Raw genomic sequence first — 115,343 nt, 5'->3', positions numbered from 1 at the left:
GATCGAGGAGCCCGACGCCGGGTGCGCCGACGCCGCGCCCCCGGGAGCCCCCGCCGCGCCGGAGGCCCTCGCCTATGTCGCCTTCACCTCTGGATCAACCGGCCGCCCGCACGGCTGCGCGGTCGAGCATCGGGGGCTGCTCAACCTCCTCCGCTGGTACGGCGAGACGACCGGCCTGTCGCCGGCCGACCGCGTCGCCCAGCTGATCTCCCCGGGGTTCGACGCGGCGATCATGGAGATCCTCGCCGCTCTGTACCACGGAGCCACGATCCACGTCGGCGACCCGCTGCAGACGCCGGCGGCGGTGTCGCGCTGGATGGACGAGCGGCGGATCACGGTGGCGGGCATCCCCGCGCCGATGGCGGAGCTGGTCCTGGCCGAACCATCCGTTCCGGCGGAGACGAGCCTGCGGGTCCTGGTCACCGGCGGAGATCGGCTGCGCGTCCGCCCGTCCCGCGGGGTGCCGTTCCGTGTGCTCAACATGTACGGCCCCACGGAGTGCGCGGTGACCGCCACCTGCGAGGAGGTGGCCGCCACCGGAGACGCGCTGCCCGGCATCGGCACCCCGATCACCGGCACCACGGCGTACATCCTGAATCAGGCGGGCCACCCGGTGCGGGGGACAGAGGCGGGGGAGCTGTGCCTGGGCGGCGCGGGCGTCGGGCGCGGCTACCACGGCCGCCCCGCGCTCACCGCCTCCCGGTTCGTGCCGGACCCGTTCGCCGCGCGGCCAGGCGCCCGCATGTACCGCACCGGCGACCTGGCCCGCCCGCGCGGGGACGGGACGATCGAGTTCCTGGGGCGCGCCGACGACCAGGTCCAGATCCGCGGCCATCGCGTGGAACCGGCCGAGCTCGAACGGGTGCTGCTCGCCCACCCGCAGGTCTCCCAGGCGGCGGTGATCACCGAGGACGGGCCGGGCGGGCCCCGGCTGGTCGCCCACGTAGCGGGCGACAGGACGCCGACCGAGCCGGAGCTGCTCGCGTGGGCGGCGCGTGATCTCCCGGACCACCTGCTGCCCACGCGCGTGGCCGGCCACGAACGGCTGCCCACGACGGCGAACGGCAAGCTCGACCGCACCACGCTGAAGCGCACCACACTGAGGGGAACGGAGACACCGATGAGCACGGTCAGGACCGGGGCCACCAACGGGAAGGCCCGGGCCGGCGAGTCCGGCGAGGCCGAGCGCCTCCTCGGGAAGATCATGGCCGAGCTGCTCGGCCGCGAGCACATGCCGTCCGACGTGGGGTTCTTCACGCTCGGCGGCGACTCCGTGCTGAGCGTGGCCGTCGCCGCCCGCGCCGCCAGGGCGGGACTGGAGATCACTCCGCAGGACGTACTACTGCATCAGACTCCCAGGGCGCTCGCCACGGCGGCGATGGGAAACGCCGTGCCCGAATCCTACCCCGACGAGAAGATCCCCCTGACACCGCTCATCCACGGGATGCTGGACAGCACCGGCGGCGACGTGGCCGACTTCGTGTCGGCGGAGGTGCTGGAGATCGCGCCCGGCGTGCGGGCCGGGGCACTCCGTACGGCGCTGGAGCACCTCGTCGAGCTGCACGAGCCGCTGCGTTACCGCCTGCGCCGCAACAGTCTGGGCTGGTGGATGGAGTGCGCGGCGTCCGAGACCGCTCACCTCTTCGACACCAGGGTCCTGCCGCCGTCGGAGGGCGCGGAACCGGCCGTGCTGGAGGCCGACAAGGACGAGCTGATCGCCGGTCTCGACGTCGGCCGGGGTCCGCTGGTCAGGGCGCGCTTCTACGACCGCGGGCCGAGCCGGGCGGGCATCCTCGTGCTGGCGATCCACCATTTCGCCTTCGACCACGTCTCGGCCGTCCCCCTCCTGGAGGACTTGAACGCGGCCCTGGCCGACATCGCGGCGACCGGGCGCCCGCAGCCCGCCCAGCGACCGCCCGCCTGGCGCGACTGGGCCAAGCACCTGGTGGCCATGGCGCAGTCCGACGAACTCGCGGGCGAACTGGCGTACTGGACGGCCGTGCTGGCGGCCGGAGAGTCCCACGTGGCGCCCACCCAGGGGCTTGCCGCCGCGCAAGGCGAACGCCCGGAGCCAGGCGTGGTCACCCGCGTCATCAGCCAGGTCGCGCCGGTGCTCAGGGTGAGCGGGCCGGCCGGTCGGGCGGCGGCGCTGTGCGCGGTGGCCTGCGCGTGGGCCCGCTGGCGCGACGGCGAAGACGCCTACCTCATGACGGTCGGCCACGGTACGCCGAACGTGTTCCGGCCGGTGGACCGCTCACGCTCGCTCGGCTGGTTCACCAACGGCTATCCGCTGCTCCTTCCGGTGGGCGGGGGCACGGACGTACGCGGCGCGATGGGAGCCGTCACGGACACCCTCGACTCGGTGCCCAACGACGGCGTCGGATACGGGATCCTGCGGCACCTGAGCCCGCGCTCGCCCGCCGTGGCCGGACTCCGCGCCCTGCCCGAGCCGCAGGTGCTGGTCGAACACACCGCGAGCGGCGGCGACACCATCGACCTGGGTGGCGGTCCGGCGTCGATCCGCGCCACCCCTCTCATGGTCCGGCACCGCTCGCTCCTGGAACACGTGCCGATCGCCGTCTCCAGCGCCGTCAGGGGAGATTCGCTGTACGTCCACGTCGCCCACCACGGCGGCCTCGCCGGCGAGGACATGGAGTCGCTGGCCGGGCATCTGTCCGACACCTTCACCGAGCTGGGCAGGGGGCGCTGAGATGCCCGCGTCGATCGCCGTTCGCTCCGCCGCCTGGTACATGCCGGACAGCGTCATGGCCGTCAGCCGGCTGCCCGAGCTGGACAGCATGCCGGAGCCGGAGCGGGAGACCTGCCTGCGCCTCGGCATCGAGCAGATCCGTGCCGAGGGCGGGCTGAGCGAGCTCGACCTCATGGCGCGGGCCGCCCGCCGCGCACTGACCGATGCCGACCTGGAGCCGGGCGACCTCGGGGCGCTGGTCGTCGTCGAGTCCAGGGCTCCGGAGACGCTCATGTCCTCCGAGGCGACCAGGCTGCAGGCCGTGCTGGGCGCGCGGAACGCGGTGACGTTCTCGGTCGGCGGGCTGGGCTGCGTCTCGATCACTCCGGCGCTGCTCGCCGCCAGGGGGCTGCTGGCCGCCGACGAGGAGCTGGAGTACGTCCTGGTGGCCCACGGCAGCAAACCGATCACTCCGGGCCGCTACCGGCACCCGGTCACCGTCAGCGGCGACAGCGGCCAGGCCCTCGTGCTCTCCCGGCACGGCCGGGTCCGGGTGGTGGACATCCTCCAGGAGTCCAACGGCGACTATTGGGACCTGTTCCGGGTGGACTACCGCGAGCAGCCGCCCGGCCAGTGGCGCGAGGAGTGCGCCGACACCCACGCCTACTCCTTCAGCCTGGCCTTGGAGACGCGTAGCCGCCTGCGGGAGCTGAACCGGCGGCTGCTGGAGCGCAACGCCATCAAGCCAACCGACATATCCGGCTATTTCAGCCAGAACCTTTCCCTGGGGTCCTTCCGGTTCAGCGAGGAGTCGCTGGGCATCTCGATCGACCCCGCCTGCTTCGACAACCTGCGGCGCTACGGCCACCTCGGGCCCAACGACACCCTGCTCAACCTCTACACCGCGATCGAGCGGGGCGACCTGGCCGGCGGGCAGCGCGCCATCCTGCTCAACGTCAGCCCCGTCGCGGCGTGGAGCGCGCTGCTGGTGGAGAGCGACGGCGGCGACGGAGACGTCCATCACCTTTAGGCGGCGCGATGAGCACCTTGAGGAGGCGCAATGAGGCAAGCTGACGATGTCATCGGCGAGTTGGTGGCCTTCGTCTCCGCGGCTGTCGGGCGGCGGCTGGCGGAGGAGGACGACTACTTCGAGCTGGGACTGGCGGACTCGCTGTTCGCGCTCGAACTGGTCACCTTCATCGAGCACCGGTTCGGGTTCACGATCGAGGTGGAGGACCTCGATCTGGACAACTTCCGCACCGTGTCCCGGCTGTCGGGGTTCGTCGCCCGGAAGTGCGGGGCGCGATGACGCCCGACGCCACGGGCTTCGCCGACGCCGTCCGCGGGGAGGCCGCCGGCTGGGACCGGCGCGGGGAGCTGCCCGCCGAGGTCAGGCGGGCGGCGGGGGCGGCCGGGCTGCTGGGCGTCGATGTGCCTGCCCGGTATGGCGGGGCGGGCGGCACGCCGTACGAGCTGGGTGAGGTCTGCGCCACGCTCGGCGGGGTGTGCGGTGCGCTGCGCGGGCTGGTCACCGTGCAGGGCATGGTGGCGGCGGCGCTGCTGCGCTGGGGGAGCGCCGCGCAGCGCGGGCGGTGGCTGCCGGCGCTCGCGCGCGGTGAGTCGGTGGGGGCGTTCGCCGCGACCGAGCCGGGTGCCGGGACCGATCTGGCCGGGGTGGAGACGCGGGTCGACGGTGATGGCGAGGGGCCGGTGACCGTCAGCGGTGTCAAGCGCTGGGTCACCTTCGGGCAGGTGGCGAACGTGTTCCTGGTGCTGGGGACCGCCGCGGGCCGCCTGACGTGCGTCTTCGTCGAGTCGGACCGGCCGGGTGTCGCCGTCGAGCCCGTCACCGGACAGCTCGGCATGCGTGCCGCGCAGATCGCGCATGTGCGGTTCGACGCCGTACGGGTGCCGCGCGGCAACGTGGTGGCCTCGCCCGGGTTCGGGCTCTCCCACGTGGCGGGCACCGCCCTCGACCACGGCCGCTTCACGGTCGGCTGGGGATGCGTCGGCATGGCGGAGGCGTGCCTCGGCCTGGCCGCCCGGCATGCCGCCGACCGTACCCAGCGTGGCGTGCCGCTGGCCGAGCACCAGCTGGTCCGCTCGTCCCTGGCCCGCGCCGCGGTGGACACGGGTGCCGCCAGGGAGCTGTGTGCCCGCGCCGCCCGGCTGCGGCAGGACCGCGACCCCGTCGCGCTCACCGCGACCATGATCGCCAAGTACGCCGCCGCCCGGACCGCGGCCTCGGTGAGCCACAGCGCGGTGCAGATTCTCGGATCGGCGGGCTGCGAGCAGGACAACCCGGTCTCGCGGTTCTTCAGGGACGCCAAGGTCATGGAGATCATCGAAGGTTCCACGGAGGTCACCGAGATGCACATAGCCGCCCATGTCCTGCGCGACGTCGGGGCGCGGCCATGACGCCCACAGTGAAGTGCCTGGTCTGGGACCTCGACGACACCTTGTGGGACGGCGTCGTCCTGGAGCGCGACCGCCCCGTGCCGTTCCCCGCCGCGGTCAGCACACTGAACGCGCTGGACGAGCGGGGCATCCTGCACGCGGTGGCCGGCCGCGGCGAGCGCGGTGCGGCGCTCGCCCACCTCGCGGAGCACGGGCTGGACGACCTGTTCACGGTGATAGAGGTGAGCTGGGGCAGCAAGGCGGAGGCCATCCGCCGGGTCGCCCGGACCCTGAACATCGCTCTGGAGAGCATCGCCTTCATCGACAACGACGCGGCCGAGCGGGCGGCGATCGCCCACGAACTGCCCATGGTCCGCTGCCACCGGGCCGAGGACGCGGGCCGTCTGCCCGCTCTCGCCGGATTCACCCCCGACGTCGTCACCGAGGAGTCCCGCGACAGACGCCGGCTGTACCGGCTGGACCAGCGCAGGCAGGCCGCGGCGGCCGACCACCGGGGACCGCCCGCCGACTTCCTGGCCTGGCTCGACCTCACCATGACGCTACGGCCCTGCACCGAGACCGACCTGGAGCGGGCGCACGAGCTGACCGTACGCACGCACCAGCTCAACACCACGGGCAGGACGTTCGGCGTGGACGAGTTGCGCGACCTGTGCACCTCTCCCGAGCACGAGGTCCTCGTGGCGAGCCTGCGCGACCGGTTCGGCTCGTACGGCACGATCGGCCTGGCCGTCACCCGGATCAGCCAGGACGCCGCCGTCATCGAGCTGCTGCTGACGTCGTGCCGGGTGATGTCCAGGGGCGCGGGGCGGGCGCTGATCGACCAGCTCGTGGCCCGCGCCCTGGCCGCCGACCGTCGGCCCCTCGCGGAGTTCGTGCCGACGCCGGTCAATCGGATCATGCTGGTCACCCTGCGGTTCGCCGGCTTCCAGGTGATCGACCAGAGCGAGGGGCTGATCACCCTCGCCATCGATTCCGCCAAGCCCGTCCTGCCCATCGGCCACGTTCGGGGTATCAGCGCAGACAGGAGGGCTTGATGGCACACGTGGGCATCATCGGCGCGGGGACCATGGGCTGCGGCATCGCCCAATGTCTGGCCGCCAGTGGCCGCCAGGTGGTGGTCGTGGACCCGGAGGCGTCGGCGCTGGCCTCCGGACCCGACCGGCTGCGCCAGGGCGTACGCGCGGCCAGACTCCTGGGCCGCGGCGCGGGAGCCGTGCCTGAGGAGATCCTCTCCAGGGTGCGCTGGCGCGAGCGGATCGACGACCTGGACGGCGCCGGATTCGTGATCGAGTGCGCGCCGGAGCGCTCCGCCGTCAAGGGGCAGGTGTTCAGGGCCCTGGACGCGCACTGCCCGCCGGAGACCGTTCTCGCCTCCTGCACCTCGGCGATTCCGATCGGCTGGCTGGCCGCCCACACCGGACGGCCGGAACGCGTGCTCGGCCTGCACTTCATGAACCCGGCACCGCTCACCGCCGCCGTCGAGGTGGTGCGCGCGGCCGGCACCGGCGACGACGCCCTGCGGCTCGCCCGCGAACTGCTGGACGACATCGGCAAACGTGGCATCGTGGTCGGGGACGGGCCGGGGTTCGTCTCCAACCGGTTGCTGATGATGCTGGTCAACGAGGCCGCCGCGATGCTGGGAGCGGGAACGGCCGACGCGGCGACCGTGGACCGGATCTTCCAGGACTGCTTCGGCCACCCGATGGGCCCGCTCCGCACGGCCGACCTCATCGGGCTCGACATCGTCCGCGACACGCTGCTCGTCCTGGTCGAACACACGGGGGACGGCCGCTTCACCCCGTGCGAGCCGCTGACCCGCCTGGTGGAGGAAGGCCGCCTGGGCCGCAAGAGCGGCAGCGGCTTCCACGAATACCGGACGGCGGTGCGTCAGCGCTGATGCTGCTCCGGCAGGTGGCTCTCAGCATGGGCCCACACCAGCACGTTGGTCACGCCTTCCCGCTCGAAGAAGGCGAGCACCTCCTGATCCGAGTAGCGCAGGCTGAAGTGGGTGAGTACGAAGAGATTGTCCGGATGCGCCAGGACGAACGGCTTGAGCTCGCTCCACACCGTGTGGCCGACGCGCCGCGCCCGGTCGAGCTCGGCATCGTCCAGATACGTGCACTCGGTGATGATCACCGGATGGTCGAAGAGCCAGGGGGTGCGCCCGAGCGCGCTCGCGTGCGTGTCGCCGAGATAGGCGAACAACGGCCGCTGGACCTGCCGGTCGACCGCGATGCCCTGCTTGCGCTTGCCCGCGATGAGCCGGCCGAACTCGGCGGCGCCGAGCGTCGCCTTGAGCTCCTCGATCTCGGGCAGGAGGGCCCGCCGGTTCTCCGCGACGCCGTAACCGACGCTGGGCACCTTGTGCTTGGACGCGAGGACCCGGACCGTGTGAGAGCCGTGCTTGCCGAAGGAGAACTCCGCACCCGGCCGCACGCCGTGCACCCGGGCCCCTGCCGCGAGAGCCGGGTCGAAGGCGGCCACCTGGTTCAGCTCGGTCGTGGCGCGCAGATAGTCGCGTACGTACGGTAACGCCTGATCAGGCAGGTAGATGTCGACCCCGGTCGATCGTGTCGCCAGGAAGTCGAGGTCCTTGGAGTGGTCCAGATGCGTGTGCGTCAGCAGCACCGTGTCGACCTGACGGCCCTCGGCCAGCCCCGCGTCGAGGGCGAGCTTCAGCTCGGGGACGTGGAAGAACGTCTTGTCGTTGGCCCGCGAATAGCCGGTGAGGGTGAGCTGGGTCCCAGGCAGCCGCCACGTCTTCCACTGCCGGAACGGATGCCCGCGCTCCAGGCGCTCGGGATGCGTGATCATGGCGGGCAGAATATCGGCCGGTAGAAGGCGAGTTCGGCGGCATGACCACCGAACAAGCGGCGAAATGTCGGTCATTTCCACTACGGTCGATTGGCATGATCATCAGTGGCAGCCAGATCGTGCTGGCCGGACGCTTCACCCGGCTCTCGAAGGACGAGGCCAAGCGCGGCCTGGAGGCGTTGGGCGCGAAGGTGACCGCGTCGGTCTCGGCGAAGACGGACCTGGTCTTCGCCGGGGAGCGGTCGGGGGCCAAGGCGGGTCCGGCGGCGGTACGCGGCGTTCCGATCTACGACGAGGACGCGCTGGCGGCCGTGCTCGCCGGCCGGGAGCCCGGCACCGCGCCACCGTCCCCGCCGTTCATCGGCATCCCGGACGGGCGGATGGGCCCCGTCGAGGCGCTCGACACCCTCAAGAACGCCGACTGGTCCGCGTACTCCCCGGAGCGCGACACCGTGCCGCTGCGGGACGCCCTCCAGGCTCTGGAGCACGCCCACGGCGTCACCGGCGCGCATCGCCTCGCGACCGCCCGGCTCCGCGAAGCGGGCGCGCCGCTCCGCCACTCCGACGTGCACCACGGCCCGCTGACCGGCCACGCGCTCAGCCCGGACGGCCGCCACCTCGCGGTCGGCAGCGGGACCGGGGCCGACTACGACCGGGGCGGTGTCCTGCAGCTCTTCGAGGTCGCCACCGGCCGGTGCGTGCACGCGATCGACGGCATCATGGGCGGCATCGGCTTCCCGGACTACGCGCGCAGCCTGCAGTGGTCGGCGGACGGCAGGCGCATCGCGCTGGAGTACAACACCAACGCGACCGGCGTGTGGGACCCGTTCGGCACCGCCCGCGAGCCGATCGCCGACGCGTTCTTCCTCGCCTCCGGCCGGCCGTCGGGCATGGCGTTCGCCCCCGAGGGCAGGCGCGCGTTCGTCTACGGAGGAGAGTCGGACTTCCTGCTCAACGTGATCGTGGCGGCGCACGAGGGCTCGGTCACCGGGCCGCCGGACGCCCATTCGAAGGGGACAGCGCCGATCGAGTTCAGCGGACCAGCTGAGTCCGCGGAAACCGGGAGCGACGAGCCCGAGTTCATCCTCGGCCGGGCGTTCTGGTCGCGCGACGGCTCCCGGATCTACGGAGAGGTGGCGGACGAGTACGCGGCGATATCGCTCGACGTGCGGAAACGGCAGGTCACCTGGATTCTGGGCCTGGAGGAGGACCCGGATGCGCCTCCGCCCGAGTGGAGCCTGGACGAACGACTCCTGGCCCACCAGCGCGACGGAAAGCTCGTCATCGCCGACGCGCTGACGGGGGAGACGACGGCGGAGCTTCCCGGCTATCCGGGCGCCGACGTCCTGTGCTGGGGGCCGGGCGGTCGGCTGGCGGTGGTGGATCCGGCGGGCGGGACCGTCGGCATCATCGACGCGGCGCCCGGAACCGCGGGGATCATCGACACGACAGCCGGAACCACGGGGATCATCGACGCGACGGCCGCCGAGCACCGGTACGACCTGAACGTATCGGCGGCCCCCTCCAACCCGCGCGGCTGGGACGCCCGGCCGTGGGCCTGGTCGCCGGACGGCGAGCGGGCCGCCTGCGTCACCGCCGAGGGACGGATCGAGATCTGGTCGCTGGGTGAACACCCCGAACGGCTGCGCGTCCTGGACCTCGGCCAGGGGGACGGCTTCGGCCTCGAGTGGCCCGCCGATGACATGCTGATCGCGATCGGCTCGCACGCGGTGCGCTTCCTGCGCCCCGAGTCCGGTGAGATCGTGGCCGACCATCCCTTCCACCACGCCCCGGCCGCCCGTCGCCCGCTCTTGTTCACCGGCCGTGACCTCGGCGACCGGCTCCGGCTCAACCCGACGTTCGCGCTGGACGAGGACACCTGGGCGGTGGCGTTCGAGGACGGCACGGTCATCGCGCCGCCCGGCCGGGAGGACGATCTCGACGGCCGGCTCTGCTGGTCCGTCGCCCGCCGCTTCGCTTGGCCGTTCCGCTGGGGCGAGCAGAAGATCTTCCCCGACCCCGCCCACGCCGGAGTGGGGGCGGCCTCGCCGGAGACCGAGCGGCTGCTGGCGCCGTTCCGGGGACGTGGCAGCACGGCGGAGCCGACGGGGACGTGGCCGCCACCCGACACCGCCACCGTCTCCGATCTGATCACGGTGGTCCGGGGCACGCTCGTCGACCTGGCGCGGCCGGAGTCGTTCGTCTACGGCGAGTGGACCGTCGACACGCTCCAGCAGCTAGCGATGATCCACGTCCGGCGGGGCGAGGCCGCCGAAGCCCGCGATCTGGCCCTCGCGATCCCGGAGCATCGGCGACGTCCCGGACACCTCGCGCGGATCGCGCTCGCGCTCGGCGCGGCCGGTTTCGCGGCCGAAGCCGCCGCCGTCTTCCCCTACGCCGACGACGGACTCGCGGACGTGCACGACGCGGCGAACCTGTCGGTGGACGCGGCGGTGGAAATGGCGCCGGACCTGGCGGTGGATACGGCGGCGGACATGGCGGCGGACATGGCGGCGGTCGCCGGGGCCTGCGCGGTCCTGGGGCGGCATGAACGCGCCGAGCGGTGGTTCGCCTCCGTACGCGAGGCCGCCGACGCCGACCGTTCGAACTGGGACGTCCGCCTGCCGCTGGTCTGGGCGCTCACCGAGTGCGGCCGGGAGCCGGAGGCCCGCGTCGTGCTGGACGAGGGCGTGGGCACGCCGAGAGACCGGCACCACGGCGTGCCCTGGCTGGTCCGCCTCCTCAGGCGGGGCGAGACGGAGCTGGTGCGCGAGCTGATCGGGGAGCGCAGCGAGCCGAACGACCCGGAGAAGCGGCACGCCTTTGGCGTGCGCTGGTTCGACGACTGGGCGGCGGCCCGCGCGCTCACCGTCTACGGTCAGCCGGATCTGCTCCGGCTGTGGGGCGACGTCAACCGGTCCTGGGTGCGGGACGCCCTGCCCGTGGCCGAACGGATCGCGGCCGAGGGCAGGCCCACCGGCCCGACCGCCCACCAGCTGGCCGATCTCGCCGCCCAGCACGCCGGGCTCGCCAAACTCCCCAAGGCCACCAAGCGCCGCGAGTCCGCCCAGGTGGCCCGGAACGCGGCGGACTGCGGCCACGTCAGCGCCGTGCTCGACCTGCTGCCCGGGACGGAGGAAACCGGCGATTACGGGCTGGGTAGCAACGACCGCACCTGGGTCGCGCTCAGCGCCCTGCGGATCATCGCCATCGGCGTGGACGTCGACGTGTGGTGACGGCGGACCGCTTTCGAAGGCCGCCTCGCGATGTTTCCAGGCCCTTTGCAAGGATAGAGCTGCGACATCGCCCCATGGCTGCCTTGATGGGCGGGGATGAGTCCGCACCCCTTATGCTCCCGTTCTGGCCTGTCGTCGGTGGGGGAGGGGTTGGGGGGCGTCGAAGCCCTTCCAGGAGATGACCGGCGGTGGGGTGTCGAAGTGAATGTGGAAGTTCGTGAGGAGTCGGCGATGACCATGAACGCAACCGGCGGCGAGGCAACCTTCGCCGACCTGGGGCTCCGATCTGAGCTCCTGGATGTGCTGTCCGCTCTGGGGTACGAGGAGCCCACTCCGATCCAGGCGGAGGCGATCCCCCCGTTGGTGGAGGGGCGTGATCTGCTCGGGCAGGCGGCGACGGGCACGGGGAAGACCGCGGCGTTCGCGTTGCCCGTGCTTCAGCGCATGTCCCACCCCGGTGACAATGACGGGCCGGTGACGCTGGTGCTCGTGCCCACGCGGGAGCTGGCCGTTCAGGTCTCGGAGGCGTTCCATCGCTATGGCCGCACGCTCGGGACCCGCGTTCTGCCGGTCTACGGCGGTGCGCCCATCGTCCGGCAGTTGCAGGCGCTCAAGCGCGGGGTGGACATCGTGGTCGCCACACCGGGGCGGGCCCTCGACCTCATCGGCCGGGGAGCGCTCGACCTGGGGGGTCTGCGTACCGTCGTGCTGGACGAGGCGGACGAGATGCTCGACATGGGGTTCGCCGACGACATCGAGGCGATTCTCGCGGAGACGCCGGAGGACCGCCAGACCGTGCTGTTCTCGGCGACGCTTCCGCCGCGCATCGATGGGATCGCCCGGCGTCACCTGCAGGACCCGGTCCGGCTGGAAATGGGGCATGCGGCCACGGAGGGGCGTCAGACGACGCCGTTGGTGGAGCAGAGCGCGTACCTGGTCGCCAGGGCGCACAAACCGGCGGCGCTGGGGCGCCTGCTCGACATCGAGGCGCCGACGGCCGCGATCATTTTCTGCCGTACCCGTGACGAGGTCGACCAGCTCACCGAGACCATGAACGGGCGCGGACACCGGGCCGAGGCGCTGCACGGCGGGATGGAGCAGGAGCAACGCGATCGCGTCATGTCACGGCTGCGGGCCGGGACCGCCGACCTGCTCATCGCGACCGACGTGGCCGCGCGCGGCCTCGACGTCGAACAGCTCACGCACGTCGTCAACTACAACGTCCCGTCCGCGCCCGAGGCGTACGTCCACCGCATCGGCAGGGTGGGCCGCGCCGGCCGCGAGGGGGTGGCGCTGACCCTGGTGGAGCCACGCGAGCACCGCATGCTCAAGGCGATCGAGCGGGTGACCAAACAGCGGATCACGGTGGAGCGGCTGCCGACCGTCGCCGACCTGCAGGCGCGCCGGATGGAGCTGACCCGTTCCGCGCTGGAGGAAGCCCTGCTCCAGGACGACCTGGAGCCGTTCCACGTCGTGGTCGAGTCGCTCACCGACGAGTTCGACCTCATGGAGGTGGCGCTCGCCGCCGTCAAGCTGGCGCACCAGGCCAGCGGGGCCGCGCTGGACGAGCAGGAGATTCCCGAGGTGTCCCCGCGGACCGTGGAGAAGCGGCGCGACCATCGGGAGGGCGGCTCGGAGGGCGCGCGCTACGGCCGCGCTCCGTCGGGGGGAATGGTCCGGCTGTTCTTCAGCGTGGGGCGCAGCGCGGGCATCCGGCCGCAGGACCTGGTGGGCGCGATAGCCGGCGAGTCGAGCCTGAGCGGTCGCGACATCGGCGCCATCGAGATCGCCGACCGGTTCTCGCTGGTGGAGGTGCCGCAGGAGGCGGCCAACGAGGTGATCGCGGCCCTCCGTCAGGCCACGATCAAGGGGCGGAGACCGACCGTCCGCCGCGAGCGTGACACGCGCAGCAGGCCGACACGACGATGAGGACCTAGCCGCACGGCGGCGCCCGCGCTTCGGACGGCCGTCCGCCCGCCCGCGCTCGGAAGGACGGCCGGGCGGCGGGTGCTCACCACTGGAGCTGGAGCGCGAGCCCTGACTATGACCCGGCTTCCCGCTGATCCGGTCAGGGAAGCCCCCACGCGGGCGCGCTGCCGTTGGCCGGGACGTCTCGTGGCTTGGATGGGCGTCGACCCCGCCTGGTGATGATCGCCGTCGCCCCTCTGCGCAGCCGGAGCTCGATCGTGTCCGTCCCCCGGTAGGGGAGGCGGTCGCCGCGTTCGTCGCGTACCTCGAACGGGCCCGTGATGCCGTGCTGGAGCCGCAGCGGCTCGCCCGCCTCGCTGTGGACCCTGACCCAGTCCGTACGCCCCCCGGCGCGCGAGGCGTCCACCAGGAACGCGCCCTGCGTGCGCAGCCGTTCGATCGAGACGTCGGCCCAGGTGGCGGAGACCGCCGGGAACACCTTGACCACCCCGCCATGGCTCTGGACCAGCATGTCGAGCACCGACTGGGCGGCGGCCAGCGGGCTCTCGATGGCCAGGTTGCTGCCCTCCCGGTACATGGTGTTGGGGGTGATGGCGCAGTTGTCCACGATGTTGCCGTCGACGAAGAAACGCAGGTAGGACAGCGCCTCCTCCGGATTGCCGAACAGCGTCTCCATCGAGGAGGCCGCCGCGAAGCTGTAGCCGTGCCACCGCTCGCGCATGCTCGTCCAGTGGTCGAAGCTGAGCCTGTCGAGCGACTCCTGCAGCGGATACATCCAGAGCAGGTGCGAATAGTGCCGGTGCGAATCCGCCAGCGGCACGTCCGCCCCGATCATCACCCCTTGCTCGTTGCGGTGGTACGGCACCAGCCGCGCCAGGATCTCCTGCCACCGGGCCTTGCGCGGGTCGTCGAGGCGCAGCCGGTCGGCGCTGTCGAGGAGCGTGCGGCAGCCCCAGCGGATGAGCGAGAGGTCGTAGGTGGCGTCGGAGGCGTTCGCGTACTCGGGCGAGCGCGTCTCGGGCAGGTGCAGCTTGCCGTCCGAGCCTTCGACGAGGAAGCGGTCGTAGTAGGTGATCGCGCCGGTCAGGATCGGGTGCAGCACCTCGCGCAGCACGCGGTCGTCCATGGTGTGGCGGTAGGCGAGCCAGACGTTGTGCATGCCCCAGGTGAGGTTGCCGGTGTGGTCGTTCGGGCTGACGCCCGGCACGCCGACGTAGCGCGGCCCCGGTCTGAGCATGCGGTCGCCCGGGTGGCACAGCGCGTACGACTTCCCATCGCGATAACCCGGATTCACGTTGAGCTCCAGGTTTTCGTGATATTTCCGGAACGTCGTGGTCACCGCGTCCAGCTCCGGGTGGTTCGAGCCGTTGATCATGGGATAGGAGACCTGGACGTTGAGGTTCCACCAGATGTTGGTCCAGCTGTTGCCCACCTCGGGGAACCACGGCCCCCACTCGGTCACCACCGGCGCGTCGTCCCTGGTGGCCGAGGCTATCTTGTAGAGCTGGATCCAGTAGAACCGCTGCAGCAGCTTGTCCGGGACCGACACCAGGCTGCGCCGGTAGAACCGCTGCCACCAGAGCCGGTGCACCTTGACCTGCGCCTCAGGGTTCCCGTCGAGCACCCGGCGTACGGTCCGCACCGCCTCCTCCGCCCCGGTCGAGTCCGGGTAGCCGTAGGCGATGGTGGCCGCGAGCACCCGTTCGGTGCCGTTCCTGACCTCGCGCCAGGCCGTGGTGTAGCCGCCTCCGGCGTGCAGGGGCTGTTCGACGTGCCCGTCGGCGACCACCGGTTCGGGATTGCCGGTGTATTCGGGCGGGAGCCGGATCGTCCTGGTCGTGTGGGCGGGCAGCGGCGTGAATCCCCACGCCACCCCCTCCTCTCCGGCGCTGGGCTCCGTGGACACCAGCAGCACACTGCGATGGTTGAGCACGAGCGCGCTGAACCGGACGCCGCCCAGGGTGGTCGTCACGGTTCCGGTCAGCTCGGCCCGCTCCAGGTCCAGCCGCCAGTCGACCGCCGTGATGGTGCCGGCGAAGGTCAGCGTCAGGTAGCCGATGGGCAGCCGTGAGTACCCGATCGCCGCCTCCCACTGCCCTCGCTGGTCCTGTACGAGGGAGTGGTTCAGCATGAAGCGCAGGACGTTGCCCTCGCCGCCCTTGTTGTAGAGGTGCACGCCGAGAAACCCGTTGCCCAGGAACGGCCCGTTCTGCCAGCCGTTGGGCAGCCGCTTCCAGATCATGGCGGCGTCACGCAGGACGTCGCCGTACGCGTCGCTCGGCTCCGGCGCGGCCTGCGCCCACGCGGTGGGGGAGGTCGCGACCACAGCGGCGCCGCCTAAAGCAAGACCTCCGAGGAATGTGCGCCGTGTGGTGGGATTTTCCGGCATCGTGCCTCCTGGCGGGGGGCTCGCGGAGAGATTCATCTGATGAATGAGAAGATCTAATCTGATGACCGCCGCTGTCAACCCCCTTGACCGCGGTCGCGCCGACATCGGGCGAATTTAATTCTTGAAGAAGTTAATTACGGCTACAATCGGTTGCAACCCCCAGCCTTCGGGAGGCACCTGTTGAACTTGCTACTCACCGGCACGTTGCTGGCCGGACTACTGACAGCTCCCGCGACCCCCACTCCCACCGCCACCTGGACCGTCAAGGCCCCTGCGGGCGGCCCCGTCGCCACCGTCCACCTCGACTCGCAGGGCAGCCCCTCCGTGGCCGTGTCGCGGGGCGGAGCGAGTGTGCTGGCGCCGAGCCCGCTCGGCGTCACCACCGAACAGGCCGACCTCACCACCGGCCTGAGCCTGACCGGCCGCTCCAGCCGCGCGGTCGTCGAGAAGTACACCACCACGGCGGGCAAGCGCCTCGATCGCCTGTCCGTGATGAACGAGACCCGCTTCCGCTTCGCCCGCGGCGACGCCAAACTCGACCTGGTCGTCAGGGCCGCCCGCGACGGCGTCGCCTACCGCTACGAGCTGCCCGGCGCGGGCGCCGTCCTGGGGGAGGCCTCGGCGTTCACGGTTCCGGCCGGGTCCACCGCCTGGCTGGCCGGGCATCGCCGCGACTACGAGAACCCGTTCATCCAGTACGCCGACGTCCCCCCGGCCGAATACCAGATGCCCGCCCTGTTCGGGGTGGGCCAGAATTACCTCCTGCTGGCCGAGTCGGCGCTGAACGGCTCCTACACCGGTCCCCACCTGGTGAGCGACCAGGGCACCTACAAGATCGCCCTTTGGGACGCGCGGGTGCCCTACGACCACGGCCTGACCACGCCCTGGCGGGTCATGGTCACGGGCGACCTCGCGACCGTCACCGAGTCCACCCTCGTCGACGACCTCGCGCCCGGCTCCCAGCTCACCGACACCTCGTGGATCAAGCCGGGCAAGGTGCTGTGGAGCTGGCTGGCCGGTGGCCGGCCCGTGCAGCAGAGCCTGGAGAGCCAGAAGGAGTTCGTCGACTACGCCGCGCAGCACCGCTGGCCGTACGTGCTGGTCGACGCCGGCTGGTACGACGATCCGGTCACCGGCGAGCGGGCCTGGACGGATCGGACGGCCGAATTCACCTGGATACCCCAGCTCGTCGAGTACGGCAGGGCCCGCGGAGTCGGCATCATGGTGTGGCTGCGCTTCTCCGACTTCGACACCCACGACAAGCGCGTCCAGCGCTTCGGCCTGCTGCACCAGTGGGGTGTGAAGGGCGTCAAGCTGGACTTCATCGACTCCGAGGCGCAGGAGCGGCTGCAGTGGTACGACGGGACGCTGCGCGACCTGGCCGACAACCAGCTCATGGTCAACTTCCACGGCTCCACCGTGCCCAAGGGGATCAACCGGACTTGGCCCCAGGTGATGACCATGGAAGGGGTGCACGGTGCGGAGAAGTCGTCGAACCTGACCACCAGCCACCTGGCGGCCCTGCCGTACACCAGGAATGAGATCGGCTCGATGGACTACACGCCGATGGCCTTCCAGCGGCCCAGCCGGCCCACCTCCGACGCGCACGAGCTGGCGCTGTCGGTGGTGTTCGAGTCGGGCCTGACGAACCTGGCCGGGTCGCTTGAGGCCTACCGGGCGCGGCCCGAGGCCGAGCGCTTCCTCGACCAGGTGCCCACCGTGTGGGACGAGACGCGGCTGCTGTCCGGAAAGCCCGCCGACCACACGGTGATGGCCAGACGCAGCGGCGACCGCTGGTTCATCGGCGCCGGAGTCTCCGGGGCGGCCCGCACGCTCCAGGTGCCGACGGGCTTCCTGCGGGGGCGCTGGCTCGTCGAGGTGACCAGGGACGGCGCCGCCGGTCTCGTGCGCGAGCCGCACGTGGTGCAGGGCGGCGCACTGGCGGTTGACGTCCCGGCGGAAGGCGGTTTCGCGGCCATCGCCTGCCGCTGGCGGCCCGGCCTGACGACCTGCGCGCGTTGAGAACGCCGGCCTGATGACCTGCGCCCGCTGAGAAACGCCGGTGTGGCGGACCGCTTGGACGCGGTCCGCCACACCTGAGCCCTTACCTCAGCCCTTGAGGCCCGTGGTCGAGATGCCCTCGGTGATGCGACGCTGGAAGATCAGGAAGAAGCCCAGGATCGGCACGAGCGACAACACCGCCATCGCGAGCATCGGACCCCAGGAGGACCCGCCGCTGGAATCGAGGAACGCCCGGAGCGCGAGCGGCACCGTATAGGTCGACACATCGCTCAAATAGACGAGCTGGCTGAAGAAGTCATCCCACGTCCAGATGAAGGTGAAGATGGCGGTCGTGATCAGCGCCGGCCGCGACAGCGGCAGGATGATCCGCCAGTACACCAGGACGGGCCCGCACCCGTCGATGCGGGCCGCCTCGTCCAGCTCACGCGGCAGCGACCTGATGAACTGCACCATCAGGAAGATGAAGAACCCGTCCACGGCCAGGAACTTCGGCACGATCAGCGGCAGGAACGTGTCCACCCACCCGAGGTACTTGAACAGCGTGTACTGCGGCACGATCAGCACGTGGATCGGCAGCATGATCGACATCATCATGATCGCGAACCAGAGCTTCCTGAACCGGAAACTCAGCCGGGCGAAGGCATAGGCCGCCATCGAGCACGACATCACGTTCCCGACCACGGCCGCCGCGGCGATGAGGAACGAGTTGGCGAAGAACCCGCTGAAGGGCACGCCCAAGGCGGTCCACCCCGTGGCGTAGTTGTCCGCGACCACGGTCTGCGGCACCAGCCCGGGACTGCTGAAGATCTCGTCGTTGGGCTTGAACGAGGAGCTGATCAGCCAGAACAGCGGGTAGAGCATGACGAGCGCGCCCACCACGACCAGCAGGTGGACGGCCCAGCGACGGCTAGTCGGCATAGTGCACCCAGTACCTCGCGGAACGGAAGGCCAGTCCGGTGAAGGCCGCCGTCACCAGGAGCAGCACCCAGGCCAGCGCGGAGGCGTAGCCCATCCGGAAGTTCCCGAAGCCCTCCTGGTAGATGAACAGTGTGTAGAACAGCGTGGAGTCGGCTGGTCCGCCGGTGCCGCCGCTGATGATGAAGGCGGGGGTGAACGCCTTGAAGGAGTTCACCGTCTGCAGGACCAGGTTGAAGAAGATGATCGGGCTGAGCATGGGCAGCGTGATGCGGAAGAACGCGCGTACCCGCCCGGCGCCGTCCACCGCCGCGGCGTCGTAGAGCTCGGCGGGGATCTGCTTCAACCCGGCCAGGAAGATCAGCATGGGTGAGCCGAACTGCCAGACGTGCAGCACGATCAGCGTGTAGATCGCGTACTGGGGAGTGGAGATCCAGCTCGGCCCCACGATCCCGAAATAGCGCAGGCCATCGTTGATCAGGCCGTCCGCCCCGAAGATCTGCCGCCACAGGATCGCGACCGCGACACTGCCGCCCAGCAGCGACGGCAGGTAGTAGGCGGCGCGGTACACCCCGGTGGCCCGCATGGGCCGGTTCAGCAGCACCGCGACCAGCAGCGCGAACGCGCCGGTCAGCGGCACGGAGAAGACGACGTAGATCAGCGTGACCCGCACGGCGTTGACGAAGTGCGGATCGTCGGTGAGCATCCTGGCGTAGTTGTCCAGCCCCACGAAGGACGGAGGGGTGAGCAGGTCGAAGTCGGTGAACGACAGCGCCAGCGAGGCCAGGATGGGCCCGCCGGTCAGCAGCAGCAGACCGGCGAACCACGGCAGCAGGAACAGGTAGGCCGAACGTCCCTCTACTTGAGCACTCGTCCGGCTTCTTCGAAGAATCGGGACACCCCCTGATCGATCGTCAGCTTGCCGAAGCCGATCTGCTGGTTGATGTTCATCAGCACCTTGTTGTGCAGCTCACCGGCGCCGAGCGGCTGCGGCGGAGGAAGCGGACCGACCTTGTCCTTGATCGAGTCGATGTAGCCGTAGACCAGTTGCTCGGACGGCGAGGCCTTGGGCCGCAGCGCGGTGCGGATCGCGGTCGCGGGCGGGATGCCGCGCTCGGAGCCGAGCGGGGTGGCCACGTCCACGTCCGTGACCAGCGCGTTGACCAGCGCCACCGCGTCGTCCTTGGCCTTGCTCGCGGCGCTGACGGTCAAGAGCATGGAGGGCTTGTAGTACTGGCCGGGCTTGTCGCCCGTCGGGAAGGCGTGGATGCCGATCTCGTCCTTGGTGAGCGACATGTAGGCGCTGAGCTGGTTCGACCAGGCGAAGTCCATGACCGCCTTGCGGGTGGCGACCAAGCTGTTCTGCACGTCGCCCAGCGCGGTGGCCTGGACCTCCGGAGGCGTGGCCGCGCCGGCCTTGCGCAGACCGTCCCAGAAGGTGAACCACTCCTTCAGGTCGTTCTCGTCGTAGGCTAGCTTGCCGTCGGGGGTGAAGAACATCTTGCCTCGCTCCAGCAGCCAGTTCTCCAGCGCGCCGCCGTCCTGGGCGCCGTCCTCGGTGCCGAAGACGCCCTTGCCCGCCAGCTTCTTGGCCAGCTCGCCGTACTCGGGCCAGGTGAAGGTGTCGGGGATCTCCACCCCGCGTTCGGCCGCCAGGCTCTTGTTGACGATGAGGGCCATGGAGTTGATGCCGAAGTTCACGGCGTACTGCTTGCCGTTGATCTTTCCCGCGTTCACCACGTCGGGCTCGAAGCCGGCCAGGTCCAGGCCCTTGCCGACGTACGGGCCCAGGTCCAGCAGGCTGCCGCGCCTGGCGTATTCGCCGAGGTAGGAGTAGTCCATCTGGATCACGTCGGGGGCGTTGCCACCCGCGGTCTGCGTGGCCAGCTTCTCCCAGTACCCGTCCCAGCCGGAGAACTGGGTCTTGATCTGGACACCGGGTTTCTTCTTCTTGAAGGCGTCGAGGGCCTTCTGCGTCGCGGTATGGCGTGCCGTGCTGCCCCACCAGGCGAACTGGAGGCTGGCACCCGAGCTTCCCCCTCCGGCACAGCCGGCCAGCGCGAGAGTCGCGGCGGCGGCGCCGACTTGGAGGAATCCTCGTCTGCTGAGAGTACTCATGCGGGGGTGTCCGTCCATGAACCGGGCAAAATACTTAACTCAGGACGTTAATTGGGGCGTAACATTACGTCAACGCCCCTCGGCAAACGGTTGCAGCTTCGAGACCCTCGGATCTTTCGCCCTCTTGACCCCGATCGGGGGCAGAAATACCGTCATGGGTGCCTGACACATCCGATCTATCCACGATGAGGGGCACCCATGGCTGGAGGCGTTCTGTCCAGGCGCGCACTGCTCGGCTCCGCGCTGGCCGCCCCCGCGCTCGGCGCCCTGGGCGGTCCCTCTCTGCTCCGCGACGAGATCGACTGGAAGCGCTTCCTGGCCGACGCCGACCTGGTGTGGCAGCGGATGCCGCAGACCTGGTACGAGGGGCCGTTCCTGGGCAACGGTTTCCTCGGCTCCGGCATCTACGCGCAGCAGGACGCCAACGCCGTGCGCTTCAACGTGCAGCACAGCGAGGTTCAGGACCACCGTCCCGAGTACGGCGCGCTGTTCGGCCTGGCCCGCCTGCCCATCGGCCACCTCACCCTGGAGCCCGTCGGCGCGATCACCGGCGTCGACTGGCGGCTCGACCTGTGGAACGCCGAGCTGACCGGCACCATCACCACCGCCTCGGGCAGCCTGACGATCAGCGCGCTGATCCACAACGACCGCTCCGTGCTGGCCGTCGACGTCGTCCCCAGCGACGGCGAGCGGGACTTCCGCTGGACCTTCCACCCCGAGGAGGCCATCAGCCCCCGCGCCAATCCGATCTTCAACAAGCCGCCCCCGCCCGGCTACACCACCAACCCCGCTCCGGCCGTGACCCGCCACGCCGACCTGGAGCTGATCACCCAGCCGCTGGTGGCCGGCGGTGGGCACGCGACGGCCTGGCAGGAGGTACGGCGCGGCCGACGCCGTACGCTCTACGCCGCGGTCGCCTGGTCGTTCCCGGGCGACACGGCCGCCGACGAGGCGGTCAGATCGGTGCGCTCGGCCGCGCGGTCACCCATCGAGGCGCTGGCCGTCGACCACCGGCACTGGTGGCACCGCTACTACCGCAAGAGCTTCCTGTCGGTGCCGGACCAGCGGACGCAGAGCTTCTACTGGATCCAGCTCTACAAGGTGGCCGCCGCCGCGCGCCGGGACGCGCCGCCCATGGCGACCTCCGGGCCGTGGCTGGAACCGACGCCGTGGCCGGCGACCTGGTGGAACCTCAACGTGCAGCTCGAATACTGGCTGATCCACGGGTCGAACCACCTGGAGCTGGACGCGGTCACAAGGAGCCTGTCGCAGTACCGTCAGCACCTCATCGACCAGGTGACCTTCCCCGAGGACTCCGCGGGCATCCCGCGCACCACGGACATGGCCCTCGACAACGGCGCCGGAATCGGCAACAGCGGCTTCCCGGTAGGCATCCCCGGCCAGGCCACTCCCGTCCCCGAGGTCGGCAACCTGACCTGGGCGCTGCACAACGTCTGGCTGTCCTACCGGCACACGATGGATGTCCGGATCGTCCGGGACGTGCTGTTCCCGCTGCTGCGCCGGGCGATCAACTACTACCTGCGCTTCCTGGCCCCCGGCGCCGATGGCAAACTGCACCTGCCCGCCACGTTCTCTCCCGAGTACGGGGTCAACGCGCCGGACACGAACTACGACCTGGCGCTGATCCGCTGGGGCTGCCGGACGCTGGTCGAGTCCGCGCGCCTGCTGGGCGTGCGCGACCCGCTGCTGCCGAAGTGGCAGGACGTGCTGGCGAACCTGGCCGCCTATCCGGTCGACGAGAACGGTTTCATGATCGGAGCGGGCGCGCCGTTCGCCAAGTCGCATCGGCACTACTCCCACCTCCTGATGATCTACCCGCTGTACCTGCTCACCTGGGAGCAGCAGAACCAGCGCGAGCTGATCGAGAAGTCGCTCAAGCACTGGATCAGCTTCGAGGGCGCCCTGCAGGGCTACAGCTTCACCGGCGCGGCCTCGATCTCCGCGCAGCTGCTGCGCGGCGACGACGCCCGCTTCTACCTCGACGAGCTGCTGCGCCGTTTCGTCCAGCCCAACACGATGTACAAGGAGAGCGGCCCCGTCATCGAGACGCCGTTGTCCGCCGCCCAGTCCATGCACGACATGATCTGCCAGAGCTGGGACGGCGTGATCAGGGTCCTGCCCGCCGTACCGGGCGCCTGGCCCGACGTGACGGTGCACGACTTCCTGACGCAGGGCGCGTTCCTGCTCTCGGCCGCCCGGCGCGGCGGTCGTACCGATTTCGTCCGGCTGGTCTCGCTGGCGGGGGCGCCGTGCCGCGTCCGCACCGGCATCGACGGCCCGTTCACCGTACGCTCCAGCGGCAGGAAGGTGCCCTGGCGGACGCTGCCCGGCGGCGATCTCGAGTTCGATCTACGCCGCGGCGAAGAAGTGCTGATCCAGGCCCGGGGCGACGCGGTGATCCGGCCGGTGACGGCACCGGGTCAGCCCCGCTGGGGACTGCCTGCCTGACCTGACTGAGGGGTAGATCAACAAGGCCGCGCGTGCCGAGTTGACAGCATCTGGCGACCAGGTCATCCTGATCCGCGGCGTGCCCAAAAAGTACAAAAACCCCCTCAATTGGCAGGCGTGACAATGACGTCGGATGCGTTACCCCTGGCATCTGTTCTGCACCTATATCAAGATCGGCTGTACGCGGCCCCAGAAAGGGTCGCCGTTTCGGCTGGTCAAGATCAACTCACCTACCGGGAGCTGGATCGCCTCGCGAACGGCATCGCCGCTGAGCTGCGTCATCTCCCGATGACCGGGCAGCGCTGGGTGGCCGTGCTCGCGGGCCGCTCGATCCGGCTGGTCGCGGGCCAGCTCGGTGCCATGAAGGCGGGCCTCGCCTTCGGCCCGATCGACCCGGCCACGCCCGTGGAGCGGATCCACGCCATGCTGGCGGGGGCCGCGGCCGTCGTCACGGCGCCGGAGTGGAGAGCTCTGGTCCCCGACGGCATTCCGGTGATCGACACGCCCGCCGAGGCGGACGCGTCACCTCTGCCGCAGGTCGAGCCCGGCGAGCCCGCGTATGTCATCCACACCTCCGGCTCCACGGGGGCTCCCAAGGGCGTGCTCGTTCCGCACCGCGCGCTGACCAACCTGATTGGCTGGTCGCACGAGACCTTCGGGCTGGGCGGCCGTGCCCCGCTGCTCACCAGCCCCAACTTCGACCCGTCGGTGTGGGAGATCTGGACGTACCTGACCGCGGGCACCACGATGGTCATCCCCAGCGAGCGGACCAGGCTCTCCCTGCCCGCGTTACGCGACTGGATCGTGGAGCAGGAGCTGACCACCTGCTACGCGCCCACTCCCATCGCTGAGGGCCTGCTCGGCCTGTCCTGGCCGGCGCGGACCACGCTCGCGACGCTCAGCACCGGCGGCGACCGGCTCACCACCTACCCGAGACCCGAGCTGCCCTTCCGGCTGATCAACCTCTACGGCCCGGCGGAGTGCGCCGTCAACGCGATCGCCGGCGAGGTGCCGGTTTACGACGGCCAGAGCCGCCCGCCCGCGCTCGGCACGCCACTGCCCGGCGTCACCGTCCACCTCCTGGACGAGGCGATGCGGCCGGTCGAGGAGGGCGAGATCTACCTCGGCGGCGTGTGCGTCGGCCTGGGCTACCTCGACCGGCCCGACCTGACGGCGGAGCGCTTCGTCCGCGACCAGGACGGGCGGCTGCTCTACCGCACAGGTGACCTGGCCAGGCGGCGGTCCGACGGGCTCATCGAGTTCCTGGGGCGGCTCGACGACCAGGTCAAGATCCGCGGCAACCGGGTGGAGCTCGGCGAGATCGAGACCGTGCTCGGCCGTCACCCGCGGGTCCGGGCCGCCACCACCGCGCTGCGCGGCCACGAACTGGTCGCCTACATCGTGGGCACGGCGACCGAGCAGGAGGCGCACGCCCACCTTCGCAGGTTCCTGCCCGACTACATGATCCCCACCGCCTGGGTCTTCCTGGACGAGTTACCGCTGACCGGCAACGGCAAGGTGGATCGTGCCGCCCTGCCCGACCCGGTCCGCGAGCCCCGCTCGATCACGCCGCCGGGCACCGCAACCGAGCTGCTGCTCGCCGAGATCTGGCGGGACGTCCTCGATGCCGGGCCGATCGGCGCCGACGACGACTTCCTGGCACTGGGCGGCCAGTCGCTGCTGGCGATGCGCATCGCCGCCCGCGCCTGCGAAGGGCTGGGCAAGCCGGTCGAGCCCCGGATGCTGTTCGAACACCCCACGCTCGCCGCGCTCGCCCGTGCGATCGACGGCCTGCCGGACACGACGACCCCGGCCGAGGCCGACGGCCTGCCGGCGGCGACCCCGGTCGAGGGCGAGCTCACGCCCGCGCGGCGCCGGCTCTGGTTCATCGACCAGATGGCGCCCGGCGCGCAGTACAACGTGCCCATCCTGTACGCCCTGGACGGTCCCCTCGACGCCGGGCGGCTGGAGAACGCGATCAACGAGATCGTCCGCAGGCACCCGCCTCTGCGGACCCGCTACGAAGAGCACGACGGCGAGCCGGTGCCCGTGGTCGAGCCGGCGCGGCCCATACAGCTGAAGGTCGTGGACGCCACCCCGCGTGGCGCGGTCGCGCTGGCCAAGCACGCCGCCCGCGACCCCTTCGACCTGCGGAACGGCCCTGTGCTGCGGGCGCTGCTGCTCCGGCTCGCCGACGACCGGCACCGGCTGCTGGTGACCGTCCACCACATCGCCTTCGACGGCTGGTCGGCCGGGGTCTTCCTGGACGAGCTGGCACGGCTGTACGCGGGGGAGAGCCTGCCCTCGCCGGCCGGGCCGTACCAGCGCACACTGGCTCTCGACCATCTGCCTCACTGGAAGAAGGCCCTGGAGTCGCCGCCCGAACGGCTGGGGCTGCCCGCCGACCGCCCCGGATCGACGGGGCCGCTCCGGCGCGGCGCCCGGGTCCGGGCCACGCTGCCGGACGGGCTGCTCGCCGAGGTGGAGACGCTGGGCAGGCACGCTCAGGCGAGCCCGTTCATGGTGCTGTTCGCCGCCTTCCAGGCGCTGCTGCACCGCTACAGCGGCCAGGACGACATCGTGACGGGCGTGCCGTTCTCCGGCCGGGAGGCGCCGGGCGCCGACTCCATGATCGGCTTTTTCGTGGAGACGCTGCCGGTCAGGACCGGCCTGGCGGGCGATCCCTCCTTCGAGCGCCTGCTCTCGCAGGTGCGGGCGACGGTTCTGGCCACGCCTACGGACGTGCCGCTCGAGGAGATCGTGCGGGAGCTCTGTCCCGACGGCCGGTCGCCCTTCGACGTGATGTTCGCGATGCAGGAGCCGCTGGACGCCAGGCGGGCCGATGGCGTGACCTTCCGGATGCTCGAGGAGGTGGAGAACGGCGGCGCCAAGGCCGACCTGGTGCTCTACGCCGAAGGGCAGGAGATGAGCCTGGAGTTCGCGACCGACCTGTTCGAGCCCGCCACCGCGGAGCGCCTGCTGAGCCATTATGTGCGCGTCCTGGAACAGGTGACGGCCGACCCGGCCGCGCCGATCTCCACGCTGCTCGCCCGGCGGCACGAGCCCGCCGGTCACGGTCCCGACCAGTGCCTTCACCAGCTCTTCGAACAGCAGGCGGACAGAACGCCCGACGCGGTCGCCGTCGAGTGCGACGGCGCCGCCCTCACCTACGCCGAGCTCGACCGGCGGGCCAACCGGCTGGCTCACCTGCTGCGCGAGCTGGGGGTGGGCCCGGAGGTGCCGGTCGCCCTGCACGTGCGGCGCTCACTCGACCTGCCCGTGGCGCTGCTGGGGATCCTCAAGTCGGGCGGCGCCTACGTGCCGCTCGACCCCTCCTACCCCCAGGGACGCCTCACCCAGGTGCTCGGCCGGGTCGACACCCCGGTCCTGGTCACGCACCGGCCGCTGGCCGGCGGCCTGCCGCACGAGCGGCCCGTGTACGTCGACACCGACCTCGACGGCCGGCCGGAACACCGGCCGGACAGCGGCGTCACGGCCGACAACCTGGCCTACATCCTGTTCACCTCGGGCTCGACCGGCCGGCCCAAGGGCGTGGCGATGCCGCACCGCCCGGTCGCCAACCTCATCGCCTGGCACAGCGACGCCTACCGGAGCCTGCAGTTCACCGCGCTCGGCTTCGACGTCTCGGTGCAGGAGATCTTCAGCACCTGGGCGTACGGCGGGACGCTGGTCATGGTCGACGACGAGGTACGGCGCGACCCGGCCGCCCTGCTCGACCACATCGCCAGGAACCGGGTGGAGCGGATCTTCCTCCCCTTCGTGGCGCTGCAGTCGCTGGCCGGTGCCGGGCTCGAACCGCCCGCCACGCTGCGCGAGGTGATCACCGCGGGCGAGCAGCTCCAGGTCACCCCGCAGCTCGAACGGTTCATCAAACCGTGGATGACACTCCACAACCAGTACGGGCCGACCGAGGGCGCGATCATCGACCTCGCCCACACCCTCACCGGCCCGCCGGCGGACTGGCCGCGACTGCCACCCATCGGCAAGCCGGTCACCGGCGTCCAGACGCCGATACTCAACCGCCTGGGCCACGAGGCGCCCGACGGCGTCCCCGGCGAGCTGCATCTCGGCGGTGCCTGCCTGGCGAGGGGCTATTACGGCCAGCCCGAGCTGACGAGCGAGCGGTTCATCATCTGGCGGGACGGGCGCAGGCTCTACCGGACCGGGGATCTGGCCCGCCGCAACGAGGCGGGGGAGATCGAGTTCCTGGGCCGGGCGGACGACCAGGTCAAGATCCGCGGTTACCGGGTCGAGCCCGGCGAGATCGCCGCGGTGCTGTCCGGGCATCCCGCCGTGCGTGAGGCGTTCGTCATGGCCAGGGATGGCGAGCTGGTGGCCTACGTCGCCGCCGACGGCACAACTGACCACGCGACCGGCAGTGCGACCGGCAGTGCGACCGGCCGCGCGACCGGCGGTGCCACCGACTGGACCCCGGTTCTGCGCGCCTACCTGGCCGAGCGGCTGCCCGAGTACATGGTGCCGCGGACGTTCGTCGCGCTGGAGTCCTTGCCGGTGAACCCTTCGGGCAAGGTGGACCGGCACGCCCTGCCGGCCCCCGACCAGGTCGCGCGGACCATCACGGCCCCGGCCACCCCGGTGGAGCAGGCCATCGCCGCCGTCTGGCAGGAGGTGCTGGGCAGCCCGGTCGGGCGGCACGACGACCTCTTCGAGCTGGGTGGCAACTCGCTCAACGCGACCCAGATCGCCTCCCGGCTACGCGAGGCGCTGGAGGTGCCGGTGTCCCTGCGGACGCTCTTCGCCCACCCGACGGTCGCCGAGCTGGGCGAGCGGCTCACGTCACCGGACGTGGAGGCGGCCGCCGAGCTCTATCTCATGGTCGCGACATATTCCGACGAAGAGGCCGAGGCTCTGCTGCGGTCGATGGAAGGCGGCCAATGAGCCTGTCAGCCCAGCAACGCCAGCTCCTGGAGGCGTTACGCAAGAAGAAACAGCAGGCCGGGCGATCCAGGCCCGACCGGCTGCCGATGTCGTTCGCCCAGCTTCGCTCCTGGTATCTGGACAAGATCGCACCAGGCGCCGCGCACTACCTGATACCGCTCGCCTTCCGCATCGAGGGCCCGCTCGACCGCGAAGCGCTGCACCGTGCGCTGAACGCCCTGGTGGCCAGGCATGAGAGCCTGCGCACCACGTTCGCCATGGACGAGGACGGCCCGTACCAGATCGTGGCCGACACACTGACGCTCGACCTGGCGGACGCCGAGGACGGCGCGCCGATGGACCTGACCACCGGCCCGCTCATCCGCGCCCACCTGCTGCGCGAAGGCGCGGAGCGGCACGTCCTGCATCTCACGCTCCACCACATCGTCGCCGACGCCTGGTCGCTGGACGTGCTGCGCCGGGAACTGAGCGCGCTCTACCACGGCCAGGAGCTGCCGGCGCTGTCCCAGCAGTACCCCGACTACGCGATCTGGCAGCGGGAGAACGACTACGGCTCGGATCTGGGCTACTGGCGCGAGAGGCTGGCGGGGGCGCCGGCGTTCACCGAGCTGCCGACGGACCTGCCCCGGCCGGCCGTCCAGACGTACGCGGGCGCCGAGCTGCCCTTCACCCTCGGCCTCCAGCGGGAGGAGTTCCAGGCGTACTGCCGGAGCCTGGGCGCCACGCCGTACATGGTGCTGTTCGCGGCCTACCTGATGGTGCTCTCCCGGCGCTCCGGCCGGTCGGACCTGGTGGTGGGCACGCCGATCGCCAACCGGGACCGGATCGAGTTCGAGGGCCTGATCGGGTTCTTCACCAACACCCTGGCCATCCGCGCCGACCTGTCGGGCGAGCCGTCGTTGTCCGAGGTGGTCGAGCGGGTCAAGGAGGCGGTGCTCGACGCCCACGACCACCAGGGGATGCCCTTCGAACGGCTGGTGGAGGAGCTCAACCCGGAACGTCGCCTGGACCGTAGCCCGGTGTTCCAGACGATGTTCGCCATGCTGCCCTCGGCCACGGCGACGCTGGAGCTGGCCGGCCTGACGGTCACCCCCGTGGAGATCCCCGAGCGCACGGCCAAGTTCGACCTGACCGTGGGTGTCCGCGAGAGCCTGGACGGCCTCGTCGAGTACAACACGGACCTGTTTCACGTGGAGACGATCCGCGGCCTGGTGGCCGAGCTCCAACAGGTGCTGGCCGCGGCGGTCGGCGGGGACGAGGCGGCCGGGGAGCTGCCGCGCCACGAGATCTCCCAGATCGTCACCCGGGCCTGGCGCGAGGCCCTGGGCACCGGCGCCTTCGGCCCCGGCGACAACTTCTTCGAGGTCGGCGGCCACTCGCTGCTGGTCGTGCAGGTGCACGAGCGACTGCGCAAGCGGTTCAGCCTGACGGTCACCGACCTGTTCAGGTACCCGACGATCGCTTCGCTGACGGCCTTCCTCAGCTCCGACGGCCTCAGGTCTGACGCCCTCAGGTCCGACGGTCCGGCGCCGAAGGCGGTCTCGGCCACCGCGCCCGCCGCCGGTGGCGCGCTCGCCATCGTCGGCATGGCCTGCCGCTTCCCCGGCGCCACGGGGCCCGAGGAGTTCTGGGCGGCGATCCGCGACGGCGTGGAAGCCGTCCAGGACTTCACCGACGAGGAGCTGCTCGCCGACGGCGAGGACCCCGACCAGCTGGCCGACCCCGCCTACGTCAGGTCGGGGACGGTGCTGGACGGCATCGACCTGTTCGACGCCACGCTGTTCGAGTTCACCCCGCGCGAGGCCGAGGTCCTCGACCCGCAGCAGCGCCTGTTCCTGGAGACCGCCTGGGAGGCGCTGGAGGACGCGGGCTGCGACCCCGCCCGCCATCCGGGGCAGATCGGCGTCTTCGCCGGCTCGGCGATGAGCAGCTACCTCATCGAGAACCTGCTGGCCGCGCCCGACGTGCTCAAGGCGGTGGGCGAGTACCAGGTCATGCTCGGCAACGACAAGGACTCCCTGCCGACCCGGACCTCCTACAAGCTCGACCTGCGCGGGCCGAGCGTCAGCGTCAACACCGCCTGCTCCACCTCGCTGGTCGCGCTCCACGTGGCCAGGCAGAGCCTGCTCGCCGGCGACTGCGACCTCGCGCTGGCCGGGGCGGTGCGGGTCAACGCCTGGACCCGCCGCGGCTACCTCTACCAGAGCGGCGGCATCGGCTCGCCGGACGGTCATTGCCGTCCCTTCGACGCCGAGGCCCGGGGCACGATCGGCGCCAGCGGCGTCGGCGTCGTCGTGCTCAAGCGGCTGGAGGACGCCATCGCCGCGGGCGACACGATCCACGCCGTCGTACGCGGCTCCGCGGTCAACAACGACGGCACCAGGAAGGTCGGCTACACCGCGCCCGCCGTGGACGGCCAGGCCGAGGTCATCACCGCGGCCCTGGCCTCGGCCGGCGTCGACCCCGGCACGATCGGCTACATCGAGGCGCACGGCACGGGCACCGCGCTCGGCGATCCCATCGAGGTCGCGGCGCTCTCCCAGGTCTTCACCGGGGACCGGCGGATCGCGCTGGGCTCGGTCAAGTCCAACATCGGCCACGCCGACGCCGCCGCCGGGATGTCCGGGCTGATCAAGACCGTGCTGGCGCTCAAGCACCGCGCACTGCCGCCCACGGTCAACTTCACGACCCCCAACCCGCGCATCGACTTCAGCCCGTTCTACGTGCCCACGGCCGTCGCGGAATGGCCCCAGGGCGCGGAACCGAGAAGGGCGGGCGTCAGCGCCTTCGGGATGGGCGGCACCAACGCCCACGTCATCCTGGAGGAAGCCCCCGAACCACCCGCCGCCCCTCTCGCACCCGCCCAGCCCGCTGTCCCTCTGGCGCCCGGCCAGGTCCTCGGCTCTCCGGTGACCGGCCAGTCCGCCGCCCCACCGGCGACCGGCCCGCACCTGCTCATCCTGTCGGCCGCCAGTGAGCCAGCACTGGCGGACATGGCCGTCCGGCTCCGCGCTCATCTGCGGGCGCGTCCGGGCACGGACCTGGGCGACGTCGCCGCGACCCTCCGGCACGGCCGCCGCCAGTTGCGGCACCGCGGCATCCTGGTCGCCGAGGACAGCCGGTCGGCGCCGGACGCCGAGCTCATCACGGGCGACGAGTCACGTCCCCGCGAGGTCGCCTTCGTCTTCCCCGGCCAGGGCGCGCAACGCCGGGGGATGGGCGCGGGCCTGTACCGGTCGGAGGGCGTCTTCCGCGACGCCGTCGACGCATGCTCCACCATCCTCATGCCGTACCTCGACCTCGACCTGCGCCAAGCCCTGTACGGCGAGGACGGCGACCTCGACCAGACCTGGCTCACCCAGCCCGCGCTCTTCGTCACGGAGTACGCGCTCGCCCGCACGCTGATCGAGCGCGGGGTCCGCCCGGCGATGATGGCCGGGCACAGCATCGGCGAGTACGTCGCCGCCTGCCTGGCCGGAGTCCTCACCCTGGAGGACGCCCTGCGCCTGGTCGCCGCGCGCGGTCGCCTGGTGCAGAGCCTGCCCCCGGGTTCGATGCTGGCCGTGCAGCTCCCCGAGTCCGAGGTACGCGACCTGCTCGGCGAGGACGTCTCCCTGGCGGCGGTCAACACCCCCGAGCTGTGCGTCCTGTCCGGCCCGGAGCAGGCCATCGCCGAGGTGGAGCAGCGGCTGGTACGCCAGGGCGTGGCCTGCCGCACGCTGCGCACCTCCCACGCCTTCCACTCCGCCATGCTGGATCCGGTGCTCGACGCCTTCGCCGCCGAGGTCGCCTCGGTGCGGCTGGGCACCCCTGACCTGCCGTACCTCTCCAACGTCACGGGCGGCTGGGTGTCCGGCGCCGAGACCAAGGACCCCGACTACTGGGTACGCCATCTGCGGGAAACCGTACGGTTCGCCGACTGCGCCCACGCCTTGGTGACGGCCGACGCCGCGGTGGTGGAGGTGGGGCCGGGCCGGACGCTGACCACGCTGGTGCGCCGTCAGGGCGGCCAGGCGACGGTCGCCCCGCTCGCCGAGCCGGAGAGCGGACAGGCCGCCCTGCTGGAAGGCATCGGGCGGCTGTGGGCGGGCGGCGCCGTCGTCGACTGGACGGCGGTCGGCCCACCGGGCAGGCGGGTGTCCCTGCCCACGTATCCGTTCGAGCGGCGCCGCTACTGGATCGAGCCGCGCGCCCGGCGCTTCGAGCTCGCGCCGGGGGCTGTTCAGGCGGTCCACACGGCCGACACAGCTCAGGCGGTTCAGGCGACCGACGAGGTTCAGACGCTTGACGTGGTCGCCGCCGCCTGGCGGGATGTGCTCGGCATCACGCCCACCGGTCCGCGGGACGACTTCTTCGGCCTGGGCGGCGACTCGCTCGTGGCCACCCAGCTCGCCTCCCGCCTGGGCCTGCCGATCGAGGCGGTCTTCGACCACCCCACGCTGGCCGGACAGCAGGCGCTCGTCGCCTCGGCGGACCCTCACGAGGCGCTCCCACCCATCGCTTCGGCAGCTGCCCGCGAGGCGATCCCGCCCATCGCCTCGGCGGTCTCCGCGTCCATTGCCTCGGCGGTCTCCCCGGCCGTCACTTCGGCGGTCGCCCGTGAGGAGATCCCGGTCGTCGAGGAGCACGGTCCGGCTCCCGTCTCGTTCATCCAGCGGCGCATGTGGTTCATCGACCAGGTGCACGGCTCGGCCGCCTACGCCGTGGCCACGGCGTTGGACCTGCGGGGCGAACTGGACGTGGAGCGGCTGCACGGCGCCCTGCGCGAGCTGGTGCGCCGGCACGAGTCGCTGCGGACCGTCTTCCACGCCCCGGACGGCGAGCCGGTGCAGGTGGTGCTGCCCGCAGCAGAGACGCCGCTGCCGGTCGAGGACTGCGACGACGCCGAACGGGCGCTGAGCGAGGCCGCGGCCCAGCCGTTCGACCTGGCGCACGGCCCGCTGTTCCGAGCCAGGCTGCTGCGGCTCGCCCCGGACCACCACGTCCTGTCGCTCGCTTTCCACCACATCGTCGTGGACGGCTGGTCGATCACCTTGCTGCGGAGCGAGCTGGCCGCCCTGTACAACGGCGAGACGCTCCCCGAGCAGCGGGTCAGGTACCGCGACTACGCGCACTGGCAGCGGGAGCAGGCCGCCGATCTCGGTTTCTGGACGGAACGGCTGCGCGGCATCCCGCACAGCCTGGACCTGCCCACGGACCGGCCGCGCCCGCCGACGCAGACCTTCGAGGGCGCCGTCGCCACCCACGTGCTCCCCACGGAGCTGGCCTCCGGGGTGCGGAAGCTGAGCCAGGAGCGCGGCGCCACGCTCTACATGACCCTGCTGGCCGCGCTCCACACGCTGCTGTACCGCTACAGCGGTCAGGAGGACATCTGCGTCGGCTCGCCGGTGGCCGGGCGCACCCGCCCCGAGCTCGAAGGCATCGCGGGCTGTTTCATCAACACCCTGGTCATGCGGGCCACGATGGACGGCGCCCTGCCGTACACGGAGCTCCTGGCGCAGGTACGCGCGTACGCGCTCGGCGCGTACGCCCATCAGGACGTACCGTTCGAACGCCTGGTGGAGGAGCTCAACCCGCCTAGGGACCTGTCGCGCAATCCGCTCTTCCAGGTGCTGTTCAACCTGCTCAACCTGCCCAAGAGCGACCTGAACCTGACCGGCCTGGCCGTGACGGAACGGGCCGTGGAGACCGGCACCGCCCAGGTCGACCTGGTGCTCTACGTCGACGAGCAGGGCGACGAGCTGCTGTGCAGGCTGGAGTACAACACCGCGCTCTACGACGCCGGCACCGCCCGGCGGCTGCTCCGGCACTACGAGAGCCTGCTCTCCGCCATCGTCGCGGCACCCGAGACCCCGCTGTCCGACCTGGGCTTCCTCACCGGGGAGGAGCTGGCCGAGCAGCTGGAGAGCCAGGACGTCGAGGTGCCCGGCCTGTGCATCCACGAGCTCGTGGAAGCCCAGGTCGAACGGACGCCCGACGCCGTGGCCGTCACATTCGAGGACGTCTCGCTGACGTACCGGGAGCTGGACGAGCGGGCCGGCCGGGTCGCCCGGCGCCTGCGGGCGGCGGGAGTGGGGCCCGAGACGCTGGTGGGCGTCGCGATGGAGCGGTCGGCCACGATGCTGGTCACCCTGCTCGGCGTGCTGAAGGCGGGCGGCGCGTACGTGCCGCTCGACCCGATGTACCCGCAGGAGCGCCAGGACCACATCCTGGACGACTCCGGCCTCCGCGTCCTGGTCACCGAGCGCGAGCTGGCCGGGCGCTACACCGGCTACCAGGGCGAACTCATCCTCGCCGACGACGAGGCCGTACCGGTCGTACCAGAGGCGAGCGAGAGCCCCGAGCGGCCGTCCGCGCCGGAGAACCTCTGCTACGTCCTGTACACCTCCGGCTCCACCGGGCGGCCCAAGGGCGTGCGCGTCCAGCACTCCTCGGTGGTCAACTTCCTCACCTCGATGAGCCGCGAGCCCGGCCTGACCGGCCAGGACACGCTCCTGGCCGTCACCACGACCGCCTTCGACATCTCGGTGCTGGAGCTGTTCCTGCCGCTCACGGTCGGCGGCCACGTGCTGATCGCCAGCCGCGAGGCGGCCTACGATCCCGAACGGCTGGCCGCCCTGCTGGACGGCGCGACGGTCATGCAGGCCACTCCGGCGACCTGGCGGCTGCTGCTGTCGTCGGGATGGCCGGGCAAGCCGGGGCTGAAGGCGCTCTGCGGCGGCGAGGCGCTCCCCGCCGACCTGGCCACCGACCTGCGCGGCCGGGTGGCCGAACTGTGGAACCTGTACGGGCCGACCGAGACCACGATCTGGTCCACCCTCACCCGGGTCACCGACGGCCCGATCACGATCGGCCACCCGATCGCCAACACCCGGATCCACCTGCTCGATGCCACGATGCAGCTGGTTCCCACCGGCGTGGTCGGCGAGCTGTACATCGGCGGGGCCGGTCTGGCCCGCGACTACCTCGGCCGCCCCGAGCTGACGGCCGAGCGCTTCATCACCTGGCGGGACGGGCGCCGGCTGTACCGGACCGGTGACCTGGCCCGCCGCCGGGCCGACGGCTCGATCGAGTTCCTCGGCCGGGCCGACAAGCAGGTCAAGGTCCGCGGCTACCGGATCGAGCTGGGCGAGATCGAGTCGCTCCTGCTGGCGCATCCGGCGGTCCGCGAGGCGGCCGTGGTGGTGCGCGGCGCGGAGGAGGCCAAGAGCATCGCCGCCTACCTGGTCGCCGAATCCGGGCCCGACTGGCGCGAATACCTCAGACCCAAGCTGCCCGACTACATGATCCCCTCGGCGTTCGTGCCGATGGACGCGCTGCCGCTCACCCCCAACGGCAAGGTGGACCGCAAGGCGCTGCCCGAGCCGGTCGGCCAGGTACGCGCGGAGGGCACGGCACCGCGGACCCCGGCCGAGGTCAAGCTGGCCGAGCTCTGGTCGGCGATCCTGGGCGTGCGGGGGATCGGGATCGACGACGACTTCTTCGCACTGGGCGGCGACTCCTTTAAGGCCGTGCGTGCCGTTCGGGATTCGGGGATCCAGGCGACCGTGATGGACCTCTTCAAGAACCCGACGATCCGAGCATTCACCGCGCTCGACGGTTCATCCCGAAATTTCGGTCTCTTGCATGAGCTGACGCCGCCGCGCTCCGCGGCCTCGCTGACCGTGGTCTGCGTGCCGTTCGCGGGCGGCGGCGCGATCACGTACCAGCCGCTGGCCGCGGCCCTGCCCGAGCAGGTCACCATGCTCGCGCTGGAGCCGCCGGGCCACGAGACCGGCAACCCCGGCGAGCCCGTGCTGCCCTTCCACGAGCTCGTCGAAGGCTGCGTCAAGGAGATCAAGGAGAAGGTCGACGGGCCCCTCGCGCTCTACGGCCACTGCATGGGCGGCGCGCTCACCGTCCAGCTGGCGCGCAGGCTGGAGGAGGAAGGCGTCAGCCTGGAGAAGGTGGTCATCGGCGGGCACTTCCCGGCGCCCCGGCTGCCGGGCAAGGCCTTCGCCTGGATCCGCAAGACCTTCCCGATGGAGCGGTGGACCTCCAAGCGGCAGGCGCTGGAGTTCCTGCGGGCCATGGGCTTCTTCACCGAAGCGCTGGACCCTCGTGAGCGCGACTTCCTCATGGGCGTCTTCCTCCATGACACCCAGGAGGGCGAGGACTACTACACCGACCTCTACCAGGCGCCCATCAAGAAGCTGGCGGCGCCGCTGGTATGCGTGGTCGGCGAGAACGACCGCGCCACCGAGCTGCACGAGGAGCGCTTCCGCGAGTGGGAGGCCTTCTCCGACGCGGTGTCGCTGGAGGTCATCCCCAAGGCCGGGCACTACTTCCAGAAGCACCAGGCGCCCGAACTGGCCGAGATCCTCGGCGGTGGCGACCGGCCGGCGGCGCCGCTGCCGCCCCGCTACCAGCAGGCCAGCCTGAAGACGTTCCTCCTGGTGGCCCTCGGCCAGTTGGTGTCGTTGATCGGCACCGGGCTGACCACGTTCGGTCTGGGCCTGTGGGTCTACCAGCAGACGCGGTCGATCTCGATGTTCGCCATCGTCTCGGTCATGGCGCTGCTGCCCGCCGTCGTCCTGGCGCCGATCGCCGGAGTGGTGGCGGACCGCTGGAACCGCCGGCTCGTCATGATCACCGCCGACTCGGCGGCGGGTTTGGCCTCCGCCTCGTTGGCCACGCTGCTCTGGACGGGCGGGCTCCAGCTCTGGCACGTCTATGTCATCGTCGCCGTCGGCGCGGTGTCGACGGCCTTCCACCAGCCCGCCTACATGGCGGCCATCGCCCAGTTGGTGCCCAAACGCTATTACGGCAGAGCCGGCGGCCTGGCCCAGCTGGGGCCGGCGGCGGGGACCGTACTGGCGCCGCTGCTGGGCGGCGCGCTCGTGGCCGCCATCGGACTGCCCGGCATCATCGTGATCGACCTGACCACCTTCGCCTTCGCGGTCACCGTGACCTTGGCGGTCCGCTTCCCGGACACCCTGTTCAAGAAGCGGGAGGAGCCGTTCTGGCAGGAGGTGACCGGCGGCTGGCGCTACATCACCCGCAGGCACGGGCTGCTGGCGATCATCCTGTTCACCTCGTTCCTGAACCTCCCCTTCGCCATGGTCGAGGTCCTGGCCACACCGCTGCTGCTCAGCCTCACCGACAGCCGGGGCCTGGGCATAGCGCTCTCGATGTCCGGCATCGGACTCCTCGTCGGCAGCGTGATCATGACGGTCACCGGCGGCCTGGCGCGCCGCACCAACGGCATCCTCGGCTGCTTCATGGCACTGGGCGTCGCCTTCGCCGTCATCGGGATCGCCCCCCACCCGGCGCTGCCCGCCATCGGGCTGTTCTGCGTCGGGCTGCTCACCGCGCTGCTGAACGCGCACTGGTTCGCCATCGTGCAGCAGAAGGTCGGGCTAGACCTGCAGGGCCGGGTCATCGCCACCAACCTGATGCTCAGCTGGGCCCTGGTCCCGGTGGGCTTCCTGCTGGCCGGACCGCTGGTCGAGCAGGTCTTCAACCCCATCGCCGGCGCCGCGCAGGGCCGGGGGATCGCGCTGCTCACCCTCGTGGCGGGCGCGGTGACCGTGCTGATCGGCCTGGCGGCCTTCCGCTACCGGCCGGTCCGCTACCTGGAGGACGAGCTGCCCGACGCGATCCCCGACGCCGTGATCATCACCGACAAGGACCTGATCCAGCGGGAGGCCGACAAGCAGCTCGTCCCCTGATCAGCGTTCGACCTCGACGTGGTAGCGGCCGTCGGCATCGCGGTGCGCGCCATGGATGTCGGTGGCCAGGTCGGGGTAAGCGCGGTCGAAATCCTCCAAGGCGTACAGGTACGCCATCAGCGGGCCGTCGGCGGGCCCGGTCGCCTCTCCGGGCATCAGCATGGGGATGCCCGGCGGGGTGACGACGACGGTGGTGGCGGAGACGCGGCCGGGCAGGTCGGCGAGCGGGACGCGTTCCGTGCGCGAGCGGATCAGGGCCTGGTAGCTGTCGGCCGGGGTGCGGACGGGTTCGGGGAGCGTGGTGAAGATCTGGTCGAGGAGCTCGCCGAGCCCGAGAGCGCGGAGCTTGTCGTGTACGTCGGTGCAGAACCGGCGCAGCGTGGTGTCCGGCGGCCCGAAGCCCGGCAGCACCTCGGCCAGGCGCAGGTCGTCGTCGTAGGCGCGCTTGAAGTCGGTGAGCGCGTCGATCAGCGTGCCCCACTTGCCCTTGGTGATGCCCATGGAGAACAGCACCAGCAGCGTGTGGTCCCCGGTCTTCTCCACGACGATGCCGCGCTGCCGCAGATAGGTGGCGACGATCCGGGCGGGGATACCCCAGTCGAGCGTGCCTTCGGTGGCGTCGGCGCCCGGGCAGGTGATCGTCACCTTGATGGGGTCGAGCAGGCAGTAGCCGTCGGTCAGGCCCTGGAAGCCGTGCCAGCCGGCGCCGGGCTCCAGCGTCCAGCACTCCGGATGAGTGCTCAGCAGGACCGGGTCGGCCTCGGCGAAGGAGACGGGCAGGCCGGTGCCGGGGTCCGTGACCCGCGTGGGCTGCCAGACGCCGAAGTACCAGTCCGGCCGCCGGCCGTCCTCCCGGATGCGGGCGGCCAGCCGGACCATGGCCTGGCGGAACCGGACCGCCTCGATGACGGCCTCGCCCGTCAGGTGCGCTCCGGACGCGCCGTCCATCATCCCCGCCGCCACGTCCAGCGAGGCGATCATCGGGTAGAGCGGTGAGGTGGAGCAGTGCATCAGGTACGTCTCGTTGAGCCGCTCGTAGTCCACCGGAGCGCGCTCGGCCGACCGGACGTGCAGCATCGCCGACTGCGACAGGGCCGCCAGGAGCTTGTGCGTCGACTGGGTGGCGAACACGGTGGGACGCTCCGGCCCCGGCAGCGTCCGCTCGTCCACGGCCATGCCGTAGCGGCGGGCGTACAGCGGGTTGAAGCGGGCGTAGGCGAACCACGCCTCGTCGAAGTGCACGCGCGGAACACTCTCGCTCAGCAGCTCGGCGACCCGTACGGCGTCGTAGCAGAGCCCGTCGTAGGTGGAGTTGGTGATCACGGCGTAGGCCGGGTCGGTCCGCGCGAGAGGGTGGCCGGACAGGCGGGCGCGCAGGGTGTCGGCCCGCAGCTCGGCGGGCGGGATGGGGCCGGCCAGGCCGAGGCCGTTGCGTTCGGGCACCAGGTAGACGGGGCGGGCGCCGCTGATGGTCAGCGCGTGCTGGAGTGACTTGTGGCAGTTGCGATCCACCAGGGCGGTCTCGTCGCGGGCGATGGCGTGGTGGCCGACGATGCGGTTGGCGGTGGCGTTGCCGTTCATCACGAAGAAGGTGCGGTCGGCGCCGAAGACGCGGGCGGCGTTGCGCTCGGCGTCGCCGATCGGACCGGTGTGGTCCAGCGGCGAGCCCAGCTCGGGCACGGAGATGGACAGGTCGGTACGCAGCAGCCGTTCGCCGTAGAAGTCGAAGAACGCCCGCCCGACCGGCGACTTCAGGAACGCGACGCCGCCGGCGTGCGCCGGGGTGTGCCAGGAGTACTGGTGGTGGTCCTGCAGCTTGCGCAGCGCGCGGAAGAACGGCGGCAGGATCCGCTCGGTGTAGGCCTCGGTCGCGTGCGCGATGCGGCCGGCGATGAAGTCGGGGGTGTCCTCAAGGGGGAACACATAGCCCTGGATGACCTCGTACACCCACAGGGGGAGCTCCTGCTCGGCGGTCATGAGGAAGACCGGCAGGCCGTGGAAGCGCTGGGTGACCGCGCCCAGCACCTGATCGGCGCCCGGCGCGTCCCAGTCGGCCAGCATCCCGGCCAGTGAGGCGTCCGAGCCGATCACCGCCAGCGCGTCCTGCGTGCGGTGCGTCCAGCGCAGCTGGACGCCGAGGTCGTCCATGGCCGCGCTGACGCGGCGGATCTGCTCGGCGAGTGCCGTGTCGGCGTCGGGGCGTTCCGCGACTGCGGCGAGGACCGTTCGTTCCATGCGAACTCCAGGGCCGGGGGGACTGTTCGACCCGCCACTTACCCTGAGTCGTAGATCGTCACTCAGGGTGCGCCATGCCGGTGGCGGCGGGGCCGTTCGCCGGCTGATGATCGAGGAGGTGGCGGCGCAGGAAGGACAGTTCGGCGTCGACGGCCTGCTCGTGCCCGTCCAGGAAGGGCTCGTAGTGCCCGCCGGGCATCCGGACCAGCTCTCCGCGGGGCGCTCGATCCGCCGCCGCGGCGGCGGGCTCGGCCAGAGCGCTCTGATCCTGGTCGCACACGAGGACCAGCAGCGGGCGCCGGGTCCGGGAGGCGAAGCGGCCGGGCCGGTACATGGCGATCCCCAGCATGGAGCGGACGGCGATCGCCTGCTGCCAGCCGGGATACCGGTTGCCCGGGTTGAGCGCCCGGTCGCCGTCGACGGAGTCCGGCGTGGTGAGGAGCGCCAAGGTCCCCGGCGGGCCGGCGAGCGGCACCAGCAGGGGCCGGCGGCCGATCAAGGCGCCCATGGCGTCGAGGAGGCTCAGGGCGGTGAGACGCAGCAGCGTGAGCGGCCTCTGGTGGCCCGACGCGACCCGCGCGGCGGCCGGACCGTCGGCGTTCGGCGTCTGGGCGATCGCCGCCGCCAGGTGCGGGTTGCGCGCGGCGACGCGGAAGACGTGACCGCCGGACAGGGAGAAGCCCCAGATCGCGAGCCTGGCCGGGTCGACTCCCGGCAGGGTCGCGGCGAAGGCGATCGCGGCCTGCCAGTCGGCGAGTTGGCGGCCGACGGACACGATCTGGCGCGGCCGCCCGCCGCTCTCCCCGAGATGCCGGTAGTCGAAGGCGAGGACCGTGTAGCCGGCCTCGTGGAATCGCCTGGCGAACGGGTCGGTGCCCGGTTCCTTGGTCACCCCGCCGCCGCCGGCCATGATCACGCAGGCGCCGTTGGTGCCCGGATAGTGCCAGGCGACGCACTCGATGCCGCCGCTGGTGAAGCGGACCTTCTCCCGCTCCGTGGACATGCGCATGCCGACCTCCAGGTGGTTGACGTCCCTCTTCGAGGAAAGTGAACCACCTGGTTCGCAAATTGTCCACGCGGCTATGCGCCGGCGGCCTCCTCCCGATCCAGCGCGCGGATCAGGGCCTCCAGCCCCGCGGCGATCCCCGAGGTGTCCCCGCTGGTCGCCCACTCCACCAGGAAGCCCCGGAGCGTCGCGAGGATCATCTCGGCGACCTCGACCTTGCGCTGTTCCGGCCAGTCCGCCGGGCAGATGGACACCAGCGTGGGCAGGTACTGCCGCGAGGCCTCCCGGCCCAGCCAGCCGTAGCGGCCGGGGTCGTACATCGCCAGGCCGATGGCCTGATCGAGCACCCGCAGCCCCGACTCCGCCCGCATGAGGACGGGCCACACGGTGCGCACCCAAGCCCCCAGCGTCTGGCGGCCCGGTTCGCGGGTGGTCACGGCCAGCGCGTTGCCGATGCGTTGTTCGCGCAGTTGGACGATCGCCTGCCTGAGCAGGTCGTCGGCTCCGTCGAAGTGGTAGAGCAGCACCTTGTGCGTGGTCCCGGCCGCCCGCGCGGCGCGCCGCAGCGAGAAGTCCACGAGCCCGTTGATCGCCAGGTCGTCGGTGATGCGATCCAGGAGCTCCCGGCGCCTGGCCTCGCCGCGCGGCGACCCCGCCGAGCGCCGGTAGGCCGCCTGCCCCGTTGAGCCGTCGCCGGCGGAAGTGTTCACAGCGCCCCCTTGGGTCGCCCGTTCTCACACAGTGAATGCACGGGCCGACATTAACCCGCGGGCCCGTCGGCCGTTTCGTCATGGAGCCCGGCGGGCGGGGCTGAGCTGCGGCGTCGTATCGTGTGTGTCTCGGTGTAGATAGGGCAGATGCCACACCGGTAGGGCGGGCCGAGGGATCCGGGATACCCCGCAGTCTGTTGATCACTACTCTAAGTTCCGCAGCGATGCGGGCTCCGGGAGGTGGCCGCGATCGGGAAGGTGGCGTGGGTGACGATCGGTGCTGAAACGCAGATCACGGATCTGACGATCAACGATCATGCCTGCCTGACGTTCGGCGAGCATGAGGAGCTGCTCGATCTCACCACGGCCTTCGTACGAGATGGGCTGGCCGAGGGTCAGCGCGTCGTCTGGCTGGCGGAGGAGCCGGCGCGCGGCCTTGCGGAGCTGGGACGGCGCGGCGTGGTCGCGCAGGAGGCCACGGCGGCCGGGCGCATGAAGGTCATGGCCTGCCAGGACGGGCTGCTGGACGGGCAGGCGTTCACCGTGGAGCACGCCACGCGGTGGCTGCACGGTCAGATAGCACGCACGGCGCGCGAAGGCTATCCGGGACTACGCGTGGCGCTCGACATGAGTTGGGCATTACAGCCCGTGAGCGGCATCGAGCAGTTGCCGGCCTTCGAGGAGGAGATCGCGACCACACTGTCGGGTGGCAGCGCCGCGGTGCTGTGCCAGTATGACCGCGAACGCTTCGACCCGGTCACGCTCGCCTCGGTCTCCGGATATCACACCCGTACGGTCGCCGCGGCCACCTACCATCACGACGCGCTGCTGCGCATCTGCCGCCAGTACGCGCCGCCGGGGATCCGGCTGGCCGGGCAGATCGATCGCTCGGCCGAAAGCGCACTCAGGCTGGCCTTGAGCGAATCCATCCGGGTTGACGGGGACATCACCATTAACATGGCGGAATTGTCGTTCATCGACCTGTATTGCGCTCGCATGATCATAGATGCCGCCCGTAGCCTGCCCACACCTCGCAGAACCGTGCTGCGCTGCAGCCCCGCGACCCACACGCGATTCCTCCTGCTCGGTGCTTCCACGTTGCCCGGAATCAGCTTGGTGACCGCTCATGATGGCTAGCCGGCCACCCGGCCGTCCGCCGTCGCCCTCCGGCGGGCTGGACGGTCAGCGGGACATGAAGCGGCCTGTCGAGCCGGTGACCCTCGTGGAGCAGCCCTTCGACCGCGACTCGATGTACGCGCTGCGGGCCACGCTGGAGGCGCACGCGAGCCAGGCCGGCCTGCCCGAGGGCCGCACCGCGGACCTGGTGCTCATCGGGCACGAGCTGGCCAGCAACGTCATCCTCTACGGCTCCGGCAGGGGATGGGTGCGCCTGCTCGTCGTGGACGACATGCTGCAGTGCGAGGTCATCGACGGCGACGCCACATCCGCGGAGCAGGAGACTCCCGGCTGGACGTACGAGTTCGGGCACGGGCTGTGGATGGCCCGCTGCCTCAGCGACCGCCACGCCGTGAGCCGTGGCCCCGACGGCACCGTCGTCACCGCCGGCTTCGCCCTTCCCCATCCCGTCCCCACGACCTTCGAGCTGACCCGCGACGACCACGACGGCCGCACCACCCTGACTCTGGCGGGGAACCTCGACCAGCGGACCGCCTCCGACGTCATCGCCGCCGTCCAGGCCCTGATCTCGACCACGGCCTCCCTCCGGCTCGTCCTGGACCTGAGTGGCATGACGTTCTGGGACTCCACCGGCATCACCGCCCTGGTCACCTCGCAGGCGAACGTCGCCGCCACGCCGGGCGCGACCATGGTCCTGGCCGGGCTCTCCACCGAGTACAAGGGGCGTCTCGACTGCCTCAGCTTCGTCCCGTTCACCTACGAGACCGCCGGCGACTGACCCCGGCGGTGTCAGGCCGAGGTCATGTCGCTCCGGGCCAGGACGCGCAGGTGCTCCAGCATGTCGCCGGCGGTCTCGGCGAGCGGCTGGACGCAGACGTGGTCGGCGCCGGCGTCGAGGTGGGCGCGGACCCGCTCGATGATCGTCTCCGGGTCGCCCCACGCCACGATGGCGTCGACCAGCGCGTCGCTGCCGCCGTTGACGAAGTCCTTGTCGTCCCAGCCCAGATCGCGCAGGTTGTTCGTATAGTTCGGCAGAGCGAGGTAGAGGGACATGAAACGACGGGCGGTCCGCCGCGCCCGGTCCGGGTCGGTGTCGAGCACGACCGTCTGCTCCGGGGCCAGCACAGGATCGGGGCCGAGGACCGCGCGGGCGCGGGCGGTGTGCTCGGGGGTGACGAAATACGGGTGCGCGCCCTGGGTACGCGTCGCGGCCAGGTCCAGCATCTTGCCGCGAAGGGCGCCCAGCAGCCGCGGGACCGGGTCCGGCCGCGGGCCGTCGTACTCCGTCGCGTCCATGGCGTCGAGATAGGCACGCATCGCCGACACGGGTCTGCGGTAGTCGTGGCCCCTCGACGACACCAAGGGCGCGTGGCTCACGCCCAAGCCGAGCACGAAACGGCCGTCGAACGCCTCCCCGAGGGCGTTGGCCCCGTTCGAGGCGGCGGTGGCGTCGCGGACCCAGATGTTGGCGATCCCGGTGGCGACCAGCATCCGCTCCGTCGCGCCGAGCAGGATCGCCGCATGGGCCAGCGCCTCCTTACCCTTCGGGCTCTCTCCCACCCACAGCGTCCCGAAGCCCAGGCTCTCCAGCTCGGCGGCCGCCTCCCGCTCGAACGACGCCGGCTCGCCGCCGAGCGTGCTGTTCCAGACCCCTACTCGGCCCATGCGCCGCTTCAGCGCCGCGACATTGATCGTCATCTCGGGCATCACACCTCCACCAGTGTCCACTCGCGCATCTCACGATACGTAGCGCATCACCGGGGCCGGTTAATGCCCGATTCACGGGTTGATCTTGTCCCGGGGCCCTTCAGCCGAGCGGCGGGGTGCCGTGTGTGTGGAAGGACTCGATGGTCTTCAGCCCCCAGGCTTGTCCCTTGGCGCGTTCCGCCTCCGTCCAGGTGATCAGCGGCCAGTCGGGGGCGAGCACCAGGCGGGTGAGCGGGTTGCACAGCTCGACGCGGTTGCCGCCGGGCTCGTAGACGTACAGGAAGAACGTCTGCTGGATCGCGTGCTTGTGCGGTCCGGTCTCGATGTGGACGCCGTTGTCGAGGCACAGGTCGGCGGCGCGGAGGATGTCCTCGCGGCTGTCGGTGGCGAACGCGACGTGGTGCAGGCGTCCCCGCGTGCCCGACCAGTCCTCGGTGTAGACCACGTCGTACGACTTGTCGGTGAAGGTCAGCCACTGCGCGCTGAGCCTGCCGGTGTCGAGCACGATCTGCTCGGTGGGCCTGGCCCCGAGCAGCCGGTGCGTGAAGTCGGCGTTGGGCGCGACCTCGGCGGCCAGGAAGTTGACGTGGTCGAGCCGCCGCACGCCGACGCCCTGGCACGGCTTGGCCTGCGGCTGGTTCTTCAGCCCGGGGAGCAGCTCGGGCGGCGCCTGGTACCACTCGCTCTCCCAGTAGAGCGCGATCTCGTGCCCGTCGGGGTCGCGGGTGACGTACAGGGGCCCGATCCCGGGCTCGTCCTCCACCCACGCGCCGGTCAGGCCGGCGTTCTCCAGCGCCTTGACCCGCGCGTTCAGCGCCTCCTCGCTCGACGTCCGCAGCGCCGTACGGCGGATGCCGGACGTGGAGTGGGCGATGAGCGTGAGGCTGTGGTGCTCGTAGTCGTCCCAGGTACGCAGGTGGACCGCGTCGCCCGAGCGCCCGCTCTCGGTCATGCCGAGCATCCGCGTGAAGAACCACAGACTGCGGTCGGGGTCGGGGGTGAGGAGCTGGACATGGCCGAGATGGGCGATGTCCCCCAGAGGCGGGGCCATGAGGAGCCTTTCTAGGTGTCGGACGGGCGCGGGTGGACCGTGCCGTCGAAGATCTTGCGGGCGGTGCGGACGACGGCCGTACGGGCCGCATGAAGGGAGCCGGACGGCCCCTGCGCGACGTCCGTCTCGACGTCGAGGAACCCCGTCGGATGCTCGACCCGCAGCCGCTCCCCGGCATCGGGGAGCACGGCGAGCTCGCGGCCGGTGCCGCCGGGGACGAGCAGCCCGGCGGCGACGCTCGCCGCTCCCAGCACGCCGATGGAGGTGTGGCAGCGGATCGGGATGAACGTACGGGTGCAGACGGCGCCGCCGTCGCGGGGCGGCGCGAGCAGGGTCAGTTTGGGCACGGTCGTGTCCCGGACGTCGCCGAGGCCCATCAGCTTGCCCGCCGCGAGGCGGATCTCGCCCAGCCGGGCGGCGAGCGCGGTGTCGCCCTCCAACTCGGCTGGGCTCTCGTAGCCCGTGACACCGAGGTCGGCCGCCCGGATGAGGACCACCGGCATGCCGTTGTCCACGCACGTCACCTCGACGCCGGCCACGTCGTCGCGGGCGTTTCCGGTCGGCAGCAGCGGCTGCCGGTCCGCGCCGCCGGGGAACTCGATCACGATGGCGGCGGCGGTCCCCGGCACGCCGGAGATCTCCGTCTCACCGTCGTAACTCACCACCCGGCCGGGGCTCGGGAAGGTCGCCGTGGCCAGTTCGCCGGTGTTGAGCATCCGGATCCGCACGGTGGTCTCGCCGTCGGCGGCCGGGACCAGCCCGCGTTCGACGGCGAACGGGCCCACTCCGGCGAGGAGGTTGCCGCAGTTCTGCCGGTCGGAGACCTCGGCGGTCTCGACGCCCGTCTGCAGGAAGAGGTAGTCGACGTCCGCGGCGTCGTCGGCGGAGCGGGAGACGACGGCCACCTTGCTGGTCAGCGGGTGCGCACCGCCCAGGCCGTCGATCTGGCGCGGGTCGGGGCTGCCCATGACGCGCAGCAGCAGGTCGTCGCGTGCCGCCCGGTCCGCCGGCAGGTCCTCGGCGAGGAAATAGGCTCCCTTGGAGGTGCCACCACGCATCAGCATGCAGCGCACGCCACGCTCACCGGAGCTCACGTCACGGCCCTCTCGCAGTCGCACTTCGCGGTCGTCACAGCGCCGTCCCCTCGCGTTCGTACTCCTCCGCCGTCACGTAGCGCACGCCCAGCCGCGCCAGCGTCTCGCGCAGGCCGTAGCGGTCGAGGCCGAGCTCGCCGGCGGCGAACGCCGCTCGGGCGGCCTCCTCCTTGGCCGTCCTGGCCTCGGCCGCCTTCACGGCCGTGGCGACGAGGTCACGCGGGACGCACATCACCCCGTCGTCGTCGGCGAGCACCGCGTCGCCGGGCCTGATCACCTGCCCGCCGACCACCACGGGCACGTTGACCGAGCCCGCGGTCGCCTTGACCGTGCCCTGCGCGCACACGGCCGCCGACCAGACGGGGAACCCCATCGCACGCAACTCCGCCGTGTCCCGTACACCGGCGTCGATCACCAGCCCGCGCACGCCACGCCGCCCCAGCGCCGTGGCGAACAGCTCCCCGAACATCCCGTCCGTGGACGGCGAAGTGGTGGTGACGACCAGCACGTCCCCGTCGCGGCACTGCTCGACCGCCGCGTGAATCATGAGGTTGTCCCCGGGCCAGCACAGGACGGTGACCGCCGTGCCGCTGACACGCACGCCCTGCTGGATGGGCCGCAGCCCAGGACCGAGACTTCCCGTACGGCCCAGCGCCTCGTGCACGGTGGCCACCCCGAACCCCGCCAGCGCCGCCACCCCGGCGGCGTCGGCCCTGGGCGGGTCGGTGACGATCACTCCGGTCATGCCAGCACCGCCGTCACCTGCGGGTAAGGCCGCATGTACGCCTCGCCGTACGTCGTGTGGGGCAGCCCCAGATTCGGCCCGGCATTGCGCTTGAGCTGCACCCCGCGGCGCGTGGCCAGGTCGGTGTAGTAGTCCCACATGTGCCGCTGGGCGGGCAGGCACTCCATCGCCTTGCGCTTGGTGTCGAAGACCTCGGTGATGTCGAGCAGCACCTGCGGGGTGAAGCCGCACATCTCCGGCTGGTGCGGCTCGAAGAAGAACACCGGCGGCGCGCCGAGCGGCTCACCCGAGGCCGGGTAGCCGATCGCCTGAGCCAGGACGCGGGCCTGCAGCGCCATCCGGGCGGCCGCGGGGTGGTCGCCGTTGTACGGATCCTCCAGCGGATGCGTGAGCACCACGGTCGGCACCACCTCGCGGTAGACGCCTACGAGCTCGTCCGTGAGCTCCGGCGTCTCCCGCAGCGGGTAGTCACCGGCGTCCAGGAAGCGGATGCCGGCTCCCAGGGTCGCGGCGGCCTGCTCGGCCTCAGCCCGCCGCAGCTGTTTGATCTCGTCGAGGGATCTGCCTTCGCGCCAGGCCTTCGCGGACTCGCCGCGTTCGCCGAAGGACAGGCACACGATCGTCACCTTCTCGCCCCGCGCGGCGGCCAGGGCGATCGCCCCGCCCGCGCGCCAGACGAAGTCGCCGGCGTGCGCGCTGATGACCAGGGTGGACTGCGCGGGAGCTGCCGGCTTCCCGTCGTCGGTCATTGTCGTTCTCCTCGGTGTGTGGGGGTCGGGCCAGCTGTCGTCGGCTGGCGGTCGTCGGCTGGCGGGCGGCGCACGGCGAACGGCGCACGACGAACGGCGCACGGCGCACGGCGCACGGCGCACGGCGCACGGCGCACGGCGCACGACGCACGACGCACGACGCACGACGCACGGCGGACGGCGGACGGCGGACGGCGGACGGCGTCATTCGCGCAGGGCTTCGATGACGCTGGCCAGGTGGGCGTGCGCGGCCACCTGGGCCGCCGCCGGATCGTGGGCGCGGATCGCCTCGATCAGCGCCAGATGCTCGTTGAGGGACTTCTGCGGACGCCCGGGGCGCAGAGCGAGCTGGAAGCGGTGCCGGACCAGCTGGGCGTTGAGCCGTTGCAACAACTCGACCGCGACCTGCTGCCCGGAGATGTCGCGGATGTAGGCGTGCAGCTCGTGGTTGAGCGCCGAGTACGTCAGCGGCTCGCCGTCGGCGACCGCCTTGACCATCGCCTGGCCCAGGGCCGCGAGCTCGGACAGCTGCTCGTCGGTGGCCCGTGCCGCCGCCTTGGCCGCGCACAGCCCTTCGAGGACCATCCGGCACTCGGTGATGGCGACCGCCTCCTCGACCGAGACGACCCGCACCCGGGCGCCCCGGTTGTGAACGCGTTCCACCAGCCCTTCGGCGGTCAGGTCGATCAGCGCCGCCCGGATGCTCCCTCGGGTCACCCCGAACCGCTCCGCGAGCTCGCCTTCGACCAGGCGCTGGGCGGGCGCCATGTCGCCCCGCGTGATGGCCTCGCGCAGGCCGGTGAGCGCGTGCTGTTTCGCCTGTTCACCGCTGATCGGGCCGTCTTCGTACGGCATCGGCCGCCCTTCCTCTGTACATGCGTGTCGAGGCTAAATCTAGGGCAACAAAAATGTCAACAATCTTGTTTGCCATATTGCCAACAGGATTATGGCAAGTTACGGTCGGCGGCACCGGCCGGCCCGCCAGGAACCCCTTCCGAGAGGAATCAGGATGTCCTCCACACCACCCGCCGTCGCCTCGGGACGGCCCACCAGGCTCGTCGTCCTGGTGATCGCCTTGTGCTGGATGGTCGTGCTCTTCGACGGGCTCGACATGTTCATGTACGGAGCCGTACTGCCGAAGATGCTCGACGACCCCACCCTGGGCCTGACCGCCGCGAAGGGCGGCGAGATCGGGAGCTATGCCACCTTCGGCATGCTCGTCGGCGCGCTCGCCGCGGGCACCGTCACCGACTGGGCGGGCCGTAAGAAGGTCATCGCCGGATGCTGCGCGCTGTTCTCGATCGCCTCGGCCGTCTGCGCCGCCGCGCCGTCGCTCGGCGTGTTCGGCTTCGGCCGCCTCCTGGCCGGGCTCGGTCTCGGCGGCCTGCTGCCGATCGCGATCGCCATGGTCGTCGAGTACGCCCCGCGCGGCCGCGGCAACCTCATGATCGGCGTGCTCATGACCGCCCACCACGCGGGCGGCATCCTCGCCTCCGCGCTGAGCCTGTGGCTGGTGGCGCCCTTCGGGTGGCGCTCGCTGTACTGGGTGGGGGTCGTGCCGCTGATCATCGCGGTGCCGCTCGTCGCGCGGTTCCTCCCCGAGTCGCTGGGCTTCCTGGTGACCCGTGGCCGCCGCGACGAAGCCGAGGCGCTCGCCCGCAGGCACGGGGTTGATCTGGCCGAGTTCCCGGCCAGTCAGGACGCCTCGGCCACCCGCGCCGACCGCTGGGTCGGCCTGCGCGGCCTGTTCCAGAACTCGCTGTGGCTGCCCACCCTGCTGTTCTGGCTCGCCTCCTTCGGCGGCCTGCTGCTGGTCTACGGCGTGAACACCTGGCTGCCGACCATGATGCGCGCCAATGGCTACGAACTCGGCTCCGCACTCGGCTTCCTGCTCGTCATCAACCTCGGCGGCATCGTGGGCATGCTCGTCGCGGGCCGGATCGCCGACCGCTTCGGCGCCACCCGCGTCTCCGCGCTGTGGTTCGCGCTCACCGCCGTCGGCACCTTCCTGCTCGGCATCCGCATGCCGCTGCCGATCACCTACGTCGTCGTCTTCCTCACCGGCGTGTGGCTGTTCAGCGCCCAGACGATGGTGTACGCGGCGGTCGCCGGGCGGTTCCCCACCGAGAGCCGGGCCACCGCCCTGGGCTGGACCGCCGGTATGGGCCGCTTCGGCGCGGTCTTCGGCCCCTGGCTGGGCGGGGTCCTGCTGGCCAACCACGCGCAGAGCTGGGGCTTCACCGTGTTCGCCGTCACCGCGGTCTTCGGCTCGATCATGATCACGCTGAGCGGCCGCGGCAGAAAGCCGGCCGCGCCGTCCGTCCCTTCCGCGCGGCCCGGTGATGCCGTGGCCACCTGACGCGGTGGCGGGCGCGGCTTCGGGGAGCCGCGCCCGCCGATGGGTTACCGGTAGGTGATGTCCGAGCTGGAGTAGAAGCAGTTCACGCCGTCGGCGCCGCTGCCGATCTTGGTGGGTTCGCCGCTGGTCACGCCCTTGTACTTCTCGCAGATCACGATCTTCTTGCCGGAGTCGCCGACGATCGTGATGCCGGAGTACCTGGCGGTGTCGCCGTAGTTGGTGTTGATGCCGGCCAGCGTCTTGCCCGAGTACGTGGCGGTGACGTTGGAGATCACGACGTGCCGCGCGTACTGGCTGGAGCAGTTTCCGCAGGAACGGTAGAGCTTGCCGAAGGTCTGCACCTGGAAGTTCCTGATGTACATGGTGCCGGGGCCGTTGTGCTGGAAGACCTTGTCGCTGGCCGACCTGGCCCCGCCGCCGTTGATCGTCATCGTCTGGGACGACGAGGTTCCCTTGAAGGTGGCGGCGTCCTCGCCGACGTCCTCCCACCAGACGTTCTGGAGGGTGCAGGTGCCTGTGCAGTGGATGCCGTCGGCGGCCGGTGCGCCGATGATGACGTTCTTCAGCACCGCGCCGTTGGCGAGCTTGAAGATCGGGCTCTGGCCCTCTTCCTGCCCGCCGCTGCCCAGGGGTCCGGTGCCGTAGTAGCGGACCATGCCGCCGTCGCGCGTGCCCGACACGCTGATCGTCGCGCTGACGGGCTGCTGGCCGCTCGGCGTCGGCCAGGCGGCGGCGGATGCCACAGGCCCGCTTCCGACGGTGCAGGCCAGGGCCAGTGCGGCTGCTGCCATGGCCAGGATCGTGCTTCTCACAGTTGCCTCCCTGCGGATGCTCGTCCACGTGACCGTCAATGTAGGAAAGCGCTTTCCAGGCGTCAATGTGGACCTTGGAGCCGACGGTCAGCTGGAAGGCGTCGTGGCTGGCCAGGGCATGACAGAGCCTCTTACCAGGAGTGAAACTTTCAGGTCCGAGGGCTTCCGTGTGCGTCAAGTGGCCACTGCCGAATGAATAAGCGTAAGGTTCCGCCACGTGTCACGCTCGAAAGAAGGATGGCAGCCGTGGCCTTTGTGCCAGTTCATCCTAAAAATACACAGTAGATGCGACCTGAGGTGCGATTATTGTTATGTCTATGAAATGGCCGATCAAAGCTGGAAAGAGCAGCCGCGTCGGGTTTCAAAGGACGTCATCGCACACACCGCCTTCCGGATCGCGGAGCACGCTCACGCGCACGGGATGCCTTCCGTCCACCTGATCCTGCATGGCGGGGAGCCGCTCCTCGCCGGTGCCGACCACATCGCCCATACCGTCCGTGCTGTCCGGCAGGCCCTGGGGCCGGGCGTCCGGCTCGACGTCAGCCTGCAGACCAACGGGATGCGCCTCGACGAGACCTACCTGAAGCTGTTCGATGATCTCGGAATCCGCGTCGGCGTCAGCATGGACGGCGGCGCCGACGATCACGACCGGCACCGGCGGCGGCCCGACGGGAGCGGTAGCCACGCCACCGTCTCCGCCGCCCTCGACCTGCTCACCGAGCGCTATTTCCACCTGTACGGCGGACTCCTCTGCACCGTCGACCTCGACAACGATCCCCTCACCACCTATGAGGCGCTGCTCGCGTCCGGGCCGCCCCGGATCGACTTCCTGCTGCCGCACGGCAACTGGGCCGAGCCACCGCCCGGCCTGCCCGCCGAGGACGGCGCGACGCCGTACGCGGACTGGCTGATCCCGATCTTCGACCGGTGGTACGGCGCGGCCCACAGGGAGACCGAGGTGCGGCTGTTCGCCGACATCCTGCACCTCCTCATGGGCGGCACGTCGTCGAGCGAGACCCTGGGACTGGGGCCGGCCCGGATGGTGGTGATCGAGGCCGACGGCGGCATCCAGCAGTCCGACACCTTGAAGTCCGCCTATCCCGGCGCTCCGGTCACCGGATTCCACGTCGCCCGCGACACCTTCGACGCGGTGCTGCGGCACCCGGCCGTCATGACCCGCCAGCTCGGCGCCGAGACCCTCGCGAAGGAATGCCGGGACTGCCCGGTCCTGTCCGTCTGTGGCGGCGGCCTGTACGCGCACCGCTACGACCCGGACAACGGTTTCGGCAATCGCTCGGTCTACTGCGCCGACCTGTTCCGCCTGATCGACCACATCCGCGGCGAGGTCCAGCGCGACGTCGCCACCCTGCTGGAAGGGCGCCGATGAGCCTCAAGCACCACGTCATCCCGGACGAGCACTTCCAGGCGCTGGGCTCGGGCGCAGGGGGCGCGGAGGCGGCTCGCCTCCTGCTCGGCGCCCAGCACAGCAAGCACGTCCTGCTCCTGCACGGGGTGGGCCGCGCGGCCCCGGAGGCGTACCGGTTGCTGAGCGCGGCCCAGGGGCATCGGCCGCGCGTGGTGGACGCCGTGCTCCGCCATCCCGCCGTCGGTGCCTGGGCCTGGCGTACCTACCACGCGCTGGCGACCGGGGCCGGGGGACACTCGCCCGCCCGGCTCGCGGCCGTCGCCGCCGCGGCCGCCGTCCGTTCGGGCATGGACTTCGAGATCGAGGTGCCCGCCGACGAAGGCGGCATCACGCTGCCGTCGCTCGGCCGTGCCGTACTCGCCGGCCCGTCGGCGCTGGTCCGGCGCGCGGGCGGCCCGGTGGAGGTGATCGGTGACGAGACGGTACGCCTCCCCGACGACCCCCACCAGGACGCCCCCGGCTGGCAGGCGCTACGCCACCTGGAGGTCACGGCCCGGGGCAGGATCCTCACGCTCTGCGTCGACGACCTCGACCCGTACCGGATGCCCGGCGCCCGGCTGGCCGCGGACCGGCTGTCCGAGGACGAGCTGGCCGTCTGGCGGGAGGCGCTGCGGAGCGCGTGGGAGCTGCTGCTCGACCATCACCCGACCGTCGCCGAAGAGGTGTCCGTGGCCACGAGCGTGCTGACGCCCCTGACCGACGTCCCCGGTGACCAGATCAGCGGCAGCTCCCGCGAGGCGTTCGGCTGCGTCGCGCTGTCCACGCCGCCCGACGCGACGACGCTGGCGCTGACGTTCGCGCACGAGGTCCAGCACGGGAAACTGTCGGCGCTGCTCGACGTGCTCCCCTTGCTGCGGCCCTCGGGCGACCGGCGCTACTACGCGCCGTGGCGCAACGATCCTCGCCCGCTGGGCGGGCTGTTCCAGGGCGCGTACGCCTACGTCGGGGTCAGCGGGTTCTGGCGCAGGCAGCGGCACCACGAGCAGGGTGAGGCCGCGCTCGCCGCGAGCGCCGAGTTCTACCGGTGGTGGGAGGCCGCGGTGGGGGCGACCCAGGTGATCACCGAGAGCGGGTTCCTCACCCCGCCCGGCGAGCGCTTCGTCGCCCGGATGGCCGCGACCCTGCGGGCCTGGCGGGACGAGGAGGTCTCCGGCGCGGCCGTCGAGAAGGCGCATCGCGACGCCGCGGCCCACCGCGCGATGTGGGAGGAGCGCAACGGGGTCACGCCGTCGTCTCCAGGCGGCGGGACAATTCCTGGATGAAGTCGCGGGCGTCCCCCCAGAAGACGGCCGCGCGCATGTTCAGCCGGGCGATCCGGGCCAGGTGATATTTCCTGGCGGCCTCCTCCATCCCGCCGGGGCCCGGATCGTACAGCGCCATGATGTTCCTCCTGGGGGTGGAGACACCCGACAGGAGGGACATCAGCAGGTCGAACGACGACGACCGCGGGTTGTAGCCGATCATCAGGAACGGGTACGTCACCAGCGCCCCGACGATGTCCGCCGACCATCTGCGGTGCTCGACCCGCAGGCACCTCAGGCGGTCGCTCTCGGACAGCACCAGCGAGCCCGGCAGGTCGTACGAACCGGCCAGATGGCACACCAGGGGCCGTTCGGGAGTGGGCGCGACCACCGGCTCCGCCGCCGCGAGCTCCGGCCGCCACGGCAGCACCTTCATCACGGGCTCCCGGCCCGCGCGCAGCAGCGACTGCGTGAGCTGCCCGTGGTAGCTGGTGGTCAGGTAGGAGGTGGCGGGCACCTTCGCGAGGAAGGCGTGCGGGTCCTCCTCGTCCCGCTGCTCCCATTCCCGCCGCAGCCCCTCGAGGATCTCCTCGGCCATGGCCGACTGGTCGGGCAGCGTCACCGCGTAGTCCAGGACGGACTCGAAGTTCCACGGGTCCGCGAACGGGTAGCCGAGCCGGCCGGCCCACTCCCAGCTCATCGCCCGTACCCGGGCGGCCTTCTCCCTGGACAGGTCGCTGCCGACGATCGGGGTGCAGTCACCCGTGGTCACCTGGTAGATCAGCCGCGCCCAGTCGTCACCCTCCATCTCCCGCGCCATGAGCGCCCTGCGCGGCACGGCCGGCGCGGGCGAAGGACGGGGGACCGCGCTGTCGTACACGGCCGTGCGGGCCCCGGCCTCGGGCGCGACGCCGCTGTAGCGCTCGGCGCCCTCCCCGTCGTTGATCGCCCGGAAGTACGTGACCAGCCGGGCCACGAAGCCCCGCACGTCCTCGTCCGCGGAGTCGGCCAGGGACGACGCCTCGGCGTGGCCGGCCAGTTCGGCGTAGCGGGGGAAGTTCGCCCGGTCCTCCGGATCGCCGCAGTCGGATCCGGCCAGCAGCCGGTGGACGTCGCGCCGGGCCCGCTCCCGTTCCTCGCCGGTCATGCGTTCCTTGACCGTCGACTGGAGCAGCCGGTGCACCTGGACCGTGCCCCGGCCGGCCAGGCGGACGAACCCGTAACGGGTGAGCGCCCGGATCGCGTTGTCGGCCAGCACGGCATCCTGGAACACGGCGGCCGACTCGCCCGTCAGCGGCAGGCCGCCCTGGCGCAGCAGGCCGTGCGAGATCGACTCCGGCCGCAGGAACGCGCAGCGTTGCAGCAGGTACAAGGCCTCCGGGCAGGTCTGCTTGAGCGTCTCGAAGCCCAGGTCCCACGCCGATGCCAGGCCACTCCCGTAGTCGACCGGCGGATGCTTGTCCAGCATCCGGCCGGGCTGTTCGCGTAGTCGCGCGAGGTAGGCCGCGGGGGCCAGGCCGGAGCCCTTGATGTAGGCGACCGCCTGCACGACGCCGAGCGGCATGTCCTCCAGCTCCTCGGCCACCTGCCCGGCCTCCTCGACGGACATCCCGGGCACCCGCCGGGTGAGCAGCTCGACACTGTCCCCGCGCTCGAACGCGCCGACCTCGATGGGGACCGCGACCTCGTCCCACGCGGGTTCGCGGGAGGTGATGAGCACGTGCCCCGACCGGCCGCGCGGCAGGAACGCCCCCACATTCTCCGGCTGCCCGGCGTTGTCGAACACCATCAACCACGGCGCCCAGCGGGAGTCCTCCCGCAGCAGCTTCAGAGTCTCCGAGACGATCTCGGCCTCGCCGATGTCCGCGTTCAGCCGCCTGCCGAGCGAGGCCAGATCGGTCCGGATCAGGCTGGGCTGCTCGGCCCTGATCCACCAGACGGCCACGTACCTGGACGCATGCTGGCTGATGTACTCAGAGGCGAGCTGGGTCTTCCCGTGCCCGCCGGGTCCGACCAGGCACACCGGCCAGTCCGTCTGCGCGAGCATCGCGGCGTCGAGTTCGGCGAGCAGTTTCCGGCGGCCGGAGAAGTGGCCCCTGACCGGCGGCGTGCCGCCGCCCAGGATCCGCGGCAGGGAATCGTCCCGGTCCTCCGGCGCCGGCTCGGCCGCCTGGCTCATGATCGCGGAAACGCTCCGGTGCCGGTCCAGCCACCCGCGGACGTACGCCTCCTCGTCGTCCTCCAGGCGCAGCCCGTTCTCCCGCCCGAAGGCCAGGCAGGCGCGGACGTAGGCGTCGACGAGCGGCCATGAGGGTGGTCGCTTGCGGTCGCCCTCCAGCAGGCTCTGCACCGTGCTGGGAGCCAGGCGTTCGGGATTGAGCCGCCGTAGTTCGCGGTAGGAGGGGCCGCCGGCCCGCCCGCGTAGTTCGCTGAGGGCGGCGAGGAAAGCCTGGAGGGATTCTTCGGGCATCGTCCCTCCTGTCGGATTCCGTACGAAGTCATTCAGGATTATCCGCTTTATCGGAGCGTTCCACCAAGGAGATGTACCAGGTCGTCCGGACTCGACCAGGATCATTGCGGGACACTGCCACCCCCGGCTTCCCTGAATCCAGGACATATCGCAAGGGAGGCACAATGTGGCCCGAAACCATACTGCTTTTCTCGGCCGCCACTTTTCTGCTGGGCGCGCTGCGTTTCCTGATCCTGTTCCTGGGGCTTCGACTTACGCTGCGCAAGGCGCGCCAGAGCGATCACGTGGTCTTGTTTCACGACTTCGCCATGGCGATGCGAGGCGCCCATCCGGCGCCGGATCAGATGGGGGGCGGGTCGAAGTCGCAGTCCATGCGCGCGCCCTCGTCCAGGGCGAGGCGCGCGTCGGGATGATCGAGGCCCATGGCTCCGGCGTAACCGCGCTTGGCCTCGGCGTACAGCGCGTCGGCCTCCTCCCGCCGGCCGGACGCGCGGGTGTCGAGGACGAGGTTGGCCAGGCAGGCGAGCAGCAGCGGGTATTCGGCGCTGAAGATCCTGCGCAGCCGGTCGAGCGTCTCCCTGCCCAGCCGCATCGCCTCCACGTGGTCGTCCAGCGCGGCATGGTCGCTGGCGAGGTTGACGGCGCAGGTCAGGGCGTAGTGATGGTCGCGCCCCAGCCTGCCGTCGAGGCCGGTCAGCGCCCGCTCGTCGGTGTGCATGGCCGTCTCGGCGTCGCCGCGCAGTCGCTGGAGGACCGCCAGATTGGTCGCGCAGCCGTACACATAGGGGTGGGTGTCCCCGTAGATGGCTTGGTATCTCGCCACCGCCTGCTCGGCGATGTCGTAGGCGGCGTTGATGTCGCCGGTCGCGCGCAGGGCGTTGGACAGGTTGCTGGCCGCCGCGACCGTCTCGGGATGGTGGTCGCCCATGATGCGCTGCAGGCGCGCGTGCACGTCCTTGGCGAGCTCGAGCGAGCCGTCGAAGTCGCCCGCCCTGCGCTTGGCGATCGACAGGTCGCGGGCCGTCTTCAGGGTCCACAGGTGCTCGGCGCCGAGTTCCTGGACGCCGTAGGCGTAGGCGTCCTCACCGAGGTCGACCGCCTCCCGCGAGTCGCCGCTCAGCCGGACGGCCCTGGCCAGGCCGTTCCAGTTGTTGAGCACGTCGGCCTCGCCGATCCGCTCCGCGCTCTCGTTCTGCTTGCGGTGCACGACGTCGTGCAGGGCCCTGGCCGCCGGGTAGTCGCTGTTGAGGCCGTAGTCGACCGCCAGGTTGTTCATGATCTGCAGGGTCGCCGGCGCCTGCTCACCGAACACGGTCGTGTGCTGGGCCTGCAGCCTCTCGTCCAGTTCCCGGGCCGCCGACCAGTCGCCCGCGGCCCGGAGGTCGGCCGCGAACCCGCTGCTGAGCACCAGGGTCTCGGAGTCCTCCGGGCCCAGCACCTCGGTCATCTTGGCCAGCGTGGCGCTGTCGAGATCGTAGGCGGCCCGGTATTCGCCCAGCTCGCGGATGATGCCGCCGAGGTGGCGCTGGGCGATCAGCACGTCGGGATGCTCGGGCCCCGACCTTTCGGCCCACCGCTCCACGAACCGCTCCGCGAAGATCCGCGCGGACTGGTAGTTGCCCGATCGATAGAGGTAGTAGAGGACGTCGCGCACCATGGTGCGGACCGCCGGTTCGGCGCAGTCGGCCACCTGCGAGGGCAGGATGTGCGCGATCAGCTCGTTGTACCGCTGCCAGCTGGCCGTCTCGTCGGGCACCTTCGGCGCCGCGCCGGCCAGCAGGAGGTGCACCTCGTGCCGGAAGCGGCGGCGCTCGTCCTCGTCCAGCTCGTCCCGCAGCAGCGCCTGGACCAGCCGGTGCACCTGGATCGTGCGCGCCTGCGAGTCGATGGTCGCCAGCGCGAACCTGCCCAGCTCCCTGATCGCCCTGGTGAGCAGGATCGTGTCACCGAAGATGCTGCTCAGCCTGGCGTCGGACGCCTGATGGCCGGCCCGGCGGAAGACGTCGCGCGGAATCGGCTCCGGGCCGAAGAAGGCGCAGCAGCGCAGCACGTCGACGGCCTCGGGCAGCTTGCTGCGTAGTTGCGCGACCGACAGCGCCCAGGCGGCGGTCATGGGCATCGGGTATTCGGACGGCTTGCTCTCCGAGAGCAGCGCGCTGGTCTGCTCCTTCAGCAGCCGGAGGTAGTCGTCCACCGAGATGCCGGTCTCCACGTGCAGCGCGCCGGCCTGCTCCAGCGCCAGCGGGAGGTCACCGAGCTGCTCGGCGAGCCGGTCGGCGTCGGTGCTGGACAGTCCCGCGCGCCTGGAGAGGAACTCCACGCTCTCCTGACGGTCGAAGACGTCCACCGCGACGGTGTCGACGATGCCCTGCCAGCGGTGGTTGCGCGAGGTGACGATCACCTGCCCCGGCCCTTGAGGGATGAGCTCGCTGATCTCCTCCGGCTGGTCGGCGTTGTCGAAGACCAGCAGCCAGCGGTCGTACGGTTCGCCGCGGCGCAGGGCGTCGAGCACCGCGTCGGCCGCGTCCTCGGCCCCGCTCCGGGTGGCGGCCTGCAGGCCCAGATGCGGCGCCAGACCGGCCAGCGACGACTTGACCAGGACGGGTTGGTCGGCGGGGATCCACCACACCACGTCGTACTCGGACCTGAACCGGTGGGCGTACTCGACCGCGAGCTGGGTCTTGCCCACCCCGCCCAGGCCGTGCAGGGCGTGCGGGACGACTGCGGTCACCTCGGTGGACAGGCCCGCGTGCAAACGCTCCAGCAGGACGGACCGGCCGGTGAAGTTGACGTTGCGGGCGGGGACCTTGCCCCAGACTTCGGGAACCCGTCCCGACGTCCGGACGGACTCTGGCTGCGAACCTGTCACGTCACGCCTCCGGGGTCGCTGACGACCGCATTCGCCGTCATCTTAGAGGGTTTCGCGTCGCTCGAACATTTACGCCGCACTTACGGATAGGGTTGGCGTGATTTTTGTGTGCCGAGTTCCGGAACGTAGGAGCTTTAATGAGCGATGAGCTGGCCGAACCGCCCGCCCTTGTCGATGTGAGTGCCTTGTCGCTCGCCGACCTCGACAAGGTGGACGAGTCAGCACTCGCCCACGCCCTGCGCATGCTGCTCCGTGCGGGCGAAGACGCGATGGGACCGATCGCGGGGTTCAGCCAGAGCATCGACGGGCCCGCCGCCACCGGCTAAAAATAAGGACGTACCTCGTGCTCCACGCCCTCATCGTGCCAGGAGAGCAGGTCGTCCCGGATGAAGGACTCCGACTGGGCCCGGCTGATCGATCAGCTCCGTACCGGTGACTGCACACCGTTCATCGGTGCGGGGGCCAGCGACGGCAACCTCCCGTCCAGCGGGGAGTTGAGCCGCGAGTGGGCGGCTCGTTTCGACTATCCCTTCGCCGACGACGGTGATTTAGCCAGAGTTATGCAATATGTCCGAAGTGTCGTTGGCGATTCCGGGCTCAAGCACGAACTCAGCCGCCGCCTCTCGGCGATCGGGCCGCCCGACTTCACGGCGCCGGGCGAAATCCACTCGTCCATCGCCGGCTTTCCCATCCCGGTGTTCCTGACCACCAATTACGACGACTTCCTCGTACGGGCGCTCCGTGGTTCCGGCAAGGAACCCAGCGCGGCGATCTGCCCGTGGCACGAGGGCGTGCCGTATGACAGAAACCTGTTCGAGCGCGGCGCGGGAATACGCCCCGACGCCAACCGGCCGATGGTCTACCATCTCCACGGAAGCACGAGCCTCCCGTCCTCCATGGTGCTGACCGAAGACGACTACATCGACTTCCTGGTCCACCTGACGACCGCGCGAGCCCAGAACAACCGGCACGTGATTCCGCCGATCATTCTCGACGCCCTGGCGAACCGGCCCCTGCTCCTTCTCGGCTACACCCTTCAGGAATGGACATTTCGGGTGCTGTTCCATGGACTGATCAGACGGTACCCGGCCATTCGCCGCCGGCGTCATGTCAGCGTTCAGCTCACGCCCGAGAACGAGAACGTCAAACCCGGAGCGGCCCTGCGCGCCAAGGAGTATCTCGACCGGTACTTCGACGGATGGGAGGTCTCCATCTTCTGGGGCACCCCCCGCCAGTTCTGCGCGGAACTGGACGAGCGAATGGGGAAGCGGTCGTGATCGCCGAGCCGCCGACCGGCGCCTTCGAGGCCGAGCCGTACGTGGGCCTGCGTTCCTACACGAAGGACGACCAGGAGCGCTTCTTCGGGCGGGACGCCAAGGCGTACGAGATCTCCGTGATGTGGCAGGCGCACCGGCTCACGATGCTGCACGGGCCGTCCGGCGTGGGCAAGACGTCCGTGCTCGAGGCGGGGGTGCTGCCGGAGCTGGCGGACAAGCGGGTGGACGTGCTGCCGATCGGGCGGCTCTCCCACGGCTCCGCCTTCCCGATGGCCGCGCTGCCCGAGCGCAATCCGTTCACGGTGGCGCTGCTGTCGTCGTGGGCGCCGGGCGAGTCGCTCACGCGGCTGTCGGGGCTCACCGTCCAGCAGTTCCTGCGGCGGCGCGGGCCCAGGATCGACAAGTACGGCGACCCCATCCCCATCCTGGTGGCCATCGACCAGGCCGAAGAGCTCTTCTTCGACTTCCCGTACCGCCAGGGCTTCCGCGACCCGTTCATCGCCCAGCTCGCCGAGGCCCTGGACGACAACGAGGACCTGCGCCTGCTCCTGTCGATCAGGGAGGACTACCTGGCCAGGCTCATGGCCCACGGGGAGCCGCTGCGCAGCAGCGGGCCGTCGGCGTCCGTGGTGCTGACCCCGTTCCAGGAAGAGGAGGCACTGGCCGCGATCAAGGAGCCGCTCGCCGGAACAGAGCGCTCCTACGCCCCCCAAGCCGCCGAGACCCTGGTCAAGGAGCTGCGCACGGTGCGGCTGCACGGCACCGGCGCCCCCGAGTCCTACACCGTGGACACAGTCGAGCCGGTGCAGTTGCAGATCGTCTGCTCCGCGCTGTGGCACTCGTGCCCACCCGACCTGACGGTCATCACGCCGGAGTACGTGGAACGGCACGCGGACGTCGACCGCTCCCTCGGCGACTTCCTCGACCAGGCCCTCGCGGAGATCGCGCACGACCACGAGATCCCCGTCGAGCGGCTCAGCGCCTGGCTGCGGGAGACCTTCATCACCACGCTCGGCACCCGCGGCACCGCGTACGAGGGCGAGACCCAGACCGCCGGCATGCCCAACAGCGTGGTCAAGGCGCTGATCGACCGGCACGTGCTCAAGGCGGAGATGCGTTCGGGCTCGCGCTGGTGCGAACTCCAGCACGACCGGCTGCTCCAGCCGGTGCTGTACGCGCTCGGCGGCGCGCGCCCCCAACCCGGCTCCGGCCAGGCGCCGGTGAGCGCCGCCGAGCACCTGCGCGTGGCCGAGCAGGTGCTGGCGGACGGCGACCTCACGCTGGCCGAGACGCACGGCGAGAAGGCCAGGCGGAGCTGCGGCGAGGACGAGCTGCGCACCCGCGCGGAGATCGAGTCCTTTCTCGGCAACCTCGCGCACGCGCGCGGCGACTGGCCGGCCGCCGAGCGGTGCTACAAGCAGGCCAGCCAGGTGTACGAGCGGCTGCGGGACACCCCGGCCGTGGGCCGCTCGCTGGCCGCGGCCGGCCGGGTGATCCTGCATCAGGGCCGCGCCGACGAGGCCGTGGACGAACTGCGATCCGCCGTGAGCCGGGTGCCGAGCGACCTCACCGTCCAGGTCGAGCTGGCCATAACGGTGTGGCACACGGGCAATCCGAGCGCGGCGCTGCCCATCCTGCACGGCGTGCTGTCGGTGGACGGCGACACCCCCATCGCGCTGCGGGCGCGCGGCGAGATCCTGGCCGATCTGGGCAAGCCCGTACAGGCGTTACGCGACCTCGACCGGGTACGCGAGCCCGCCGAACCGGCCACCATCGCCGCCCGCGCCCTGGCACTGGCCGAGCTGGACCGCGTCGAGGAGGCGTCGGTCGAGGTGGAGGCGGCCCTGGTCGGCGGGCGTGATCACGGCCTGGTGGCGTACCTGTGCGCGCGGGCCCTGTCCCGGATGGGCGACCGCGCCCGCGCCGCCCAGATCGCCCGCGACGCCACCCGGCCGCCCCTTACCTCCTACCAGCGCAGGGTCCTGGCGGATCTGCTCTAGTGCAGAACATTATTCGGTATTGTGGTGATCTATGACGGACATCTTCGACGACCTCAAAGCCGAGTACGAGCAGTTGGACGCCGTCCTCACCGCCCTCACCCCCGCCCAGTGGTCCCACCCCTCGGCTGCGGAAGGCTGGACCGTCTCCGACGTGGTTCTCCACCTGACCCAGTCCGAGGAAGCCGTCGCCGCCTCGGTGGCGGGTCACGACGTCGCGGTCGGTGGCGAGGCCGTCGACGCCGTGGCGGACGCCCTGGTGGCCGCCCAGCGCGACACCACCCCCGCCGACCTGCTGGCCCGCTGGCGCGCGGCCGCCTTCGCCACCCCCGACGCCCTGCGCGCCCAGCCCAAGGGCACCCGTCTGTCCTGGGTGGCCATCCCGCTGTCCCCGGCGACCCTCGCCACCACCCGCCTGGCCGAGCACTGGGCCCACGCCTACGACATCACCGCCCCGCTCGGCATCCCCTATCCCGACACCGAGCGCCTGCGCCACATCGCCTGGCTCGGCCACCGCACCCTGCCGTACGCCTTCGACGTCGAGGGGGTCGAGGGCGGTCCCGTCTACTGTGAGCTCACCTCGCCCGACGGCGACCTCTGGCACTTCGGCGACCCCACGGCCCCCTCCACCGTCACGGGCCCGGCCGCCGACTTCTGCCGGGTCGGCGCCCACCGCCTGGCTGCCGCCGACTCGGCGCTGAAGGCAACGGGCCCGCACGGCCTCCAGGCGCTCGCGGTCCTCCGCAACTACGCCCTTTAGACCAAGGTGTTCTTGTAGATGACGGCGGCCTGGCGGGCGCCGGTCGCGCCGGTGGCGAAGCCGAAGCACAGGCGGGGTGCGGCGGCCGTGAGCTGGATCGCCATGCCTTCCGGCTCGCGGTAGGTCAGTGACTTCCACGCCTGGGAGAAGGACCGCTGGACCACTTTGCCGTTCGCCAGGTCCACGGAGGTGAGGTACGTGTTGCCGGGGGAGGGGTTGCCGGCGCTGTACGCGTCGCCGTCGAGCAGGTACAGATACTGCCCGTAAGCCGTGTAGCCCTGGAAGGTGCCCAGCCCGGCGGGCTGGGTGATGTCGTACAGGGGAGTGGGGTGGCCGCCCGCCTTGACCGCCGAGAGGGGGAAGGCGGCGAAGTGGCGCTGGCCGTTGAGGCGGTACCTCATGATGAGGCGGTTGGTGGAGGGGTCGATCGCGCAGGTCGTGCTGTCGGCGCCGGCGACCGGCGCGTACTTCGTCAGGGCGGTGGACGCGGTCGTGAGCGTCTGGCCGTTCACGAACTTGAACCGGGCCAGCTTGCTCCCCCAGGAGTTGGTTCCGTCGGCCACTCCGTCGGTCTCGGTCCAGAGGTAGGCCGACGTGCCGGACGGTTCCACCCCGATCTGGACGCCGTGCCCGAATCCCGTCAGGTACATGTGGCCGAGGATCGCACCGGCCAGGCTGAGCTTGGTGACGCACAGGTTTCCCGCGGCGGCGGAGCCGGAGCCGTTGCGTACCTGCACGGTGTAGAGGTGCTTGTTGACGTTGTCGAAGGCGAAGGACTGCAGCACCGTCTCGTCGTACAGCGCCTTTCCGGTCATCAGCGCCGCCGGGGAGGAGGTCAGCTCGAAGCGGCTCGCCGCGCGCGCGGCGGCGGTGGCCGGGGCGCCGCACAAGGCGGTGAGGCCGAGCACTCCCGCGCTGAGCAGGGTCCTGCGGGTGACCGCGGTCCCCGGAACGGTACGTAACACGCGTCAGCTCCAATCTGTCGGACGACACCACAAGATCGGGACATATCATGGCGACTTTCGCCACTCAGCGATGCCGATATGACGGAAATTTCCAGACATGTCCGCGTTCTCACCGAACCCTGGTGTCGTCCCGGCCCATAGACCCGGCAAGTCCGCGCATCGGCACCACGCCGGGCGGGTGCGCGTCGCCGGTGGGTGCCACCTGGCCGCGGCGGGCCGCCGAGATGGCCAGAACCGCCAGCAGCCCGGTCACGACCGCCGTCACCGCGAGCGCGGTCCATGTGGCCGCGTCGGGGTGGACCAGCGACTGCCCGCGCATCGCCTGCCACGCCGTGATGGCGAACAGCGCGGTGTACCCCAGGATGACGACCCCGGTCAGGTGGGCGCGCACGCGTTCGCCGCGCAGCCGGCTGATCCGGGCCGCGAGGGCGGTGAGGATCAGCACCGCGAGCACGAACACCTGGATGGAGTGCAGGCCGATGAAGTGCGGAGGGCGCAGGTCGCCACCCGTGGTGCTCCAGTTCGTGATCGGCATGCCGTAGCCGTCCGGCGCCCCCACCCCGTGCTGTCCCAGCAGGGAGACCGGGTTCCCGTAGGCGTCCTCGACCGTCCTGGGTCCGGTCGAGGCCCACCCGCGGATGAAGGACGCCAGCGCCATGCCGATGACCGACAGCCCGATCCCGGCGCGCAGCGCCCAGGTGAGTGCCGTGTCACCGACCCGCTGGAACAGCAGCATGACGGCGATGAGCAGGCTCGACCCGAACGCTACGCGCGCTCGACGGGCTCGGGCTGCCCATGGCGACCCGGATCCGAGAGGCGCTCACCCTGCACGCGCTGGTCGTCACCGTCGCCCTGTCCATGGCCGACGAACTCGAAGCCGAGCAGGAGACCGGTGTGACGCTCACCCGATGGCGGCTCGCCCAGCGGACGCGGGCCGACGAACTCCTCGGCAGCGGACGGTTCCCGCTGCTGGCCACGGTTTCCGAGGACGCGGTGTCGGACTTGGACGGCCTGTTCGAGTACAGCCTCGCCCGCCATCTCGACGGTTTCGCCGCCATGGTGGAACGCGGTGACAAGGCGTCTGGCTAGACCGCGGCCCAGCCGTTGTCGACGGGAAGGACGACCCCGTTGATGTTGCTGGCGGCGTCGGAGGCCAGGAACACGATGGCGGCGGCCTGCTCGTCCGCCTCGGCGGGGCGGCCGACGTTCTGCATGTACGCGCCGATGGTCTGCGGGCCATGCGCGGCGGGGTCGGCGTTGACGACGATGCCGGTCTTGGTGCCACCTGGGGCGATGGCGTTGGCGCGGATGCCGGCGTTGCGGTACATGACCGCGACCGACCGGGTGAGTCCGACGATGCCGTGCTTGGAGACCGTGTACGCGGTGCCGGCCGCGCTGCCGCGCAGGGCCGCCTCGGACGCGGTGTTGACGATCGCGCCCTTGCCCTTGGCGAGCATGTGCGGCAGCGCGGCACGGGTGAGCAGGAACGGCGCGGTCAGGTTGACCCGGATGACGCGTTCCCATTCGGCGTCGGAGACGTCGGCGGTGCCGGACATCTGGTCCATGATGCCGGCGTTGTTGACCAGGACGTCCAGGCCGCCGAAGGTGTCCACGGCGGTGGCGACGACCTGGTCGACCACCGCGGGGTCACTCAGGTCGCCGGTCACCACGACCGCGGTGCCGCCGGCCTCCTGAATCTCCGCGACGACGGCCTTGGCGGCCTCGCCGTTGAGATCGGCCACCACCACCTTGGCCCCCTCCTGGGCGAAAAGCAGAGCGGCGGCCCGCCCGATACCCGATCCGGCGCCGGTCACGATGACGCTGCTGTCTTCCAGGCCAGTGCTGCTCATGTTCCGCTCCTCGCGGTCGTACGTCATGGAGTTCTCCTCAGGCCCGCCGATAAGACCTGGTCAGGAGACCGTACGACTTTTTGTCGCTGAGCGCCAGATAGTCAGGAAGCGACAGAAAGTGGTAGCGTCCGCAGGGTCGTGCGCACGACGGGCCGGGGAGGTAGAGGTGTCTCACGACGCATGGGCGGAGGCCCCGAGTCGCTCCACCGCGCGGATGGGGCGCCCGCCCCTGACCGAACGGCGCAAGGCCGCGACCCGGCTGGAGATCGCCCGAGAGGCGGTCCGCCTGTTCACCACCAACGGCGTCGGCGGCACCTCCGCCGAGGAGATCGCCGCGGCGGCCGGAATCTCCGCTCGCACGCTGTGGCGCTACTTCCCGAGCAAGGAGAGCTGCGTCCTGCCCCTGCTGACCGGCGGGATCGAGGTCACCAGGCGCTGCCTGCGCTCATGGCGCCCCGACGAGGGAGTGGCGGAGCTGCTCGACGCCATGCGGGCCAGCGCCGGCGAGCTCGCCGCCGACAGAACGGCGCTGCTCAACCTGGTACGGCTGACCGGCGGCGAGCCGGGACTACGCGCGGTGTGGCTGGAGGCGCACCGGGAGGCCGAACCGGTTTTCGCGGCCGCGCTCGCCCAGCGCGCCGGGATGTCCAGCCCCGACCTGGCCATCACCGTACAGGCCGCCATGATCAACACCGCGCTGCGGACGGCGGTGGAGCACTACGCCTTCCACACCGACCCGGCCGCCGCGGAGGAGGCGGGCCTGCTGGAAGCGATGGTGAACCAGGCACTGCTGGCAGCGGCCCGCGGTTTCTCCCACTGAGCAGAGTTTCAGCGGCGCCGGCCGGATCAGCCGTACGCGGCCGAGAGCTCGTCGGCGAGCCGCTCGATCGTCTCCCGCCCCTCCAGCGGACGTGACCACTCGGCCGGGAACACGGCGGCGCCGTGCGCGGCACCCAGCAGGTTGCCGCAGACCGACCCCGTGGAGTCGCTGTCTCCCGAATGGTTGACCGACAGCAGCATCGCGCGTTCCACCGACGGCTCCACCAGCGCGCAGTAGACCCCGATCGCCAGCGCCTCCTCGGCGACCCATGCCCCGCCGAGCGACTCGACCGCCTCCGGCGTGTGCTCACCACTGCGGGCCAGCTCGGCCGCCGCGCGGAGCGCGCCGGCCGTCTCCTCGTGCCGCGGGTACGTAACCAGCAGATCCAGGCCATCCTGTACGGCCCGCGTCAGGGGCTTCCCCGCCACCAGGAGCGCGACGATCGCGGCGAACGCCCCGGCGGCCAGGGACCCGGTCGGATGCCCGTGGGTGATCTGCGCGCAGGCGGCGGACAGTTCGAAGGCGGCCCGCGGATCCCTGAGGGCCAGGCCGAACGGTGCCGAGCGCATGACCGTGCCGCATCCCTTGGAATCGGGGTTCACCGGGCCCGGCTCGCCGAGCGGGGCCGGGCCGGGGAAGTGCCGGTGCAGCCCCGACAGGCAGGCGTTGCCCGGTGCCCGCCGGGAGTACAGCCAGCCTTCCTCGCGCAGCCGGCCCGTACGATGCGGGCGGTCCGGTGGCGGAGGCGCCGGATGGTCCTGGGTGTCGAGCCAGCGCTGGTAGGCCTGCCGTACCGACTCCACGGCGCCGTCCACGGTCTCGGCGCGGATGAGGCCCTCCACCGTGAAGAGCGTCATCTGCGTGTCATCCGTGATCAACCCAGTCTTGCCCCGCCAATCGGTGACATATTCGGAAATGCCGTCATTGCCCCAGTGCTTGCGGATCTCCCTGAGCGACTGGAACTCGATCGGCGCCCCCAGCGCGTCGCCGATCGCCCCGCCGAGCAGGCAGCCTCGAACTCGATCCCGGACGTCCATGGGAAGATCCTGCCAGGTCCCCAAGGACGACTGAAAGACCGCGGGTCACCGATGGCCGCTCGCCGGCGGCGGCAGACAGGAGGAGCCAGTGATTCTCCCCATCGAGGACACCCCGCTGCACCGGCTGCCGAACCTGGCCAGGCACCTCGGCATGGACGCCGACCGGCTGTGGGTCAAGCGGGAGGACCTGACGGGCCTCGCCGGCGGCGGCAACAAGGCCCGCAAGCTGGCCGCGATCGTCGCGCACGCGCTGGCCCAGGGATGCGATCACCTGGTGACCGGCGGGGGCGCGCAGAGCAACCACGCCAGGATGACCGCCGCCGCGGCCAACATCGCCGGCCTCGACTGCGACCTGGTACTCACACCGAGCACGCCGGCCACGGCAGCCGCGCCGACCGCGGCAACTCCGCCGACCGTTCCAGGCGACGAGAGCGGCAATTTCCTGCTGGACCGGATACTCGGGGCGCACATTCACCGCCTCGACGCCGCGGCGATGCCGTACCACGAGCTCGAGGACGCCATCCAGGCGCGCGCCGACCGGCTCGCCGATCAGGGGCGCAGACCGTACGCCATCCCGATCGGCGGCTCGTCGGCGCTCGGCGCGGCCACGTACATCCCGGTGGCCCGCGAGCTGAGGCAGCGGCTGGACCCGGACCTGGTCGTGGTGGCCGCCGGTTCGGGCGGCACGCACGCCGGACTGGTCGCCGGCTTCGGCGACCACGGCAAGGTGCTCGGCGTCGACGTCGGCGCGCGACCCGGGCTGAGCGCGGCGGTGGAGGAGCTCGCCGCCCAGGCGGCGAGCCAGGCCGGGCTGCCCCGCCCCGTGGGCAGGTGCCGGATGGACACCGCGCAGATCGGGGCGGGGTACGGGGCGCCGACGGACGCGGCGCTGGCGGCGCTGCGGGTGGCGGCCAGGACCGACGCGTTGCTGCTCGATCCCGTCTACACGGCCAAGGCGATGGCGGGCCTGTTCGCCGCGGTGCGCGCCGCGCCGGGGATGCGGGTGGTGTTCCTGCATACCGGTGGTCTGCCGGGGTTGTTCGCCTCGCGGTACGCGGGGTGGCTCACCAGTTCGCCGCCAGCTTCCTCCGCAGCCGGGCCGGGAACAGCGGCGGAACCTTCCTGACCTCGCGGGCACCGATCACCTGGAACAACGCTCGCCTGTCGGTCATGTCGCCCTTGCCGCTCGGTTCCCTGCCGAACATCGCGACCAGGGCCGTCCTGGTGCCCGTCTTCTCGCTCCACTCCACCAGGGCGCGGCATTCGGCGGGATCCTCGCCGAAGAACTCGTCGAACAGCAGCAGGCAGCCATCGGACAGCAGCGGGGTCAACCAGGCCAGCGCGCGGGCTGTGGCGGATTCGAGGTCGGCGTCGAAATGGACCAGGCTGACCTGGTTCACCTCGGCGGCGAGCTCCGGCGTGAGGGAGTCCTCGAAGAACCCCTCCACGATCCGTACGCCCCTGAGCCGCGGCACCGGCGTCGCGAAGGTGCCCGCGCGCAGGTGCTCGTAGCTTTCCGGAAGACCTCGGAAGGAGTCGCAGGCGTAGATCCGCTTCCTGCGTTGCCGGCGATCCCAGAGGCCGCTACGCCACAGCTCATCCCTGATCACCCGGGTGGAATAGCCCTTCCAGACGCCGAACTCGATGATGTGGCCGGGCACGGCGCGGGCCAGCTGCACGGACAGTTCGATGACCTGGGCACGGGAGGGGAAGGTCACCTTGCCCCTGATCCCCGTCCAGTCCCCGCGAGCGCCCCGTAACCACATCTCGTCGAGCAGCCGGCTGTCGGCCATGAGAGATCCCTCCACTCGTCACGACTGAGCCCCCACTCATGGAAGCAGCGCCGGCGCGCGCGGACCATGCAGAATTACCTACCGCGACGGGAAGCTTCAGGTGGTGACGAAGTCCGCGATGACCACGGTCGCGTCGTCCTTCGGCTCCACGGCGGCCATCTCGTCGAACACCCTGTCCAGGCAGGCGGCGGGGGACGGCCCACCGGCGAACAGCTCCCTCATGCGGGGGACGCCGAGAGCGCGGATCGCGCCGTTCGTCACGATGACGACGCGGTCACCCGGACGGAGGGACACGGTGCCGACCTGCGGATCGGGGTCGGACGCCCGGCCGATGCCACGTGGCGGCGAGCCGTCCGCCAAGGAGTGCGGCGTGGTGATCTGCTGAGGCGGCTCGCTCCTCGCGCAGTGCCAGATCGCGCCGTCGCCGACGTGCGCGAAGCGCAGGCACGGGCCGTCCTCCGGGTCGAGGATGATCAGATCCAACGTGCTGACCAGGCCGGACGTGGCGGGGTCGCGCAGGTAGGCAGTCCGTACGGAGTGATGTACCGCCTGGGCCCAGCCGTCCATGTCCGCCTCCCGCGTCCCGGCGTAGTGGGGCCGGGCGGCGACCACGGCACCCAGGACCAAGGCGGCGGAGGCATGGCCGTCCGCTCCGCCGCCTGCTCTGGTGGCAGCGCCGTCGTCCGGGCCGTGGTCCGCGGGGTCGTCCACGTCTCCGTCCGCGTCGTCGTCCGCTCCGCTGGCCGCCGCGATCAGCCGTTCCTGGATGACGTACGCGTCGGACGGCCGGCGGTGCGAGCCCTCGTACGTACCGCCCACCGCCGACAGCCGCGGCCGCGCCACGGGCATGCCGGGCGGCCAGGTGCCGCGTTGACCACGAATCGCCATCACCGACAGGCAGGAGAGCAGAATCGTGATCACGATGAAGGTCATGAGGTCCCCTCTCGTCGCGGTCATCGCGACACGCGCCCAGTACACGCCCACGCGCGACGATGACGGCTGACGGCCGATCAGCCGTCATGCGGCCCGGCCGCCGCTGGTCCAGGGTGCGAAGACGCGGTGCATACCGCAGGAGAGCCGGCCCGAGGAAACAGCCATGCGACACCCCGCTCGTCCCTACCGGGTGCGTTATCGTGAGACCCGTTTTGTGCTCTCATCGCGAGCGGACGGCGCATGGCTCACCCCGGTTCCACGAGGTACGACTCGGCGGCCAGGCAATTGGAGAAGGCCGTCGCGCGGACGGCCGCAGGAGCGCGTGTCGCGGTGGGCCTGGTGGCGGTCATCACCGCGACGATCGGCGCCGTCCCGCCGGTCTCCGCCCGCTGGCTGGCGCCCATGCTGGTGGTCGAACTCGGGTGGACCCTGCTGTTCGCCCGCTTGGTGTGGCGCAGGGAGTTGCTGCCCACCTGGCTGGCGGCCGGTGATGTGGCCATCACCGTCGCGTTATGCCTCGCCCAGCGCGACCTCGTGGCGAGGGCGGCGCTGGAGGCCGGCGCGAGCTGGATCGCGGGGCTGGTCACGATGACCATCGTCGTCGCCGGGGTCGCCTGGCCGCCCAAGGTGGCCATCCCCACCGGCCTGGTCATCTCGGGGGCATATCTGGCCGGGGCGCGGCTCGCGTCCCCCTCCCCGGACGTGATCATCACGACGGGGACCCACTTCGTCCAGATTCTCTCGATCGTGGTGCTGATGATGCTGTTACGCCGCTCCTCGGCCTCGGCGGACGCCTTCCTGAAGGAGAGCGCGCGCGCCGAGATCGCGCTCATGGTGGAGCGGCTGCGGCGCGAGGACGAGCTGCGGCAGGTCGGCAGCATCCACGAGACGTCACTGCACACGCTGACGATGGTCGGGCTGGGCACCTACGACGGGCCCTCATCCACCCTGCGCGACCAGGCGGCGACCGACCTGGCGGCGCTGGAGAAACTCCGCGACACGCCGCGTGCCGGCTCCGCCGCCATCGCCCTGGACACCCTGCTGGACGAGGTGGCCGAGCGGATGACGGGCCTGGACGTCCACCGGAGCCTGGTGCCGGAGACCGTGCCCGGGGACGTCGCGGAGAGTTTCGCCCGCGCCGTCACCGAGGCCCTGGCGAACGTCGCGCTGCACGCCGGCGTCCGCGAGGCGGAGCTGCTGTCGAGCAGGCACGACGGCGAGATCCGGGTGGAGGTGGCCGACGAGGGCCGCGGGTTCGACCAGGACCGGCTGCCGCCCGACCGGTTCGGCGTGCGCGGCTCGATCCTCGACACGATGCGGTCCCTGCCGAACGGCGGCGCCGAGATCTCCTCCGGCGGCCAGGGCACCCGGGTGCGACTGTGGTGGCGGCCGTGACCGAGGAGATCGAGCAGGTCGCGCAGCGCTATGCCCGCTACACCGCGATCGGCGCGGTGATGATCGCCGTGCTCTGGCACACCGGCTACGACCTGACGGTCACGATCACCGGCTGGGACGACTTCCGCTGGCCGGTGGTGGCGGCGGTGTCCTGGATCGTCTACACCGTGATCGCGGTGGTGGCCGCGCTGGCGCTGCTGCGTACCTCCAGCGGGCCGCCCAGGGGGCGCGAGCTCGCCATCCCCGCGCTGGCCCTGGCCATCGCGGTGATCGTGGCCTGCTACCCGAAGGACCTGATCGCCCCCATCGACTGGGGCTGGGGCTCGGTCGGCTGGCTCGGCGTCCTGCTCCTGTGGAACCGGCCGCGCGGCCGGGGCGAGCTGCTCGCCTTCCTCACGGCCAACGCCGGCATCATGCTGGCGGCGATGGCCGTGACCGGGACGCTCGACCGCGTCTCCATCGCCAAGTACCTGATGGTCGAGGTCGGCAGCATCACCCTGCAGCTCGGTTACCTGGCGGGCTGCCACACCCTCCGCGTCCGCGCCGAGGACGCCGTGCTGCTGGCCCGCCGGCTCGCCGCCGACGACGCCTGGCGGGAGTCCGCCCGGCGCATCCACGCCGACCGGCTGCGCAGGTACGACGCCATCCGCGACGTGGCCGAGTCGCTGCTGAAGCAGCTGGCCGACGGCGCCGATCCCGGCGATCCCCGCGTACGCGCGGACTGCACGGCCGGGGCCATGCGGTTGCGCCGCCTCATCACCGAACGGGAGGACGTGCCCGACGAACTGGTGACGGCGCTGCGCGAACACATCGACGCGGCCGAGCGGCGCCAGGTCCTGGTGACGGCGCCGCCGTTCGGCGACAACCTGCCCGACCTGCCAGAGGGCGTACGAGAGGACCTGCTCAGAGCGCCGATCCTGGCCCTGGACGGCGCCAGGTCGCGGGCCAGGGTGACCGTGTCCGCGATGTCCACCATGATGAGTGTGGCCGTCGTGGCCGACAACGACGACCTGCCCATCAGCCCGACCCCGATCCGCGAGCCCAGCGGCGTCGTCGTCACCTATCAGCGGCAGGGAGGGGAGGTATGGGTCAACAGCATCTGGCAGGGCCCGTGACGGTCGCCTTGGTGGAGGACCACCAGGTCGTGGTGGACGGCGTCCGATCGTGGTTCGGCCCGCCGAGCCCGGTGGAGCTGGTCGCCCAGGGGTCCACCATCGAGTCCGTCCGCGGCACGGCCGCCGACGTGTTGATGCTCGATCTCAACCTCAACGGCACCCTGGTCATCGACCGGGTCGCCGAGCTGTGCGGGGGCGGGCAGCGGGTCATCGTCTTCTCCGAGCACGAGGAGCCGGAGACGGTACGCGCCGTGCTGGACGCGGGGGCATCGGCGTTCATCGGCAAGGGCCGGGCCACCCGGGAGTCCTGCCTGGAGACCATCCTGGAGGTGGCCGCCGACAAGCCGAGCATGACGCCGCCGATGGCGCAGGCGATCGCGACGGACGAGAGCCCGCACCGGCCGCAGCTGTCGGACAAGGAGCGGGCCGCGCTGCTGTTCTGGTTCCAGTCGATGTCGAAGGCGTCCGTGGCGGCCCGGATGGGCATCAAGGAGCGGACCGTACGCCAGTACATCGACCGGGCCCGGGTCAAGTACGCGGCGGCGGGACGGCCCGCGCCCACCAAGGAGAAGCTGCTCATCTGCGCCATCCAGGACGGCCTCATCCGTCCCGACGAGGTGACCGTCTACACCTCCCTGGCCGCGCGGCAGGAAAGGTGACCGGCCGAGACCCGGCACCCCTTCTCGATTGACTGATGCCGTTGCACCATCGTGGACATGCGTGCCCTCGTCCCTGGCGACCCGCGCCAGCTCGGTGAGTACTGGCTGGCGGGACGGCTGGGGGAGGGTGGGCAGGGTGTGGTCTACGAGGCGTACGACCCGGCCGGGCAGCGGGTGGCGATCAAGGTGCTGCATCCCGGGGCCGGGGCGGAGTTACGTCTCCGGTTCGCCAAGGAGGCCGCGGCGACGCGGCAGGTGTCGGCGTTCTGTACGGCCCGGGTGCTGTCGGTCCGGCTCGACGACCCCCGGCCGTACATCGTCAGCGAGTACGTCGGCGGTCCCAGCCTGCGCCGGGCCGTCGAGAGCGCCGGGCCGTACCGGCCGGACGACCTGCACCGGCTGGCCACCGGCATCGCCACCGCGCTGACCGCGATCCACGAGGCCGGGGTGATCCACCGCGACCTGAAGCCGGACAACGTGCTGATCGGCCCCGACGGGCCACGGGTGATCGACTTCGGGATCGCCAGGACGTCGGAGATGTCGCTCACCCCCACCGGGCAGAACGCCGGGACTCCGGCGTTCATGGCCCCCGAGAGCGTCATCGGCGAGCGCGCGGGCCCGGCCGTCGACATCTGGGCGTGGGGCGCGGTCGTCCTGTACGCGGCGACCGGCCGGGACCCGTTCACCGGCGAGAACCTGGCGGGCCTGCTGCACCAGATCCTCGCCGCCGTCCCCGACGTGTCCGGGCTGGCCGAGCCGCTGCGCACCCTGGTGACGGCGGCCCTGGCGAAGGACCCGGCCGACCGTCCCAGCTCACGCGGTCTGCTGCTGGCCCTGGTCGGCGGCCAGGACGTCACCCCGCGCGAAGACGGCGGCACCCGGGCGCTGCTGACCGAGGGCAGCCGGGCGGCCGAGGTGATCCGGCCGCCCGCCCGGCTCGCGCCGCCGCCCCTGGAACTGGTGGCCGAGCAGATCTACCGGCGGCTGCGGGGCACCGACCAGGCGGTCGTGCCGCAGATCATGCTGCGCCTGGTGATGCCCGGCGAGGGCGCCGAGGACATGCTGCGCAAGGTGCCGGCCGGCGAACTCGACGACGGTGTCGTCGACCCGCCCATGCTGGACCGGGTGCTGCTCGGGTTCACCCGGGCCGAGCTGGTGGTCCGCGACGACGACACGGTGTCGCTGGCCAACGCGGCGCTGCTGCGCGCCTGGCCGCGGATGCGCGGATGGATCGACGCCGACCGGGCCGGGCTGCGGATCCACCGCAGGCTCGGCGAGGCCGCCCAGCGATGGGACGCGCACGGGCGCCGTCCCGGCGACCTCTACCAGGGCGGCTCCCTTGAAGCCGCGCTGAGCTGGGCCGCGACGGGCCGCCAGCACGTGACGCTGAACCTGGTCGAGAACGCCTTCCTGGAGGCGGGCCTGGCCCACAGCCGGGTCCGGGCCCGCCGCCGGCGGCAGGTCATGGCGGCGCTGGCCACCATGCTGGTCATCGCGCTGGCCGCCACGGGCGTGGCCGCCGGGCAGCGGGCGGCGGCCGTACGGGAACGGGACATCGCGGTGGCCCGCAAGACCGCGATGCTCGCCGAGACGCTCCAGACCTCCGACCCCGTCAGGGCCATGCTGCTGAGCGTGGCGGCCTGGCGGATCGCCCCGGTCCAGGAGGCGCGGGCCGTCCTGTACAGCGCTCTCGCGCAGCGCGAGCTGACCGTGCTGCCGCCGCCGGCCGCCGGGGCGGACGCCCGTTTCGACCTCAGCGCCGACGGCCGCGTGCTGGCCGTCGCCGACGCGGGCCAGGTGACGCTGCGAGAGACCGGCCGGCCGGTCCGTACGGTCGCCGGAGTGGGTACGGATGTGCGCGCGATCGCCCTGAGCGGCGACCAGGCGAAGGTCGTGGTCTGCGGCCCCGACACGGTACGCGTATGGGACGTGGCGACGGGCCGGCCCGGACCGCGGATCGCCGGAACCGCGCTCGGCGCGACGCTCAGCCGTGACGGCCGGCTGCTGGGCCTGGCGACGACCGACGGCAGGGGCGAGGTCAGGGACGTCCGTACCGGCGAACGGGTCATGGGCACGCGGGACGAGCGGATCGACCGGATCACGATCTCCGACGACGACCGGTACGCCGCCGCCACCTTCACCGACGGCCGCTACGAGCTGTGGGAGCTGGGCTCGCGGCGTCGGATCCGGGGATCGGGCAGCGCGGTCGCCTTCGGGCCCGGGACGGCCGCGATCGCCACGGGCGGCGAGATCCGGCTGTGGGACCTGGCCGCCGGGCGGTTCCGCCGGGAGTCGCTCGTCGACGGCATCACGGCGGCCTGGCTGTCCTTCAGTGCCGACGGGCGGCTGCTCATCTCCTACGACCGCGCGGCCATCGCCATCTGGGACGTCGCGACGGGCGAGCCGACGCTGCACTACCCGCTGACCGACACCTCCGGCATGCCCTCGGCCCGGCTCGACGCCGGGCACACGCGGCTCAGCTACCTGCTGGGCAGGGGCGCGGTGGCGGTGCTTGACCTCACCATGGGCGTCCACGTGGCCGCTTCGGCGAGCGCGGCGGCGTTCGACCGCGCGGGACGGTTCGCCGCGCTGCAGACCGAGCGTGGCCTGGTGCTGTGGGACGTCGCCGCCGGCCGATCGCTGGGCCCGCTCGACCACCGGGATTCCGCTGCCAGCACCGCCACCACCGACGCCGACGCCGACGGTGCGTACGCGCTGGCGTTCAGCCCCGACGGGCGGACGCTGGCGGCCGGATCGGACGGGACGACCACGGTCACCCTGTGGGACGTGGCGAGCCGGACCGAGACCGCGCGGCTGCCGATCGGCGGCCGGCAGTACATCGACGGCCTGGCCTTCAGCCCCGACGGCCGGACCCTGGTCGTGGCGCCCGCCAGAGGCCGGGCCGAACGGTGGGACGTACGCCGCGCTCAGCGGCTGCCCGACCTGCCCCGGGACGGGTTCGACGCGATGGCCGTCCGCCCCGACGGCAAGACCTTGGTGATCGGCGGCAGCGATGCCGCCCTCATCGACCTCGCCGCCGGGAACGTCATCCGCGACAGGCCCTTCGGCGGCAGCGTCGACGGGGTCCGCTCGCTGGCCTACTCCCCGGACGGTTCGACGATCGCGGTCGGCTTCCGGCAGCTCGGCGTCGACCTGTGGGACGGGCTCGGCCGCCGTCAGCTCGGACGGCTGGCGCCCGGACGCGGTGAGTTCGACACGGTCATGGCGATCGCCTTCCACCCGGCCGGCGCCATCCTGGCCACCGGTGGCAGCAGCGGCCGGGTCCAGCTGTGGGACGTGGCGGCCCGCACGGCCCTGGGGGACTCCTTCAAGGCGCACGCCGGCGGGGTGCTGACCCTGGGGTTCTCCGGCGACGGCCGGCGCCTGCTCAGCATCGGGGACGACGGCACGATTCACGATATCCCGGTCGATCCCGCCGCGGCCGTGGCCCGAATCTGCGCCCGCGCGGGCGTCGGCCTGGCCCAGGCCGACTGGGAGAGGTTCATTCCCGAGATCTCCTTCAGAGAGGTGTGCTGACCATGGCGACCCCGAGAACGACCCCGCGGACGATCCTGTGGAAGCTGCTGCGCGATGACGGCCTCATCGAGTCCGTCGACATCACGCCGGTCCCCGTGGTCTCCGGCGCGCCGCTGGCCGTCGAGGTCGCGACCTCCGGCGTACGCGACCTGCGAGGTGTCCTGCGCGGCCCCGGCGGAGAGCGGGAGAAGCTCTTGTTCGAACGCGTCGAGAGCGGCGAGTTCGGCGACCTGTGGCGGGCGGAGAGCGTGGTGAAGGCCACGGGAACCTGGCGGGTGCGCGTCGGCGCCCGCTGTGACGACGTCGAGGACACCTTCACCGTGGCGACCGAGTCCGAGGCGGGCATGGAGACGCAGATCGACGGGTTCGGCCTTTCCCCCGATCCGGTCCGCGAGGGCGACGAGCTGACCTTCACCGGTGTCCTGCGAGCCGACATCGGGGACATCAGCGGCCTGCCCATCCTGCTGGAGTTCCGCGAGGACGACGAGTTCGCGTGGACCGAGATCACCCGCACGTACACCGGGAGGGAAGGGGACTTCACCGCCGTCGTGATCGCGCGGAACTCCGGCTTCTGGCGGGCGGAGTTCCCCGGCTCCGACACGAGAGACACGGGGAGAGGGCAGTCCGCCGACGCCGAGGCACTGCGCGGCTCACGCAGCGTCCAGCGGCACTCGACGGTGGAGAAGGCGGGCCTGTACCAGGTGTCTCACACGGTCAACGACCAGTCGGTCTCGAAGAACACGAACGTCCGGCACACCGGGAAGGTACAGAAGCGCGACAACGTCAACGCGCCGTGGACCAAACTCAACAACGAGCGGGTCGAGCTGCTCTTCAACGGATCCGGCACCAACCGCAAGGACACCACCAAGGGCATGGGCAGATACCAGATCGACGCCAAGGCGGCGAACACCGGTACGTGGGGAGTGAAGATCACCAGCTCCGCCAACCAGTTCGCGGAGATCAGAGTGACCGTCAGCTGAGAGGCCCGGGATCGCCTGGAGAGCAGCGGCTTGCCATAAATCCCTATAAATTGGTAGGAAATACATGTGTACCGAAAATCCCCGGACAAGCCGCTGTCGCGCCGTCGGGCGGCCCCGCGGTTCGCGGTGCGTACGATCGCCGTCCTCGCCCTGCTCGGCCTGTGGCAGGCCGTCGCCATGGCGCTCGACAACCCGTCCTTCATCCCCGCCCCGAAAGCGGTATGGGACCGGCTCCTGCTGCTGTCCACGACGCACGACGGCATCCGCGGCTACAGCGGCAGCCTCCTGATCGAGCATCTGGGAGTGAGCCTGCGCCGCATCCTCATCGGCTCCGCGATCGGCGTGGCGGGCGGGCTCGTCCTGGGGGTCGTCCTCGGGACGGTGCCCTGGATCCGCATCGTGGCGGAACCGGTGGTCACCTTCGTGCGGGCACTGCCGCCGCTGGCGTACTTCAGCCTGCTCATCATCTGGTTCGGCATCGACGAGACGCCCAAGCTGTGGCTGCTGGCCATCGCGGCGCTGCCGCCGGTCGCGGTGGCCACCGCCGCCGCCGTCCACGGCGCGCCGACTGACCTGGTCGAAGCGGCCAAGGCGCTGGGCGCCTCGCGGCGGCACGTCATCCAGGACGTGGTGCTGCCCAGCGCGCTGCCGGAGATCTTCACCGGCGTCCGCCTGGCCGTCGGCATCGCGTACTCGTCCGTGGTCGCCGCGGAGACCGTCAACGGAGTGCCGGGCATCGGCGGCATGGTCAGGGACGCCCAGCGTTACCTGCAGACCGACGTCGTGGTCGTGGGGTTGTTCGCCATCGGCATCTCGGGCCTGCTCATCGACGGCCTCCTGCGCGTCGCCGAAAAGCGGCTCATCCCCTGGAGGGGTCGGTCTTGACCATCATCCACAGCCCCAAAAGGAAGCGCTTCATGTCACGACTCCTGCTCTCCCTCGTTCTGATCGCCGCTCTGGCCGGATGCGGCAACGGGACCGCGTCCGCGGGAGGCGGCGGCGGGGCGAAGGCCAAGACCATCCGCATCGCCTATCAGGCGTTCCCCAGCGGCGACCTCATCGTGAAGAACAAGAAGTGGCTGGAGCAGGCACTACCCGGCTACGCCATCCAGTGGACCAAGTTCGACTCCGGTGCCAGCATCAACACCGCCTTCGTCGCGAAGAGCGTGGACATCGCCGCCATCGGTTCGAGCCCGGTCGCGCGCGGGCTGTCGGCTCCGTTGAACATCCCGTACCAGGTGGCGTTCGTGCTGGATGTGGCCGGTGACAACGAGGCGCTGGTCGCCAGGAACGGCAGCGGCATCTCGTCGGTGAAGGACCTGCGCGGCAAGAAGGTCGCCACGCCCTTCGCCTCCACCGCCCACTACAGCCTGCTGGCCGCGCTGAGCCAGGCGGGCGTGCCCGAGTCGGCGGTGAACCTCATCGACCTCGAACCGCAGGACATCGTGGCCTCCTGGGCCCGCGGTGACATCGACGCCGCCTACACCTGGCTGCCGAGCCTGAAGGAGCTGAAGAAGACCGGCAAGACCCTGATCAGCAGCCGCGAACTGGCCACGGCCGGTAAGCCCACGCTGGACCTCGGCGTGGTGTCCACCGCGTTCGTCGAGGCGCACCCGGACGCGGTCGACGCCTGGCGCAAGGTCGAGGCCAAGGCCCTCCAGCTGATCGCCGACGACCCCGGCGCGGCGGCCCAGTCCGTGGCCGCCGAGCTGAACCTGGCAGCAGACGACGCCAAGGACCAGCTCAGCCAGGGAGTCTTCCTCAAGCCGGCCGACCTGGCGACCGCCGAATGGCTGGGCACGCCGGACAAGGTCGGCGGCCTGGCCCAGAACCTGGTCGGCGCCGCCCAGTTCCTCAAGGACCAGCAGAAGATCGACGCCGTCCCCGACCTGGCGACCGTGCAGCGGGCCATCTACAACAAGGGGCTTCCCGATGTCCTCGCCCCCTGACCTCGACCGCGCGACCGCCGTACACGCGCACGAAGTCGAGCACGTGTACGGCGGCGGCCGCGACGCCGTGACCGCCCTGGGGCCCCTCTCGCTCGACGTCCCGCAGGGCTCGTTCCTCGTGATCGTCGGCGCCTCGGGCTGCGGCAAGAGCACCCTGCTGCGGCTGATCGCCGGCTTCGAGCAGCCCACCTCCGGCACCGTACGGACCGGCGACGACCGGCCCGTGCCCGGAAGGGGCGCCGGCATCGTCTTCCAGCAACCCCGGCTGTTCCCCTGGAAGAGCGTGGGCGGCAACATCGAGCTGGCTCTGCGGTACGCGGGTGTGCCCCGCGAGGAGCGCGCCCGCCAGATACCGGAACTCCTGCGGCGAGTGGGTCTGCACGACGTCGCGCACCGCCGGATCTGGCAGATCTCCGGCGGCCAGCAGCAACGCGTCGCCATCGCCAGGGCACTGGCAGGCGACAACCCGCTCCTGCTGCTCGACGAGCCGTTCGCCGCGCTGGACGCGCTCACCCGCGAGCGGCTTCAGGAGGACCTGCGCCGGGTGAGCGCGGAGACCGGCCGCACCTCGGTGTTCGTCACGCACAGCGTCGAGGAGGCCGTGTTCCTGGGCAGCCGCGTCGTGGTGCTCACCAGGAGACCGGGCCGGATCGCGCTCGACCTCGACATCCCGCTGCCCCGTACCGGTCTGGAGCCCGACGAGCTCCGCGCCCTGCCCGAATACGCCGCTCTGCGCGCCACGGTCAGCCAGGCCGTACGCACCGCCGCCGCCCTCACAGGAGAGTGATCCACATGTCCACCCGAACCGCAGCCAAGCTCACCCTGAACCCGCTCGGACCCCACTTCGGCGCCCAGGTCGAAGGGCTCGACCTGGCCGACGCCCACGACGACGACCTGGTCGCCGTACGAGCCGCGCTCACCGAGAAGAAGGTGCTCTTCTTCCGCGGCCAGCACCTCGACGACGACGGCCAGGTGGCACTCGGCCGGCGCCTGGGTGAGCTGACCGCCTCCCACCCGGTCGTCGGCGGCGTGGACGAGGCGCATCCGGAGATCTACGCGCTCGACAGCGCCGACAACGGCTTCGCCGACATCTGGCACACCGACGTCACCTTCATGCCCCGCCCGCCGCTCGGCTCGATCCTGCGCGCCGTCATCCTGCCCCCGACCGGTGGCGACACGAGCTGGGCCGACAGCCAGCTCGCCTACGACTCCCTGTCCGCTCCGGTCCGCGAGCTGGCCGACCAGCTCACCGCCGTACACGACGGCAACCGGGAGTTCGGCTACTACCTGGCCCAGCGCCGCGGCGGCAAGGGCAGCGTCTGGGACGGCGACGTCGTCACCCGGCTGGACCCGGTGGAGCACCCCGTCGTCCGCGTACACCCGGAGACCGGCCGCAAGGGCATCTTCGTCAACCCGGGCTTCACCTCGCACATCGTCGGCGTCTCCGAGGCGGAGAGCCGTGGCATCCTGGACCTCCTCTACGCCCACCTCACCAAGCCCGAGCACATCGTTCGCCATCGCTGGAGCGCCGGCGACATCGCCATGTGGGACAACCGCAGCACCGCTCACTACGCCAACCGCGACTACGGCACCGCCCACCGCGTCATGCACCGCATCACCCTGGGCGGAGACATCCCCGTCGGCCCCGCCTGACCCGTGGCCGCTGGCACAATACGGACAATGAACTGCACTCAGTGCGATGGAACGGACCTCGAGCCGGGCTTCATCGAGGACAAAGGCGAAGGATCCCAGGGGTACGGGCGGTGGATCCAGGGTGCGCTGGAGCGCGGCCTGTTCGGCGGGGCCAAGCGCATGGGGAGAGCCGTCTGGATCATCGAAGCCTTCCGCTGCACCCGCTGCTCGCATCTCGAACTGTTCGTACGCCCCAGGGACTGACCCCGCGCCGCCACGGGACCCGCCGACCCCGTGGGTTCAGCCGCCGTAGGTCCTGACGTAGTCGAACCGGGCCACGGCGCCCGACCTGTTCATCGAGACCAGGCCGATCTTGAGCCGGTCCTTGGCAGGCAGGGTCCACACGCCGTTGTACACCCAGTGCGCGCCGTCTCTGCTGGTCGCGGCACGAACCTCGGTCTCGCCGTTGGCGGTGTCGGCGTGGTGGGACAGCCGCAGCCACATCGTGTCGGCGGTCGGCCCGCCGAACATCGGGCCGTTGAAGATCGCGGTCGGCGGGGTGGTCGTCGGCCGCTCCCCTTCCTTGGCGAACTCGCTGAGCTGGACCACCGCCCCGTTGCCCCGCTGCAGCGGGACCACCGAGTGCACCATCTTGAAGTAGCGGTCGTCATTCTCGTACAGCAGGATCCCGGCCTGCTGGGAGGACTGAGCAGGAGCGAAGTCGATCTTCGTCTCCACCGTGTAGTCGCCCTCCGGCGCGTCCCGCAGTAGCACCGAGGCGGTGTTGGTGCCCTGGAACAGCTCAGCGTTCTGGGTCGGCCAGGACAGCGCGCCGCCGGTCATGGTGACGCCGGCCGCCGGGCCGCGTACCCACTGCCAGGGCGAGCCGGGGACGGTGTCGCCGTCGAACTCGTCGCTGTAGGCGGGCAGCAGATCACCCGGCCGGGGGTCAGGCACCCGCTCGGTGACGGGGGTGTACAGCTTCGCGGCCCCGACGTTGTCGGCGTCGGCGCTGCCGCGCGCGACCGCGCCGACCGCGCCGTGGCGGGCCGCGGCCGCCGGCAGGCGGCGCGTCTGCTCGGCGACCGGGTCACCGAGCCGGTCGGCGCTCACCTGGACGGTCAGCTCGGTGCCGCGCAGCTCGGCCACCACGCTGTGCCAGGTGCCGAAGTCGAACCCGGCCGGCAGCGCCGTGACCGACCTGCCGCGGCTCCTGCCGCCGATGAGCACGTCGGTGACCAGCGCGCGGCGGTCCCGGTCCAGCCAGGCCACCACGTTGTTCTCGCGGTTGACGTGGGCGAAGGTGAGTCCGGCGGCGCCGGCGGTGACGCGTAGGTCCGCCTGCGCCCGTACGCCGGCGGTGGGTGCCTTCTCCGCGGTCACCAGGTACGCGGGCTCGGTGGTGCTTCCGGTGTGGCTCGCGTACCCGCCCGCGTCCTGGTCGGTTCGGACGGACCAGCCTCGCGCGGCCCGCCAGCCGGTCAGGGAACCGTTGTCGAACATGCCGCCGGTGTCGAAGGAGGTCACCGGCGCGGGCTGGTCGCCTTCGGAGGGTCCGGCTCCGGCGCGTACCACCGGCCAGCCGTCGATCCAGTCCAGCCGGTCGATCAGCAGCGGGCGCTTGCTCAGGCCCGCGAGCCGGCCGCCGCCGATCGGCGGGAAGTCGGGGTCGTCCTTCGAGATGCCGTGGTAGACGAGCCAGTCCTGACCGGACAGGTCGGTCTGGAAGCCGCTGTGGCCCGGCCCGGCCCAGCGGTTGCCGTTGGCGCCGACCACGATGGCGCCCTTGCTGGTCAGGCTCATCAGGTCGACGCCCTCGTCGTCCACGAACGGACCCCACGGGCTGGTGGAACGGCCGGCCTTGACCTGGTAGCCGCTGTAGGAGCCCTGGCAGCAGCCGGCGTCGGAGTAGAACAGGTAGTAGAAGGCTCCGTGCCGGACGACGTACGCGCCTTCCATCCGGCGCCCCCTGGCCACCTGGGTCGCCGCGCCCTCGATGCGGGTGGCGTCGGCGTTCATCTTCGCGACGCAGACGACGTCGTAGCTTCCCCAGTACATGTACGGGGTGCCGTCGATGTCGGTGAACTGCGCCTGGTCGATGTTGCCCGTGGGGCAGCCGGTCGAGGACGGCAGCACGTCGCCCGCGTCGGTCCACGGCCCGGTCGGCGTCGGTGCCGTCGCCAGGCCGAGGTCACCGCCGTTGGAGGACACCGAGTAGTAGAGGTAGTACTTGCCGTCGATGTACCTGATATCCGGCGCCCAGAGCCGTGCGGCGTTGTGCCAGGCGGGCTGGGTCTCCGGGGTGAAGACCTGCCCGGCGTACTCCCAGCGCACCATGTCCCGGGAGCGCAGGATCGGCAGAATCCGCTCGCCGTCCTCGCCCTTGCTGTTGAACACCGGGTTCTGGGTGCCGTAGGCGTTCCAGAACCCGTCCTTGCCGTGGATCATCGTCGGGTCGGGGAAGGTGTCGACCACCCCCGCCGACACCGGGTTGGCGTACGTGCTCGGCGCCCGCGCCGCCTCCGCCGGTGGGCCGATGACCAGCCCGGACAGCAGAGCGGTGACGCCGAGGACCCGGCTGAGCCGCGACAAAGGATCATGGATGAGGGGCATGCCGCAGAGTCTGTCGACGCCTAATTTTTCCGTCAATAATCCGTAAAAATGTCGTCTTTCCGGTCGGGCTCATGAAGGTGGGGCATTCCCCTGACCAGGAGGAGAGCGGGCGGTACGACGAGTACGATGCCCGCGGCCGTGGCGAGGACGGCCGCGGTGCTCGTCAGCTCCGCCAACGGCCCGGTCAGCGCCTGGCCGAAGGGCAGCAGCCCGAAGCCGCACAGCCAGGCGAACGAGGTCATCCGCCCGATGAGCTGGTCGGGGATGGCCCGCTGCAGGGCCACCTCCCAGTGGATGGCGTAGATCTCGACGCCCGCTCCGGCGATCACGTACGCGACCAGGATGGGGAGCGGAGAGGTGGCGAGCAGGAGCGAGAGCGGCGCCGCGGCGTACAACGCCATGCACACCATGGCCAGCACCCCGACGGCTCTGGGCCGCCACGCCATCGTGATCAGCCCGCCGATGAGGCCGCCGACGCCGTAACACGTGAGGGCGAGCCCGTACACGGCGGGCGACCCGAACCTCGTCGTGCTCACGACCGGCAGCAGGACCTGTGCGGGCGCCAGGACGAACATGAGGCTGACCGACGAGAAGATCAGGATGGCCAGCACCCAGGGACGCCGCCGCGCCTCGGCCACGCCGGTCCTGATGTCACCGGCGAACGAGGTGCGGGGCCCGGGAGTCCAGCGCGGCTCCCTGATCCGCCAGAACACCACGGCCGCCACCGCGAACACGGCCACGGTGATCCCGTAGGCGGCGCGCGTCCCGGTGGCGGCGACCAAGGCCACGCACAGGGCGGGCCCCACCATGATGCCGGTACGGATCGAGACCGCGATCAGGGACCGGCCGGACATCCGTTCGTCCTCCGCGAGGACGCCCCGGAGTATCGCGTTGAAGGCGGGCCGGATGAACGCCTCGGTGACTCCGGCGATGAAGATGACCACCGCGGCGCTCCAGATCGGCAGGCCGGGGGCCAGTGCCAGCGCGGCGACCACGACGGCCAGGACCCCGTACGCGGCCATCATGATCTGCCGTCGCGGCAGCCGGTCGGCCCACACGCCGCCGATCGGCAGGAAGATCACCAGGGCGACGCCGCGGACGGCGAGCACCAGCCCGAGCGACGAGGCGTCACCCCCGGCGCCGAGCACCGAAACGGTGATCGCGACGGCGAACATCTGCTCGCCCATCACCGAGGCCGTCTGGCTCAGCAGGAGCAGCCGGAACCGGGCGTTGGCCAGGGCCCTGACATCGATGAGAATCGTCTCTCCTGGGGGGTCGTGGAACGGTGACCGGCGGCCCCAGTGAGGCGGCCGGCACCCGTGCGGCCTTCGACGACATGGGGCAGGACAGCTCCACGGCGACCACCGAAGTCAACCGGTTCTGGGCGCGGCATTGGGGAGATTTCGTCAACGGCGGATATTCCCGTCCCAAGATCGTCGACGGTTACTCCCGTTCCGGCAAGCTCCCGCCCTGCTGCGGCGACCACGGCACTCCGGCGCAGCGGCTGTCGGCCTTCAACAGGGGCGCCGACGGCGGAGTGGACGGCTGCCTGATTGATCGATCGCTCAGGGCTCTATCTGGTCGGCCACGCAGGCCAGGTACAGGGCCAGGCGGGCCCGGTGATCGTCGGCCGGCCGGCCGGACAGCTGGGAGATCTTGTCCAGGCGGTAGAGCAGCGTGTTGCGGTGGATGTTCAGCGCGGCCGCGGCCCGGACGAGGTTGCAGCCGCTCTCGCAGTACGCGATGACGGTCTGGCGCAGCACCGGCCAGTCGGGACGGGCCCGCAGCCCGGCGATGGAGAGGCCGGCGAAGCGCGCGCGTGCCCTGCGCGGCGCCGCGGCCAGCAACTGGTGGACCCGCAGGTCGCCGATGGAGTGGACCGGCGCGTCGGACTGGACGCGCGGCCCGAGGCGCAGCGCGGTGGCCGCGTCCTGGTAGGAGTCGTGCAGCCCAGGGACCGAGTCGGCCGCGACGCCGAGGCCGATCGCGACCCGGAGCCCGATCCGCTGGCGGATGTGGTCGGCCAGCGGCAGGCAGAGGGATCGCAGATCGGTGCCGGCGGGCCGGCGGGGGAGCGCGGCGAACCGGCTGGAGGTCATCGCGGCCACGAGGTCCTGGGCACCGGAGAACGTCTCGCGGATGGCCCGGAGCAGCATCGACCGGGTGCCCGATCCGTCGGGGCTCGGCACGCCCTCGCCGAGCCCCGACGGCGCGCCCTCGCCGACGTCGATGATCACCGCGGTCCGCTCCGCCCGCAGGTTGTAGCCGAGCTCGCCGGCCCGCGCGACGAGATCTTCGGGATTGATCACGTCGGGGTCGAACTGCGCGATGTCGCGGAGCAGGTCCTCCACCGTCCGCTCCAGCACCAGCCGGGAGCGCAGCCGCATCGACTCCTGCAGCATGATCTCCGTCTGCCGCTTGACCACCAGCCCGAATCGCTGGACCCGGGCGGGGGAGCCGGTGATGCCGACCGTGCCCAGCGCCCGGCCGTCGATGATGATCGGCAACGTGATCCCGGGCCGCACCCCCCGCAGCCGGCGAGCCTGCTCCGCGGAGTGCGCCGCGGACTTCAGGGTGCGCATGACCTCCACCGACGCCTCGTGGAACGAGCCGATGCGGCGCGTGTCGCCGCTGCCGATGACCACGCCGTCCGGATCGGTGATCAGCACGTTGAAGCCGATGATGTCGCTGGTGTCACCGGCGATCCCCTGGGCGAGCGTGGGCGTGAGGACCGGTGGCCAGGGCTGAGACATACATCCACCTCTATCGTGCGGATCGTACGACAACACGCCGAGATATCCCGCTAACTATGAATTTATCGTCCAATGACGTGCGAGTGAAGCTCGTCTACGGTGGGCGCAATACGAGTTCTGGGGGATATATCGGAAAGAGGTCGCCATGAGGCGGAAAAGCGGCGTTATAGTCGCATTGATCACGATTACCGCCCTGGCAGGGTGTGGATCTGACAAACCTGTCGCAAACTCCTACAACACCATCGAACCGGGCGTGCTCAAGGTCGCCGTCCAGCCGTACATGCCCTACACAGCGGTCCGCGGCCAGGACCTCGTCGGCATCGACAGCGAGATCCTCCAGGCCGTCGCGAAGAAGCTCAACCTGAAGCTCGAACCCCAGGTCACCGACTTCAGCGGGATGCTCGGCAACGTGCAGGCCCGCCGGGTCGACATCTCCATCGGCGGCATCGCGTGGTCGAAGGAGCGGCAGGCGCAGGGCCTGTTCACCGACCCGCCCTACTACTCGCCGCCGGCGATGGCGGTGCACGGCGACAAGCAGTACGCCACGGTCGCCAACCTCGAAGGACTCCCGCTCGGCACCGTGACGGGCTACGTCTGGGTGAAGTCGATCGAGGCCATCCCCGGAGCCAAGCTGCACGCCTACCCCGACGCGCAGGGCGTCTTCAACGACCTGTCCGCCGGCCGCATCCAGGTGGGCTTCCTCGACCCGCTGCTGATCATCTACACCCAGCAGAAGCGCCCTGACATGCGGTTCAGCACCCGCTACCTCACCGCGCCGACCGATGACGAGGTCAAGAAGCAGGCGGCCTACGAATACCTGCGGCCGTACATGACCAGCTTCTACATCCCCAAGGAGGAGCCCAAGCTGGAGCAGGCCGTGTCCCAGGCGATCAGAGGCATGTACGCCAACGGCGAGATGGCCGCGCTGATCAAGAAGTACGGCGGCGACGCCCAGCAGTTCCTCAAGCCCTCACCCTGGATGGCCCAGCAGCGGCGCGGCGTCGATCGCCCGGCCGGCTGGCAGCCTCCCAGCCTGTAAGACGGAGGCGCGACGTGTTCAAGGTTCCCTGGTCCGACTACACCGACGCGCTCCTGCAGGGGCTGCTGCGCACCGTGGAGTACGCGGCACTGGGCTTCGCGGGAGCGGTCGTGCTCGGGCTGCTCCTCGCGCTCATGCGGCTGAGCAGGTCGCGCCTGGTGCGGCTGCCCGCCTCGATCTACACCGAGGTCTTCAAGAACATCCCGTTGCTGGCGATCATCTTCGTCACCTACTTCGGGCTGACCTCGATCGGCGTGCGGTTGGGCGCGATCGAGGCGGGCGCGCTCAGCCTGGTGGTCTTCTACGCCGCCTACCTGTCGGAGATCTTCCGCTCCGCGCTCGCCGGGGTGGACGGCGGCCAGCGGGAGAGCGCCCAGGCCCTGGGCATGAGCCCGCTCGGCACGTTCACCCACGTGATCTTCCCGCAGGCGCTCAGGCTCGCCCTGCCCGGCACCAACACGATGCTGGTGGACCTGCTGAAGTCCACCTCGCTGCTGGTGACGATCTCGGCGGCCGAGCTCATGACCCAGGCGCAGCTCATCACGTCGGACACCTTCAGGGCGCTGGAGGTCTACCTCGTCATCGCGGCGATCTACTTCGCGCTCTGCTATCCGCTGTCGCAGGCGCTGCTCTGGCTGGAACGGCGGGTCAGGGCGGGCTCGCCGCTGCTCATGGGCAGGCGTCGCCGCCTGCGCAAGGCCCGCGCGTTGCTGGGAGAGGCTTCATGACACCGCTGGTGAGAATCGACGGGCTGACCAAGTCCTTCGACGGCCGCCGGGTGCTCGACGATGTCGGCCTGGAGGTACGGCCGGGCGACATCGTGAGCATCCTGGGCCAGAGCGGCGGCGGCAAGAGCACGCTGCTGCGCTGCGTCAACCTGCTGGAACGACCGGACGCGGGCATCATCGAGCTGGCCGGCGAGCGGATCCACCCGGCGGCCGGCGACCTGGCCAGGCTGCGCCAGCGCGTCGGCATGGTCTTCCAGCGCTTCCATCTCTTCCCGCACCTGACGGCCGTGGAGAACGTGGTGCTCGCGCAGATGAAGGCGGCCGGCATCGGCGAGGACGAGGCGGTGGCGACGGCCGTACACCTGCTGCGCAGGGTGGGACTGGCGCACCGCGCGCTCGCCTTCCCCGGGCAGATGTCCGGCGGCGAGCAGCAGCGGGTCGCCATCGCCCGGGCGCTCGCGCTCAAGCCGGCGGTGCTGCTGTTCGACGAGCCCACCTCGGCCCTCGACCCCGAGTCGACCGGCGAGGTGCTGCGCGTCATGCGTACCCTCGCCGACGACGGCATGACCATGCTGATCGTCACGCACGAGGTTCCCTTCGCCAGGGAGGTCTCCGACTGGGTGGCCTTCCTCGACCGGGGCCGCATCGTGGAGGAGGGGCCGCCGCAGAAGGTGCTCGACGACCCTCGGGAGGCGCGGACGAGAGCCTTCCTCACCTCCTACGGGCCGGCACGGTGAGCGCGCCGCCCGTGGTCGTGATCGGCGGCGGCGCGGTCGGCCTCTGCACGGCCTTCTACCTGCGCCGGCAGGGCATGGAGGTGCACGTCGTCGACCGAGGTCCCGTCGGTGGCGGCTCCTCGCGCGGCAACGCGGGCTGGGTCTGCCTGAGCCACTCCGCGCCGGTGCCCGCGCCCGGCGTCGTCAGGTACGCCGTCAGCTCGCTCGGCCGTCCTGACTCTCCGTTGTACGTGCGGCCACAGGCGACGCTGGCGTTCGCCCGTTGGCTGCTGATGTTCCGGCGGAGCAGCACCAGACAGGCGTTCGAGCGGGGGTACGCCGCCGTCGCCCGCTTCGCCGAGCCCGCCTTCGACCGCTACGGCGAGCTGGCGGCGGCCGGGGTCGACACGACCCTGACCCGGCCCGGCCTGGTACACGCGTTCACCTCGATGGAGGAGGCCACGCGCTTCCACCGCACCCAGCGCGCCATGACGTGGGCCGGGTACGACGTGCCCGCCGACATCCTCACCGGCCGGGACCTGCTGGACCTCGATCCCGCGCTCGGCGGCAAGGTCACGGCGGGCTACCGGGTGCGCGGGGAGGGCGTGCTCGACCCGACGGCCTTCGTCGAGTCGCTCGCCGCCCACCTGCGCAAGGACGGGGTGGGCATCACCGAGCACGCGGCCGTGCGGGGGTTCCGCGTGCGCGGCGGTCAGGTGGCCGCGTTGCGGATGTCCGAAGGCGATCTCGACTGCTCCGCCGTGGTGGTGGCCGCCGGGTCCTGGTCGGCCGACCTGCTGCGCGGCCTGGGCATGCGGATGCCGCTGCAGGCGGGCAAGGGCTACAGCTTCTCGGTCGACCTCGACCCCGCCCCCGAGCACCCCCTGTACCTCGGGGACAAGCACGTCGCGGTCTCGCCCATCGCGGGCAGCACCCGCATCGCGGGGACGATGGAGCTCAGCGGCAACAACCGGCGCCTCGACTGGCGGCGCGTGGTGGCCATCGCCCGCGCCAGCCGCGACTACCTCGGCCCGTGGTACGACACGCCCGACGACCTGATGGCGCTCATCCGCGACCCCTGGGTGGGCGGGCGGCCCATGCTCCCCGACGGGCTGCCCGTGCTCGACCGGGTCCCCGGCACGCCCAACGCCTACGCGGCCACCGGGCACGGGATGCTCGGCATCACCCTCGCCCCGGCGAGCGGCCGGGCGATGGCCGACTACGTCGCCACCGGCCATCGCCCGGCCGAGCTCGAGCCCTTCCGCGCCGACCGGCCACCCCTCCGCACCACCCGTCGATAGCGAACGCCCCGCACCCCCGTGGACCGCACTCCCCGGGACCGTGGGACCACCCTCTCGGGACCGCCTTCCCGGGACCGCACCCCCCTGGGACACACCCCCCGGGACCGCACCCCCCTGGGACACGCCACCGGGACCGCACCTCCCGGGACCGCACCCCCTGGGACACGCCACCGGGACCGCACCTCCCGGGACCGCACCTCCCGGGACCGCGCCCCTTGGGACCGCACCCCCGGACTGCGGTCCGAAAGATCTCCCCCGGCATGAGGTTCGTGGGTCTCTGCCCGGAAAGCCATGCATTCAGGGGATATGAGATGTGGGAGCGCGAACGGGAATGGCGTCACGTCGACAGCCTGCTGCGCACGGTCGGAGGCGGCGCGGGCGGGACCCTGCTGGTGGACGGCGAGCCCGGAGCCGGCCGGACGCGCCTGCTCGCCGAAGCCGCCGACGCCGCGGCCGAACGCCACCTCACCGTGGTCCGCGGCAGCCCGGAGGACATGGGCGAGCTGATCCCGTGCGGCATGCTGTTCCAGGCTCTCGATCTGCGATTCGAGCCGGCGGCCGGCGATGATGCCGGCGCCTCGCGTACCCGGACCCTCGAACGGCTGAGGGCGGGCTTCGAGGAACGGGCCACCCGGCCGATGCTGGCCGTGCTCGACGATCTGCACGGGGCCGACCCGATGACGCTCATGGTGCTGCGCGCCCTCCACCACGTGCTCGCACCCCGGCCCATCGGCTGGCTGCTCAGCCGCTCGACAGTCCTGGAGCACGGCCGGGCCGCCTTCCTGTTCGACCTCCTGGAACGGGAAGGGGCCGCCAGGGTCGAACTCGAGCCGCTCTCCCCGCAGGCGGCCGCCGGGCTGATGACGGAGGCGCTCGGGGTGCCGCCCGACCCGGCGACGCTGGCCTGGGTGGTGGGCGCCGCCGGCGGCAACCCGCTGCTGATCAACGAACTGCTCGCAGGACTCCGGGACGAAGGGCTGCTGGGAGCCTTGATCGACGGTGCTGGCCTGCCGCACGCGCATGTTCCGCACCGGCTGCGGATGGTCGTGCGGCGCTGGATCGACACCCTCAGCACCGGTGCCAGGAACCTGGTGGAGACCGTCGCCGTACTCGGCCGCTCCTTCTCGCCCGAACAGGCCGCGTCCCTGCTGGGCATCACACCGGCCGCGCTGCTGCCCCTGGTCGAGGAGTCCATGGCGGCGGGCATCCTGACCGCCGACGCGCACGGCCTCACCTTCCGCCACGAGCTGGTCAGGCTCGTGGTCGCCACGCGGATCCCACGGCCGGTACGCCATGCGCTGCTGGACCAGTTCGGCGTCCGCGCGCGGTCCCTGCCGGTGAGCCGGCCACCGGCCGGCGCCGGCCTCGGCCACGTCGTGGCCCTCCTGGACACGGCGATCGCCGAGGGCCGGCTGCAGGAGGCCGAGCAACTGGTCAAGGAGAGCCTCGCCGACAGCGATTCGGTGAACGGCGTGGTGGAACTGCGTGGCGTTCTCGCCGACATCCTGTATCTGACCGGCCGGATCGAGGAGGCCCTGCGGGAGGCCGAGACGGTGCTGGCCGTACCCGACCTGCCCGGCCAGGTACGCGATCGGGCGATCCTGGTCCGGCTGTACGCCCTGGCACACCGGCCGGATTCCGGGAGCTCGGTGCGGGCGTACGCGCACGAGGTCATGGAAGGGGCCGCCCGGCACGGTCCGGGGGCCACGGTCGCGGCCCTGGTCGCGCTCGCGGTGACCGAGTGGGACGAGGGGCGGCTGTCCACCGCGCTGGCGTTCGCCGAGGACGCCCGCCGGCTGGCCGGCACGGGCGAGTCAGGAGTGCACCACTACGACGCGCTGCTCGTCTCCGCCGCGCTGCTCATGGACATTCACCGCCTCGATGAGGCGCTGGCGATCCTCCGGGAGGCCCGGGCGGACATGTCCGCCCACGGTCATCTGGCCTGGCTCGCGGACGTCTCCGCGCTGGAGGCGCGGGCCGAGCTGGCCGCGGGCCGGTTCGACAGCGCCGTCACCGAGGCGGAGCGGGCCCTTGACCTGGCCACCGCCTTGGGCACCCCGCTGTCCGTCATGGGGGCCAACGCGGTCCTCGCCACCGTCGCGCTGCGGCGCGGCGACCTGCGTGCGGCGACCCGGTACGTCATGGAGGGGGCCGGTGGCCCGCTCGACGGGCAGACGCGGCACGCCCTGCTGACGGCGCAGGTCGCGGAGGTGCGCGATGGCCCGCTGAGCGCGATGACGCTGCTCGCGGGACTTCCCGGCCCACGCGGGCGGCAGCGCTCGATGCTCACCATGGAGCCCTCGGCGGGCGCGTGGATGGTCCGCATCGCTCTGGCCACGGACGACCGCCCGGCGGCCGAGGCCGTCGTGGCCACCGCGGAGGCGCTCAGCCGGGCCAATCCGGAGTTCGCCACGCTGGTCGCCTCGGCCGCGCACGCCCGGGGCCTGCTCGACGGCGACCGCGACGCCCTCACCCGGGCCGCCGAGCAGACGGACGACCTATGGGCCCGGGCCTCGGCCGCGGAGGACCTCGGCGTGCTGCTCGTGGCGGCCGGGCGGCACGAGGACGCGGCCGGCCACCTGGATCGCGCGCTCGCGATCTACCAGGACATCGGATCCGCCAGGGACTCGGCGCGGGTACGCCGGAGGCTACGCGGCATGGGCGTACGCCACCGCCACTGGAGCTACGCCCAACGGCCGGTCACCGGCTGGGAGAGCCTCACCGAGACCGAGCGGAACATCTCGCTGCTCGTCGCCGACGGATGGACGAACCGGCAGATCGCCGAGCAGACCTTCATCAGCGTGCACACGGTGGCCTTCCACCTGCGGCACGTCTACCGCAAGCTGCAGATCAACTCCCGCATCGAGCTCGTCCGTCTCGTGGTGACACAGGGAAGGGCGGAGACCTGATGACTACACGTCTGGGGGATGTGGCGCGCGGACACCCGGTGAAGCCTCGGAAGCGTACGCAGAGGTATCGCGCCTGAACAAGGAGGAGCCGTGTCTCTAGCACCACATGGTCCCATCACGGCGAACCGGGTACCGGTCGCCAGCTACCCGACATATCAAGAGGCCGAGAAGGCCGTCGACTTCCTGTCCGACCATGGATTCCACGTACAGGGAACCCTGATCGTCGGCGTGGGCCTGCGCTCGGTGGAGCAAGTGGTCTCACGCATGACCTACCTGCGCGCGATCGGGCTGGGCGCCGCGTCCGGTGCCTGGTTCGGCGTGCTCATCGGCCTGTTCCTGGGGATCTTCTCGCCCCGGATGACCCTCGCCGTGGTGCTGTGGGGCCTGATCTGGGGATTGATCGCCGGAGCGATCTACGGCCTGATCGCGCACTCGGTGCACGGCGGACGCCGGGACTTCGTCTCGGAGAGCGGCCTGGTCGCCGACAAGTACGAGGTCCTCGTCGAGTCCGAACTCGTGCCCAGAGCCCAGGAACTACTCGGACAGATCGGAAAATCAACGGGCTAGGGGGAGCTCGCCATGGCGAAAGCAGTCGGCATCGACCTCGGTACGACCAACTCGGTGATCGCCGCCACGGAGGACGGTCAGCCCACGGTGATTCCCAACGCGGAGGGCTCCCGGACGACGCCGTCGGTGGTCGCGTTCACCGACCAGGGCGAGCGGCTGGTAGGCCAGCTGGCCCGCCGGCAGGCCATACTCAACCCGAAAGGGACGATCTACTCCGCCAAGCGCTTCATCGGCCGCCGTTACAACGAGGTCGAGAGCGAGCTCCACGCGGTCTCCTTCGACGTGGTGGAGGGGCCCGACGGAGCCGTACGCTTCCAGGTCGGCGACAAACAGTACGCTCCGGAGGAGGTCTCGGCCCTCGTGCTGAGGAAGCTCGCCGCAGACGCGGCGAAGTATCTCGGCGAGAAGGTGACCGAGGCCGTCATCACCGTCCCGGCCTACTTCAACGACGCCCAGCGTCAGGCGACCAAGGACGCGGGGCGCATCGCGGGGCTGGAGGTCCTGCGGATCATCAACGAGCCGACCGCCGCCGCGCTGGCCTACGGGCTGGACAAGAAGGCCAACGAGACCGTGCTGGTCTTCGACCTGGGCGGCGGCACCTTCGACGTCAGCGTCCTGGACATCGGTGACGGGGTCGTCGAGGTACGTTCGACCTCCGGCGACGGACACCTGGGCGGCGACGACTTCGACCGGCGCATCGTCGACTACCTGGCCGACGAGTTCCAGAAGGAGCAGGGCATCGACCTGCGCAAGGACCCGCAGGCCCTGCAGCGGCTGTTCGAAGCGGCGGAGAAGGCCAAGGTCGAGCTCTCCTCGGTGACCCAGACCACGATCAGCCTGCCGTTCATCACGGCGGACGCCTCGGGGCCGAAGCACCTCAACACCACGCTGATGCGCTCCACGTTCGACCAGATCACCGCCGACCTGGTCGAACGCTGCGTTCACCCGGTCGAGCAGGCGATGGAGGACGCCAAGCTCAGGCCCGCGGACATCGACGAGGTGATCCTCGTCGGCGGGTCGACCCGGATCCCCGCCGTACAGAGCCTGGTGCGCAGGCTCACCGGCGGCAAGGACCCCAACATGACGGTGAACCCGGACGAGGTCGTGGCCATCGGCGCGGCGATCCAGGCGGGCATCATCAAGGGTGAGGTCGAGGACGTCGTACTGCTCGACGTCACGCCTCTCTCGCTGGGCGTCGAGACGCTCGGCGGCGTCATGACCAAGGTCATCGAACGCAACACGACGATCCCGGCCCGCCGGGCCGAGACCTTCAGCACGGCCGACGACAACCAGGGCGCCGTCGACATCGTGATCCTGCAGGGGGAGCGGGAACGCGCGGCCGACAACCGGGTGCTCGGGCGCTTCCGGCTGGAGAACATCCGGCCCGCGCCCCGGGGGGAGCCGCAGGTCGAGGTCACCTTCGACATCGACGCCAACGGCATACTCAACGTCTCCGCCCGCGACAAGGACACCGGCGCCGAGCAGCGGATCACCATCAGCGAGAGCTCCAACCTGGACAAGCAGGAGATCGAGCGGATGGTCGCCGACGCCGAGCGCAACCGCGGCGAGGACGCCAGGATCCGGGAGACGATCGACGCCCGCAACGAGCTGGACTCGATCGCCTACCAGGTGGAACGCCGCCTGCAGGAGCTCGGCGACGCCGTCCCCGTACACGAGAAGGCACGTGGGGAGCAGCTCGTCCAGGAGGCCCGGCAGGCGATCAAGGAAGAGGTGCCGACCGACCGGTTGCGTGCGCTCAGCGGCGAACTCCAGCAGGTCTTCCACGGGCTCGCGGCCACCAGCCGGCAGGGCGTGCCACCACAGGGAAGGACGGAGACCGCGGCCGGTGGCGATGAGGACGTGATCGACGCCGAGTTCACCACGTCCGACTCGGAGTGACATGAACGACCGCGAAGACAGGACGGACGAGGCGCCGGGCGCGCCCGCGGTGTCGGACACGGTGGCTGACGCGGTGGCGGACGCGCCCGAGGAGACCGACGCCAAGCTCGCGGAGCTGGAGGACCGCTGGCTGCGTTCGGTCGCCGAGCTGGACAACGTGCGCAAACGCATCGCCCGGGACACCGAACGGCTGCGGGCCGAGGAGCGGGACAGGGTGGCGGGCGAGTGGCTGCCCGTCCTGGACAACCTGGAGCTCGCGCTGGGCCACGCGGCCGGTCAGGAAGGAGACGCGCACGCGATAGTCGAAGGCGTACGGGCCGTGCGCGACCAGGCTCTCGCGGTGCTGGCCCGGCTGGGCTACGCCCGCCATGACGAGACCGGCGTGCCGTTCGATCCCGTTCACCACGAGGCGGTGGCGACCGTCGAACGGGACGACGTCGCGCCGGGCACCGTCGTGCAGGTGGTCCGGCCGGGCTACGGCGACGATCTGCGGCAGCTCCGGCCCGCGGTCGTGGTCGTGGCGAAGAAGGCGGAGTGATGGCGGCCCGGCGGGACTTCTACGAGGTGCTCGGCGTCGACAGGAAGGCCGACCAGGACGAGATCCAGCGGGCCTATCGCAAACTCGTCCGCGCCCACCATCCCGACGTCAACAAGGATCCCGGCGCGGAGGACCGGTTCAAGGAGATCTCGGAGGCGTACTCCGTACTCTCCGACCCCGGCACGCGCCGCCGCTACGACGCGTTCGGGCATGATTTCCGCCAGGTGCCGCCCGATGTGGACCCCGCGCAGTGGGCGCGGGCCCGCGCGGGCCGGGGCGGCCAGCGGAGCTCGGCGGGGACCCAGGACTTCGGGTTCGGCACGGAGGGGTTCGGCACGGAGGAGGGCATCGACATCGAGGACCTGCTCGGTGGCATGTTCGGCGGTCGCGGCAGGCGGGGCTGGGGGCCCGTGCCCGGCGCCGACCAGGAGGCGGAGCTGACGCTCACCGTCGAGGAGGCCTACCAGGGCGGGCGGCGCAGCATCACGCTGCCCGGCGGCCGGCGGCTGGACGTCGCGATCCCCGCGGGCGTCACGAACGGGCAGCGCATCAGGCTCGCCGGCCAGGGCGGGCACGGAAGCGAGGAGGCCAAGCGCGGCGACCTCTACCTCATCGCGCGGATCGCCGAGCATCCCCGCTACCGCGTGGAGGGCCGCGACATCCACGCCGTCCTGCCGCTCGCCCCCTGGGAGGCCGCGCTGGGCGCCACGGTCGCCATCGACACGCCGGGCGGCGAGGCGAAGCTCAAGGTGCCGCCGGCCTCCTCGACCGGCCGCCGCCTGCGGCTGCGCGGGCGCGGCATGCCCAGCCCGCGCGGCGGCCCGGGCGACTTCTTCGCCGAGGTGCGGATCATGGTGCCGGCCCGGCTCAGCGAGGCGGAGCGGCGCCTGTTCGAGCAGCTCGCCGCCGTCTCGGCCTTCGACCCGAGGGGGCGTTCATGACGTACGCGCTCGTACGCCCGATCCTGCTGGACCTGAACTCCTTCGCGCACGCCACCGGCCTGCACCCGGAGGCAGTCCGCCGGCTCGTGGCGCTGGGCCTGCTCGAACCGGCCAGGGACGCCAAGGGCGACCTGTGCTTCCCGCCAGCCCAGGTGGCGTTGGCGGCCAGGATCCAGCGGCTGCACACCGGCCTGTCGCTCAACTACGCCGCCATCGGCCTGGTGATCGACCTGCTCGACCGGATCGAGGAACTGGAGACGACCCTGCGGAGCCTGTCCACACGACATTGAGGGGACGACATTGAGGAGAGTGGAGTGGACCCGAACCGGATGACCCAGAAATCGCAGGAGGCCCTGCACGACGCGCAGACCAAGGCCCTGCGTCACGGGCACACCGAGGTCGACGCCGAGCACCTCCTGCTGGCCCTGCTCGATCAACCGGAGGGGCTCGCGCCCCGGCTGGTGGAGATGGCCGGGGCCGACCCGAAGAGCGTGCGCGCCGACCTGGAGGCCGAACTCTCCCATCGCCCCAAGGTCAGCGGGCCGGGTGCCACACCCGGCCAGGTCTTCGTCACCCAGCGGCTGTCCCGGCTGCTCGACACCGCGGACCGGGAGGCGAAGCGGCTCAAGGACGAGTACGTCTCCGTCGAGCACCTGCTGCTGGCCCTGATCGAGGAAGGCAGCGCGACCCCGGCGGGCCGCCTGCTGCACAGCCAGGGACTCACCAGGGACCGCTTCCTCCAGGCGCTCACCGCCATCCGGGGCAACCAGCGGGTCACCTCCGCCATGCCCGAAGCGGCCTACGAGGCGCTGGAGAAGTACGGGCGCGACCTGGTGGCCGAAGCCCGCGCGGACAAACTCGACCCGGTGATCGGCCGCGACACCGAGATCCGCCGCGTGATCCAGATCCTCTCCCGCAAGACCAAGAACAACCCCGTCCTGATCGGTGACCCCGGTGTCGGCAAGACGGCCATCGTCGAAGGGCTCGCCCAGCGGATCGCCCACGGCGACGTCCCCGAGGGGCTGCGCGACAAGACCGTCTTCAGCCTGGACATGGGCGCACTCGTGGCCGGCGCCAAGTACCGGGGGGAGTTCGAGGAACGCCTCAAGGCGGTGCTGAACGAGGTGAAGAGCGCGGAGGGCCGGATCATCCTGTTCGTCGACGAGCTCCACACGGTGGTCGGCGCCGGGGCGGCCGAAGGCTCCATGGACGCCGGCAACATGCTCAAGCCGATGCTCGCGCGTGGCGAACTGCACATGATCGGCGCGACCACGATCGAGGAGTACCGCCAGCACATCGAGAAGGACGCGGCACTGGAGCGGCGCTTCCAGCCGGTGCTCGTCGAAGAGCCCTCCGTCGAGGACGCCATCTCGATCCTGCGCGGACTGCGCGAGCGGCTGGAGATCTTCCACGGCGTGAAGATCCAGGACAGCGCGCTCGTCGCCGCGGTGAAGCTGAGCCACCGCTACATCGCCGACCGGTTCCTGCCGGACAAGGCCATCGACCTGGTCGACGAGGCGTGCGCGATGCTCCGTACCGAGATCGACTCCATGCCCGCCGAGCTCGACGAGCTGACCCGGCGGGTGATGCGCCTGGAGATCGAGGAGGCCGCGCTGGCCAAGGAGGAGGACCCCGCGAGCCAGACCCGCCTCACCGATCTCCGCAAGGAGCTGGCCGACCTGCGCGCCCAGGCCGGCGCCACCCGGGCGCAGTGGGAGGCCGAGCGCTCGGCCCTGCGCAAGGTGCAGGCCCTGCGGCAGGAACTGGAGACCGTACGGCGGGAGGCGGAGCAGGCCGAACGCGACTACGACCTCAACCGCGCCGCCGAACTCCGCCACGGCAGGCTCCCCGAACTGGAACGCCGGCTCCGTGCCGAGGAGGAGCGGCTGGGCAGCCGGCAGAGCGGGCACCGGCTGCTGCGCGAGGTCGTGACCGAGGAGGAGATCGCCTCCATCGTCTCGCGCTGGACCGGCATCCCCGTGAGCCGGCTGCAGGAAGCCGAGCGCGACAAGCTGCTCAGGCTGGACGAGATCCTGCACGAACGGGTCATCGGCCAGGAGGAGGCCGTGCGGCTGGTCGCCGACGCCGTCATCCGCGCCCGATCCGGCATCAAGGACCCCCGGCGCCCCATCGGATCCTTCCTCTTCCTCGGGCCGACCGGAGTCGGCAAGACCGAGCTCGCCAAGTCGCTCGCGGCCGCGCTGTTCGACACCGAGGACAACATGATCCGCATCGACATGAGCGAGTACCAGGAGCGGCACACGGTCAGCCGCCTGGTCGGCGCGCCGCCCGGCTACATCGGCTACGAGGAGGGCGGCCAGCTGACCGAGGCGGTGCGCCGCAAGCCGTACTCGGTGGTGCTGTTCGACGAGATCGAGAAGGCGCACGCGGACGTGTTCAACACGCTGCTGCAGGTCCTCGACGACGGGCGGCTGACCGACGCGCAGGGCCGCACGGTCGACTTCCGCAACACCGTGATCATCATGACCTCCAACATCGGCTCGCAGTACCTGCTCGACGGGGTCACCTCCGACGGCGAGATCAAGCCCGAGGCGCGCGAGCGGGTGCTGGGAGAGCTGCGCCGGCACTTCCGTCCGGAGTTCCTCAACAGGGTCGACGACATCGTGCTGTTCAAGCCGCTGACCGAGGCCGAGATCGAACAGATCGTCGAGCTGATGTTCGACGACATCCGCCAGCGGCTGGCCGAGCGGCGTCTCACCCTGGAGGTCACCGCCGAGGCGCGGCGGCTCATCGCCAACCAGGGCTACGACCCGGTCTATGGCGCCCGGCCGCTGCGCCGCTTCATCGCCCGCGAGGTCGAGACCCGGATCGGGCGCGCCCTGCTCAGCGGCGACGTCCCCGAAGGCTCGACCATCACGGTCGACGTCGACAAGGGCGAGCTGAACGTCACCTTCCACGGAGCGGGGAGCTGAGTTGCCGTCATTCACGGTGAGCTGCGCGAACTGCGGCGGTCCTGGGATCTTCGCCGAAGACGCCTCAGGTTACGGATGCGTTGCGAACTCTTGACATGCGCCCTCCCGGCCTGCGTAGATGTGACTGCGCAGACATGACTGCGCAGTCACGCTGCTGACCTCGATAGATAAGGATCAGCTTCGGCAGGGAGGAAGAGGCCGTGACACGAGAAGTGAGGCGGGGCGGAAGCGCCTCCATGCCGCGAAGCGTCGACGTGGCGCGCCTGGCGGGCGTCTCGCAGAAGACCGTGTCCAGGGTCCTCAACAACGAGCAGTACGTCTCCACCGAGGTGCGCCAGCGCGTGCTCGCCGCCGCTGAACAACTCGGCTACCGGCTGAACAACGCCGCTCGTGCGCTCGCCTCCGGACGGAGTCGTTCCATCGGCGTGGTGTCGCTCGGGACGGCCTTGTACGGTCCCGCCTCGCTGCTCATGGGCATCGAGCGAGCCGTCCGGGACGCGGGTTACGCGCTGCGCGTGGTCAACACCGTGGAGGGCGACCCATCGGGCATCGCCGGTGCCGTGGAATCCCTCCTGGAGCAGGGAGTGGACGGCATCGTCATCTCCGAGCCGATAGACGAGGGAGCGGAGCCCGTCCGCGCCGACGTGCCCGTTCTGGTCTTAGGCGCTCCCCTGCCCTTCTCCGCCCCTCGCGTGGTGACCGCGGGTGTCGGCTCCGACGAACTGGCCCGGGCGGCCACCGAGCATCTGCTGGATCTGGGACACGCCACCGTCCATCACGTCGCCGGTCCGCAGCGCTGGTATGCCGCCAGGGAACGTCTCGGGGCGTGGCGAGGGGCGCTGACGGCCCGCGGTCTCGTCGGCCCGCCTGTCGTCGAGGGTGACTGGTCGGCCGCGTCCGGATACGCGGCAGGCCGCCGGCTGGCCTCCGACGACGATGTGACCGCGGTGTTCGCCGCGAACGACGACATGGCCATCGGCGTGATCCGCGCGCTGATGGAAGCCGGTCGCCGGGTGCCGGACGACGTCAGCGTCGCCGGTTTCGACGACATCCCCGTCGCCGCGTACGTGACCCCTCCTCTCACCACGGTGCGTCAGCCGTTCGACGCCGTGGCGACGGCGGGACTCCAGCTCCTCGTCCATGCCATCGAGCAGCCGCACGAAGATCTGCCGCCGGCGGCCGACCACCCGGTCGAGCTCGTCGTCCGCGCCTCGACCGCGCCCCCGCCTCGGACGACCCCGGGACGTGGGCGTGCGACCTCTCGCTGATCAGCGTCGATCAGCCCCCAGCCCGGCCGGCCACGTCCGCCTTCTCATCCCTTTCACCGCCTGTCGCCAGGCGCGCCGATCAGCCATCCCCATTGACGGGAGTTCCTCCATGCCTCCATCCAGTCACCCCCCGATCAGCCGTCGGCTCGTTCTCGCCACGGCCGGAGCGATGTCGCTGTGCGTGGCGCTGGCCGCGTGCGGCGGCGGCAGCGGCGCCGGTGGCGGCACTGCTTCGTCAGCCCCTTCCGCCGCCGCGGCCATGAGCCAGGCGGAGATCGACAAGGCGATGTCCACTCCGACCGAGCTGACGTTCTGGACCTGGGTCCCGGACATCCAGCAGGAGGTCGCGCTCTTCGAGAAGAAGTATCCGGCGATCCACGTGAAGGTGGTCAACGCCGGCCAGGGCGTGCCGCAGTACACCAAGCTCCGCACGGCACTCAAGGCGGGCACCGGCGCACCTGATGTCGTGCAGATGGAGTACCAGTACATCCCGACGTTCACGATCACCGACAGTCTGCTGGACCTGCGGCCGTACGGGGCGTCGGCGTTGCGGGACAAGTTCGTGGACTGGACGTGGGGGCAGGTCAGCGGCGCGGGTGGGGAGGTCTGGGCGATCCCGCAGGACACCGGCCCGATGGGCATGCTGTACCGGAAGGACGTCTTCGACAAGCACGGCATCGCGGTGCCGAAGACCTGGGACGAGTTCGCCGCCGCAGCGCGCAAGCTCCACGCGGCCGACCCGGACATCTACCTGACCGATCTCGCCTCGAACGAGGCCGCCGCGTGGCACGGCCTTCTCTGGCAGGCCGGGGCTCAGCCATATGTTAGCGCTAACAAGAGCGACATCTCGATCAAGGTCAACGACGAGACCGCCAAGAAGCTCGCCACGTACTGGGGCGGGCTCGCGAAGGACGGCGTCATCGGCGTCGAGCCGGACTTCACCGATGCCTGGTTCTCCGCGCTCAACAAGGGCAAGTACGCCACCTGGATCACCGCGGCCTGGGGACCGCTCTTCCTCTCCGGCGCGGCCAAGGCGACCGCGGGCAAGTGGCGGGCGGCCCCGCTGCCGCAGTGGGACCCGGCCAACCCGCTCTCCGGCAACTGGGGTGGCTCGACCAGCGCGGTCACCAAGACGACCAAGAACCCGATCGCGGCGGCGACGTTCGCCCAGTTCATCAACAGCGATCCCGAGAGCGCCAAGCTGTTCGCCACCAAGCAGTTCTTCTTCCCGGCGACGAAGGCGTTGCTCGCCGACCGGAGCTACGTCGGTGAGAAGCCTGCCTTCTACGGCGGTCAGCAGGTCAACCAGGTGTTCGCCGACATCAGCGGCACGGTCAAGCCCACCTTCCAGTGGCCGCCGTTCCTCGACCAGGTGGTGACGGACTGGACCGAGACCGTCGGCAAGTCCCTCGCCGGCAAGAGCGACGCCGCCGCCGCGCTTGACCAGTGGCAGACGCGGATCACCACGTTCGCCAAGAGCCAGGGCTTCACCGTCCAGGGCCAGTGACCGCCACCGGGTCCCGCGCGCCGGTGCGGGGCCCGTCACCACCGTAGAAAGGCCCGACGATGACTGCTATGACCGCGGCCTCCCGCGAGCACCCGCACCGAGCGGCGACGATGCGTCTCCGGCGCGGTCGTGCCCGGCGACGGGCGGCAGGACCGTTGTTCGTCGCCCCGTTTCTGGTGCTCTTCCTGGTGCTCTTCCTCACTCCGCTTGGCTACGCCGCCTATCTCAGCCTGTTCCAGGAGCGGCTCATCGGCGGGACGACGTTCGTGGGGCTCGCGAACTATGTGACCGCCGTCCAGGACCCGCACCTCATCCAGGGGATTCTCCGCGTCGCGGTGTTCTTCGTGATCCAGGTCCCCGTGATGCTGCTGCTGGCGCTGCTCTTCGCGCTCGCGCTCGACAGCGGGCTGCTGTGGCTCGCGCGAGTGGTGCGGCTCGGCATATTCGTCCCGTACGCCGTCCCCAGCGTCGTCGCCTCGCTCATGTGGGGCTACCTCTACGGGCCGGACTACGGCCCCTTCGCCCAGCTGAGCAAGGCGCTGAATCTGGCGGCGCCGCGCTTCCTCAGCGACGGCTGGATGCTCGGGAGCCTGGCGAACATCGTGACCTGGGAGTTCGTGGGCTACAACATGATCTTGCTGTACGCCGCCCTGCGGGCGATCCCCCAGGACCTCTACGAGGCGGCGGCGATGGACGGGGCCGGCGCGTGGCGGATCGCCTGGAGCGTCAAACTCCCCGCACTGCGGCCGGCACTCCTCCTGGCTCTGGTGTTCTCCGTGATCGGCAGCTTCCAGCTGTTCAACGAGCCGAATCTGCTGCAGCGCCTGGCCCCGGACGTCATCGACAGCGCCTACACCGCCAACCTCTACGCCTACTCCCTGGCCTTCACCAGCCAGCAGATCAACTACGCGGCCACGGTGTCGTTCCTCCTCGGGGTGGTCATCGTGATCGTCTCCTACGCCGTCCTGCTCACCGCCAACCGCTGGAGGACCTCATGACCTCAACAGCCTTGAGCGCCCCGGCGGGCCGGGCCCGGCGCCGGTCGCCGACCCGGCGGCGGCACAGCGCGCCGCTGACGATCGCCATGCTGGCCGCGCTGGCGTACTTCCTCCTGCCGCTGTTCTGGCTGGTCGTCGCCTCGACCAAGAGCACTCAGGACCTGTTCACGACGTTCGGGCTGTGGTTCTCGCGCACCCCGCAGCTGCTGGCCAACATCGGCTCGACCTTCGCCCACGACGACGGGATCTTCGCGCACTGGCTGCTCAACACCGTGGTGTACGCCGTCGTCAGCGCCTTCGGCGCCGCGCTCCTGGCGGCCGCCGGCGGGTACGGGTTCGCCAAGTTCCGCTTCCGTGGTGACCGCGCCGCCTTCAACCTGGTGCTCGGCGCCATCATGGTGCCGACCACCGCCCTGGCGATCCCGACGTACCTGCTGTTCGCGAAGGTGGAGTTGGTCAACACCCCATGGGCCGTCATCTTGCCCTCGCTCGTCAGTCCCTTCGGCCTCTACCTCATGCGCATCTACGCCCATGACGCCATCCCGGACAGCATTCTCGAGGCCGCCCGCATCGACGGAGCGGGCGAAGCCAAGATCTTCTTTCAGATCGCCATGAGGCTGCTTGCCCCGGGCCTGGTGACGGTCGTGCTCTTCACGCTCGTCACGACCTGGAACAACTATTTCCTTCCGCTCATCATGCTCAACGACCCGAATCTGTACCCCGTCACAGTCGGCCTCGCCTCCTGGGCATCTCAGGCCGTCGGAGGCGGGGCCGGCGCGAACAGCGACATGCTCGCGCTCGTCGTGACCGGATCCATGCTCTCGGTCATCCCCCTCGTCGTGGCCTTCCTGCTGCTGCAGCGGTACTGGCAGAGCGGGCTGACGACCGGCGGCGTCAAGCAATGACCCGTCCCACTCCCTCGGAGGTTCGCCCCATGGCAGTCTGGCCCACCCACGTCCTCTTCGGCGCTGCCTACTATCACGAGTACCAGCCGTCCCTGGAACGACTCAAGATCGACCTCGACCTGATGGCCGACGCTCACTTCAACGTCATCCGGGTCGGGGAGTCGGTCTGGTCCACTTGGGAGCCGGAGAATGGAAGGTTCGATCTCGACTGGCTCCAGCCGGTCCTCGACGGTGCCCACGAACGCGGCATCTCGGTCATCCTCGGCACACCGACGTACGCGGTGCCTCCGTGGCTGGTCCGCCTCTACCCGGAGATCGCCGGCGAGCACGGTACCGGGCAGAGCATCGGCTGGGGCGCCCGGCAGGAGGCCGACTTCACCCATCCCGGTTTCCGGTTCCACGCCGAGCGGGTGATCCGCAAGATCGTCGGGCGGTACGCCGATCATCCGGCGGTCATCGGCTTCCAGGTGGACAACGAGCCAGGCTTGCACCTTCTGCACAACCACGGCGTCTTCCAGCGCTTCGTCGACTGGTTGCGCGAGCGATACGGCGATGTGGAGACCCTCAACCGGGAGTGGGGCCTGGTCTACTGGTCGCACCGCCTGTCGACGTGGGCCGACCTGTGGCGCCCGGACGGCAACCTCCAACCGCAGTACGACGTCGCCTGGCGGGAGTTCCAGGCCCTCCAGGTGAGCGAGTTCATCGGCTGGCAGGCCGAGCTCGTCCGCGAGTACGCCGCTCCTGGTCAGTTCGTCACGACGTGCATCTCCTACACCCGGCCCGGGGTCGAGGACGACGAGATGACCGACCACCTCGACATCGCCGCGGGCAATCCCTACTACGTCATGCAGGACGCCCTGGAACTCCCCGACCGCACCGGCGACGACGTCGAGCAACGGTGGGTGACCACCGGGGTGTGGTCGATGTACCAGACCGCGGACCGGATGTTCTCCTCTCGTCAGGAGCCGTTCCTGGTCACCGAGACCAACGCCCAGAGCATCGGCTTCCCGTGGGACAACCGCCCCGGCTACGACGGCCAGTGGCGGCAGGCCGCGTGGGCGCACATCGCGCGCGGCGCCCGGATGATCGAGTACTGGCAGTGGCACACACTGAACTTCGGCGCGGAGACATACTGGGGCGGGGTCCTGCCCCACAGCAATCTGCCAGGCCGTACATACGAGGAACTGTCACGCCTCGGGGCCGAGCTGGAAACCGCCGGTCCGCTCGTCGCCGGGCTCGAACCGGACGCCGACCTCACGATGGTCTACTCGCTGCCGAGCAAGTGGCTCATGCAGAAGTACCCGCCGCTGCCCACCGCCGACGGCGGCCCGGACGCCGCCGCCTACCACCGCATCTTCGACCCCTTCTACCGCGGCGCCTTCGACGCCGGCCGCCAGGTGCGGATCATCCACGCCAGGCAACTGCACGACCCCCGCAGTGAGCGGGCCCAGGCGACGCCCGAGGAGGCCGCCCGCCGTCACCCCGTCCTGGTCGTGCCGGCCCTGTACGTCGTCGACGACGCGACCATCGACTGGCTGGTAGCCTACGCCCGGGCCGGCGGCCACCTGGTCCTCGGCCCGCGCACCGGCTACGCCGACCACGAGGCCCGGGCGCGGCGGGAGCCCGCACCCGCACGTCTCGTCGGCGCCGCGGGCGTCCGCTACGACGAGTTCAGCAACCTCGTGCGCGACCTCCCCGTCCGCGCCGTGCCCGGCGGCCCGCTCGACCTGCCAGGGAACGCGACGGCGACGTACTGGGCCGACGGCCTCACCGTCGTCGATGCCGACGTGCTCGCCACCTACGACCACCCGCACTTCGGCCGCTGGCCGGCCGTAACGACTCACCGCCACGGCGCGGGCCGCGTCACCTACGTGGGCACGGTTCCAGGACGCGACCTCGCCCGGATGCTCGCCGTCTGGCTGGCGCCCGCCGCGGTCAGCGGCTGGCAGGGCCTGCCCGCGTCCGTCACCGCGACGACCGGGGCGTCCTCGGACGGGCGCCGCGTCCACGTGGTGCACAACTGGAGCTGGGACCCCGCCCGCGTGGAGGTCCCGGCCGACCTGTCCGACATCGTGGACGGCGCCTCCGTCCCCACAGGCACCGCGCTCGACCTCGGCGCCTGGGACGTGCGGGTGCTCGTCACGGCCCAGCCCTCTTCAGGAGTCTCGCTGTCGCGATCGAGTCGAGGAGAGATCATGTGAGGTGGTAACAGAGACCGTGGTCGGCACTGCTCGCCACCTATGGTCCCGTGGTGTGGTCCTCGTCGTAGATGTCGGAGGCCGACCTGACGATGAGCGGGTCCGGGGAGCCGACCACCTCGTGGTCCTTGTTGTCGTAGTCGAACAGGTTCAGCACGTGCCGCATCGCCTCCAGCCGGCCCCGCTTCTTGTCGTTGCTCTTGATGACCGTCCACGGCGCCTCGCGGATGTCGGTGTTGAGGAACATCTCCTCCTTGGCGCTGGTGTAGTCGTCCCACCGATCCAGCGAGGCCAGATCCATCGGCGACAGCTTCCACTGCCGCACCGGATCCACCTGCCGGATGATGAAGCGGGTGCGCTGCTCCGACCGCGTCACCGAGAACCAGAGCTTGACCAGGTGGATGCCGTCGCGGACCAGGGCCCGCTCGAACTGCGGCACCTGCACCATGAACTCCCGGCACTCGGCCTCGGTGCAGAACCCCATCACCCGCTCGACCCCGGCCCGGTTGTACCAGGACCGGTCGAACAGCACGATCTCCCCGGCGGAGGGCAGGTGGGCGATGTAGCGCTGGAGGTACCACTGGGTGCGTTCGCGCTCGGACGGCTTCTCCAGCGCGACCACGGTGGCCCCGCGGGGGTTGAGGTGCTCCATGAACCGCTTGATCGTGCCGCCCTTGCCCGCCGCGTCACGCCCCTCGAACAGGACCACCAGGCGCCGTCCGGTGTCCTTGACCCAGTACTGCAGTTTCAGCAGCTCGATCTGCAGCAGCCGCTTGTCGTGGTCGTAGTCCTCCCGCGGCAGCCGCTCGGGGTAGGGGTAGTGCTCGCGCCAGGTGTCGACCCGGCTGCCGTCCGGGCGCAGCAGCACCGGATCATCGTCGTCGCTGTCGTCCACCAGCAGCCCGGGGGTGGAGTCCAGCAGAGAAACCCGCTCCATGACACCCGACTTGCCCAAATTTCGCCAGGCGATGCCGTTTTCGAGTGACGTTCAGCTGGCGTTCAGAAGCGGGTCGTCACGGGTGTGGATCACGCTGGTCGATACGGCGGGCGGCCAGGCGGGCGGGGTCGGGCCAGCGCACGCCGAACGCCCAGCCCGCCAGCTCGAACCAGCGGATCAGCCGGGCGCTGGGGTCGAACTGGCCCCGCAGCACCCCGTGCCGGGCGCAGGCCGGCTCCATGTGGTGCCAGTTGTGCCAGCCCTCGCCGAGCGTCAGCATCGCCACCCACCGGACGTTCGACGAGCGGTCCCTGGTCCGGAACGGGCGATCGCCGAAGGTGTGCGCGATGGAGTTGACCGACCACGTGACGTGGTGGACCACGGCGTAGCGGACCAGCCCGCCCCAGAAGAAGGCGGTCCACGCGCCCGCCCACGACATCGACCACAGCCCGCCCACGGCGGTGGGCAGCGCGAACGACAACGCCGCGACCGCCGGATAGGCGGCGTCGAAGCGCCGCACGTCCGGATCGGCCAGCAGGTCCGGCACCCAGTGCCGGCGGCTGGAGCGCTGACGGGCGGTGTAGAACCAGCCGATGTGGGCGTGCGCCATGCCGCGCAGCAGGGCCAGGCCGTCGTCCCCGTAGCGCCACGGCGAGTGCGGGTCGCCGTCGCGGTCGGCGTACTTGTGGTGACGGCGGTGTTCGGCCGCCCACAGGGTGACCGGGCCCTCGACCGCCATGCCACCGGCCAGCATGAGGGCGACGCGCAGCGGCCGGTGGCACCTGAAGGCCCGATGGGTGAAGAGCCGGTGATAGCCGATGGCGATCCCGAAGATGCTGATCAGGTACATCACCACCGCGATGACCACGTCGCGCGGGCCGATGCCCCATCCCCAGGCGGCGGGCACGGCGAGCGCCGGGAGCAGCACGGGGAGCACCACGAGGACGATCAGGTAGACGGTCCGGCGGCCGGTGGTGGCCGTCACCGTCTCCGCCGTGCCCGAGTCCGGCTGCGGGATGGACGACGAGTTCACGCTATCTCCCGTGATCGGCGAAGACGATACGGCTCCTCATTCAACGGCCGCGTGCCCGGAGCACGGCAATGACCTGGAAGTGACGAACCCATCACCGAGGGGAATCAAAACACTCCATACGGTAGTCATCAAGAAATGGGTATCGGCTGCCTAGGTTGTGGCTACACAGCGTAATGATCTTTGCGCGCTCCGGCGTCGGACGGAAGGGCCTACGGCATGGGTGCTGTCGATCAGACGACCACGGGCGGCTATCTGGAGAGATACGACGAGGCGCTGGCCCGTGCTCCGATGTCCGCGTTCGGCCTGGTCCGGGAGTGGCTGCGGACCGACTGGCGGGACCTGTTCGCCGAGCTCCGCGAGCGGCGCCCCATCTTCGTCACGCCCGTCTTCACGATCGTGACCCGCTACGCCGACGTCACCGAGGTGCTCTCCCACGAGGAGGTCTTCTCGGTCCGCGCCTTCGGCCCACGCCTCGACGCCGCGCTGGGCGGGCCGTTCATGCTGGGCCGGGACGCCACCCCGATGAACTGGCGGGACAAAGGGCTGATGCGGGTCATGCTCGACCCGCGCGACGTGGCCGGGGTGCGCGAGCTGGCCGGGAGCATCGCCGACGAGCTGCTCGACGCCGCCCGGCCGCACGGCCGCATCGAAGCGGTCCACGGGTTGTTCCGCACCGTCGCCCTGGGCGTGTCCGCGAAGTACTTCGGCTTCCCCGGCCCCGACGCGCAGACCCTGTCGCGGTGGACGCGGGCCATCGTCACCGACGGCTTCGCCAACTTCCTGGGCGATCCGGAGATCCAGGCGGCGTCGGTCCGGGCCGGCTCGGAGATGGTCGCATACCTGCGTGACCGGCTCGCCGAACGCAGGGTCGCGCTGCGGGCGGGCCTGGAGCTGCCCGACGACGTCTTCACCCGGCTCGCCGGCACCACCCTGCCCGGCGGGATCGGCCTGGACGACGAGCGCATCCTGATCAACATGGCCGGCCTGCCCCTGGGGTTCGTGGAGAGCGGGCCCGGCGCCATGGTCGAGGCGGTCGAGCAGCTGCTGCTGCGCCCGCAGGTGCTGGCGCGGGCCGTCGAGGCCGCCGGCGACCCCGACCCGGCGCGCTTCGACCCTTATGTATGGGAGGCGCTGCGGTTCAATCCGTTCTTCAAGCTGCTGCCCCGGCTGTGCGAACGCGACCATGTGCTGGCCGCCGGCACGCCGCGCCGCACGGTGATCCCCGCGGGCACGTTCGTGCTCGCCGCGCCGGCCTCGGCCATGTTCGACGCGGACGTGGTGGCCGAGCCCGACGAGTTCCGCCTCGACCGGCCGGCCCACCATCAGCTGTTCTTCGGTTACGGTCACCACGCCTGCCTCGGCGTGCATCCCGCCAGGGCGATCATCTGCGAAGCCGTACGCCGCCTGCTGCTGCGCCCCTGCGTGCGCCTGCTCCCACCCCCGGAAGGGCGGATCGAACGCGCCGGCGGGATCTTCCCCGACCGGTTCGTCCTCGGGCTCGGCCCCGAAGACCAGGAGGGCTGACGATGGCGCACGGCAGAGCGACGGCGCGGACCATCGCCACCGACGGGGTGGCCAACCGGCTCAGGTTCCTGGCCCTGACCAACGGCCGGCCGTTCTGGGATCTCGTCCAGTCCATCCAGCCCGTACGGTGCCGCCTCAACGCCATGCTGATCGACCACGCGATCCGCGAGATGCCGCCACGGCCGGAGCCGCTGAGCACGATGGCCGACTACACCTCATGGGCCTCGCTGACCGACCGCACCTACAGCGGCCGGCACATGCCCCCCGTCGCGGCGGCCGAGGGCGCCCGGCCCACGCCCGAGCGGGCCGCCGACCTGTTCACCCGCGGCGAGACCATGATCGCCTGCCCGCGCTCCACGGTGCTGTTCGCCTACTTCGCCCAGTGGTTCACCGACGGCTTCCTGCGCGGCGACACCCACATCCCGCGTGACCCCCGCAAGAACAGCTCCAACCACCAGATCGACCTGAACCAGCTGTACGGCCTGCGCGAGGAGGCGACGGCCGCGCTGCGTACGTTCGACGGCGGGCTGCTCAAGAGCCAGTACATCAACGGCGGGGAGTTCCCGCCCTACCTGTGCGAGAACGGCAAGATCAAACCGGAGTTCGCCCCGCTGAGCGTCATCCGCTTCGCGGAGCTCACCGACGCGCAGCGCGACACGCTGTTCGCGACCGGGAGCGACCGGGGCAACATCCAGCTCGGCTTCACCATGCTCACGGTGCTGTTCCTGCGCGAGCACAACCGGGTGGCCCGCCTGCTCGGCCAGCTCTGCCCGCGCTGGGACGACGAGCGTCTGTTCCAGACGGCGCGCAACATCCTCATCGTGCTGCTGATCAAGCTGGTGGTCGAGGAGTACATCAACCACATCACGCCCTACCACTTCCGCTTCACCCTGGACTCGCGGCTGACGACGATGCTGGCCCGCGCGCCCTGGCACCGGGAGAACTGGGCCTCGGTGGAGTTCAACCTCGTCTACCGCTGGCACAGCCTGATCCCCTCCCGGCTGTCGGTCGGCGGAAGCGAGCTGCCGATGGCTCAGACCCTGCTCGGCGGCGCGCTGATCGCCGAGCACGGCCTCGGCCGGCTCTTCGAGGACGCCTCCCGCCAGCGCGCCGGCCGCATCGGGCTGTTCAACACCGACCCCGTCCTTCGGGAGGTCGACGTGGCCAGCATCACCGACTCGCGCACCCTCGGCCTGGCCCCCTACAACAGCTACCGCGAGCACTGCCGCTTCCCCCGGGTGCGCGGGTTCGAGCACGTCTCCGGCGACGAGCGGGTCAGCGGCGCGCTGCGGGAGCTCTACCGCAGCGTCGACGACCTCGACCTGTACGTCGGCCTGTTCGCCGAGGAGCCCGGCGCGCCCGACGCCATCCTGCCGCCGCTCCTCACGAAGATCATCGCCATCGACGCCTTCTCCCAGGCGCTGACCAACCCGCTGCTGGCCCCCCGGGTGTCCAACGCCGCGACCTTCACCCCGCACGGCATGCGGATCATCGCGAGCACGCGGACGCTGTCGGACGTACTGCACCGCAACATCCCGGAGGATCCGGGGCCCCGCTTCGTCAGCATGGCACGGAAGGGGCTCCGGTGAGCGGCGGGCCCGACCCGGCCGCACCGGACACCGGCTCTGTCGCACCGGAGCCCGACCCGGCCGCACGAGAGATCGGCTCTGTCGCGCCGGAGATCGGCCTGGCAGCCGGGTCGCTGCGGGACGCGGCGCGGGAACTGGTCGACATCGGGGTCACGATCCGGGAGGCGGAGGTCCACACCACGGCCGCGCTCACCGACGGCGCCCTGCTCCGTGCCCTGCCGCACGCCCCCTCACCGGGTTACCTGGCCCACCGCGCGCTGCTCCGCGCGATACTCAACCGCAAGGGCCTCGGGTACGCGGTCACCGGCGGCCGGCTGGGCACCCTGGCGGCCAAGCTCGGCGGCATGGCCGGCGCCGAGAGCCTGGCCGTACGCGTGCTGGCCACCTCGCTGCGGCTGCGGATCGCCGCCGTCGCCGTCGACCACCCCGAGCTGACCGGCGACTCCATGCTCACCCGGCTCATCGAGGCGGCCGCCGCCGACCGCGACCTGGAGGCCATCCGCGCGCTCCGCGCCCTGCTCAAGGACCGCGGGGCGGTACGCGCGCTCAGCGGGCTCGCCCCGATCTTCGGCGAGGTCCTCGCCCTGCGGGCGCTGCTCGACGAGAACCCGCTCAACGACGACACCGCCTGGCTGATCGCGACGGGAAAGGGCTACGCCACCGCCGACCCGATCACCGGTATGAGCAACAGAGCCGTCGCGGCCCTCGACACGGGGGAGGGGGCCGCGACCCGCGTCGACCTGCCCGCCGCCGAATCCGCCCGGCTGTGCGCGCAGGGGTCACTGCTCGACTTCCTGCGCAACATCAGCGTGGTCGGGACGACCGGCCGGATACTCATCCAGAGTGTCGAGGGCCCCGACGGGGTGGTCCGCCACATCGTCCAGGCGCCCGGCATGCGGGCGGGACGGCCGGACGGCGACTCACCCCAGGACCTGCTCGGCGCCTTCAGCAGCGCCGTGCTGGACAGCAGCCCCTACAGTCGCTCGCTGATCAAGGCCGTCGACGACTACGGCCTGCCCCAGGGTGCCGAGCTGGCGCTCATCGGGCACAGCGCAGGCGGCGCGGCCATCATGAACCTGGCGCAGGACGCGGACTTCTGCGCCCGCTACCAAGTCACCCACGCCGTCGCGGTCGGCTCGCCCGTCGACTTCAAGCACCCCGCCGACCCGCGCACCTGGGTCGCCAGCGTCACCAACCAGCACGACATCGTGCCCACCCTCGACGGCCAGGGCGCGGGCAACTGCTTCGACCTGCATCCCGACTGGTACGTGGTGGACTACTCCGACTCCACCCACCTGTTCCCGCTCTGCCACAGCATCGAGCACTACATCGCCAACATCGCCGACGATCTGCCCGACGCGCGGCACCGGATCGACGGGCGGCTCATGCTGTACCGGGGGCCGGTCGTGCGCTCGCAGGCGTACCTGCTGGCCGACCGCCCGGAGGGTTTTCCCTTCCTCGCCGTGCCCACCTACCCGGTGGACGGCCCGGAGGGGCCGGTCGAGCTGCCGATCAGGTGCCAGGACGGCGGCGCCCTCACGGCGTACTTCGCCGCGGACCCGGCGGTGGCGGCGACCCTGCTGGAGGGGACCGAGCTCGGGCCGGCCGTACGGGTCGCGGGGCGGGCCCTCGTGGCCGTGCACGCCTTCTCGAACCGGCGTACCAGCGTGGGCGGCTACCGCGAGGTCCATCTCGGGATCGTGGTGCCCGGCCCGTGGGGGTCGCGGTCGCTGTGCGTCTGGCCCGACCTGCTGCGGGGTGCCGACCGGCGGCGTTCTGGCAGCTTCCTGGCCGGCTCCGTGCTCGACGACGCCGCCGTCCACGCCGTGGCGCCGCGGTTGTGGGGCGGCGAGCCGTATCTGGCGCCCCTGGAGCTCGAGCTCACCACCAGGACCGCGCGCGTCGACGTCGGTCCGGCCGACGACCGGCTCCTCACGCTGCGCGGGCTCCTCGGCCCCTGGCTGCCCGTGAGTGACCGCGATCTGGTCGGCTACGCGCGAGGGGCGGCGGACACGATGCTGCGCTCATGTGTACGGACCCGCGGTCTGGGCCGCCTGCACCCCGTGCCCCGGGTGCGGCTCGCGGTCGGGCCGCGGTCGGCGCACCCGCTGGCGCGGCGGCTACGCGAGCTGGGTCTCGACGGCGCCCGCCCGCTGCTGTGCCTGTCGGCCCCCGCCCACCAGACGCTCCGGGACGCCGCCGTCCCGGTGCTGATCCCCTGATCGGGGTGCCGCCGTCCCGGTACTGCCTTCCTGACCGGGATGCCGCCGTCCCGATGCTGATCCCCTGACCGGAGGACCGATGTCAGCCGAACGCGCGGCGATCGCCGCCCACGCCGCGATCCTGCGGTCCGACATCCGCGCGCTCGCCGACTGCGCCGTACGCCTGCGCGAGCTCGAGGCCAGGCTGACGGCCGGCGGCGGCGCGCCGCCCTGGCTGCGCGACGCGCTGACCGCCCACCACGCCGCCTGCGTGACGGGCGCCGCCGATCTGACCACGGCGGGGGGG

81 protein-coding genes and 1 pseudogene (1 of these 82 running past the window's edge) are annotated in these 115,343 nt (G+C 71.1%); 54 read left to right on the top strand and 28 right to left on the bottom strand.

All coding sequences use genetic code 11. The features are described 5' to 3' along the window. The 6 genes in view from KME78_RS49285 to KME78_RS49260 are tightly spaced (at most 30 nt apart) and all read left to right on the top strand, a layout consistent with a single transcriptional unit that may run on beyond the window. Positions 1 to 2,710 carry the 3' end of a non-ribosomal peptide synthetase gene (locus KME78_RS49285; protein ID WP_219536918.1) on the top strand. It extends 4,058 nt beyond the left edge of the window, so 2,710 of the gene's 6,768 nt are visible here — the last part of the coding sequence; its start codon lies beyond the left edge, outside the window; the stop codon is at positions 2,708 to 2,710. 1 nt (position 2,711) lies between these two features. Continuing rightward, positions 2,712 to 3,719 (top strand): 3-oxoacyl-[acyl-carrier-protein] synthase III C-terminal domain-containing protein, encoded by a 1,008-nt coding sequence (locus KME78_RS49280; protein WP_219536917.1) that lies wholly within the window; start codon positions 2,712 to 2,714, stop codon positions 3,717 to 3,719. A gap of 30 nt (positions 3,720 to 3,749) precedes the next feature. After that, on the top strand, positions 3,750 to 3,998 hold the full coding sequence (locus KME78_RS49275; protein WP_219536916.1) for an acyl carrier protein: 249 nt from the start codon (positions 3,750 to 3,752) through the stop codon (positions 3,996 to 3,998). Continuing rightward, on the top strand, positions 3,995 to 5,107 hold the full coding sequence (locus KME78_RS49270; RefSeq protein ID WP_219536915.1) for an acyl-CoA dehydrogenase family protein: 1,113 nt from the start codon (positions 3,995 to 3,997) through the stop codon (positions 5,105 to 5,107). The genes KME78_RS49275 and KME78_RS49270 overlap by 4 nt, the downstream gene beginning before the upstream one ends. Next, the gene (locus KME78_RS49265) at positions 5,104 to 6,141 is read left to right on the top strand and encodes an HAD-IIIC family phosphatase (RefSeq protein WP_219536914.1); all 1,038 of its coding nucleotides are present in this window, start codon (positions 5,104 to 5,106) and stop codon (positions 6,139 to 6,141) included. The genes KME78_RS49270 and KME78_RS49265 overlap by 4 nt, the downstream gene beginning before the upstream one ends. Further along, entirely contained in the window at positions 6,141 to 7,004 is an 864-nt protein-coding gene (locus KME78_RS49260; protein WP_219536913.1) for a 3-hydroxyacyl-CoA dehydrogenase family protein, read from the top strand. The genes KME78_RS49265 and KME78_RS49260 overlap by 1 nt, the downstream gene beginning before the upstream one ends. On the opposite strand, the gene KME78_RS49255 is transcribed toward KME78_RS49260, so the two are convergent. Continuing rightward, positions 6,995 to 7,921 (bottom strand): MBL fold metallo-hydrolase, encoded by a 927-nt coding sequence (locus KME78_RS49255; protein WP_219536912.1) that lies wholly within the window; start codon positions 7,919 to 7,921, stop codon positions 6,995 to 6,997. The genes KME78_RS49260 and KME78_RS49255 overlap by 10 nt on opposite strands. A 95-nt stretch (positions 7,922 to 8,016) precedes the next feature. Between KME78_RS49255 and KME78_RS49250 the strand changes: the two genes are divergently transcribed. Next, complete coding sequence (locus KME78_RS49250) at positions 8,017 to 11,157, top strand: WD40 repeat domain-containing protein (protein ID WP_219536911.1); 3,141 nt, start codon at positions 8,017 to 8,019, stop codon at positions 11,155 to 11,157. 231 nt (positions 11,158 to 11,388) lie between these two features. Then, positions 11,389 to 13,086, top strand: a complete 1,698-nt coding sequence (locus KME78_RS49245; protein ID WP_219536910.1) for a DEAD/DEAH box helicase — start codon at positions 11,389 to 11,391, stop codon at positions 13,084 to 13,086. Between the two features lie 139 nt (positions 13,087 to 13,225). Here the strand turns inward: KME78_RS49245 and KME78_RS49240 are convergent, their stop codons facing one another. Next, positions 13,226 to 15,475 (bottom strand): glycosyl hydrolase family 95 catalytic domain-containing protein, encoded by a 2,250-nt coding sequence (locus tag KME78_RS49240; RefSeq protein WP_219536909.1) that lies wholly within the window; start codon positions 15,473 to 15,475, stop codon positions 13,226 to 13,228. Positions 15,476 to 15,655: 180 nt separating this feature from the next. Between KME78_RS49240 and KME78_RS49235 the strand changes: the two genes are divergently transcribed. Then, on the top strand, positions 15,656 to 17,497 hold the full coding sequence (locus tag KME78_RS49235; RefSeq protein WP_219536908.1) for a glycoside hydrolase family 97 protein: 1,842 nt from the start codon (positions 15,656 to 15,658) through the stop codon (positions 17,495 to 17,497). 87 nt (positions 17,498 to 17,584) lie between these two features. Here the strand turns inward: KME78_RS49235 and KME78_RS49230 are convergent, their stop codons facing one another. From KME78_RS49230 to KME78_RS49220, 3 genes are read right to left on the bottom strand one after another with little or no spacing between them, the layout of a single operon-like run. Further along, positions 17,585 to 18,415, bottom strand: coding sequence for a carbohydrate ABC transporter permease (locus KME78_RS49230; RefSeq protein ID WP_219536907.1), 831 nt, complete (start codon positions 18,413 to 18,415; stop codon positions 17,585 to 17,587). Further along, positions 18,405 to 19,304, bottom strand: a complete 900-nt coding sequence (locus KME78_RS49225; protein ID WP_308127419.1) for a carbohydrate ABC transporter permease — start codon at positions 19,302 to 19,304, stop codon at positions 18,405 to 18,407. The genes KME78_RS49230 and KME78_RS49225 overlap by 11 nt, the downstream gene beginning before the upstream one ends. Beyond that, positions 19,271 to 20,530, bottom strand: a complete 1,260-nt coding sequence (locus KME78_RS49220) for an ABC transporter substrate-binding protein (protein WP_219536906.1) — start codon at positions 20,528 to 20,530, stop codon at positions 19,271 to 19,273. The genes KME78_RS49225 and KME78_RS49220 overlap by 34 nt, the downstream gene beginning before the upstream one ends. Positions 20,531 to 20,728: 198 nt before the next feature. Here KME78_RS49220 and KME78_RS49215 point away from each other — a divergent pair, with 198 nt between their 5' ends. The 3 genes from KME78_RS49215 to KME78_RS49205 all read left to right on the top strand — a co-directional run bounded on the left by KME78_RS49215 (position 20,729) and on the right by KME78_RS49205 (position 37,629). Continuing rightward, on the top strand, positions 20,729 to 22,999 hold the full coding sequence (locus KME78_RS49215) for a glycosyl hydrolase family 95 catalytic domain-containing protein (RefSeq protein WP_219536905.1): 2,271 nt from the start codon (positions 20,729 to 20,731) through the stop codon (positions 22,997 to 22,999). 123 nt (positions 23,000 to 23,122) lie between these two features. Further along, positions 23,123 to 27,919 (top strand): non-ribosomal peptide synthetase, encoded by a 4,797-nt coding sequence (locus KME78_RS49210; RefSeq protein ID WP_219536904.1) that lies wholly within the window; start codon positions 23,123 to 23,125, stop codon positions 27,917 to 27,919. Continuing rightward, on the top strand, positions 27,916 to 37,629 hold the full coding sequence (locus KME78_RS49205) for a non-ribosomal peptide synthetase/type I polyketide synthase (RefSeq protein WP_219536903.1): 9,714 nt from the start codon (positions 27,916 to 27,918) through the stop codon (positions 37,627 to 37,629). The genes KME78_RS49210 and KME78_RS49205 overlap by 4 nt, the downstream gene beginning before the upstream one ends. Here the strand turns inward: KME78_RS49205 and KME78_RS49200 are convergent, their stop codons facing one another. The 3 genes from KME78_RS49200 to KME78_RS49190 all read right to left on the bottom strand — a co-directional run bounded on the left by KME78_RS49200 (position 37,630) and on the right by KME78_RS49190 (position 41,580). Beyond that, the gene (locus tag KME78_RS49200) at positions 37,630 to 39,864 is read right to left on the bottom strand and encodes an Orn/Lys/Arg family decarboxylase (RefSeq protein WP_246653623.1); all 2,235 of its coding nucleotides are present in this window, start codon (positions 39,862 to 39,864) and stop codon (positions 37,630 to 37,632) included. Positions 39,865 to 39,922: 58 nt separating this feature from the next. Then, positions 39,923 to 40,873: an alpha/beta hydrolase gene (locus KME78_RS49195; RefSeq protein ID WP_219536902.1), complete on the bottom strand. Its 951-nt coding sequence runs from the start codon at positions 40,871 to 40,873 to the stop codon at positions 39,923 to 39,925. A gap of 71 nt (positions 40,874 to 40,944) precedes the next feature. Beyond that, positions 40,945 to 41,580: a TetR/AcrR family transcriptional regulator gene (locus tag KME78_RS49190; RefSeq protein WP_219536901.1), complete on the bottom strand. Its 636-nt coding sequence runs from the start codon at positions 41,578 to 41,580 to the stop codon at positions 40,945 to 40,947. A gap of 267 nt (positions 41,581 to 41,847) precedes the next feature. Between KME78_RS49190 and KME78_RS49185 the strand changes: the two genes are divergently transcribed. Together KME78_RS49185 and KME78_RS49180 are read left to right on the top strand one after the other, a co-directional pair. Beyond that, the gene (locus tag KME78_RS49185; protein WP_219536900.1) at positions 41,848 to 42,717 is read left to right on the top strand and encodes an MEDS domain-containing protein; all 870 of its coding nucleotides are present in this window, start codon (positions 41,848 to 41,850) and stop codon (positions 42,715 to 42,717) included. A 55-nt stretch (positions 42,718 to 42,772) separates the two neighbouring features. Then, positions 42,773 to 43,495, top strand: coding sequence for an STAS domain-containing protein (locus KME78_RS49180; protein ID WP_219536899.1), 723 nt, complete (start codon positions 42,773 to 42,775; stop codon positions 43,493 to 43,495). An 11-nt stretch (positions 43,496 to 43,506) separates the two neighbouring features. Here KME78_RS49180 and KME78_RS49175 read toward each other — a convergent pair whose 3' ends face one another. The 6 genes from KME78_RS49175 to KME78_RS49150 all read right to left on the bottom strand — a co-directional run bounded on the left by KME78_RS49175 (position 43,507) and on the right by KME78_RS49150 (position 48,918). After that, positions 43,507 to 44,424: an LLM class F420-dependent oxidoreductase gene (locus KME78_RS49175; protein ID WP_246653611.1), complete on the bottom strand. Its 918-nt coding sequence runs from the start codon at positions 44,422 to 44,424 to the stop codon at positions 43,507 to 43,509. 100 nt (positions 44,425 to 44,524) lie between these two features. Further along, positions 44,525 to 45,475: a catechol 2,3-dioxygenase gene (locus tag KME78_RS49170; RefSeq protein WP_219536898.1), complete on the bottom strand. Its 951-nt coding sequence runs from the start codon at positions 45,473 to 45,475 to the stop codon at positions 44,525 to 44,527. 11 nt (positions 45,476 to 45,486) lie between these two features. Next, a complete protein-coding gene (locus KME78_RS49165) occupies positions 45,487 to 46,539 on the bottom strand; it encodes a 4-oxalomesaconate tautomerase (RefSeq protein ID WP_219536897.1) in 1,053 nt (350 codons plus the stop codon). 64 nt (positions 46,540 to 46,603) lie between these two features. Continuing rightward, complete coding sequence (locus KME78_RS49160; RefSeq protein WP_219536896.1) at positions 46,604 to 47,314, bottom strand: 4-carboxy-4-hydroxy-2-oxoadipate aldolase/oxaloacetate decarboxylase; 711 nt, start codon at positions 47,312 to 47,314, stop codon at positions 46,604 to 46,606. Next, positions 47,311 to 48,063, bottom strand: a complete 753-nt coding sequence (locus KME78_RS49155) for a PIG-L deacetylase family protein (RefSeq protein ID WP_219536895.1) — start codon at positions 48,061 to 48,063, stop codon at positions 47,311 to 47,313. Before KME78_RS49155 ends, KME78_RS49160 begins: the two co-directional genes overlap by 4 nt. Positions 48,064 to 48,267: 204 nt before the next feature. Next, positions 48,268 to 48,918 carry a GntR family transcriptional regulator gene (locus KME78_RS49150; RefSeq protein WP_219536894.1) on the bottom strand — a complete coding sequence of 217 codons (651 nt, stop codon included), beginning with the start codon at positions 48,916 to 48,918 and terminating at the stop codon, positions 48,268 to 48,270. A 154-nt stretch (positions 48,919 to 49,072) separates the two neighbouring features. Here KME78_RS49150 and KME78_RS49145 point away from each other — a divergent pair, with 154 nt between their 5' ends. Next, complete coding sequence (locus tag KME78_RS49145; protein WP_219536893.1) at positions 49,073 to 50,422, top strand: MFS transporter; 1,350 nt, start codon at positions 49,073 to 49,075, stop codon at positions 50,420 to 50,422. A 44-nt stretch (positions 50,423 to 50,466) separates the two neighbouring features. Here the strand turns inward: KME78_RS49145 and KME78_RS49140 are convergent, their stop codons facing one another. Next, on the bottom strand, positions 50,467 to 51,234 hold the full coding sequence (locus KME78_RS49140) for a pectate lyase (RefSeq protein WP_308127418.1): 768 nt from the start codon (positions 51,232 to 51,234) through the stop codon (positions 50,467 to 50,469). 217 nt (positions 51,235 to 51,451) lie between these two features. On the opposite strand from KME78_RS49140, the gene KME78_RS49135 reads away from it, so the two are divergent. Beyond that, on the top strand, positions 51,452 to 52,621 hold the full coding sequence (locus KME78_RS49135) for an FxsB family cyclophane-forming radical SAM/SPASM peptide maturase (protein WP_219536892.1): 1,170 nt from the start codon (positions 51,452 to 51,454) through the stop codon (positions 52,619 to 52,621). Further along, a complete protein-coding gene (locus KME78_RS66750) occupies positions 52,618 to 53,922 on the top strand; it encodes an HEXXH motif domain-containing protein (RefSeq protein ID WP_219536891.1) in 1,305 nt (434 codons plus the stop codon). Before KME78_RS49135 ends, KME78_RS66750 begins: the two co-directional genes overlap by 4 nt. Here the strand turns inward: KME78_RS66750 and fxsT (KME78_RS49125) are convergent. Both fxsT (KME78_RS49125) and fxsT (KME78_RS49120) read right to left on the bottom strand, forming a co-directional pair. Beyond that, positions 53,882 to 56,371: an FxSxx-COOH system tetratricopeptide repeat protein gene (gene fxsT / locus KME78_RS49125; protein WP_219536890.1), complete on the bottom strand. Its 2,490-nt coding sequence runs from the start codon at positions 56,369 to 56,371 to the stop codon at positions 53,882 to 53,884. The two genes, KME78_RS66750 and fxsT (KME78_RS49125), sit on opposite strands and share 41 nt — an antisense overlap. 340 nt (positions 56,372 to 56,711) lie before the next feature. Further along, positions 56,712 to 59,240, bottom strand: coding sequence for an FxSxx-COOH system tetratricopeptide repeat protein (fxsT, locus tag KME78_RS49120; RefSeq protein ID WP_219536889.1), 2,529 nt, complete (start codon positions 59,238 to 59,240; stop codon positions 56,712 to 56,714). A 137-nt stretch (positions 59,241 to 59,377) separates the two neighbouring features. Between fxsT (KME78_RS49120) and fxsA the strand changes: the two genes are divergently transcribed. The 4 genes from fxsA to KME78_RS49100 all read left to right on the top strand — a co-directional run bounded on the left by fxsA (position 59,378) and on the right by KME78_RS49100 (position 63,274). Beyond that, the gene (gene fxsA / locus KME78_RS49115; protein WP_219536888.1) at positions 59,378 to 59,566 is read left to right on the top strand and encodes an FxSxx-COOH cyclophane-containing RiPP peptide; all 189 of its coding nucleotides are present in this window, start codon (positions 59,378 to 59,380) and stop codon (positions 59,564 to 59,566) included. Between the two features lie 168 nt (positions 59,567 to 59,734). Continuing rightward, positions 59,735 to 60,517, top strand: coding sequence for an SIR2 family NAD-dependent protein deacylase (locus KME78_RS49110; protein ID WP_219536887.1), 783 nt, complete (start codon positions 59,735 to 59,737; stop codon positions 60,515 to 60,517). Continuing rightward, complete coding sequence (locus KME78_RS67640) at positions 60,514 to 62,517, top strand: tetratricopeptide repeat protein (RefSeq protein WP_219536886.1); 2,004 nt, start codon at positions 60,514 to 60,516, stop codon at positions 62,515 to 62,517. The genes KME78_RS49110 and KME78_RS67640 overlap by 4 nt, the downstream gene beginning before the upstream one ends. Before the next feature lie 31 nt (positions 62,518 to 62,548). Beyond that, positions 62,549 to 63,274 (top strand): maleylpyruvate isomerase family mycothiol-dependent enzyme, encoded by a 726-nt coding sequence (locus KME78_RS49100; protein ID WP_219536885.1) that lies wholly within the window; start codon positions 62,549 to 62,551, stop codon positions 63,272 to 63,274. Here KME78_RS49100 and KME78_RS49095 read toward each other — a convergent pair. Next, entirely contained in the window at positions 63,271 to 64,239 is a 969-nt protein-coding gene (locus KME78_RS49095) for a phage baseplate protein (RefSeq protein ID WP_219536884.1), read from the bottom strand. The genes KME78_RS49100 and KME78_RS49095 overlap by 4 nt on opposite strands. A gap of 109 nt (positions 64,240 to 64,348) precedes the next feature. Continuing rightward, complete coding sequence (locus KME78_RS49090; protein ID WP_219536883.1) at positions 64,349 to 64,975, bottom strand: hypothetical protein; 627 nt, start codon at positions 64,973 to 64,975, stop codon at positions 64,349 to 64,351. 32 nt (positions 64,976 to 65,007) lie between these two features. Between KME78_RS49090 and KME78_RS49085 the strand changes: the two are divergent. Beyond that, a pseudogene (locus tag KME78_RS49085) lies at positions 65,008 to 65,328 on the top strand (TetR/AcrR family transcriptional regulator C-terminal domain-containing protein); the annotation flags it as partial. Here KME78_RS49085 and KME78_RS49080 read toward each other — a convergent pair. After that, a complete protein-coding gene (locus KME78_RS49080) occupies positions 65,325 to 66,116 on the bottom strand; it encodes an SDR family NAD(P)-dependent oxidoreductase (RefSeq protein WP_246653608.1) in 792 nt (263 codons plus the stop codon). The pseudogene KME78_RS49085 and the gene KME78_RS49080 sit on opposite strands and share 4 nt — an antisense overlap. A 139-nt stretch (positions 66,117 to 66,255) precedes the next feature. Here KME78_RS49080 and KME78_RS49075 point away from each other — a divergent pair, with 139 nt between their 5' ends. Next, positions 66,256 to 66,909, top strand: a complete 654-nt coding sequence (locus tag KME78_RS49075) for a TetR/AcrR family transcriptional regulator (RefSeq protein ID WP_308127417.1) — start codon at positions 66,256 to 66,258, stop codon at positions 66,907 to 66,909. Between the two features lie 26 nt (positions 66,910 to 66,935). Here KME78_RS49075 and KME78_RS49070 read toward each other — a convergent pair whose 3' ends face one another. Then, entirely contained in the window at positions 66,936 to 67,946 is a 1,011-nt protein-coding gene (locus tag KME78_RS49070; RefSeq protein WP_219536881.1) for an ADP-ribosylglycohydrolase family protein, read from the bottom strand. Positions 67,947 to 68,034: 88 nt separating this feature from the next. Here KME78_RS49070 and KME78_RS49065 point away from each other — a divergent pair, with 88 nt between their 5' ends. Further along, positions 68,035 to 69,072: a pyridoxal-phosphate dependent enzyme gene (locus KME78_RS49065; protein ID WP_219536880.1), complete on the top strand. Its 1,038-nt coding sequence runs from the start codon at positions 68,035 to 68,037 to the stop codon at positions 69,070 to 69,072. Here KME78_RS49065 and KME78_RS49060 read toward each other — a convergent pair. Further along, positions 69,011 to 69,739 carry a TylF/MycF/NovP-related O-methyltransferase gene (locus KME78_RS49060; protein WP_219536879.1) on the bottom strand — a complete coding sequence of 243 codons (729 nt, stop codon included), beginning with the start codon at positions 69,737 to 69,739 and terminating at the stop codon, positions 69,011 to 69,013. The genes KME78_RS49065 and KME78_RS49060 overlap by 62 nt on opposite strands. 96 nt (positions 69,740 to 69,835) lie before the next feature. Next, the gene (locus tag KME78_RS49055) at positions 69,836 to 70,672 is read right to left on the bottom strand and encodes a SpoIIE family protein phosphatase (RefSeq protein WP_219536878.1); all 837 of its coding nucleotides are present in this window, start codon (positions 70,670 to 70,672) and stop codon (positions 69,836 to 69,838) included. Between the two features lie 240 nt (positions 70,673 to 70,912). Here KME78_RS49055 and KME78_RS49050 point away from each other — a divergent pair, with 240 nt between their 5' ends. The 10 genes from KME78_RS49050 (at position 70,913) to KME78_RS49005 (ending at position 82,203) form a co-directional block, all read left to right on the top strand. Then, on the top strand, positions 70,913 to 72,067 hold the full coding sequence (locus KME78_RS49050) for a sensor histidine kinase (protein ID WP_219536877.1): 1,155 nt from the start codon (positions 70,913 to 70,915) through the stop codon (positions 72,065 to 72,067). Next, on the top strand, positions 72,064 to 73,182 hold the full coding sequence (locus KME78_RS49045; protein WP_219536876.1) for a hypothetical protein: 1,119 nt from the start codon (positions 72,064 to 72,066) through the stop codon (positions 73,180 to 73,182). The genes KME78_RS49050 and KME78_RS49045 overlap by 4 nt, the downstream gene beginning before the upstream one ends. Continuing rightward, positions 73,152 to 73,841, top strand: a complete 690-nt coding sequence (locus tag KME78_RS49040) for a DNA-binding response regulator (protein WP_246653605.1) — start codon at positions 73,152 to 73,154, stop codon at positions 73,839 to 73,841. The genes KME78_RS49045 and KME78_RS49040 overlap by 31 nt, the downstream gene beginning before the upstream one ends. A 57-nt stretch (positions 73,842 to 73,898) precedes the next feature. Further along, the gene (locus KME78_RS49035) at positions 73,899 to 77,378 is read left to right on the top strand and encodes a WD40 repeat domain-containing serine/threonine protein kinase (RefSeq protein ID WP_219536875.1); all 3,480 of its coding nucleotides are present in this window, start codon (positions 73,899 to 73,901) and stop codon (positions 77,376 to 77,378) included. A gap of 2 nt (positions 77,379 to 77,380) precedes the next feature. After that, a complete protein-coding gene (locus KME78_RS49030; protein ID WP_219536874.1) occupies positions 77,381 to 78,358 on the top strand; it encodes a hypothetical protein in 978 nt (325 codons plus the stop codon). Between the two features lie 66 nt (positions 78,359 to 78,424). After that, the gene (locus tag KME78_RS49025; protein ID WP_308127416.1) at positions 78,425 to 79,243 is read left to right on the top strand and encodes an ABC transporter permease; all 819 of its coding nucleotides are present in this window, start codon (positions 78,425 to 78,427) and stop codon (positions 79,241 to 79,243) included. Positions 79,244 to 79,275: 32 nt separating this feature from the next. Next, the gene (locus tag KME78_RS49020) at positions 79,276 to 80,307 is read left to right on the top strand and encodes a taurine ABC transporter substrate-binding protein (RefSeq protein ID WP_219536873.1); all 1,032 of its coding nucleotides are present in this window, start codon (positions 79,276 to 79,278) and stop codon (positions 80,305 to 80,307) included. After that, positions 80,291 to 81,094: an ABC transporter ATP-binding protein gene (locus KME78_RS49015; protein WP_219536872.1), complete on the top strand. Its 804-nt coding sequence runs from the start codon at positions 80,291 to 80,293 to the stop codon at positions 81,092 to 81,094. The genes KME78_RS49020 and KME78_RS49015 overlap by 17 nt, the downstream gene beginning before the upstream one ends. A gap of 5 nt (positions 81,095 to 81,099) precedes the next feature. After that, positions 81,100 to 81,960 carry a TauD/TfdA dioxygenase family protein gene (locus KME78_RS49010; RefSeq protein WP_219536871.1) on the top strand — a complete coding sequence of 287 codons (861 nt, stop codon included), beginning with the start codon at positions 81,100 to 81,102 and terminating at the stop codon, positions 81,958 to 81,960. 27 nt (positions 81,961 to 81,987) lie between these two features. Next, positions 81,988 to 82,203, top strand: coding sequence for a hypothetical protein (locus KME78_RS49005; RefSeq protein WP_219536870.1), 216 nt, complete (start codon positions 81,988 to 81,990; stop codon positions 82,201 to 82,203). Between the two features lie 36 nt (positions 82,204 to 82,239). Here the strand turns inward: KME78_RS49005 and KME78_RS49000 are convergent, their stop codons facing one another. From KME78_RS49000 to KME78_RS48990, 3 genes are all read right to left on the bottom strand, one after another. After that, complete coding sequence (locus KME78_RS49000) at positions 82,240 to 84,552, bottom strand: glycoside hydrolase family 43 protein (protein ID WP_219536869.1); 2,313 nt, start codon at positions 84,550 to 84,552, stop codon at positions 82,240 to 82,242. A gap of 32 nt (positions 84,553 to 84,584) precedes the next feature. Further along, complete coding sequence (locus KME78_RS48995; protein WP_281429097.1) at positions 84,585 to 85,790, bottom strand: MFS transporter; 1,206 nt, start codon at positions 85,788 to 85,790, stop codon at positions 84,585 to 84,587. A 327-nt stretch (positions 85,791 to 86,117) separates the two neighbouring features. Next, positions 86,118 to 87,305, bottom strand: coding sequence for a CdaR family transcriptional regulator (locus tag KME78_RS48990; RefSeq protein WP_219536868.1), 1,188 nt, complete (start codon positions 87,303 to 87,305; stop codon positions 86,118 to 86,120). Between the two features lie 253 nt (positions 87,306 to 87,558). Here KME78_RS48990 and KME78_RS48985 point away from each other — a divergent pair, with 253 nt between their 5' ends. The 16 genes from KME78_RS48985 to KME78_RS48910 all read left to right on the top strand — a co-directional run bounded on the left by KME78_RS48985 (position 87,559) and on the right by KME78_RS48910 (position 107,755). After that, positions 87,559 to 88,344 carry a substrate-binding periplasmic protein gene (locus KME78_RS48985; protein ID WP_219536867.1) on the top strand — a complete coding sequence of 262 codons (786 nt, stop codon included), beginning with the start codon at positions 87,559 to 87,561 and terminating at the stop codon, positions 88,342 to 88,344. Positions 88,345 to 88,358: 14 nt separating this feature from the next. Then, on the top strand, positions 88,359 to 89,072 hold the full coding sequence (locus KME78_RS48980; RefSeq protein ID WP_219536866.1) for an amino acid ABC transporter permease: 714 nt from the start codon (positions 88,359 to 88,361) through the stop codon (positions 89,070 to 89,072). Further along, positions 89,069 to 89,809 carry an amino acid ABC transporter ATP-binding protein gene (locus KME78_RS48975; RefSeq protein ID WP_246653595.1) on the top strand — a complete coding sequence of 247 codons (741 nt, stop codon included), beginning with the start codon at positions 89,069 to 89,071 and terminating at the stop codon, positions 89,807 to 89,809. The genes KME78_RS48980 and KME78_RS48975 overlap by 4 nt, the downstream gene beginning before the upstream one ends. After that, positions 89,806 to 91,089: an NAD(P)/FAD-dependent oxidoreductase gene (locus KME78_RS48970; RefSeq protein ID WP_219536865.1), complete on the top strand. Its 1,284-nt coding sequence runs from the start codon at positions 89,806 to 89,808 to the stop codon at positions 91,087 to 91,089. The genes KME78_RS48975 and KME78_RS48970 overlap by 4 nt, the downstream gene beginning before the upstream one ends. A 311-nt stretch (positions 91,090 to 91,400) precedes the next feature. Continuing rightward, the gene (locus tag KME78_RS48965) at positions 91,401 to 93,998 is read left to right on the top strand and encodes a helix-turn-helix transcriptional regulator (RefSeq protein WP_219536864.1); all 2,598 of its coding nucleotides are present in this window, start codon (positions 91,401 to 91,403) and stop codon (positions 93,996 to 93,998) included. A 90-nt stretch (positions 93,999 to 94,088) separates the two neighbouring features. Then, positions 94,089 to 94,565, top strand: coding sequence for a general stress protein (locus KME78_RS48960; RefSeq protein ID WP_219536863.1), 477 nt, complete (start codon positions 94,089 to 94,091; stop codon positions 94,563 to 94,565). Between the two features lie 12 nt (positions 94,566 to 94,577). Further along, on the top strand, positions 94,578 to 96,464 hold the full coding sequence (dnaK, locus tag KME78_RS48955; RefSeq protein ID WP_219536862.1) for a molecular chaperone DnaK: 1,887 nt from the start codon (positions 94,578 to 94,580) through the stop codon (positions 96,462 to 96,464). 1 nt (position 96,465) lies between these two features. Beyond that, positions 96,466 to 97,002 carry a nucleotide exchange factor GrpE gene (locus KME78_RS48950; RefSeq protein ID WP_219536861.1) on the top strand — a complete coding sequence of 179 codons (537 nt, stop codon included), beginning with the start codon at positions 96,466 to 96,468 and terminating at the stop codon, positions 97,000 to 97,002. Continuing rightward, entirely contained in the window at positions 97,002 to 97,943 is a 942-nt protein-coding gene (locus KME78_RS48945; protein ID WP_219536860.1) for a DnaJ C-terminal domain-containing protein, read from the top strand. Before KME78_RS48950 ends, KME78_RS48945 begins: the two co-directional genes overlap by 1 nt. After that, positions 97,940 to 98,233, top strand: coding sequence for a chaperone modulator CbpM (locus tag KME78_RS48940; protein ID WP_219536859.1), 294 nt, complete (start codon positions 97,940 to 97,942; stop codon positions 98,231 to 98,233). The genes KME78_RS48945 and KME78_RS48940 overlap by 4 nt, the downstream gene beginning before the upstream one ends. A 39-nt stretch (positions 98,234 to 98,272) precedes the next feature. Further along, entirely contained in the window at positions 98,273 to 100,876 is a 2,604-nt protein-coding gene (gene clpB / locus KME78_RS48935) for an ATP-dependent chaperone ClpB (protein ID WP_219536858.1), read from the top strand. Positions 100,877 to 101,112: 236 nt separating this feature from the next. After that, entirely contained in the window at positions 101,113 to 102,144 is a 1,032-nt protein-coding gene (locus KME78_RS48930) for a LacI family DNA-binding transcriptional regulator (RefSeq protein WP_219536857.1), read from the top strand. A gap of 109 nt (positions 102,145 to 102,253) precedes the next feature. Next, the gene (locus tag KME78_RS48925) at positions 102,254 to 103,651 is read left to right on the top strand and encodes an extracellular solute-binding protein (RefSeq protein WP_219536856.1); all 1,398 of its coding nucleotides are present in this window, start codon (positions 102,254 to 102,256) and stop codon (positions 103,649 to 103,651) included. 68 nt (positions 103,652 to 103,719) lie between these two features. Beyond that, positions 103,720 to 104,649: a carbohydrate ABC transporter permease gene (locus tag KME78_RS48920; RefSeq protein WP_246653593.1), complete on the top strand. Its 930-nt coding sequence runs from the start codon at positions 103,720 to 103,722 to the stop codon at positions 104,647 to 104,649. Further along, entirely contained in the window at positions 104,646 to 105,554 is a 909-nt protein-coding gene (locus KME78_RS48915; RefSeq protein ID WP_219536855.1) for a carbohydrate ABC transporter permease, read from the top strand. Before KME78_RS48920 ends, KME78_RS48915 begins: the two co-directional genes overlap by 4 nt. 29 nt (positions 105,555 to 105,583) lie before the next feature. After that, entirely contained in the window at positions 105,584 to 107,755 is a 2,172-nt protein-coding gene (locus tag KME78_RS48910; protein WP_219536854.1) for a beta-galactosidase, read from the top strand. A gap of 37 nt (positions 107,756 to 107,792) precedes the next feature. Here KME78_RS48910 and ppk2 read toward each other — a convergent pair whose 3' ends face one another. Together ppk2 and KME78_RS48900 are read right to left on the bottom strand one after the other, a co-directional pair. Further along, complete coding sequence (ppk2, locus tag KME78_RS48905; protein WP_219536853.1) at positions 107,793 to 108,689, bottom strand: polyphosphate kinase 2; 897 nt, start codon at positions 108,687 to 108,689, stop codon at positions 107,793 to 107,795. 76 nt (positions 108,690 to 108,765) lie between these two features. Then, positions 108,766 to 109,722, bottom strand: coding sequence for an acyl-CoA desaturase (locus KME78_RS48900; protein WP_219536852.1), 957 nt, complete (start codon positions 109,720 to 109,722; stop codon positions 108,766 to 108,768). A gap of 216 nt (positions 109,723 to 109,938) precedes the next feature. Between KME78_RS48900 and KME78_RS48895 the strand changes: the two genes are divergently transcribed. From KME78_RS48895 to KME78_RS48880, 4 genes are all read left to right on the top strand, one after another. After that, entirely contained in the window at positions 109,939 to 111,246 is a 1,308-nt protein-coding gene (locus KME78_RS48895) for a cytochrome P450 (protein ID WP_219536851.1), read from the top strand. Between the two features lie 2 nt (positions 111,247 to 111,248). Continuing rightward, complete coding sequence (locus KME78_RS48890) at positions 111,249 to 112,835, top strand: peroxidase family protein (RefSeq protein ID WP_219536850.1); 1,587 nt, start codon at positions 111,249 to 111,251, stop codon at positions 112,833 to 112,835. After that, the gene (locus tag KME78_RS48885) at positions 112,832 to 115,057 is read left to right on the top strand and encodes an alpha/beta hydrolase family protein (RefSeq protein WP_308127415.1); all 2,226 of its coding nucleotides are present in this window, start codon (positions 112,832 to 112,834) and stop codon (positions 115,055 to 115,057) included. Before KME78_RS48890 ends, KME78_RS48885 begins: the two co-directional genes overlap by 4 nt. Positions 115,058 to 115,136: 79 nt before the next feature. Then, the coding region (locus tag KME78_RS48880) for a hypothetical protein (protein ID WP_219536849.1) at positions 115,137 to 115,343 on the top strand (207 nt) is incomplete at its 3' end.

This window comes from Nonomuraea guangzhouensis, assembly GCF_019396345.1.
Classification (GTDB): Bacteria; Actinomycetota; Actinomycetes; order Streptosporangiales; family Streptosporangiaceae; genus Nonomuraea; species Nonomuraea guangzhouensis.
This window is presented reverse-complemented; position numbering and strand designations above follow the sequence as displayed.

Excerpts from the sequence above, each read along its gene's own strand:
- KME78_RS49280 (WP_219536917.1), top strand. The coding sequence starts at position 2,712 with ATGCCCGCGTCGATCGCCGTTCGCTCCGCCGCCTGGTACATGCCGGAC.
- KME78_RS49275 (WP_219536916.1), top strand. The coding sequence starts at position 3,750 with ATGAGGCAAGCTGACGATGTCATCGGCGAGTTGGTGGCCTTCGTCTCC.
- KME78_RS49270 (WP_219536915.1), top strand. The coding sequence starts at position 3,995 with ATGACGCCCGACGCCACGGGCTTCGCCGACGCCGTCCGCGGGGAGGCC.
- KME78_RS49265 (WP_219536914.1), top strand. The coding sequence starts at position 5,104 with ATGACGCCCACAGTGAAGTGCCTGGTCTGGGACCTCGACGACACCTTG.
- KME78_RS49260 (WP_219536913.1), top strand. The coding sequence starts at position 6,141 with ATGGCACACGTGGGCATCATCGGCGCGGGGACCATGGGCTGCGGCATC.
- KME78_RS49255 (WP_219536912.1), bottom strand. The coding sequence starts at position 7,921 with ATGATCACGCATCCCGAGCGCCTGGAGCGCGGGCATCCGTTCCGGCAG.
- KME78_RS49250 (WP_219536911.1), top strand. The coding sequence starts at position 8,017 with ATGATCATCAGTGGCAGCCAGATCGTGCTGGCCGGACGCTTCACCCGG.
- KME78_RS49245 (WP_219536910.1), top strand. The coding sequence starts at position 11,389 with ATGACCATGAACGCAACCGGCGGCGAGGCAACCTTCGCCGACCTGGGG.
- KME78_RS49240 (WP_219536909.1), bottom strand. The coding sequence starts at position 15,475 with ATGCCGGAAAATCCCACCACACGGCGCACATTCCTCGGAGGTCTTGCT.
- KME78_RS49230 (WP_219536907.1), bottom strand. The coding sequence starts at position 18,415 with ATGCCGACTAGCCGTCGCTGGGCCGTCCACCTGCTGGTCGTGGTGGGC.
- KME78_RS49220 (WP_219536906.1), bottom strand. The coding sequence starts at position 20,530 with ATGAGTACTCTCAGCAGACGAGGATTCCTCCAAGTCGGCGCCGCCGCC.
- KME78_RS49215 (WP_219536905.1), top strand. The coding sequence starts at position 20,729 with ATGGCTGGAGGCGTTCTGTCCAGGCGCGCACTGCTCGGCTCCGCGCTG.
- KME78_RS49210 (WP_219536904.1), top strand. The coding sequence starts at position 23,123 with ATGACGTCGGATGCGTTACCCCTGGCATCTGTTCTGCACCTATATCAA.
- KME78_RS49205 (WP_219536903.1), top strand. The coding sequence starts at position 27,916 with ATGAGCCTGTCAGCCCAGCAACGCCAGCTCCTGGAGGCGTTACGCAAG.
- KME78_RS49200 (WP_246653623.1), bottom strand. The coding sequence starts at position 39,864 with ATGGAACGAACGGTCCTCGCCGCAGTCGCGGAACGCCCCGACGCCGAC.
- KME78_RS49195 (WP_219536902.1), bottom strand. The coding sequence starts at position 40,873 with ATGCGCATGTCCACGGAGCGGGAGAAGGTCCGCTTCACCAGCGGCGGC.
- KME78_RS49180 (WP_219536899.1), top strand. The coding sequence starts at position 42,773 with ATGAAGCGGCCTGTCGAGCCGGTGACCCTCGTGGAGCAGCCCTTCGAC.
- KME78_RS49175 (WP_246653611.1), bottom strand. The coding sequence starts at position 44,424 with ATGCCCGAGATGACGATCAATGTCGCGGCGCTGAAGCGGCGCATGGGC.
- KME78_RS49170 (WP_219536898.1), bottom strand. The coding sequence starts at position 45,475 with ATGGCCCCGCCTCTGGGGGACATCGCCCATCTCGGCCATGTCCAGCTC.
- KME78_RS49165 (WP_219536897.1), bottom strand. The coding sequence starts at position 46,539 with ATGCTGATGCGTGGTGGCACCTCCAAGGGAGCCTATTTCCTCGCCGAG.
- KME78_RS49160 (WP_219536896.1), bottom strand. The coding sequence starts at position 47,314 with ATGACCGGAGTGATCGTCACCGACCCGCCCAGGGCCGACGCCGCCGGG.
- KME78_RS49155 (WP_219536895.1), bottom strand. The coding sequence starts at position 48,063 with ATGACCGACGACGGGAAGCCGGCAGCTCCCGCGCAGTCCACCCTGGTC.
- KME78_RS49150 (WP_219536894.1), bottom strand. The coding sequence starts at position 48,918 with ATGCCGTACGAAGACGGCCCGATCAGCGGTGAACAGGCGAAACAGCAC.
- KME78_RS49145 (WP_219536893.1), top strand. The coding sequence starts at position 49,073 with ATGTCCTCCACACCACCCGCCGTCGCCTCGGGACGGCCCACCAGGCTC.
- KME78_RS66750 (WP_219536891.1), top strand. The coding sequence starts at position 52,618 with ATGAGCCTCAAGCACCACGTCATCCCGGACGAGCACTTCCAGGCGCTG.
- fxsT (WP_219536890.1), bottom strand. The coding sequence starts at position 56,371 with ATGCCCGAAGAATCCCTCCAGGCTTTCCTCGCCGCCCTCAGCGAACTA.
- fxsA (WP_219536888.1), top strand. The coding sequence starts at position 59,378 with ATGAGCGATGAGCTGGCCGAACCGCCCGCCCTTGTCGATGTGAGTGCC.
- KME78_RS49100 (WP_219536885.1), top strand. The coding sequence starts at position 62,549 with ATGACGGACATCTTCGACGACCTCAAAGCCGAGTACGAGCAGTTGGAC.
- KME78_RS49090 (WP_219536883.1), bottom strand. The coding sequence starts at position 64,975 with ATGCTGCTGTTCCAGCGGGTCGGTGACACGGCACTCACCTGGGCGCTG.
- KME78_RS49080 (WP_246653608.1), bottom strand. The coding sequence starts at position 66,116 with ATGACGTACGACCGCGAGGAGCGGAACATGAGCAGCACTGGCCTGGAA.
- KME78_RS49070 (WP_219536881.1), bottom strand. The coding sequence starts at position 67,946 with ATGGACGTCCGGGATCGAGTTCGAGGCTGCCTGCTCGGCGGGGCGATC.
- KME78_RS49060 (WP_219536879.1), bottom strand. The coding sequence starts at position 69,739 with ATGGCCGACAGCCGGCTGCTCGACGAGATGTGGTTACGGGGCGCTCGC.
- KME78_RS49055 (WP_219536878.1), bottom strand. The coding sequence starts at position 70,672 with ATGACCTTCATCGTGATCACGATTCTGCTCTCCTGCCTGTCGGTGATG.
- KME78_RS49050 (WP_219536877.1), top strand. The coding sequence starts at position 70,913 with ATGGCTCACCCCGGTTCCACGAGGTACGACTCGGCGGCCAGGCAATTG.
- KME78_RS49040 (WP_246653605.1), top strand. The coding sequence starts at position 73,152 with ATGGGTCAACAGCATCTGGCAGGGCCCGTGACGGTCGCCTTGGTGGAG.
- KME78_RS49035 (WP_219536875.1), top strand. The coding sequence starts at position 73,899 with ATGCGTGCCCTCGTCCCTGGCGACCCGCGCCAGCTCGGTGAGTACTGG.
- KME78_RS49030 (WP_219536874.1), top strand. The coding sequence starts at position 77,381 with ATGGCGACCCCGAGAACGACCCCGCGGACGATCCTGTGGAAGCTGCTG.
- KME78_RS49020 (WP_219536873.1), top strand. The coding sequence starts at position 79,276 with ATGTCACGACTCCTGCTCTCCCTCGTTCTGATCGCCGCTCTGGCCGGA.
- KME78_RS49015 (WP_219536872.1), top strand. The coding sequence starts at position 80,291 with ATGTCCTCGCCCCCTGACCTCGACCGCGCGACCGCCGTACACGCGCAC.
- KME78_RS49010 (WP_219536871.1), top strand. The coding sequence starts at position 81,100 with ATGTCCACCCGAACCGCAGCCAAGCTCACCCTGAACCCGCTCGGACCC.
- KME78_RS49005 (WP_219536870.1), top strand. The coding sequence starts at position 81,988 with ATGAACTGCACTCAGTGCGATGGAACGGACCTCGAGCCGGGCTTCATC.
- KME78_RS49000 (WP_219536869.1), bottom strand. The coding sequence starts at position 84,552 with ATGCCCCTCATCCATGATCCTTTGTCGCGGCTCAGCCGGGTCCTCGGC.
- KME78_RS48990 (WP_219536868.1), bottom strand. The coding sequence starts at position 87,305 with ATGTCTCAGCCCTGGCCACCGGTCCTCACGCCCACGCTCGCCCAGGGG.
- KME78_RS48975 (WP_246653595.1), top strand. The coding sequence starts at position 89,069 with ATGACACCGCTGGTGAGAATCGACGGGCTGACCAAGTCCTTCGACGGC.
- KME78_RS48965 (WP_219536864.1), top strand. The coding sequence starts at position 91,401 with ATGTGGGAGCGCGAACGGGAATGGCGTCACGTCGACAGCCTGCTGCGC.
- dnaK (WP_219536862.1), top strand. The coding sequence starts at position 94,578 with ATGGCGAAAGCAGTCGGCATCGACCTCGGTACGACCAACTCGGTGATC.
- KME78_RS48950 (WP_219536861.1), top strand. The coding sequence starts at position 96,466 with ATGAACGACCGCGAAGACAGGACGGACGAGGCGCCGGGCGCGCCCGCG.
- KME78_RS48945 (WP_219536860.1), top strand. The coding sequence starts at position 97,002 with ATGGCGGCCCGGCGGGACTTCTACGAGGTGCTCGGCGTCGACAGGAAG.
- KME78_RS48940 (WP_219536859.1), top strand. The coding sequence starts at position 97,940 with ATGACGTACGCGCTCGTACGCCCGATCCTGCTGGACCTGAACTCCTTC.
- clpB (WP_219536858.1), top strand. The coding sequence starts at position 98,273 with ATGACCCAGAAATCGCAGGAGGCCCTGCACGACGCGCAGACCAAGGCC.
- KME78_RS48930 (WP_219536857.1), top strand. The coding sequence starts at position 101,113 with ATGCCGCGAAGCGTCGACGTGGCGCGCCTGGCGGGCGTCTCGCAGAAG.
- KME78_RS48925 (WP_219536856.1), top strand. The coding sequence starts at position 102,254 with ATGCCTCCATCCAGTCACCCCCCGATCAGCCGTCGGCTCGTTCTCGCC.
- KME78_RS48920 (WP_246653593.1), top strand. The coding sequence starts at position 103,720 with ATGACCGCGGCCTCCCGCGAGCACCCGCACCGAGCGGCGACGATGCGT.
- KME78_RS48915 (WP_219536855.1), top strand. The coding sequence starts at position 104,646 with ATGACCTCAACAGCCTTGAGCGCCCCGGCGGGCCGGGCCCGGCGCCGG.
- KME78_RS48910 (WP_219536854.1), top strand. The coding sequence starts at position 105,584 with ATGGCAGTCTGGCCCACCCACGTCCTCTTCGGCGCTGCCTACTATCAC.
- ppk2 (WP_219536853.1), bottom strand. The coding sequence starts at position 108,689 with ATGGAGCGGGTTTCTCTGCTGGACTCCACCCCCGGGCTGCTGGTGGAC.
- KME78_RS48895 (WP_219536851.1), top strand. The coding sequence starts at position 109,939 with ATGGGTGCTGTCGATCAGACGACCACGGGCGGCTATCTGGAGAGATAC.
- KME78_RS48890 (WP_219536850.1), top strand. The coding sequence starts at position 111,249 with ATGGCGCACGGCAGAGCGACGGCGCGGACCATCGCCACCGACGGGGTG.